General features: G+C 31.7%; 113 protein-coding genes and 3 tRNA genes (2 of these 116 cut by a window edge). 49 read left to right on the top strand and 67 right to left on the bottom strand.

Annotated features, from left to right (window positions below):
• Positions 1-2,645, top strand: partial view of a RecQ family ATP-dependent DNA helicase gene (locus TD29_RS12395; protein ID WP_040281047.1) — the 3' portion only. It extends 2,170 nt beyond the left edge of the window; only the last 2,645 of its 4,815 coding nucleotides appear in the window; its start codon lies off the left edge, out of view; the stop codon is at positions 2,643-2,645.
• Between the two features lie 257 nt (positions 2,646-2,902).
• On the opposite strand, the gene TD29_RS12390 is transcribed toward TD29_RS12395, so the two are convergent.
• Positions 2,903-3,688: a hypothetical protein gene (locus TD29_RS12390; protein ID WP_040281046.1), complete on the bottom strand. Its 786-nt coding sequence runs from the start codon at positions 3,686-3,688 to the stop codon at positions 2,903-2,905.
• Positions 3,689-4,289: 601 nt separating this feature from the next.
• Here TD29_RS12390 and TD29_RS12385 point away from each other — a divergent pair.
• The 9 genes from TD29_RS12385 (at position 4,290) to TD29_RS18825 (ending at position 11,644) form a co-directional block, all read left to right on the top strand.
• Positions 4,290-5,921 carry a tetratricopeptide repeat-containing sensor histidine kinase gene (locus tag TD29_RS12385; RefSeq protein ID WP_040281044.1) on the top strand — a complete coding sequence of 544 codons (1,632 nt, stop codon included), beginning with the start codon at positions 4,290-4,292 and terminating at the stop codon, positions 5,919-5,921.
• 21 nt (positions 5,922-5,942) lie between these two features.
• Positions 5,943-6,590, top strand: a complete 648-nt coding sequence (locus TD29_RS12380; protein WP_316931858.1) for a DNA-binding response regulator — start codon at positions 5,943-5,945, stop codon at positions 6,588-6,590.
• A 142-nt stretch (positions 6,591-6,732) separates the two neighbouring features.
• On the top strand, positions 6,733-7,185 hold the full coding sequence (locus tag TD29_RS12375) for a hypothetical protein (RefSeq protein WP_241485271.1): 453 nt from the start codon (positions 6,733-6,735) through the stop codon (positions 7,183-7,185).
• A gap of 2 nt (positions 7,186-7,187) precedes the next feature.
• Complete coding sequence (locus TD29_RS12370; RefSeq protein ID WP_040281041.1) at positions 7,188-8,456, top strand: hypothetical protein; 1,269 nt, start codon at positions 7,188-7,190, stop codon at positions 8,454-8,456.
• 6 nt (positions 8,457-8,462) lie between these two features.
• Positions 8,463-9,374 carry a hypothetical protein gene (locus TD29_RS12365; protein WP_040281040.1) on the top strand — a complete coding sequence of 304 codons (912 nt, stop codon included), beginning with the start codon at positions 8,463-8,465 and terminating at the stop codon, positions 9,372-9,374.
• 50 nt (positions 9,375-9,424) lie between these two features.
• Positions 9,425-10,267, top strand: a complete 843-nt coding sequence (locus TD29_RS12360) for an endonuclease/exonuclease/phosphatase family protein (RefSeq protein ID WP_040281039.1) — start codon at positions 9,425-9,427, stop codon at positions 10,265-10,267.
• A 13-nt stretch (positions 10,268-10,280) separates the two neighbouring features.
• Positions 10,281-10,985 carry a hypothetical protein gene (locus TD29_RS12355; RefSeq protein WP_040281037.1) on the top strand — a complete coding sequence of 235 codons (705 nt, stop codon included), beginning with the start codon at positions 10,281-10,283 and terminating at the stop codon, positions 10,983-10,985.
• 158 nt (positions 10,986-11,143) lie between these two features.
• A complete protein-coding gene (locus tag TD29_RS12350; RefSeq protein WP_040281036.1) occupies positions 11,144-11,377 on the top strand; it encodes an HTH-like domain-containing protein in 234 nt (77 codons plus the stop codon).
• 117 nt (positions 11,378-11,494) lie between these two features.
• Positions 11,495-11,644: a PH domain-containing protein gene (locus TD29_RS18825; RefSeq protein WP_262501114.1), complete on the top strand. Its 150-nt coding sequence runs from the start codon at positions 11,495-11,497 to the stop codon at positions 11,642-11,644.
• Positions 11,645-11,794: 150 nt separating this feature from the next.
• Here the strand turns inward: TD29_RS18825 and TD29_RS12345 are convergent, their stop codons facing one another.
• Positions 11,795-13,081, bottom strand: a complete 1,287-nt coding sequence (locus TD29_RS12345) for a type II toxin-antitoxin system HipA family toxin (protein WP_052467099.1) — start codon at positions 13,079-13,081, stop codon at positions 11,795-11,797.
• Positions 13,078-13,392: a helix-turn-helix domain-containing protein gene (locus TD29_RS12340; RefSeq protein ID WP_052467098.1), complete on the bottom strand. Its 315-nt coding sequence runs from the start codon at positions 13,390-13,392 to the stop codon at positions 13,078-13,080. The genes TD29_RS12345 and TD29_RS12340 overlap by 4 nt, the downstream gene beginning before the upstream one ends.
• Before the next feature lie 382 nt (positions 13,393-13,774).
• Here TD29_RS12340 and TD29_RS12335 point away from each other — a divergent pair, with 382 nt between their 5' ends.
• The 13 genes from TD29_RS12335 (at position 13,775) to TD29_RS12275 (ending at position 28,533) form a co-directional block, all read left to right on the top strand.
• A complete protein-coding gene (locus TD29_RS12335) occupies positions 13,775-14,494 on the top strand; it encodes a hypothetical protein (protein WP_040281034.1) in 720 nt (239 codons plus the stop codon).
• A gap of 13 nt (positions 14,495-14,507) precedes the next feature.
• Positions 14,508-14,885 carry a PH domain-containing protein gene (locus TD29_RS12330; RefSeq protein ID WP_040281033.1) on the top strand — a complete coding sequence of 126 codons (378 nt, stop codon included), beginning with the start codon at positions 14,508-14,510 and terminating at the stop codon, positions 14,883-14,885.
• Positions 14,886-14,944: 59 nt separating this feature from the next.
• Positions 14,945-16,510, top strand: coding sequence for a type I restriction-modification system subunit M (locus tag TD29_RS12325; protein WP_040281032.1), 1,566 nt, complete (start codon positions 14,945-14,947; stop codon positions 16,508-16,510).
• The gene (locus TD29_RS18240) at positions 16,494-17,663 is read left to right on the top strand and encodes a restriction endonuclease subunit S (protein ID WP_040281031.1); all 1,170 of its coding nucleotides are present in this window, start codon (positions 16,494-16,496) and stop codon (positions 17,661-17,663) included. The genes TD29_RS12325 and TD29_RS18240 overlap by 17 nt, the downstream gene beginning before the upstream one ends.
• A 4-nt stretch (positions 17,664-17,667) precedes the next feature.
• On the top strand, positions 17,668-19,266 hold the full coding sequence (locus tag TD29_RS12315; RefSeq protein WP_052467097.1) for an RNA-directed DNA polymerase: 1,599 nt from the start codon (positions 17,668-17,670) through the stop codon (positions 19,264-19,266).
• A complete protein-coding gene (locus tag TD29_RS12310) occupies positions 19,263-19,946 on the top strand; it encodes a hypothetical protein (RefSeq protein WP_040281030.1) in 684 nt (227 codons plus the stop codon). The genes TD29_RS12315 and TD29_RS12310 overlap by 4 nt, the downstream gene beginning before the upstream one ends.
• Positions 19,936-20,508, top strand: coding sequence for a hypothetical protein (locus tag TD29_RS12305; protein ID WP_040281028.1), 573 nt, complete (start codon positions 19,936-19,938; stop codon positions 20,506-20,508). Before TD29_RS12310 ends, TD29_RS12305 begins: the two co-directional genes overlap by 11 nt.
• Positions 20,509-20,523: 15 nt before the next feature.
• Complete coding sequence (locus tag TD29_RS12300) at positions 20,524-23,022, top strand: DUF4268 domain-containing protein (RefSeq protein WP_040281027.1); 2,499 nt, start codon at positions 20,524-20,526, stop codon at positions 23,020-23,022.
• Between the two features lie 18 nt (positions 23,023-23,040).
• Positions 23,041-24,063, top strand: a complete 1,023-nt coding sequence (locus TD29_RS12295; RefSeq protein WP_040281026.1) for a hypothetical protein — start codon at positions 23,041-23,043, stop codon at positions 24,061-24,063.
• Between the two features lie 16 nt (positions 24,064-24,079).
• Positions 24,080-27,220 (top strand): type I restriction endonuclease subunit R, encoded by a 3,141-nt coding sequence (locus TD29_RS12290; protein ID WP_040281025.1) that lies wholly within the window; start codon positions 24,080-24,082, stop codon positions 27,218-27,220.
• 132 nt (positions 27,221-27,352) lie between these two features.
• Positions 27,353-27,493, top strand: coding sequence for a hypothetical protein (locus TD29_RS18700; RefSeq protein ID WP_162835821.1), 141 nt, complete (start codon positions 27,353-27,355; stop codon positions 27,491-27,493).
• A gap of 4 nt (positions 27,494-27,497) precedes the next feature.
• The gene (locus TD29_RS12280) at positions 27,498-28,139 is read left to right on the top strand and encodes a hypothetical protein (RefSeq protein ID WP_152611509.1); all 642 of its coding nucleotides are present in this window, start codon (positions 27,498-27,500) and stop codon (positions 28,137-28,139) included.
• A gap of 34 nt (positions 28,140-28,173) precedes the next feature.
• Complete coding sequence (locus TD29_RS12275; RefSeq protein WP_040281021.1) at positions 28,174-28,533, top strand: hypothetical protein; 360 nt, start codon at positions 28,174-28,176, stop codon at positions 28,531-28,533.
• Between the two features lie 18 nt (positions 28,534-28,551).
• On the opposite strand, the gene TD29_RS12270 is transcribed toward TD29_RS12275, so the two are convergent.
• The 4 genes from TD29_RS12270 to TD29_RS12255 form a co-directional block, all read right to left on the bottom strand.
• Positions 28,552-28,986 carry a hypothetical protein gene (locus TD29_RS12270; protein ID WP_040281020.1) on the bottom strand — a complete coding sequence of 145 codons (435 nt, stop codon included), beginning with the start codon at positions 28,984-28,986 and terminating at the stop codon, positions 28,552-28,554.
• An 88-nt stretch (positions 28,987-29,074) separates the two neighbouring features.
• Positions 29,075-29,758, bottom strand: coding sequence for a hypothetical protein (locus tag TD29_RS12265; RefSeq protein WP_040281019.1), 684 nt, complete (start codon positions 29,756-29,758; stop codon positions 29,075-29,077).
• Positions 29,751-31,112, bottom strand: a complete 1,362-nt coding sequence (locus tag TD29_RS12260; RefSeq protein WP_040281018.1) for a tyrosine-type recombinase/integrase — start codon at positions 31,110-31,112, stop codon at positions 29,751-29,753. The genes TD29_RS12265 and TD29_RS12260 overlap by 8 nt, the downstream gene beginning before the upstream one ends.
• Before the next feature lie 54 nt (positions 31,113-31,166).
• Positions 31,167-31,240: transfer RNA gene (locus tag TD29_RS12255), tRNA-Met, on the bottom strand.
• A 157-nt stretch (positions 31,241-31,397) separates the two neighbouring features.
• Here TD29_RS12255 and TD29_RS12250 point away from each other — a divergent pair.
• A complete protein-coding gene (locus TD29_RS12250) occupies positions 31,398-31,790 on the top strand; it encodes an START-like domain-containing protein (protein ID WP_040281017.1) in 393 nt (130 codons plus the stop codon).
• Positions 31,791-31,847: 57 nt separating this feature from the next.
• Positions 31,848-32,693, top strand: a complete 846-nt coding sequence (locus tag TD29_RS12245; protein ID WP_040281016.1) for an aminotransferase class IV — start codon at positions 31,848-31,850, stop codon at positions 32,691-32,693.
• 3 nt (positions 32,694-32,696) lie between these two features.
• Here the strand turns inward: TD29_RS12245 and TD29_RS12240 are convergent, their stop codons facing one another.
• The 5 genes from TD29_RS12240 to TD29_RS12220 all read right to left on the bottom strand — a co-directional run bounded on the left by TD29_RS12240 (position 32,697) and on the right by TD29_RS12220 (position 37,251).
• The gene (locus TD29_RS12240; protein WP_040281015.1) at positions 32,697-33,257 is read right to left on the bottom strand and encodes a YqgE/AlgH family protein; all 561 of its coding nucleotides are present in this window, start codon (positions 33,255-33,257) and stop codon (positions 32,697-32,699) included.
• Between the two features lie 132 nt (positions 33,258-33,389).
• Complete coding sequence (locus TD29_RS12235; RefSeq protein WP_040281014.1) at positions 33,390-33,662, bottom strand: HU family DNA-binding protein; 273 nt, start codon at positions 33,660-33,662, stop codon at positions 33,390-33,392.
• A gap of 197 nt (positions 33,663-33,859) precedes the next feature.
• A complete protein-coding gene (gene fmt / locus TD29_RS12230) occupies positions 33,860-34,810 on the bottom strand; it encodes a methionyl-tRNA formyltransferase (RefSeq protein ID WP_174435344.1) in 951 nt (316 codons plus the stop codon).
• Complete coding sequence (locus TD29_RS12225; RefSeq protein WP_040281013.1) at positions 34,807-36,711, bottom strand: RecQ family ATP-dependent DNA helicase; 1,905 nt, start codon at positions 36,709-36,711, stop codon at positions 34,807-34,809. The genes fmt and TD29_RS12225 overlap by 4 nt, the downstream gene beginning before the upstream one ends.
• Positions 36,712-37,251 (bottom strand): AAA family ATPase, encoded by a 540-nt coding sequence (locus TD29_RS12220; RefSeq protein WP_040281012.1) that lies wholly within the window; start codon positions 37,249-37,251, stop codon positions 36,712-36,714.
• A 219-nt stretch (positions 37,252-37,470) separates the two neighbouring features.
• Here TD29_RS12220 and TD29_RS12215 point away from each other — a divergent pair, with 219 nt between their 5' ends.
• The 4 genes from TD29_RS12215 to murA all read left to right on the top strand — a co-directional run bounded on the left by TD29_RS12215 (position 37,471) and on the right by murA (position 42,399).
• The gene (locus TD29_RS12215) at positions 37,471-39,618 is read left to right on the top strand and encodes a S46 family peptidase (RefSeq protein WP_040281010.1); all 2,148 of its coding nucleotides are present in this window, start codon (positions 37,471-37,473) and stop codon (positions 39,616-39,618) included.
• Positions 39,619-39,887: 269 nt separating this feature from the next.
• Positions 39,888-40,181: a YbeD family protein gene (locus tag TD29_RS12210; protein ID WP_040281008.1), complete on the top strand. Its 294-nt coding sequence runs from the start codon at positions 39,888-39,890 to the stop codon at positions 40,179-40,181.
• Positions 40,182-40,428: 247 nt separating this feature from the next.
• Positions 40,429-41,073 (top strand): DUF4290 domain-containing protein, encoded by a 645-nt coding sequence (locus TD29_RS12205; protein WP_040281006.1) that lies wholly within the window; start codon positions 40,429-40,431, stop codon positions 41,071-41,073.
• Positions 41,074-41,082: 9 nt separating this feature from the next.
• Positions 41,083-42,399: a UDP-N-acetylglucosamine 1-carboxyvinyltransferase gene (gene murA, locus TD29_RS12200; protein WP_040281005.1), complete on the top strand. Its 1,317-nt coding sequence runs from the start codon at positions 41,083-41,085 to the stop codon at positions 42,397-42,399.
• A 101-nt stretch (positions 42,400-42,500) separates the two neighbouring features.
• Here the strand turns inward: murA and TD29_RS12195 are convergent, their stop codons facing one another.
• From TD29_RS12195 to TD29_RS12120, 17 genes are all read right to left on the bottom strand, one after another.
• The gene (locus TD29_RS12195) at positions 42,501-43,166 is read right to left on the bottom strand and encodes a hypothetical protein (RefSeq protein ID WP_040281004.1); all 666 of its coding nucleotides are present in this window, start codon (positions 43,164-43,166) and stop codon (positions 42,501-42,503) included.
• Positions 43,167-43,326: 160 nt separating this feature from the next.
• Positions 43,327-44,631 (bottom strand): cryptochrome/photolyase family protein, encoded by a 1,305-nt coding sequence (locus TD29_RS12190; protein ID WP_040281003.1) that lies wholly within the window; start codon positions 44,629-44,631, stop codon positions 43,327-43,329.
• A gap of 15 nt (positions 44,632-44,646) precedes the next feature.
• Complete coding sequence (locus TD29_RS12185; RefSeq protein ID WP_040281001.1) at positions 44,647-45,114, bottom strand: SRPBCC family protein; 468 nt, start codon at positions 45,112-45,114, stop codon at positions 44,647-44,649.
• A 6-nt stretch (positions 45,115-45,120) separates the two neighbouring features.
• Positions 45,121-45,582 (bottom strand): TspO/MBR family protein, encoded by a 462-nt coding sequence (locus TD29_RS12180; RefSeq protein ID WP_040281000.1) that lies wholly within the window; start codon positions 45,580-45,582, stop codon positions 45,121-45,123.
• On the bottom strand, positions 45,582-45,755 hold the full coding sequence (locus TD29_RS18380; protein WP_040280999.1) for a Lacal_2735 family protein: 174 nt from the start codon (positions 45,753-45,755) through the stop codon (positions 45,582-45,584). The genes TD29_RS12180 and TD29_RS18380 overlap by 1 nt, the downstream gene beginning before the upstream one ends.
• A 6-nt stretch (positions 45,756-45,761) precedes the next feature.
• Positions 45,762-46,274 carry a glutathione peroxidase gene (locus TD29_RS12170; protein WP_040280998.1) on the bottom strand — a complete coding sequence of 171 codons (513 nt, stop codon included), beginning with the start codon at positions 46,272-46,274 and terminating at the stop codon, positions 45,762-45,764.
• Between the two features lie 28 nt (positions 46,275-46,302).
• Positions 46,303-46,986, bottom strand: a complete 684-nt coding sequence (locus TD29_RS12165) for an SDR family NAD(P)-dependent oxidoreductase (protein ID WP_040280997.1) — start codon at positions 46,984-46,986, stop codon at positions 46,303-46,305.
• Between the two features lie 86 nt (positions 46,987-47,072).
• Complete coding sequence (locus tag TD29_RS12160; RefSeq protein WP_040280995.1) at positions 47,073-47,297, bottom strand: hypothetical protein; 225 nt, start codon at positions 47,295-47,297, stop codon at positions 47,073-47,075.
• Positions 47,298-47,357: 60 nt separating this feature from the next.
• On the bottom strand, positions 47,358-47,630 hold the full coding sequence (locus tag TD29_RS12155) for a TIGR03643 family protein (RefSeq protein WP_040280994.1): 273 nt from the start codon (positions 47,628-47,630) through the stop codon (positions 47,358-47,360).
• A 3-nt stretch (positions 47,631-47,633) separates the two neighbouring features.
• Complete coding sequence (locus TD29_RS12150) at positions 47,634-48,059, bottom strand: hypothetical protein (protein ID WP_040280993.1); 426 nt, start codon at positions 48,057-48,059, stop codon at positions 47,634-47,636.
• Between the two features lie 192 nt (positions 48,060-48,251).
• Entirely contained in the window at positions 48,252-49,784 is a 1,533-nt protein-coding gene (locus TD29_RS12145) for a cryptochrome/photolyase family protein (protein WP_040280992.1), read from the bottom strand.
• Positions 49,785-51,095 carry a DASH family cryptochrome gene (locus tag TD29_RS12140; RefSeq protein WP_040280991.1) on the bottom strand — a complete coding sequence of 437 codons (1,311 nt, stop codon included), beginning with the start codon at positions 51,093-51,095 and terminating at the stop codon, positions 49,785-49,787.
• Positions 51,071-51,214 carry a DUF2256 domain-containing protein gene (locus TD29_RS18235; RefSeq protein WP_084203471.1) on the bottom strand — a complete coding sequence of 48 codons (144 nt, stop codon included), beginning with the start codon at positions 51,212-51,214 and terminating at the stop codon, positions 51,071-51,073. The genes TD29_RS12140 and TD29_RS18235 overlap by 25 nt, the downstream gene beginning before the upstream one ends.
• Entirely contained in the window at positions 51,207-52,631 is a 1,425-nt protein-coding gene (locus TD29_RS12135; protein ID WP_040280990.1) for an SDR family oxidoreductase, read from the bottom strand. The genes TD29_RS18235 and TD29_RS12135 overlap by 8 nt, the downstream gene beginning before the upstream one ends.
• 8 nt (positions 52,632-52,639) lie before the next feature.
• Entirely contained in the window at positions 52,640-53,254 is a 615-nt protein-coding gene (locus tag TD29_RS12130; RefSeq protein WP_040280989.1) for a flavin reductase family protein, read from the bottom strand.
• Complete coding sequence (locus TD29_RS12125; RefSeq protein ID WP_040280988.1) at positions 53,254-54,564, bottom strand: ABC1 kinase family protein; 1,311 nt, start codon at positions 54,562-54,564, stop codon at positions 53,254-53,256. Before TD29_RS12125 ends, TD29_RS12130 begins: the two co-directional genes overlap by 1 nt.
• An 11-nt stretch (positions 54,565-54,575) precedes the next feature.
• Entirely contained in the window at positions 54,576-55,232 is a 657-nt protein-coding gene (locus TD29_RS12120) for a TetR family transcriptional regulator C-terminal domain-containing protein (RefSeq protein ID WP_040280986.1), read from the bottom strand.
• Positions 55,233-55,526: 294 nt separating this feature from the next.
• On the opposite strand from TD29_RS12120, the gene TD29_RS12115 reads away from it, so the two are divergent.
• Positions 55,527-56,375, top strand: a complete 849-nt coding sequence (locus TD29_RS12115; protein WP_040280984.1) for a DUF2911 domain-containing protein — start codon at positions 55,527-55,529, stop codon at positions 56,373-56,375.
• Positions 56,376-56,510: 135 nt separating this feature from the next.
• Here TD29_RS12115 and TD29_RS12110 read toward each other — a convergent pair whose 3' ends face one another.
• The 12 genes from TD29_RS12110 to TD29_RS12055 form a co-directional block, all read right to left on the bottom strand.
• Positions 56,511-57,491 carry a Gfo/Idh/MocA family protein gene (locus TD29_RS12110; protein ID WP_040280982.1) on the bottom strand — a complete coding sequence of 327 codons (981 nt, stop codon included), beginning with the start codon at positions 57,489-57,491 and terminating at the stop codon, positions 56,511-56,513.
• A complete protein-coding gene (locus TD29_RS12105; RefSeq protein WP_040280981.1) occupies positions 57,478-59,181 on the bottom strand; it encodes a sodium:solute symporter in 1,704 nt (567 codons plus the stop codon). The genes TD29_RS12110 and TD29_RS12105 overlap by 14 nt, the downstream gene beginning before the upstream one ends.
• Before the next feature lie 152 nt (positions 59,182-59,333).
• Positions 59,334-61,856 (bottom strand): PIG-L family deacetylase, encoded by a 2,523-nt coding sequence (locus TD29_RS12100; protein ID WP_040280980.1) that lies wholly within the window; start codon positions 61,854-61,856, stop codon positions 59,334-59,336.
• Between the two features lie 116 nt (positions 61,857-61,972).
• Entirely contained in the window at positions 61,973-62,581 is a 609-nt protein-coding gene (locus tag TD29_RS17980) for a matrixin family metalloprotease (RefSeq protein ID WP_052467096.1), read from the bottom strand.
• Positions 62,582-62,588: 7 nt separating this feature from the next.
• Positions 62,589-62,936 carry a VOC family protein gene (locus TD29_RS12090; protein ID WP_040280979.1) on the bottom strand — a complete coding sequence of 116 codons (348 nt, stop codon included), beginning with the start codon at positions 62,934-62,936 and terminating at the stop codon, positions 62,589-62,591.
• A gap of 4 nt (positions 62,937-62,940) precedes the next feature.
• The gene (locus TD29_RS12085) at positions 62,941-63,147 is read right to left on the bottom strand and encodes a hypothetical protein (RefSeq protein ID WP_040280978.1); all 207 of its coding nucleotides are present in this window, start codon (positions 63,145-63,147) and stop codon (positions 62,941-62,943) included.
• A gap of 3 nt (positions 63,148-63,150) precedes the next feature.
• The gene (locus TD29_RS12080) at positions 63,151-63,693 is read right to left on the bottom strand and encodes a mechanosensitive ion channel domain-containing protein (protein WP_040280976.1); all 543 of its coding nucleotides are present in this window, start codon (positions 63,691-63,693) and stop codon (positions 63,151-63,153) included.
• A gap of 48 nt (positions 63,694-63,741) precedes the next feature.
• Positions 63,742-64,680 carry a hypothetical protein gene (locus TD29_RS12075; protein ID WP_040280975.1) on the bottom strand — a complete coding sequence of 313 codons (939 nt, stop codon included), beginning with the start codon at positions 64,678-64,680 and terminating at the stop codon, positions 63,742-63,744.
• 34 nt (positions 64,681-64,714) lie between these two features.
• Positions 64,715-65,302: a Maf-like protein gene (locus TD29_RS12070; RefSeq protein ID WP_040280973.1), complete on the bottom strand. Its 588-nt coding sequence runs from the start codon at positions 65,300-65,302 to the stop codon at positions 64,715-64,717.
• Position 65,303: 1 nt separating this feature from the next.
• Entirely contained in the window at positions 65,304-66,221 is a 918-nt protein-coding gene (locus tag TD29_RS12065; protein WP_152611508.1) for a geranylgeranylglycerol-phosphate geranylgeranyltransferase, read from the bottom strand.
• Between the two features lie 85 nt (positions 66,222-66,306).
• On the bottom strand, positions 66,307-66,837 hold the full coding sequence (locus TD29_RS12060; RefSeq protein WP_040280972.1) for a KdsC family phosphatase: 531 nt from the start codon (positions 66,835-66,837) through the stop codon (positions 66,307-66,309).
• A 10-nt stretch (positions 66,838-66,847) separates the two neighbouring features.
• A complete protein-coding gene (locus tag TD29_RS12055) occupies positions 66,848-67,645 on the bottom strand; it encodes a Rossmann-like and DUF2520 domain-containing protein (protein WP_040280971.1) in 798 nt (265 codons plus the stop codon).
• Between the two features lie 76 nt (positions 67,646-67,721).
• Here TD29_RS12055 and TD29_RS12050 point away from each other — a divergent pair, with 76 nt between their 5' ends.
• Together TD29_RS12050 and ccsA are read left to right on the top strand one after the other, a co-directional pair.
• Positions 67,722-68,126, top strand: a complete 405-nt coding sequence (locus TD29_RS12050; RefSeq protein ID WP_040280969.1) for a group III truncated hemoglobin — start codon at positions 67,722-67,724, stop codon at positions 68,124-68,126.
• A 179-nt stretch (positions 68,127-68,305) separates the two neighbouring features.
• Entirely contained in the window at positions 68,306-71,647 is a 3,342-nt protein-coding gene (gene ccsA / locus TD29_RS12045) for a cytochrome c biogenesis protein CcsA (RefSeq protein ID WP_040280968.1), read from the top strand.
• An 86-nt stretch (positions 71,648-71,733) separates the two neighbouring features.
• On the opposite strand, the gene TD29_RS12040 is transcribed toward ccsA, so the two are convergent.
• A complete protein-coding gene (locus TD29_RS12040; RefSeq protein WP_040280967.1) occupies positions 71,734-72,450 on the bottom strand; it encodes a DUF3307 domain-containing protein in 717 nt (238 codons plus the stop codon).
• A complete protein-coding gene (locus TD29_RS12035) occupies positions 72,444-73,046 on the bottom strand; it encodes a SatD family protein (protein WP_040280966.1) in 603 nt (200 codons plus the stop codon). The genes TD29_RS12040 and TD29_RS12035 overlap by 7 nt, the downstream gene beginning before the upstream one ends.
• A 238-nt stretch (positions 73,047-73,284) precedes the next feature.
• On the opposite strand from TD29_RS12035, the gene mscL reads away from it, so the two are divergent.
• Complete coding sequence (gene mscL / locus TD29_RS12030; RefSeq protein ID WP_040280965.1) at positions 73,285-73,725, top strand: large conductance mechanosensitive channel protein MscL; 441 nt, start codon at positions 73,285-73,287, stop codon at positions 73,723-73,725.
• A gap of 325 nt (positions 73,726-74,050) precedes the next feature.
• Here mscL and TD29_RS12025 read toward each other — a convergent pair whose 3' ends face one another.
• On the bottom strand, positions 74,051-74,452 hold the full coding sequence (locus tag TD29_RS12025; RefSeq protein ID WP_040280963.1) for a DUF2452 domain-containing protein: 402 nt from the start codon (positions 74,450-74,452) through the stop codon (positions 74,051-74,053).
• 104 nt (positions 74,453-74,556) lie between these two features.
• Here TD29_RS12025 and TD29_RS12020 point away from each other — a divergent pair, with 104 nt between their 5' ends.
• Complete coding sequence (locus TD29_RS12020) at positions 74,557-74,742, top strand: hypothetical protein (RefSeq protein WP_040280962.1); 186 nt, start codon at positions 74,557-74,559, stop codon at positions 74,740-74,742.
• Between the two features lie 159 nt (positions 74,743-74,901).
• Positions 74,902-75,438, top strand: coding sequence for a Pvc16 family protein (locus TD29_RS12015; protein WP_040280960.1), 537 nt, complete (start codon positions 74,902-74,904; stop codon positions 75,436-75,438).
• Between the two features lie 41 nt (positions 75,439-75,479).
• On the opposite strand, the gene TD29_RS18695 is transcribed toward TD29_RS12015, so the two are convergent.
• Together TD29_RS18695 and TD29_RS12010 are read right to left on the bottom strand one after the other, a co-directional pair.
• Positions 75,480-75,626, bottom strand: coding sequence for a hypothetical protein (locus tag TD29_RS18695; RefSeq protein ID WP_162835820.1), 147 nt, complete (start codon positions 75,624-75,626; stop codon positions 75,480-75,482).
• Between the two features lie 12 nt (positions 75,627-75,638).
• Positions 75,639-76,304 (bottom strand): HAD family hydrolase, encoded by a 666-nt coding sequence (locus TD29_RS12010; RefSeq protein ID WP_040280959.1) that lies wholly within the window; start codon positions 76,302-76,304, stop codon positions 75,639-75,641.
• A 263-nt stretch (positions 76,305-76,567) separates the two neighbouring features.
• Here TD29_RS12010 and TD29_RS12005 point away from each other — a divergent pair, with 263 nt between their 5' ends.
• The 5 genes from TD29_RS12005 (at position 76,568) to TD29_RS11985 (ending at position 81,007) form a co-directional block, all read left to right on the top strand.
• The gene (locus TD29_RS12005) at positions 76,568-77,383 is read left to right on the top strand and encodes a T9SS type A sorting domain-containing protein (RefSeq protein WP_084203469.1); all 816 of its coding nucleotides are present in this window, start codon (positions 76,568-76,570) and stop codon (positions 77,381-77,383) included.
• A 69-nt stretch (positions 77,384-77,452) separates the two neighbouring features.
• Entirely contained in the window at positions 77,453-78,619 is a 1,167-nt protein-coding gene (locus TD29_RS12000; protein WP_040280956.1) for a trans-sulfuration enzyme family protein, read from the top strand.
• A complete protein-coding gene (gene rlmF, locus TD29_RS11995; RefSeq protein WP_052467094.1) occupies positions 78,612-79,502 on the top strand; it encodes a 23S rRNA (adenine(1618)-N(6))-methyltransferase RlmF in 891 nt (296 codons plus the stop codon). Before TD29_RS12000 ends, rlmF begins: the two co-directional genes overlap by 8 nt.
• A gap of 42 nt (positions 79,503-79,544) precedes the next feature.
• Positions 79,545-80,261 (top strand): bacillithiol biosynthesis deacetylase BshB1, encoded by a 717-nt coding sequence (gene bshB1, locus TD29_RS11990; RefSeq protein ID WP_040280953.1) that lies wholly within the window; start codon positions 79,545-79,547, stop codon positions 80,259-80,261.
• Between the two features lie 5 nt (positions 80,262-80,266).
• The gene (locus TD29_RS11985) at positions 80,267-81,007 is read left to right on the top strand and encodes a hypothetical protein (RefSeq protein WP_040280952.1); all 741 of its coding nucleotides are present in this window, start codon (positions 80,267-80,269) and stop codon (positions 81,005-81,007) included.
• Between the two features lie 66 nt (positions 81,008-81,073).
• Here the strand turns inward: TD29_RS11985 and TD29_RS11980 are convergent.
• From TD29_RS11980 to TD29_RS11950, 7 genes are all read right to left on the bottom strand, one after another.
• A tRNA-His gene (locus TD29_RS11980) sits at positions 81,074-81,149 on the bottom strand.
• 117 nt (positions 81,150-81,266) lie between these two features.
• Positions 81,267-82,400 (bottom strand): sterol desaturase family protein, encoded by a 1,134-nt coding sequence (locus TD29_RS11975; protein WP_040280951.1) that lies wholly within the window; start codon positions 82,398-82,400, stop codon positions 81,267-81,269.
• A gap of 163 nt (positions 82,401-82,563) precedes the next feature.
• Positions 82,564-84,126, bottom strand: coding sequence for a M28 family peptidase (locus TD29_RS11970; protein WP_040280949.1), 1,563 nt, complete (start codon positions 84,124-84,126; stop codon positions 82,564-82,566).
• 96 nt (positions 84,127-84,222) lie between these two features.
• A complete protein-coding gene (locus TD29_RS11965) occupies positions 84,223-85,257 on the bottom strand; it encodes a M28 family metallopeptidase (protein WP_040280947.1) in 1,035 nt (344 codons plus the stop codon).
• An 80-nt stretch (positions 85,258-85,337) separates the two neighbouring features.
• Positions 85,338-85,694, bottom strand: a complete 357-nt coding sequence (locus tag TD29_RS11960) for a DUF2232 domain-containing protein (RefSeq protein ID WP_040280946.1) — start codon at positions 85,692-85,694, stop codon at positions 85,338-85,340.
• A 4-nt stretch (positions 85,695-85,698) separates the two neighbouring features.
• Positions 85,699-86,478 carry a DUF3108 domain-containing protein gene (locus TD29_RS11955; protein WP_040280945.1) on the bottom strand — a complete coding sequence of 260 codons (780 nt, stop codon included), beginning with the start codon at positions 86,476-86,478 and terminating at the stop codon, positions 85,699-85,701.
• 282 nt (positions 86,479-86,760) lie between these two features.
• Positions 86,761-86,845, bottom strand: a tRNA-Ser gene (locus tag TD29_RS11950).
• Positions 86,846-87,020: 175 nt separating this feature from the next.
• On the opposite strand from TD29_RS11950, the gene TD29_RS11945 reads away from it, so the two are divergent.
• The 7 genes from TD29_RS11945 (at position 87,021) to TD29_RS11915 (ending at position 96,580) form a co-directional block, all read left to right on the top strand.
• The gene (locus TD29_RS11945) at positions 87,021-87,650 is read left to right on the top strand and encodes an NAD(P)H-dependent oxidoreductase (RefSeq protein ID WP_040280944.1); all 630 of its coding nucleotides are present in this window, start codon (positions 87,021-87,023) and stop codon (positions 87,648-87,650) included.
• 85 nt (positions 87,651-87,735) lie between these two features.
• Complete coding sequence (locus tag TD29_RS11940) at positions 87,736-88,152, top strand: thioredoxin family protein (RefSeq protein ID WP_040280942.1); 417 nt, start codon at positions 87,736-87,738, stop codon at positions 88,150-88,152.
• An 8-nt stretch (positions 88,153-88,160) separates the two neighbouring features.
• Entirely contained in the window at positions 88,161-89,357 is a 1,197-nt protein-coding gene (locus tag TD29_RS11935) for a DegT/DnrJ/EryC1/StrS family aminotransferase (protein ID WP_040280941.1), read from the top strand.
• A gap of 91 nt (positions 89,358-89,448) precedes the next feature.
• The gene (locus tag TD29_RS17975; protein WP_052467093.1) at positions 89,449-92,322 is read left to right on the top strand and encodes a response regulator; all 2,874 of its coding nucleotides are present in this window, start codon (positions 89,449-89,451) and stop codon (positions 92,320-92,322) included.
• A gap of 274 nt (positions 92,323-92,596) precedes the next feature.
• Positions 92,597-94,651 (top strand): hypothetical protein, encoded by a 2,055-nt coding sequence (locus TD29_RS11925; protein ID WP_040280940.1) that lies wholly within the window; start codon positions 92,597-92,599, stop codon positions 94,649-94,651.
• 154 nt (positions 94,652-94,805) lie between these two features.
• A complete protein-coding gene (locus tag TD29_RS11920) occupies positions 94,806-95,780 on the top strand; it encodes a hypothetical protein (protein WP_040280939.1) in 975 nt (324 codons plus the stop codon).
• Between the two features lie 5 nt (positions 95,781-95,785).
• Positions 95,786-96,580, top strand: coding sequence for a T9SS type A sorting domain-containing protein (locus TD29_RS11915; RefSeq protein WP_040280937.1), 795 nt, complete (start codon positions 95,786-95,788; stop codon positions 96,578-96,580).
• Between the two features lie 195 nt (positions 96,581-96,775).
• Here the strand turns inward: TD29_RS11915 and ribB are convergent, their stop codons facing one another.
• The 6 genes from ribB to tpx all read right to left on the bottom strand — a co-directional run bounded on the left by ribB (position 96,776) and on the right by tpx (position 104,751).
• Positions 96,776-97,930, bottom strand: a complete 1,155-nt coding sequence (gene ribB / locus TD29_RS11910) for a 3,4-dihydroxy-2-butanone-4-phosphate synthase (RefSeq protein WP_040280935.1) — start codon at positions 97,928-97,930, stop codon at positions 96,776-96,778.
• 31 nt (positions 97,931-97,961) lie between these two features.
• On the bottom strand, positions 97,962-100,334 hold the full coding sequence (locus tag TD29_RS18230; RefSeq protein WP_084203468.1) for an LptF/LptG family permease: 2,373 nt from the start codon (positions 100,332-100,334) through the stop codon (positions 97,962-97,964).
• A 17-nt stretch (positions 100,335-100,351) separates the two neighbouring features.
• On the bottom strand, positions 100,352-100,993 hold the full coding sequence (locus tag TD29_RS11900; RefSeq protein ID WP_040280934.1) for a LolA family protein: 642 nt from the start codon (positions 100,991-100,993) through the stop codon (positions 100,352-100,354).
• Between the two features lie 129 nt (positions 100,994-101,122).
• Entirely contained in the window at positions 101,123-103,549 is a 2,427-nt protein-coding gene (locus TD29_RS11895) for an FtsK/SpoIIIE family DNA translocase (RefSeq protein WP_040280932.1), read from the bottom strand.
• A 165-nt stretch (positions 103,550-103,714) separates the two neighbouring features.
• A complete protein-coding gene (locus TD29_RS11890) occupies positions 103,715-104,083 on the bottom strand; it encodes a diacylglycerol kinase (protein ID WP_040280930.1) in 369 nt (122 codons plus the stop codon).
• Between the two features lie 167 nt (positions 104,084-104,250).
• Positions 104,251-104,751 (bottom strand): thiol peroxidase, encoded by a 501-nt coding sequence (tpx, locus tag TD29_RS11885; protein WP_040280928.1) that lies wholly within the window; start codon positions 104,749-104,751, stop codon positions 104,251-104,253.
• Positions 104,752-105,002: 251 nt separating this feature from the next.
• Between tpx and TD29_RS11880 the strand changes: the two genes are divergently transcribed.
• Positions 105,003-106,727 (top strand): lipocalin-like domain-containing protein, encoded by a 1,725-nt coding sequence (locus tag TD29_RS11880; RefSeq protein WP_040280927.1) that lies wholly within the window; start codon positions 105,003-105,005, stop codon positions 106,725-106,727.
• 54 nt (positions 106,728-106,781) lie between these two features.
• Here the strand turns inward: TD29_RS11880 and TD29_RS11875 are convergent, their stop codons facing one another.
• A complete protein-coding gene (locus tag TD29_RS11875; protein WP_152611507.1) occupies positions 106,782-107,579 on the bottom strand; it encodes a phosphatase PAP2 family protein in 798 nt (265 codons plus the stop codon).
• A 59-nt stretch (positions 107,580-107,638) separates the two neighbouring features.
• Entirely contained in the window at positions 107,639-110,068 is a 2,430-nt protein-coding gene (pheT, locus tag TD29_RS11870) for a phenylalanine--tRNA ligase subunit beta (RefSeq protein WP_040280924.1), read from the bottom strand.
• Positions 110,069-110,269: 201 nt separating this feature from the next.
• Here pheT and TD29_RS11865 point away from each other — a divergent pair, with 201 nt between their 5' ends.
• On the top strand, positions 110,270-111,484 hold the full coding sequence (locus TD29_RS11865) for a TlpA disulfide reductase family protein (protein WP_040281056.1): 1,215 nt from the start codon (positions 110,270-110,272) through the stop codon (positions 111,482-111,484).
• A gap of 7 nt (positions 111,485-111,491) precedes the next feature.
• Here the strand turns inward: TD29_RS11865 and TD29_RS11860 are convergent, their stop codons facing one another.
• From TD29_RS11860 to recG, 6 genes are all read right to left on the bottom strand, one after another.
• Complete coding sequence (locus TD29_RS11860) at positions 111,492-112,100, bottom strand: MarC family protein (protein ID WP_040280922.1); 609 nt, start codon at positions 112,098-112,100, stop codon at positions 111,492-111,494.
• Positions 112,101-112,168: 68 nt separating this feature from the next.
• Positions 112,169-112,645, bottom strand: coding sequence for a hypothetical protein (locus TD29_RS11855; RefSeq protein ID WP_040280920.1), 477 nt, complete (start codon positions 112,643-112,645; stop codon positions 112,169-112,171).
• A gap of 100 nt (positions 112,646-112,745) precedes the next feature.
• Positions 112,746-113,117 carry a hypothetical protein gene (locus tag TD29_RS11850; protein WP_040280919.1) on the bottom strand — a complete coding sequence of 124 codons (372 nt, stop codon included), beginning with the start codon at positions 113,115-113,117 and terminating at the stop codon, positions 112,746-112,748.
• Between the two features lie 83 nt (positions 113,118-113,200).
• Positions 113,201-113,782 (bottom strand): tRNA-(ms[2]io[6]A)-hydroxylase, encoded by a 582-nt coding sequence (gene miaE / locus TD29_RS11845; RefSeq protein WP_040281055.1) that lies wholly within the window; start codon positions 113,780-113,782, stop codon positions 113,201-113,203.
• A gap of 31 nt (positions 113,783-113,813) precedes the next feature.
• On the bottom strand, positions 113,814-114,881 hold the full coding sequence (locus TD29_RS11840; protein WP_040280918.1) for a flavin monoamine oxidase family protein: 1,068 nt from the start codon (positions 114,879-114,881) through the stop codon (positions 113,814-113,816).
• Positions 114,882-114,896: 15 nt separating this feature from the next.
• Positions 114,897-115,343, bottom strand: partial view of an ATP-dependent DNA helicase RecG gene (recG, locus tag TD29_RS11835; protein WP_040280916.1) — the final stretch only. 1,692 nt of this gene lie beyond the right edge of the window; only the last 447 of its 2,139 coding nucleotides appear in the window; the start codon falls outside the window, past its right edge — the gene reads right to left on this strand; it ends in the stop codon at positions 114,897-114,899.

Here is a 115,343-nt window from a genome sequence, read left to right as displayed (position 1 = left end):
TAGTTAAAGATGATGAATGTAGAATTGATTATTTAGCGGACAGAACAGGGTTAAACCTATACGAAATTCGAAATGTCATTGATATCTTACGAGATCTTAAAATATTGGGAGATGCTAAGGATTTAACAGCATTTATAAATCTAACTCAATCTGAAAAAGGTTCGAAAAAAACATTAGAGCGTTTTCGGAAAATTGAAAAGGCAATGCATGAGGTTTTAAAAAATGACATTAAAATTTCTATGCGACAGCTAAATCAAACTATTAATGATTTGGAGGTAAAATCTGAAATACATGAACTTAGGAATATTCTCAACTATTGGGAAATAAGAGGTTTTGTTTCTAAAAAACGTGTGGATAGAGAAAATGACTTATACCAGATTAAAATAAGGGGTTACCAGTCACTAAACGATGATATTAGTTGGAGGCATGATTTAACATTAGATGTTTATGAGTTACTCGAGAAGTTTTATTTAAAGCAAGAAAAAAAACGAATAACTGAAAACAAAAAAGATTTGCCTGTAAGTTTTTCGATGTTAGATCTTAAAAATTCAAATCAATTATTCGGACAAATAAAAGAAGAAGATATTAAGCGATATGAGAAAACTTTATTGTTTTTAAATCAGATAAAATCAATAAAGTTGGAAGGTGGATTTATGGTGTCTTATAACAAGTTAAATATTGAAGAGATTGATAATTCTCTCCCAAGGTTCACGTTAGAGAACTTCGATAAAATGGGGCAACACTATAACCACAAAACGCAACAAATACATATTGTAGGAGAATATGCTAAACGCAGGCTGCAAAATTACGAATCGGCCTTAACCTATGTTAATGATTATTTCAGTCAGCCTTATGAAGAATTTATAGCCAAATATTTTCCTAGACGTAAAATGGAAATAAGCAGACCATTAACACCAGAACGATTTAGAGAAATAGCAGGAGAATTAGATGTTGATCAGCGCAAAATTGTTGATGATAATAAATCTGATAATATTTTAGTTTTAGCAGGACCAGGAAGTGGTAAAACAAAAGTGCTGGTTCATAAAATAGCTAGCTTATTGCTTTTAGAGGATATTAAACCAGAGCAATTTTTAATGCTTACGTTTTCTAAAGCCGCATCATTAGAATTTAGAGCGAGAGCGAGAAAATTAGTGCCAGAATATTCTGGACTTATAAAGATTACCACGTTTCACGGATTCTGCTTTCAGCTATTAGGGCAATTAGGAGATTTAAAAAAATCAGAAAATGTTATTCAAGATTGTATAACAGCTATTCATAATAAAGAGATTGATATTTCGTCTATTATTAACAAAAGTGTATTGCTTCTAGATGAATTTCAAGATGTAAATGATGTAGAGTGGCAACTTGTGCAAACTATAATTAGTAAAGCAAAAAACATTAGAGTGATTGCTGTAGGCGATGACGATCAAAATATTTATGGATTTAGAGGGTCGTCTAATAAAAACATGATGGAGTTTAAAAGGAAGTATAATGCCACACTATACGCTTTAATTAAAAACTACAGAAGTAATTCTCATATTGTGACCTTTAATAATACGTTACTTCAAAAAATACCGAACCGATTAAAAACTCTTGAATTAGAGCCTATTGAAAAAAGTTCAACATCTAATATAAAACTTATTCGGTATCACGCCTCTTATCTCGAAAAATCATTAGCAGAGCATGTTGTTCAAGATAATTATGCAGGAACAAGAGCGATACTCGTTAGAACGAATAAGCAAGCCCTAATGTTAAATACATTTTTAAGAGAACTAGGTCAGAGAACACGACTTATTACTGGATTGGAAGGATTTAGTTTAGATCATCTATATGAGTTAAGAACATTTACAAATAACCTTAAACTTAATATAAATGATGCAGGTTTAATATTTAATAATCAGTGGGAATCAGCCAAAGATCATTTTATAAATGAGCATAATTCAAGTATACATTTTGAAATTTGCTTGAAAATTATTGAAAAATTTGAATTAAATTTTAAAAGTCAAAAACAGATTATAGATTGGTATGAGTACATTCGAGAAATTAGAATGGAAGATGCTATTGATCCAGATTCTAATGCTATCATAATAGCTACCATGCATAAGTCTAAAGGAAAAGAATTTGATCATGTGTATTTGCTATTAGAGGATTATGATTTCAGCAATGCGGAATCAAAGCGAGTAGTATATGTAGGCTGTTCTAGAGCGAAATTTAGTTTACAAATTCATTGTAATTCAAACTTTTTTGATGACTTTAATACTCAAGAACTGAGTATTATTAAATTTGAGGGCACAACTGAACTGCCAAAACATTTCGAATTAATATTAGGACATAAAGACATTTATTTAAAGTCTCAAAAGTATCATAAAACAGTAAATGTAATTAGGACTCTTAAATCTGGCGAGGAACTAATAAAAAACATTGTTCAGTTTGCTGATAACGAGGCTTTAGGATTAGCAAATAATGAGTGTAGAAATGTATTGTTGTTTTCAAAAGCCTTTATGTCAAAAAAGTATGACAATTTCATAAAAGGTGGTTATCAATTATCATGCGGAAATGTGGCTTATTTGGTGTATTGGTATGATAGAGATGAGGATAAAGAATATAAGGTGGTTTTGCCTAAGTTGAGGTTTGAAAGAGGATAATTCTGTTAAACCTCTATTACAATATTTGTGTGCTTCTATAATTATTCTACTTAAAGCTTAGAGTCTTAATTAGTGTTTTCCCTGCTAATTTAACTTGAATATACCATATTTGAATCATTTTATATCAATCATATATTAGAACTACGTCTCAATAAGTATTGAGTTTATTTAAGCCGATTTTTAGTCTCTAACTACCTGAAAAAAGTGTTTTTGTTTTATTATTGATCGTGTTCACTTTTTGTTAGTAATAATATAAATTAATTACAGATATATTTATTAATCATATATTGAGTAATGGGTTTCAGTGTTTTTCCTGTTTCTGGATGTAATCCAAGATCAGTGAAATACTCTAATTCCTTATTTTTGTTTTTCCCATACCAAATATTGACACTACCATCATTATTAAAAAATTTTGTTTCACTACAGTCGGTAGATACTTTTTTAAATAGGTTTATGCGATCTTCTTTATATAGTTTAAGTTGATTGACTTTATATTTTTCTGTATCAAAATCGACTTCGACGTAATGATCTTCTTGCCATACCATCCATCTTGTTTGTTCACCTATGATAATACCTATAGTAAAAATTATGATTACTAATGTAATAGTAGATATGAATAATAGTAAAAATTTATTAAAAGCCGAAGCATTACTAAACCATGCAAATAATCTTTTACTTTTTATTTTAGTAACTGTCGTAGATTCTCCATCTTCATTTATATATGTGATATCATCTTCTTCTTTATGATCATCTTTTTTCTGACTTAAAACATAATCCTCATAATTTATATAGCCCAAATATTTACAAAGACCGTTAAGAACTTTAAGATGGGAAATGTTGATGTCTTCATTAGTATTTTCGAATTCTAGTGCGTCATTATAGTAGTTTTTTAAACTTCTTTCTCCAAAAGAGAATTTCATTTCTTCAGTAATATAAGCTGATAGAACTATAGATAATCGATGATTGGAAGGCGCTCTAATACCTTTTTTTTCTTCGTTTTCTTTAGCTTTTAGAAAAGCCTCAATTACTACTTCTTTATGCATTTTGAGTTGGTTTTTTTGTTTTTCAAGTTAAAGTTTTTTAGTGGAAAATTGATGGAATTATTTTTCCAAATGGTTACCATATACTTACTTATAACTTTCCATTCTTAAAAAATTAATCTTCTTTTATTTGCTTCATAATCAATTATAGTTATGGCTAGCTAACATAACTAAAGTATTAAGTTGATTAATACGGAAAACCGTAAAGTGAGATGTTATGCATTGAAAAATGGGAAGCATTACTTAACAATTACTATACGCTTTCTTACTTCCCAATATCACTGAAATTATAATCTAAAAGCATGGCTTTTAACAAAATTTGAGAACTCTCAAACAGTCATCCTTTTGCAAAATTTTAAATTATGAAAAAATTATTATACATAATAGCATTGTTTTTTATTGGAGTCAATTTTTCATCTTGCACACCAGACGAAATTGTAAATGAACTTGAGCCTCAGGCTTGTTGTGATGAGGGAGAACATATTCCGCCACCACCACCGAATCCTCCAGGACTATAGTAGAAAACTAAAAATAGTTATATTTTTGAGGAATGAAGTCATGTAAATTTTCATTCCTCTTTTTTTATTTTTTCGTGTATGCAATCATGTTGATTTCAACTAATATCGTACATGGTCAAGAGGTAGACAGTTTATCTTATTATAGAACACTGGTCTTTCAACCAGACACTAGTGAAGATCTCACAAATTCGTATGTGTTTTTTAAACAGCGTAACGAAAGAAGTTTAAAGAATAAAGACACGCTAAATGTGATTTATAATTTGAGATATCAAGCAATGATACAGTTTGATTTAGGCTTATTGCATGATAGTGAGTCTACAGCAGCATCTGCTCTAGAATTTAATGACAATTTTAGTATTGAAAACGCTGTTACATTAGAGAATAGGGTAGGTTTAAATAATCATTTAGGTCGTGTTTATAATGAATTAAAAGATTATCCCAGTGCTTTAAAGTATTACAAAGTGGCTCTTCAATTACAGCAAAATCCTAAACATCATAATACTATTCTTAATAACATAGGACTTATTTCTTATGAACAAACAAATTATCAAAAAGCTCTAGAAACCTTTATTCAGGTACACAGAACTAATTTAATTACAAGTGACAAAAAAAAGATAGCTAGATCCTTGAATAATATTGGAATGACTTTATCAAAATTGGATAATTCTTCTGGTTTAGATAGTTTGAAAAAAGCATTATTATTAAGAAGGAAAGTTGGTTATAATAATGGCATATGTGACAGCTATTTAAAAATTAGTGAGTATTATCAAGATAGGGAAGACTATAAAAATGCTAATAACTATGCAGTTAAAGCAAATGAATTGGCAAAATCTATTGGGAATATTCCGTATGAACGTGAATCATTATCATTGTTGATGCAGCTCAATACGAATGTTAATGTTCAACGTTATACTAAGTTGATGGATAGTTTAAATGATGTGAACTTAAATCTTCAAAACAGTTATGCAGCAAAAAAGTATGGATTTGAAAAACAAGAACGGTTAGCAAAAGATAATGAACTGAAGTTAAAAACAATTGAATTGGATAATGAGCAGCAGAAAAGACTAAAATCATCCTATCTTTTTGTTGGAATTCTTATTCTCGTTTCCGCAGTTTTTGTTGTTATTTATATGCGATCAAAGCATAAAAAAGAAAAACTTCAAGAGGTGTATCACACCGAAACTAGAATTTCAAAAAAGGTTCATGACGAAGTAGCCAACGATGTATATCAGGTGATGATTAAAATGCAAGATAATGCAAATAAGAATGAAGACGTTTTAGATGATTTAGAAAGTATTTATACAAAAACGAGAGATATTTCTAAGGAAACAAGTGCTATTTATACGACCCAAGACTTCCAGTCTGTAATAGCAGATTTATTGTTAAGTTATAAAAGTAATACTGTACAAGTTATTACTAAAGATATAGGAACGATTGATTGGGAAGCTCTCTCTGAAATAAAAAAAATAGCAATTTATCGCGTACTACAAGAATTAATGACTAATATGAAAAAGCATAGCCAAGCATCTATTGTGGTTCTGCTTTTTAATAATGTAAATAAGAAAATAAGCATCAATTATAAGGATAATGGAATAGGTAGTGACCTGAAAAAGCATAATGGTTTACAGAATACGGAAAACCGTATAAAATCTATAAATGGAACAATTACTTTTGAAACAAGCAATAATAAAGGTTTTCAAGTAAATATATTAATTTAAGCTATGTTTAATAAAGTTTTAGTGTCCGATGATCTAGGTAGTATTAATCAAGGGGTTTTAACCGTTTTAGAAAGTATGCGTGCTAAAACAGTTCAACAAGTACAGTACTGTGATGATGCCTATTTAAAAATAAAAAAAGGATATTTAGATCAAACACCATATGACTTATTGATAACTGATTTATCATTTGTAAAAGATTATAGAGAACAAAATTTTAGATCTGGAGAAGAGCTTGTTATAGCTTTAAAACAAGAATATCCAGAACTTAAAATAATTATTTACTCGGTAGAAGATCGTTTACAAAAAGTAAGACTTTTAATGAATGATCATAAAGCAAATGCCTATGTATGTAAAGGAAGAAGAGGCTTAATAGAGCTAGGGAAAGCTATAGAGGCAGTGCATAATGAAGATATCTTTGTGTCTCCGCAAGTAGCAGCTGCATTGAGTAAAAAAACTAGTTTAGAAATAGACGATTTTGATATAAATCTCCTCAAACTTCTCTCCAATGGTTTATCTCAAGATGAAATTAGTGTTTCTCTTAAAAATAATAATATATCTCCGAGTAGCTTAAGTTCTATTGAGAAAAAACTAAATAAACTACGTATTCAATTTAAAGCCAATAACGCTATACATCTCGTGGCTATTGTTAAGGATTTAGGGTTGATTTAAAAAAGAAGTATACGAATACGGGAAACAGTAAAATACCTAGTAATTATTTATGTAAAATTGTGTGGTTATTATATTAATCATCAAATTAGGGAGAATTTGAAAAGAGGCAAGCATCACTGTGAGCCTCTTTTTTTTTGTAATTATGGTTTCCCGTAAGGTTATATCTTTTAATGGATTTAAGTTTGAAGTAAATAAAAAAAATATGATTTCAACCGAATTAAAAAGTCATTTTTTAAGACTATATCAAATGGCCTTTTCAGATGATAATTTTGATGTTTTAGAAATGCAAATGTTATACAGATTTGCAGAAGAAAGAGGTGTGACTAAAGATCAATTAGATAATATTCTTCTAAATCCCTCTCATAATACATGTGTCCCAGAGAGCTTAGAAGAAAAAATAGAATATTTATATGATTTAGCCTTGATGATATGGGCAGATAACATTGTTACAGAAGACGAAAGAATAACTTTAAGAAAGTATTGTCTGAAATTTGGTTTTCTAGATGAGAATATTGAAGAGTTATCAAAATTTCTATTGTCTCATGCAAAGGAGCAATTACCTAAGTATAAACTTGTAGAACTTTTAAAAGAATAGCAATGAGTACATTAAAAAAAATTTTCACCCTAAAAAATAAAGAGTTAAAGACAGATAATAAACTAGTTGATAAAGAGAAGGATATTAAGAGTGACAAATTAACCTTTTTTGAGAGTGGGTATGGATCTTCCAAGCAAGCTGAAGGCGATGCTAAAATATTTAAAGCATGTTTGGAAAATGTTTATATGGATTATAAGGGAAAATGTAGAGAGAATGAAAATTTGCAAAAGGAACTGAAAGCACCTTATTTAGATGAAAAAGGTAGAGTAGAGACTGAATTGAAAAAACGAAAAACAGCACTCGGTTTATTAGAGGAGGCTATTGCAGCAGTTGAGCAAAAAATTATTGTACTTAGAAATGATATGGTAGAGGTAAAAAGAGTGCCAGAAAAGTATGGGTTAGAAGTTGATAAGAAACCAAAAGCACAATTTTATCTTGGTTTAGCTGTCCTAATTCCTATTACTTTTTATTTACTGGTATTCTACATATCTGCATCTTTCTCCGCATTTTTTAAAAGTTTTGATACAGATGAATTATCTGCTGCAATATTTGACGGTAACTCACTTTCTAAAGCGATGTTAGACGGTTGGTTAGAGGGTGTGTTTGTAGCTACAATTCCATTTGCATTCATGGGTTTAGGTTATCTGGTTCATATGTTTTTAAAGCATAAAAACTGGCTTTCTTATGTGAAAGTAACTTTGTTATTCGCCGTAACATTTGTTTTTGATGCTATATTGGCTTATCAAATTGAAAAAAAAATATACGAAATTCAAAAAACACCAGACTCTCCAAATTTCGACTTGTCTATAGCATTTTCAACAGTTGAGTTTTGGGGAATTATTTTTGCTGGATTTGTAGTATATATAATTTGGGGATTAGTATTTGATTTTATTATGAAAGAATACGACAATTTTGATAAGATAAAAACTTTTATCATGAGCAAGAGGGAGGATATTAGAAATAGTGAATTAAATATTTCTAAATTAATTCAAAAATTAAATCCAATTAAAGAAGAAATAGTTGGATTAGAAGGAGAGGTAGTTGATTTACAACGTACCATTGATGGATTTGTTTTTTCAAATAAACACTATTTGACTTACCATGCAGAATATGTAAAGGGATGGTTTTTAGCTATCGCAGATAATTTTGATGGCTTAAATAGAAGAGAGCAATTGCTATCTAAATGTCAAGAAGAAGAATTAAGACATTTAAAAGAACATGATATTGATAATGAAGATTACGAAGGAAGATTATATAAAATAACAAACTAACAAGAGATGAAAATTAAAGTTTTAATATTTTTAATTATTGTAACTGTATTATCATGTAAAAAGGATAAAGAAGAGGTTAATATAGATTTACCTCTAGAAATCGATGAACCAACAATTAAACTTTCATCCAATAGACCCAATTTAAATGTAAGTATCCTTTTAGATTTATCTGATAGAATTAATCCAATTAAGTATCCTAACCCTGCGATGGAATATTATGAAAGAGATTTAGGCTATATACACTCTGTAGTGAAAAGTTTTGAGTGGCATTTGAGAAACAAAAAGAGTATTAAAATTAAGGACCATATTCAATTGTTTATAGAGCCCGAACCTGGGGATGGAGAACTAAATAGTAAAATGCAATTATTAAATATGTCGTTTACTAAAGACAATGCAAAGAAAGAATATATTAAGCAGACTTCGAATTTATATGATAGTATTGCTAAGGAGATTTATCATTCAGCAATAAATGATAATAATTATGTTGGTTCAGATGTTTGGGGCTTTTTTAAAAATAAAGTCGAAGATTTTTGTATTGAAGAAGATTATAGAAATATTTTGGTGATTTTAACCGATGGTTATTTATTTCATGAGGATGTAAAAATTAAAGAAAAAAATTTATCTTCTTATTTAACCCCACAAGAAATTCGTAATAATAAGCTTAATAAGTCAAATTGGAAAGAGAGAATGGAAACTGAGAATTTCGGTTTTATAATCAGACAAGATGATTTAAAGGATTTAGAGGTTTTAGTCTTGGGGATAAATCCAAATAAGAAAAATGATTACGAACAAGATGTTATTTTTAAATACTGGAAGGATTGGTTAACACAAATGAACGTCAAACAATTTGAGATTAAATTAGCTAACTTACCTGCTAATATGGATAAAGTAATTCAAGACTATATGTTTCAAGAATAATTTTAATATGTTTTTAAATTTTATATGAATATAATTGTAAATTTTAGTTAATGAGAAAACTACTTTTTTTAGGCTTATTTTTTACGTTTCTTAACTTTTCAAATAACTTAGAATCTCAGAGCGTTGAAAGTATAAAACTAATCACTTGGAACATCCAAGACCTAGGACAATCTAAAGACCACACTGAAATTGCTTTCATCGTAAATGTTCTTAAAAATTATGATATCGTAGCCATTCAAGAAGTTGTAGCCAAAGATCCAGCTGGTGCTCAAAAAGTAGCTCAAATTGCCGATGAGCTAAATAGAAAAGGAGCAAAGTGGGATTACAGAATAAGTGATCCAACAAATAGTCCATCTGCTTATATGAGTGAACGCTATGCTTATTTATGGAAAACGAGTAAAATAGATATGCAAGGACGCGCTTATTTAGATGAGGAGTTAGCTGAAGAAATAGTTAGAGAACCGTATATCGCAGAATTTAAGGAAAAAAGTACAGGTTATAAGTTTCATGTTGTCAATTTTCACTCACGAAAGCACGACGATAATCCTGAATTAGAAATTGTTCATTTTAAAAATTATCAAGAACGATTAAATACAGATAAGCTATTAATCGTAGGAGATTTTAACTTAAATGAAAAACATGAAATTTGGGATGATTTATACCAAAGTGGTTTTAAATCAGCAATTGAAAACTCTAAAACGACACTAAAGCGTAAATGTGCTTTTGGGAAGTATCTTAGTCACAGTATTGATAATATTTATTATTCCAAGGAATTACAATTTAAGACTTCTGGTGTATTAAATTACATAAGGGCTTGCGAAAATTTAAAAGCAGCAAGACTGATTTCTGATCATTTACCTGTTTATTTAGAGTTTACTATTGATTTAAACTAAAATTGGTATTATTATGTACTTAAAAAAAACAATTTTTCAAGTTCTTATTATTTTATTTTGTAATTCAGCATTTACTCAAAACGACAATGATTACTTCGTTAAAAAGGTAGAAAACGGAGTGAAACAAATTCTTGAAATTAATGAGTTTTTAAATGAAAATGAAAGTATTTCATTTCATACATTTGTAGAAATAAATGAAAATAAATATTTGTTTACACAATCTTATTCAGGCGGTGCACATTGTTGCACAATTGTAAGTGCGTATATATATGACCAAACTAATAATTATTTCATTTTTGCAGATTCTTTTTTGCGTGATGGAGATTCAGTGACCATCGAAAATTATCCATTTGAAGTGTTTAGTCGCGTTAATTACTTTTATACATGTTATGCCTGTTTTAAGTTTTTGGATTGTGATGAGTTCTATCAAGATTATTACATAATAGAGAACAATTCCTTTAAATTAATTAGCAGTGGCGCTTTACAAGAAATGATAACATGTTTTAAAAAGCAAATGCCTAATCTAGAAATTCCTAATTTAGATGAAAACGGAATGGATAATGGGGAAAGAAGCCTAGTGCTAAATCAACTCAATAAAATTTTTAAAATTCAACATGATATTAAGGTCATAACAGACTTATATAAAAATTATGTACCTGAATTTGAAAATAAATACAAAATATGGGCTGAAATGATTGAAATCATGATGAAGAATTAATTTCTCTCATATATAATCTCATTATTACGGTTTCCCACAATAAAATATCCCAATATTATTTTAAATTTCCCTCAGGAGGTTAAAATATTTCCGATTGAGCTCTAATCTTTATTCATAATTCAGCTAATTAAACTTTTAAATTTAAATATAAAATTAACATGACGATAAACCAACTAGGAGCAGCATTAAATAAAATGTGCGAAGAAGCACCAAAAGGGCATAAAACAGCAATGATACATGTCTTCGGGATCAAATACGCCCAAGAAATTAAAAAAAGTAAGTTTAATAAGAAAGAAATTGCTAAAGCAGCTAAGATATCAGAAACATATTTTGCCGAAATCAATAAAGGAGTTAAACTAGGAGAATATGTTACAATCAAAAAAGGTATTTAACTAGTTGTAAAAAGAACCTAGCTTAAATAAGAAAAACTGACAATGGGACTACTAAATAAAATACTAGGCAACGCAAGTCAAGCTTCAACATAGAACTCTGTTTAAGTTTTTAGGGATGTGTTTATGTTTACCAGCAAACGCTTAATACTTATAGATGTTCATGGAGTCACTGGCAGTAAAGTAAAATATTCTAAAAAAGAATTGACTTTTGATAAAGCTATAGCATTAGGTTACACTGCTTGTAGCATTTGTGAACATACACGATAAATTACTAAAGCAAATTCTAATGCAGATATCATGTTCGTATATGGTTCAATCGGGCTGGCTAAGACTATGTTAGTAAACAAAAACGAACTAAAGGAAAATTCGTAGGTTTTTCTGAGTACACACAGAACTAGCAATTGATTATACACGTAGTTATTTTACTTTATATGGAATGGTTTTTAATTTACTGGCTATATAATCAGTGGTCTTTTTTGAAATATTTAAATCTTTCGCAATTTTTCTCCAATTGAGAAAACTTTGATTTATTTCATTAATTATTCTTTTTGGATTTTTGATAGAATACTCTTCTGCTACATGAAGAATGTCATTTAAGGTAAAGTCTTTATTTTTACCATTTATCGAGAGAAAATGTGGCGTAATTCTATTAAAGTTTTCGTTATAACTAAATGTTAAATCATATGCTGGAGATAAATTCCATTCTCCATTTTCTTTCATATTAAATCCGAAATTTTTAGTATGGTCATCTACATTTCGACCAATTACATTGAAAACCATTATTTTAAATAATTGTTCTTTTGAAGAATAGTCTAATTTCATTTTATTTAATATGGTAAATATTTGTTCATAAGAATAAGTGTTGGGCAATTTGAAATTCATACCAGCAAATGCGTGTAAAGTCTGAGTATGAAGTTTGCGTCCATCAATGCGATCAAATCTTTTGGTCATAAAGTAATAATCATTTTCAAATTCCTTTAATTCTGAATCCATAATGATAATTTTAGATTCTTTTGCCATGAGGTAATATGCATATTCGATTTTACCTCTTTCTTTATCAGAGTCTAAACCTATATCTCTATTGAATTTTAAAATCCAACTATCTTGATTCTTTGAAGGTAAGTTGTCACCTCTATAAATGTCACCTGTCTTCTTATCAATATTAATTAAAACTTTTGGTTGAGCTCCTCCAGGAGATGTTCCTATATGGAAAAGGTTTGCCATATCATCAATATTAGCAACAGGTTCATTTTTTAGCAGTGATATTGAAAGTTCATTTAGTTTTTTTAAGTTTAATATTTTAGTACGCGTTTGTTTATGTTTAGCAGGTTTAAATTCAAGTGCTCCCATTCCTCTATTTCCTATATAAGCTAATTTTTCTATAGGTGAAAGATCTCTATAGTTCCTACCTTCTTTCTCGAGATATTTTGAGAATAATTCAGTACCAAATTTATCAGGTAATGAATCTGATATAAAGAGAGGAAGCCCTTTATTTGTGTTAAATACTAAACTACCGTCACTAGAATACTCTAGTTTTTGAACAGAAGAGATTATTTTCTTTGATGTAGGGTTTATTATGGGAGACAATTCAATTTCACTTCGAATAAAACTATTTGCGTATTCAAAAGTGCTTGTTTTTTTTGTTTCATTCCAAATAAGTACGCCTACAAGGTTTTTCCAGATAATTACTTCTAATAGATTCATTTTTTATATCCTCCTCTTTTTCTCTTCTTTTTTTCTTTTTCATAAATTTCCATGGGAGTTAATTCATACGCTTCATTTTTTAGAAAGAATTCAAATTCATCCAATAATTCAAGTGATCGAGAAATTGAAATTAGTGAAGCTATCGAGAAATTCCTCCCTTTTTCAATACCTGCTATAGAACTTCTACTCATACCAGTTTTTTGGGCTAATTCAGTTTGAGATAATCCAGCCTTTACACGTAATGAGCTAAGTTTTTCTCCCCATTTTCGTATTAACTCTTTATCGGAATAACCGTAATATTTATCTTCCATACTCAAATGTACTATAAACAGGTCAATAAAGCAAATAAATGCATATAATGTCCTTTTTGTGATACAAATTTAAAAAATAACTTAATATGAGTAGTGAAGAAATAAAAGAGTCAGCTTAAATTACAGCAAACAATGCAATAACACCTAAAACACATAATAAACGCCTTCTTAAAGCTACAGCTACTCAAAGTACAGGTAAGACTCAAGCAGAGAAGCGTTATAAACGTAAGACTAAAAATACTAGTTGCAGATGCAATAACATTAATAATTTATGTACTCTACGGAAATCCGTAATGTATGTATTCAATTTAAAGGTATGTTAGCTGTTTAATTACTTCTTTTAGAAGTAGTTCAAGCCTTATGCATTAATTAAAACTTTACAATGAAAAAACTAGCTTTTTGCCTTTTTACAATTACATTTTTATTTCCAAAACTAAGTGCTTCACAGAATAATGGAGCAGAGGCTGTATTAGGAGGGCTTTTGGCTATAGGAGCAGGAGTGGCAGCTGTAGAGCAAATGAAAGAACAAGCCGAACTCACTGCTACACAATGGGTATTAACTAATAAGCCTGAGCTTTCAAGCTTTTCTTTAAAAACTTTAGATTTTGATGGCAAAAAAGTGAAAGATATGTCTTCAACTTCTGTGATTTCATTCAAAATACAAGCCTTTACGGCAGGAGATAAACCAGAATTAGATGGGAAAAAGCAAGTATTATTTGGTTTTACTAGTCGTGGATGGATTAGTGAATATGGTATTGATTTCGAAAAAGTAAAATGGTATCTCATTGATGATACTGAGTGGATGAACATGATGGTTGCTTATGTGAAAGTAGCATCAAGCGAAAGTAATGAGAGTGATATTATTTCTATTTTAAAAGAAGGTAAAGTAGTTAACAAGGGTGTGAAAGTAAAAAGCAAACTAGTCATTCCTTTCTTTAAATTAGAAGGAGATATGTATGTGGTTACAGATTATTCTTCTGAAATGAAATTATTATATAATGAAAGATCCTTAGGGATTTTCTTAAAAGAAACAAAAGATCTCGTTCAAATAGGACGAGGAGATATTATAAAAATTCATGACTTCTTTTTTGAAGAAGAATAAAATATAATTAGAAATGGGACTACTAAATAAAATATTAGGTAACGCAAGCCAAGCCTCTACCGAACAATTAACTACAAAATATGCACGATTATTAACCGCTAACGAACAAATAGAATTAGGCTTCAAACTTTTTAGAGATGTGTTTATGTTTACCAACAAACGCTTAATATTAATCGATGTGCAAGGAATTACGGGCAGTAAAGTAGAATATAAGTCAATGCCCTATAAAAGTATTTCTCGTTTCTCTTTAGAAACATCAGGTACTTTCGATCTAGATGCCGAATTAAAAATATGGATTTCAAGCGAAGACATCCCATCGGTAAGTAAAAAGTTTAATAAGAGTATTGATGTTTACGAAGTACAGAAATATTTGGCTGAAAAAGTAATGTAGTACATTACTTGAACAACATTATAATTAAACCTATTTTTAAAGTTCAAAAAATACACTTAATGGCCAAAAAAACCACAAAAAAAACAAAATCCATAGAAGAAACCCTATGGGACTCGGCAAATAAACTTCGCGGTACCGTAGAATCCTCAGAATACAAACACGTTGTACTCGGTTTAATATTCCTAAAGTTCGCCAGCGATAAATTCCAAAAGCGTCGTCAAGAATTAATTGATGATGGTAAAGAAAAGTTTATCGACATGGTAGAATTTTACGCTCAAAATAATGTATTCTACTTAACTGAGGAATCCCGTTGGAGCTACATTATTGCCAATGCCAAACAAGACGATATTGCACTAAAAATAGATACCGCTTTATACACCGTAGAAAAAAACAATCCATCGCTTAAAGGTGCCTTACCAGACAATTACTTTTCACGCCTAAATATGGACGTGAGTAAACTAGCTGCTTTACTAGATACCATTAACAATATAGACACGCTAAAAGACCAACAACAAGATATAGTTGGTCGCGTGTACGAGTATTTTTTAAGCAAGTTTGCCATAGCAGAGGGTAAGGGTAAAGGCGAATTCTACACCCCAAAAAGCATCGTTAACCTTATTGCTGAACTTATAGAACCTTACAAAGGTAAAATTTACGATCCAGCCTGTGGTTCTGGTGGTATGTTTGTACAGTCTATGAAATTTATAGACAGCCACAACGGTAACAAAAAAGACGTTTCTATTTATGGGCAAGAATACACAGCTACCACTTACAAGCTTGCAAAAATGAACCTTGCCATTCGTGGTATATCTGCCAATTTAGGCGATGTACCAGCAGACACCTTTGCCAAAGACCAACACCCAGATTTAAAGGCAGATTACATAATGGCAAATCCACCATTTAACCAAAAAGCATGGAGAGCCTCAGATGAGTTATTAGACGATCCACGTTGGCGAGGTTACGAGGTACCACAAACAGGTAACGCCAATTACGGTTGGATATTGAATATGGTCTCTAAACTCTCAGAAAACGGAGTGGCTGGTTTTATATTGGCCAATGGTGCTTTATCTGGTGGCGGAACCGAATACGACATTCGTAAAAAACTGATCGAAAATAAATTGGTGGAAGCTATTTTAATCCTACCACGTAACTTGTTTTATACCACAGATATTTCGGTAACCCTTTGGATTATTAACAACAATAAAAAAGAGCGTCAAGTAAAGCTTAACAATGTTGAAAAAAACTACCGAAACCGAGAAGACGAAATTCTATTTATGGATTTAAGACAGGTTGGTATTCCTTTTGAAAAAAAATACATTCAGTTTTCTCAATATGAAATTAAAAGAGCTAGTGAAACTTATCACGATTGGCAGCAAAATGAAAAAGAATATAAAGATATACCAGAATATTGTTATTCGGCTTCTATTGAAGAAATTCAGAAAAAAGACTATTCTCTTGTGCCAAGTAAATATATTGAGTTTGTAAACCGTGACGAAAACATCAATTTTGAGGAGAAGATGCAAATTTTACAAACGGAATTTGCAGACTTGTTAAAAGAAGAAGCACAATCTAAAACTGAATTACTAAACGTGTTTAAAAATTTAGGTTATGAAATCAAATTATAAATTACTTGGCGATTACATAACTAGAGTTGACATAAGAAACAGGAATCTAGAAACAACTAACCTTAAAGGGTTAAGTATGACCAAAGAATTTAGAGATTCTACTTCTAATATTGTTGGTGTAGATTTATCCAAGTATAAATTGGTGCCTAAAAATCATTTTGCTTGTGATTTTATGTCAGTTATTCGAGTGCACAGATTACCTGTCGTACATCAAAATAGTGATGATTTAATAATTGTATCACCTGCTTACACAGTTTTTAAAGTAATTGATGAAACTATTCTAAATCCAGAATATTTAATGATGTGGTTTAGAAGACCTGAATTTGATAGATATGCAGATTTTAGATGCGATAGTGCAATTAGAGGAGGTTTTAAATGGGACGAATTAGGAGAAGTAGAACTACCAATCCCATCCATAGAAAAACAAAACGAAATAGTAGCAGAATACAACACCATTGTCAACCGTATAAAACTTAACGAAAACCTAAACCAAAAATTAGAAGAGACTGCACAAGCCTTGTACAAACATTGGTTTGTAGATTTTGAGTTTCCTAATGCAGAAGGTAAACCTTATAAATCTTCTGGTGGTGAGATGGTTTATAATGAGGAATTGGATTTGGAGATTCCTTTGGGTTGGGAAATAGGTGTCATAGGTGATATGTTTACTTTTCAAAGAGGTCACGATTTACCATCTCGATTGAGAATTAAAGGGAAATATCCAATTTTTGCATCAACAGGAATTGCAGAATATCATAATAAATTCAAGTTTGATAAGCCAACTATAATCACAGGAAGAAGTGGTTCGTTAGGTGAGCTTTTCTATTACGATAAACCTTGTTGGCCTTTAAATACAAGTCTTTATATTAAAAAATTTAAAAAAGCTACACCTTTTTATTCTTTATATTTTCTAAGAACTATTAATTTAAAAGAACTTGGAGCAGGTTCAGCAGTACCTACTTTAAATCGGAATGATATACACGAAATATCTAAAGAGATTCCAAATGAGGATATACTTGAATTTTTTGAAAATAAAATTGCTTCAATACAATCATTTAAAGTATTAAATTCAAATATTAATTCTAAACTGGAAGTACTTTTGAATCTACTTCTTTCCAAAATGTCAAGACTAGAAACTAAAACAGAAGTAGTTTAAGATTATGAAGTCATACCACGAACATATTACAGATTTTATTGATGCTGAAATTCTTGAAGGTTTACTAGGTTATGGATTGTTTCCTAACAAAATACCACCTTTTTTAACCAGTAAGCCATTTTATGACTATGTTGTAACTAATACACCAGTGTTTAATACCAAAAGGAATTATGATTATGTGAGTTATGAAAATATGAGAAACATTAATGTTCCTCGTTTGTTGGCTATTCCTCATCCTTTTGGTTACGCTCTTTTATGTCAGTTTATTGCTAAAGAATGGAGTAAAACGCAAAATTACTTTAAGGACAAAACAGAAAACCAAACGCATAAAGTAAGTAGAGTTCATTTAAGAAAAATGATAGACAAACATTCATTATTCGAAATGAATTATAAAAATTTTGATGATGATGGTTTTCCAGAAAATGATTTATTAATTAGAAGTAATTTTATTGCAAAAGCAGATATTTCTAATTGTTATCCTAGCATTTATTCACATTCAATTTCTTGGGCTTTAGTTGGCAAAAAAGAAGCAAAATTAAAATCGAAGCCTGCTTTTAAAAATGAATGGTTTAACAAATACGACGAATTAAGCCGTAAAATTAAAAATAATGAAACCAATGGAATTCTAATTGGTCCTCATACTTCAAACTTAATATCAGAAATTGTTCTAGTGGCTATTGATTTAGAAATGGAGAACAAAGGATATCGCTTTACAAGATACATCGATGATTATACGTGTTATGTAGAAACATACAACGATGCAGAACAGTTTTTTATTGATTTGTCAATAGAATTAAAAAAGTTTGAATTATCACTAAATCATAAAAAATCTGAAATATTAACTTTGCCATTTTCATTAGCCGAAACTTGGCTTCGTAAACTTAAAGCTTTTCACTTCCCGGAAATAGTAACCAAAGAAGGTAAGCACGTTTTAAAAATAGCAGAATTGCGTTCGTTTTTAGATTTAACGCTTGATTTAATGAAATCTGAAAAAGAAAATTCAGCAATTTTAAGTTATGCTATTAAAATAATTTCAAGTAAATATTTAGGCGCTCATGCAAGAACATTTTATTTTAAAAGATTACATCATTTAATATTATTATATCCATATTTATTGCCTTATGTTGATGAGTATTTATTGCAACCTTTTAATTATTCAAAAGCGCAAATTAAAGAACTTTTAGATGATATTTTAGATTATAGTTTTCAAAAAAATATTCCAGAAGCAACAAGTTATGTGCTCTTTTTAGCTTTAAAATATGATATTTTATTAGATAAATATTATACTACTGAAATTTTAGATAGAGAAGATTGTATGGCTATGCTTTTATTGTATTTATACACGTTAAAACAAGGAGGTGGAGTAAGAGTATTCAAAACCAAAGCAGAGGATTTAAGTAAAGTTGAATTCGATAAATTCTGGTTATTCATCTATGAAGTTTTACCTAACACTAAATTGAAAGATAATTTTAAACAAATGAAACTAGATAAGTTGTCTTTTATAGATGAAGACTTTAGGAGTAAATTTTTAGTGCCAGTTCGTAGAGGTTGCTTACCAGCAATAATATTACCAACTATTAATAATCTATTTGGTAAAAAATGATATCCTATTTCAAATACGGTAAGGGAAGTTTAACTATCTGCGAAGATAGTTTAACAGCATCTGTGTTTGATTTACTCAAATATTTACCAACAGATTTGTTTTGGCACATTTTAAAACAAGCCTTACACCAAGACCAATTACCATCTTATTGTGGTGAAGTTTTAGAAATGCAGTATTGGGCAAAATGGCAAGCAAAAGGAAAGTATGATGCTAATAATAGTAAATATGTTGAGCCAGATTTGTTTATGCGTTTTAAAGATTTTGATTTAATTATAGAGGCCAAACGTAATGACAGTAATCAACAGTCGGATGGTCAATTAAAAAAAGAAATTAAGGCGTATTTAAATGAGTATGAAGATAAAGAGAATACCGTGTATTTGTTACAGGTTGGTGGATTGATTGATACTTGTGTAAAAGAAGAATTTAATATTGCAGGTATTAAAGTATTACAATCTAAAACAAATTGGACGAGTTTACTAAAAAGTGTAGATGGTATTTATAAAAGTTACTTAGAGCAAAACATACCAAGTCAGAAACCTACTTTGTTTCTATTAGAGGATATAATTAATGCATTTGCCATGCATGGCTTTCATCAAAAACTATGGTTACAAGATTGTGAAATTTATAATATAAATACTAAAGCCATAAATAGTTTTAAAACAAAAAAGTATGGAAGATAATTTAACATTAGAAGTCCGTAAAGCGTACAGATTATTATATGATTACCAAAGACGAATATTAGACTTAATGAAGTTTATTGGTGAAACCTATGATTTCCCCTATAAAAAAGGAAGACCATTATTTAGTTCTAAAGCAGGTACTAGTTTAAATAATTGGGCTTGGGATTGGATATATATGTATTGCTATGATTTTAGATTTGAAGGTAAAGACGATAAAAACCCAATCCAATTTTCGGTAATATTAAAAAACGATTCTGGTTTTTACGAGTCTACAGAGGAGAATAAAATACATGCATTAGAAATTGAACAGTTTAAAGCAGTTGAAGATTCAAAAACAGAATTAATATTGGTTGCAGGAGATTTGAATAAATCTTTTGATACTATGACAGCATCTACAAAAGCAAGCGAAGGTACTTCAGAAGATAATACTTTAGTGTTTAAGAATTATGCTTTAGAAAAATTCTTTACACAAGATGATGCTTTAAAACAATTACAAGATTTTTCAGCGTTTTGTAAAACTTATAATATTGAGTTAAACATTCCAGAAAAGACTATTAAATAAAACACGCTATAACCAATGAAAGCAACCGAAGAACCAATTAATAAGTTTTTACAAGCATCTAATGTACAGTTTGTAATACCAGTATATCAACGTAATTACGACTGGAGTACAAAGGAGTGTAAAGAGTTAATTAACGATATTATTGCTGTAGAATCAGACCAAAGAGGTACACATTTTATTGGTAGTATTGTATTCATTCATGAAGGTGTTTATAGTACAAGTGAAGTAAAAGAATTGGTAATAATAGATGGTCAACAACGTTTAACTACAATTAATATTCTATATGTTGCTTTGTACAGGTTTGCGAAGGAAAATAACCTAAGAGGCGATGCTGAAAGACTTTATAATTGGTATTTAACCAACCAATATGTAGAGCAAGAATCGAGCAAGTTAAAATTAAAACAAACAGACCAAAACTCATTAGCCTTTAAAGCCATAATGAATGCTACAGAAAACGAATTTGGTGGTTATTCTAATGTGATTGAAAATTATAATTTCTTTAGAACCATAATTACAAAAGACACTTTTGAGATTATTAAAAATGGTTTAAAACGCTTAATATTTGTTGAGATTTCTTTAGAAAGAGATAAAGACGATCCACAACGTATTTTTGAGAGTCTTAACTCTACAGGTTTAGAGTTATCACAATCCGATTTAATTAGAAATTTTATTCTAATGGATTTAGAGCCCAAAGACCAAAACCGTGTGTTTGAGCAAATATGGAACCCTATAGAAGAAAATGCCAAAGACTTAGTAAAGCAAAAGTCTATGGTTTCAGATTATATTAGAGATTATTTGACTTTAAAAAACAAAAAGATACCTAACAAAAATAAGGTATATGCAGAGTTTAAAAAGCTTTATCAAAACAAGAAAGATGAAGCCTATCAACAAGAATTAGAAAATATAAAATCATTATCTGCGCATTATAAACGTTTTATAAACCCAAGCCATGTTGCAGATGCTAACCTTAGAAAAGAATTAGAATATATAAGTAGATTAGAAATAAATGTAGCATTTCCGTTTTTGCTTCAAGTGTTTGAAGACAAGGAAAACGGTATTATAGAGAAGCAAGAGCTAATTAAAATACTAAAGCTTATACAAAGCTATACCTGGCGAAGATTTATTGTGGGATTACCTACAAGTGCATTAAACAAAATCTTTATGGCGTTGTATGCAGATGTAGATGTTGAAGATTATTATAACTCTATAGAAATTTCATTAATTAAGAAAAGAGGAAGTTCTAAATTCCCAACAGATGAAGATTTAAGAACCGCTTTAAAGGATAGAGACTTATATAACATTCAAGCAAAGAATAGAAATTACATGTTCGAAATGATTGAGAATTTTAACAATCGCGAATATGTAGATACCTCTAACGAAAACATTACAATAGAACATATTTTTCCAAGAAACCCACATGAAGATTGGAGTGTATCACTCTCACAAGAAGATTACTTTACCTTTAAAGAAAAACGATTAAATACTATTGCCAACTTAACATTGTCTGGCAATAACGGAGCGTTAAGCAATAAAGTCTTTTTAGAGAAAAAAGACATGAATAAGAATGGAGGAGAACAAGGCTACCAATTTAGTAGATTGTGGTTAAACGCTCATTTGAAAACACTAGACAACTGGAATATTGCAGAATATAAAGTGCGTTTTGAAATTATCTATAATAGGTTTTTAAAGATTTGGGAATATCCAAAAGCGGAAATACCAGATATCAACACTACAGTAGAGCAAAATATTTTTGTAGCTGAGAGTCCAACAAATAAAAACTTAGACTATTTTATTTTTGAAGACAATAAGATTGAAGAAAATGTTATTGCTAACATGTATTATTATGTTATAAAAAGTTTGTACAAAAAAAATACGCAGCTTCTTCTTAATAACCAAGATGTATTAAAAATAACTAGAAACCCAGATGATTTTAGAGCATCAGGCGAAATACTAAATGGTTATTATGTGGAGTATAATATTGATAGCAGAACAAAATTTAATATCTTAAAACGATTATTGACTTTGTTTGAACTTGAAGATGAGCTAATCGTAAGATATAAAAGTGAAGATACAGAACCAAGTCGTTTTTCTATTAGAAAAAAGTATTGGCAACAAGTGTTACCGCTTATAAAAGACACCACGCTTTTTGAGAATATTAGCCCATCAAAAGATAATTGGATAGGCGCAGGTGCGGGAATTAGTGGTTTATCCTATTTGTTAGCCGTCACAGGTACGTATGTAAGAGTCGAATTAAATATATCTTCATCTAACAAAGAAAGAAATAAGAACTATTTTAATCAGTTACTAAAAGATAAAGAGTTAATTGAGAATACTTTTGGTAAACCATTAGTTTGGCAAGAATTTTTAGAACATAAAATGAGCCGTATTAAATTTGAACTGCAAGATGTTAATTTATTTGAACCTAATGATTGGGGGAAAATGAATGAGTTTATCATTAATAATTTACCCAAATTTGAAAACGCAATAAAGGATTCTATTTCTAAATTAAATTAAGGCTTTAAAATATAAAAGATGAAACAAATTTACCTACTATTATTACTTACATTTTCAATCCAATTAAAAGCAGAAACAAATCCCATAAATGTGGTGGATTTAAATTTTAGAATGACAGCCATGTCAACATATCAAATGATGTATGGTTTTGCAGAAGGAGATAAAATAATTATTAGTTATTCCGAAGAAAGAGGGAAAAAGTTAAAAAACTTTGAAGTTTTAGAGTATCGTGCCTCTAAAGTTTACTCAGAGTTTAATATCATTAAAATAGAAGAAAAAGAGATAACCATAAAGCAAACAGGGATCTATATTTTTAATTTTGAAAACTCGTCATTAGCAAGACGTATTTGTAAATTTAAAATAGATAGAATTCCTGCAACGGAAGGTTTAATTTCATTTAATACAACAGTTAAAGAACGTACATTAACAGATACGACTTATACAACAAGACAAGAACGCTTTGTTAAAAGCGAAGCTTACAAGGTGAAAGATATTCATACAAACCAACATTTCTATGTGAATAGTGGTTCTAATGCCATGTTTAAAGGCGGAAAATCTAGAGTAGTTTTACCTTTTAATTTACCTATTAATACTTTAAAATGGTATTATACAGTATCTTCTTTTAGAGATAATACAAAAGTAGAAAGTACATCGAGTCAAATTAATTTAGTTGCAGATTTAAGTAAATTAATTGATGAAACTGGAACTTTAGGATTTGCAATTGAACAATTGGGTAATCCTCCAGGAGCAAATTATTGTGATGTGTATTTATTAGATCATACTAATAATAGTATTTTTTTAAATAAAGGAGCTTTTAGGCATTTTCCTATTGGTACAAGAGAAAATATTATAGCAGCAAATGTTGAGGTTGGAAGTTCTTGGTCTGAGCAGATGTATTTAGGAATTAAAAACCCAGATAGCACACATGGAATAAATGTCTTAATAAGCATAGCAGCAATTGTGTTAGAACAAGAAATAGATTTTAGAGAAATTAAAGAGCCTCATATAACTTCTACAAAAGAGTTATATTTAGAGAACTAAGTTAGTTATAGTTAAAATGAGCAAATTCACAGAAGCACAATTAGAAAACGTTTTTATAGAGTTATTAGGTAACGAAAGGATTCCTCATGTGTTAGGAAATACCATTGTTCGTGGTGATAGTGAAGTACTTATAAAAGCCGATATAAAGAACTATTTACAAAGCCAATATGAAAGCGATAACCTAACCGATAATGAGATACAAAGTATCATTAGAAAGTTAGAAGTTTTTAGTGCTTCTGATCTATATGAATCTAACAAACAAATCATGAAATTGGTATGTAATGGCTTTCAGTTAGAGCGAGAAGACCGTTCTAAAAAAGACTTATATATTCATCTTGTAGATTATTCCAAGTTAGATAACAACACTTACAAAATAGTAAACCAATTAGAAATTTATGGGTACGAAAAGCGTATTCCAGATGGTATTTTGTACATAAATGGTTTACCTTTAGTAGTCTTTGAGTTTAAAACAGCAATACGTGAAAATACAACCATACATGATGCCTATGTGCAATTAACCACACGGTACAGACGCGATATTCCAGAGCTTTTTAAATACAATGCATTTTGCGTGATTAGTGATGGTGTTAACAGTAAAATGGGCTCGTTTTTTTCTAACTACGAGTTTTATTATGCATGGCGTAAAGTATTGGGTGTAGACAAGGAAGTAGATGGTATAAATAGTATGTACACCATGATACAAGGTTTGTTTAATAAAAACAGACTTCGTGAGGTAATACATAACTTTATATACTTTCCAGATTCTAACAAACACGAGTTAAAAATTGTTTGTCGTTATCCGCAATACTATGCAGCAACAAAGTTGTTAGAAAATATAAAGCAACACCAAAAACCAAAAGGAGATGGTAAAGGAGGTACTTACTTTGGTGCTACAGGTTGTGGTAAAAGTTACACCATGTTGTTTTTGTCAAGACTTTTAATGAGAAGTCCACATTTTAAAAGCCCAACACTTATAATTATTACAGACCGTACAGATTTAGACGACCAGTTATCAGGGCAATTTACGAATGCTAAAGAATATGTTGGCGATAATAATATTATTAGAGTACAAAGCAGAAGCGAATTAAAAGAATTGCTTCAAAACCGTAAAAGTGGTGGCGTATTTTTAACTACCATACACAAATTTACAGAAGACTTAGATGTACTAACCGATAGAACAAATGTTATTTGTATTTCAGACGAAGCACACCGTAGCCAAATAAACCTAGACCAAAAAGTTACAGTAACCGAAGATGGTGTAAAAAAGACCTACGGTTTTGCAAAATATTTGCACGATTCCTTACCAAATGCAACTTATGTTGGTTTTACAGGTACACCAATTGATGCTACATTAAATGTGTTTGGAGATATCATCGATTCTTACACCATGACAGAATCTGAAAAAGATGAAATTACGGTTCGTATTGTGTATGAAGGTAGAGCTGCTAAAGTGTTATTAGAGAATAAGAAATTATACGAAATAGAAGAGTATTATAGATTGTGCGCAGAGGAAGGTGCTAATGATTATCAAATAGAAGAAAGTAAAAAAGCGTCTGCTAACATGAACGCTATTATTGGCGATCCAGATCGTTTAAAAGCAGTTGCAGAAGATTTTGTAAAACATTATGAAACCAGAATAACAGAAGGCGCAACCCTAAAAGGGAAATCCTTGTTTGTGTGTAGCTCTAGACCCATAGCATTTCATTTATATAAAGAAATTATTGCTTTACGTCCAGAATGGGCAGAAGTAAAAGCGTTTGAAGAGGGCTCCACACTTACCGAAAAAGAGAAAAAGGAGATAAAACCTATGGAGCGCATTAAAATGATAATGACGCGTGGTAAAGACGACCCAAAAGAAATGTACGATTTACTGGGTACAAAAGACGATAGAAAAGAATTAGATAGACAATTTAAAAGCGAAAAGTCTAATTTTAAAATTGCTATTGTGGTAGATATGTGGTTAACTGGTTTTGATGTGCCATTTTTAGATACCATGTATATTGACAAACCCATACAACAACATAATTTAATACAAACCATTTCTAGAGTCAACAGAAAGTATAAGTCTAAATCTAAAGGTTTGGTAGTAGATTATATTGGCTTTAAAAAACAAATGAATCTAGCCTTAAAGCAGTATTCTGCTGTAGATGGCCAGAATTTTGAAGACATTCAAACTTCCATTGTAGTGGTTAAAGACCAATTAGATTTGCTGGCTAGATTGTTTCATAAATTTGATGCTACCAATTATTTTTCAGGAGAAGGCAGTAAACAATTAGAGTGCTTAAATAAAGGAGCAGAGTTTGTACAGCGTACAAAAAATATAGAAACACGTTTTATGAATATTGTAAAACGCTTAAAAGCAGCTTATGATATTTGTTGTGGTGCCAATGCATTTACAGAGCTTCAAAAAGACCATATTCACTTTTATTTAGCCATTCGTTCTATCGTTTTTAAACTTACAAAAGGTAATGCGCCAGATACAGCACAAATGAACGCAAGAGTGCGTGAAATGATTAAAGAAGCCTTGTTAAGCGATGGTGTAGAAGAGATTTTTAAATTGGGCGATGACCAACAAACAGAAATAGATATTTTTGATGAAGCCTATTTGGCAAAAATTGAAAAAATTAAACTGCCAAACACCAAAATTAAATTACTACAACAGTTATTATTAAAAGCTATTGATGCGCTAAAGAAAACCAATAAAATGCAAGGGGTTGACTTCTCTAAAAAGTTTAAAAGTATAGTCGATAAATATAATGAGCGCAGTGAGCAGGATATATTGCAAAGTAACGTGCTTGAAGATTTTACAGACGAGATTATAGACTTGTATCATGAAATGAGAAAAGAAAAAGAATCATTTCAAGATATGGGTATTAACTTTGAAGAAAAAGCATTCTATGATATACTAAAAGCCATTGCGCATAAATATGATTTTGATTATCCAGAAGAAAAATTAATTCACTTGGCTAAAGAAGTGAAAAAAGTAGTAGATGATAAAACAAAATACACAGACTGGAACCAACGGGATGATATCAAGGCAGAACTAAAAGTAGACTTAATAATTCTGCTAGCAGAAAATGGGTATCCTCCAATTACAAAAGATGAGGTTTTTAAAGAAATTTTTGAACAGGCAGAGAATTTTAAGAAGTATAAATAAGTCAAGAATAAAGGATAGTTTTCATACAAATTACATTGTAAAAGTTCTAAATATCTTACAAAACGTCAATATCTAGAAATGTATAATTTAACTAATATAAATTTGCCTTATAAACTTTTAAATTATAATAAAATGAGTAAATCAAAAATGACAACAAGCGCTGCCTCAAGAATTACAAGTGCAACGGCAAAATCAGGGAACGGATCAGTTTCTAAGGGTTCATTTGCAGCCAGAGCAACAAGTGCTGCGGCAAGAAATTCTAAAACTAAATAAAGTAGTGCCAAAAAGGAATCAACTTACAATAGTAGAATTTGAGCAGGTTTTAATGCAGCCTGGACATCGTTGGAAAAACCGAGGGCAAATGCTTTCGGTTTTCATTTGTGGAGGTGTATTTGGAGATAAGTTTAATTCTACACGAAACGCATTAATCTATGCAATGTATAAGTCCAATTGGTTAGATATTTCTCCTGACAGACCTCATAAAACAATTACTATTGAAGAGATTTCAAATAAATTGGATGAGTATATTCCAGATATAATTGATAATGAATTAGTCTATAAATTTTTTGGTACCAGTAGAAATACATTTAAAAATAAATATCAAAAGTTTCTAAACTTACCTAAATACCCAACAATGGGAGATGTGATAATAGCTATGGATAAATGGACAGATAAGAAATGGCAAATATTACATCCAATAAAACAAAAGCATATTGCAATGTTGCCAGGAATGCACCATAAGAAATTAAGTTATCAGATAAAGCATATTCCTCAGCTTCAAGAGTTTTTAAAAATATCAAATTTGACGTATTCCGAAATTAGAGGATTTCCACCATATTTAGTAGAAAATTATTTCGAAGAAATTGGTATGCCTGAAAAATATGTTGAATTAGTTGAGATAATAGAAATAATACATTAAATGACTTATTGAGGATATAAAAGCGACAGAACAAATGCAAATAACCCAACTCCCAGGAACCTACAACATCAAAGGAATTAACCAAAACGAAGAATCATCTACCTACAAAGGAACACTAACCTTGAGCCTAGACGAAAACCTTCGTGTCAATGCAGAATGGCTCATTAACAACAGTCAAATACAATTTGGAAACGGTTTTTTCAAAAACAATATATTAGTCATTAATTTTAATTATGTAGGAGATAACGATGCCGTTTTCAAAGGTGTTGTTGTTTATAAATGTATATCTCAAGATATCTTAGAAGGCTTTTGGTCAGAGAAGCATGGTAATCCGCAATATCTAGGTGAAGAGACCTGTTTTAGAATCGGGACGCAGAATGAAGTGATTAATTAAAAGTATTGATGTTTTTATTCAAGAATTAACTCTCAAATAAACCAAAACACCATCCACCAAATCATAATACGGATATTCACCTCTAAAATTAGGTTGCATATTAGTTACCAAATGATACCTGTTATTCAGTTTTTCTAATAGTTGAGTTAAATCACCCTTTGTTGCAGGTTTATTAGACTCTTTAGTCAAGAGTGATTTTATGGCGTTTGCAGCCAAAGTTCCGGCAGCAGCATTTCCAACACCAGCCATAGACATGTTTTCTCTTTTCGGAGTAGGGATATCATTTGGAACAGTGAGTTCTGCCGATTTAGAATCTGGAGATTGCACTTTTGTTTTACGAGAATGATAGGCTTTAGATCTACAAGTATCGCTACAATATTTCTGTACACGACGTCGTTTTGGCTCAAATTCCTTATAACAATACGCACAAGTGTAAAATTTTGTGTCTTCCATTTTTGCGTAAAATAAACGTTTGTTTTATGCTAAATTAATCATTTTACTTCAAATTACAACAATTAGCAACACTATTATGCTATATAATTTACAATTTGACACTAAAAACTGATTCCAACAAAAACGCATCTATTTCTTCATCAGTAATCACTCTTTTTTTCTTCGGAATTGAAATAGGAGTTGAAGTTGAAATTGAAGTTGAAGTTGGGTTCTGTGGTTTTTGAAATTGTAATTGATCTAGTTTTACCGACTTAACTTCCGAACTAAATGATGTAGACTTTAAATGTTTTAAAACTTTATCTTCCTGTTTGATAAAGCGAAAATGTTCATGTATTTGAGAGCAATGGACATTAAAATGATTGGCTTGAATTTTAAATGCGCTAATAAATACATCCTCAATATTTGGAAAAACAACCTTGATATTCTCATACATCCAAGAGGTCGCATTTTTATGCAATTCTATTTGATTTTGATAGTCTTCTAAAATGATATTAAAAGCAGCCTTACTAATCGAAGATTGTGCTTCTAATAATGTGACTAAATTCATTTTCAAAATACGCTCTTTACCTAAAATATTGATTAAGATGATGTCTTCAATACCAGAGGTCATTGATTTTCCTTGGTTATCATAAAATAGAATTGAATCGTAACCCTCATCAGGTATAATATTTTTTAAATAAGAACCTTCAACCGTAGGCTGTATAGTCCTAGGCAAATAAAATATATAGCATTTTGTTAGATTCTTAACAATAATTTGAGAGATATTAGTCATGATTCAAATGTTTAGAATAATCCTTAGGTAAAACAGCGTCAATATCTCTTAAATACTTTTCTAATGCAGTCATTGTAGAATGTCCAGTAATTCCCATCAATTCACTTTTCGCAGCATGAGGTGTTGAGTTTTTTACAAGAGATTGGTATAAGATTGTAATGAAAGTATGTCTAAAACTATATAAGGTTTGATCTTTATCTAATTTAAAGTGATCCTTCACAACAGTTTTAAAACGTTTAGAGAAATAATTACTTTTATTAATATCTGTAGTGTCCCATTCTCCACCAATTTTTATTGGAGTAAATAAAAATGCATCTGGTTTTAATTTCGATAAATCTGGCAACTCATCTAATATGATTTTAGGAATGAGTTTTATCTTCAACGGACTATTCTTTGCTTTAAACTGTAATGTTTTGTCCTTAATATTAACATCTTTAACTCTCAACCTACATACTTCTACAGGTCGTAATAAATTATAGCTTATAAATTTTATGTAGAGTAGTAGGATAGGATCTTCACTTTTTAAGTAATTAAATATTTTGATATGCTCTTCACTAGTGTATGATTTATTTCTCTTCGGAATACTACGTAACGCAGGAATCTTTTTAACAGGATTAGAATTAATGACTTCATTATCTTCTAAGGTTTGAAAAAGGCTACTCAGGTTGAGTCGGTAATTATTTCGATTTCTAGCACTCGATCTTATTAAAACAGCATTTAAATAATCTAACATAGCTTTTTTATCAACCTGTTGTATCGTTTTAATTTTTGGTCTATGGTCTGCTAACCACTTTACTAAACTATTTGTTGAGTACTCATAATCTTTCAATGATCTACTACTTATCTGTTTTTCTTTAATTTTTAAACTATAATCAAGAGCTTCTCTCGTTGGCATGCCTACTTCTTCAACACTAGTAACGGTTGTCTCTGGTTGCTCTTCTAGTCGCTTTTCTAGTTGTTTTTCTGGCTTTTTTGGAGCTGTGTTCACTTTCGTGTTCAAAGTATCAGCTTTTTTCTTTTCATTTAACTGAAAATGATAATATTCAGTATTATCAATAGTTGGATTAAAACCTTGCTGAAGTAATTTTAATAATCGTCTCCTATAACGAGAGAGCAAAGCAAGTCGATCTTCCTTTGTTTTAAAGGAATTAGCCGTTCCATAAATATTTTTTTGACGAACAAGTTTGCCGCTTTTAGGATCGCGATAAGAAAAATAAACATACCAACGCTTAGTTAAATCGCCATTCGCGTTGTAAATTTTAGGAGGTGAAAAATCTTTTTTGTGTGCCAAATCGTGTTCCGAATCGTGTTCTAAATCGTGTTCATTAGTAATAAAGTCGTTAAATGTAATCATAAAAAAACGGTTTAGAGTGAACTAAACCGTTTGATTGTAACTAATTAAGAGTTGTAGCGAGAACGAGATTTGAACTCGTGACCTCTGGGTTATGAATCCAACGCTCTAACCAACTGAGCTACCTCGCCATAATCATAACATAAGTAGCAAAGGCTACCTTTATGAGGGTGCAAATATAAAAACAATATTAATGTGAGCAAACATAAAATGATCAAATTATTTTTTTTCGTATTTAGTATAAAACTCAACTTTAATTGTATATATTGACAACATAATATTATACCTATGGAAGACAAAGTTAAAATTGAGATGGAGTTCGTAATTCATGCATCGCCTCAACTTTTATATCAATATATATCAACACCTTCAGGTTTATCTGAATGGTTTGCTGATAATGTTAATTCTCGTGGAGAATTATTTAAGTTTATGTGGGATGGAAGTGAAGAAACAGCCAAACTATTAAGTAAAAAAAGTGGTGAACGTATTAAGTTTAGATGGCTAGAAGATGATGAAGATGGCTCATCTAACTATTTTGAAATTAAAATACAGGTTGATGAAATCACGAAAGATGTATCTATCATGGTAACAGATTTTGCTGAAGATGATGAAATAGAAGAAGTAAAAATGCTTTGGACGAATCAAATTTCAAGTTTGAAGCAAGTTTTAGGTTCTGCCTAGACGTCATATCTTTTATTAATTTTATATTTGTCTCGACTAAAAATCGAGACTTTTTTTATGATAAATTTTAACGGTGAACTTGTTGAAAATACACCTTTTGTTTCTTCGGAAAATAGAGGTTATAAATATGGTGATGCTTTATTTGAAACCCTCAAAGTAGTACATGGCAAAATTTTATTTTGGGAAGATCATTACTTTAGATTAATGGCTTCTATGCGTATTATGCGCATGGATATACCAATGAACTTTACAATGGAATTTCTTGAGCAAGAAATTTTAAAAACAATTAACGTTAATGGTTTAGCAAAATCTACAGCAAGAGTTAGGCTTAATGTTGATAGAGGAGATTTAGGTAAATATCTTCCAATACACAAAACGATTAACTACGCCATTGTTGTAGAAAAAGCAGCACTTGATTTTTATACCATTCCTAAAGATGAACATTATTTGGTAGACTTGTACAAAGATTATTTTGTGGCTCCTGGCTTATTATCAACTTTAAAAACGAACAATAAGGCTATTAATGTACTTGGTAGTATTTATGCTCAAGAGAATTTACTTGATAATTGTTTGTTGCTAAATACTAATAAAAGTGTGGTTGAGGCTTTAAATGGTAATTTATTTCTTGTATCTGGAGAGCATATAAAAACGCCTCCTATTGAAGATGGTTGCTTAAATGGAATCATGAGAAAACAAATTATTGAAGTCATTGTTAATTCTGGTGATTATACAATTGAAGAAACTTCAATTTCTCCTTTTGAACTTCAAAAAGCTGATGAGTTATTTATCACTAATGTTATCGTTGGAATTCAACCTATTTTAAAATATCGCAAAAAGGGATTCGATACTAAAATTTCCGAAGATATTTTGAAACGTCTAAATACGAAGTTGAGGTTGTCTTAGTGGTTAGTTATAACTAGGGTTTTCTGGTGCATTAGACCATAGAGAATAATCGCCTCCTAGTTCTAACATTTTTTCTTTCCAAAAGGTACCACAGCATTTGTCTATGAGTTGGTTTTTATAAATGTTCTCAGAGACAATCCAAGCGTTAGATGCTAATTCATGATCAAGTTGGTCGGGTTCCCATCCAGAATACCCAAGAAAAAACCGAATATCTGAGTCTTTTAAACTATTGGTTTTTAGTAATTCTAATACGATTTCAAAATTGCCTCCCCAAAATACACCATTAGAGATTTCTATACTGTCAGGTATGAGCTCTGGTACTTGATGTATAAAGTATAAATTGTCTTGTTCTACAGGACCTCCATTGTGAACTTTGAAATTAGCTTTGGTTTCTGGGATAAGATCATGAAGTGTATAGTCTAAAGGTTTATTTAAAATAAAACCAATAGAGCCTTCTTTATTATTATCTGCTAATAATATAACAGACCTATTAAAGGATATGTCTCCTATAATGGAAGGTTCGGCAATTAAAAGATGTCCTTTTTTGGGCTTTGAAGTAATCATCATATTGTGATATCTAAACTAAAACTATGACATATTTTGTTAAAAACCTACAAAAAGTGTTATTATGTAATATAATATCATCAAAAAAGCCCACTTTTAAAGTGAGCTTTTCGTAATCTATTTTAAGAAATACTAGTTTACAGCACCACTTAAATCAGAACCAGCTTTAAACTTTACTACGTTTTTCGCTTTAATCTGAATCGTTTTTCCTGTTTGAGGGTTTCTTCCTTCTCTTGCAGATCTTCTAGAAACTGACCAAGAACCGAATCCTACTAAAGATACTCTGTTACCTTTTTGTAAAGAACCTTCGATATCAACTAATAATGAATCTAATGCTTTCTTAGCTGCTGCTTTGGTAATTCCAGCATTTTCAGCCATTCCGTTGATTAAATCTGTTTTGTTCATAAAATTATATTTTAAATTGTTAAAAAAATAGTTGGGTTAACCTTTTTTGTTAAATCCATACACAAAATTATACGTATAATCCATCTACGCAAGTAATAGCAAGGGAAATACGGATATTTGTTAATAACTTAGACTATTTGTTAATAAAGGAATGTATTTCATCGGGTTTTTCCATTATATCAATGTATATAAGGGTTTTAGAGCATTTTTGCCGTCTTGTTAAATTCATATCCATTGCGTAAAGATTTTACATCCATTTTTCGCTTTCCTGGAAGTTGAATTTCATTTATGATAATAAAACCTCCTTTAACAGCAACTTTTAATGCTTGTTTTGATATGTCTAGGGTTCCAGGTTCTAAATTATGAGAATATGCCTCTTTTTCTATTCCAAAAATTTTAATACTTAGTTGTTCATTATTGTTTTCTAAATAACACCAAGCAGCAGGAAACGGATTTAAACCGCGTATTTTATTATAAATGGTGTCTAAATCTAATGTCCAATCAATTTTACAATTATCCTTATTAAGTTTATAAGCTGTTTTTAAATCGTCTATTTTTGGCTGTATAGTCGTTTTAACTTCACCTTCTTGAATTAAGTCTACCGTTTTAATAACTAAATGACTTCCTAATTCCATTAATTTATCATGTAATGTGCCAACAGTTTCATTATCTAGCACAGCAATAGCTTCTTGTAATATAATAGCTCCTGTATCAATTTTTTCGTCAATAAAAAATGTAGTAACACCTGTTACCTTTTCTCCGTTTACAATAGCCCAATGTATTGGAGCTGCACCTCTATAATTTGGTAGAAGAGAAGCGTGTAAATTAAACGTCCCATATTTTGGCATATCCCAAACCACCTTTGGTAACATTCTAAAGGCTACAATAATTTGAAGATTTGCATTTAAAGTATCAAGCGCTTTTAAAAAATCTGGATGTTTGAGGTTTGTGGGTTGCAAAACGGTTAAATTTTGCGCTACAGCATATTTCTTTACAGCAGATTCGTTTAGTTTTCTTCCGCGACCTGCAGGTTTATCAGGAGCTGTGATTACTCCAACCACATCATAGTTATTGTCTACTAATGTTTTTAAGGTAGCAACCGCAAAATCTGGCGTACCCATAAATACTATTTTTAATGGATCTCTCATGTTTGTTTTATTTTATAGCTGTTCCCAACTGTTAATTCTATAATCTCACGCTCTAAAAGTAGCTGTAATGTTTCTAAAACAGTCTCTTTGGTAAGCGCCAATTGTAGTGCTAATTGTCTAGAACTCATTGGCTGGTGCTCTAAGGCTAAAATAATTTGTGTAATTATAGTTTTTATGTCTTTGTTCTCTTCGGAAATATTATTTTTCATGCACACTGAGCAACTACCGCAATTGGTCTTAGTGGTTTCACCAAAGTAGTGTAGAAGCTGTTTATTTTTACAAACATCATTATTAGCTATGTATTGTAAAACAGCATCTATTTGTGTGCGTTTTAATTGTTGTTGATGTTCTACTACGTTTGCAATTCTATTAATTGTTTTATCGTCTTCTCTGGGTTGCAAAAACAAGACCTCAGAGTCTGTATTAGAATATAAAAAATCTACAATACCATCTTTATGTAATTGATGTAAAATGGCAATGATTTGTTTTTCAGAAACCGAAGATTTATTTGCTATTAATGTTAAATTTATAGCTAATTGATGTTCAAAAATGCCACCATAAGTTCTCAAAATAGTTTTGATGACAATATTGTATGGCGAGTGCGTCTCTATATATGAAAACAGGCTCGCATTACTAACAATAAACTGAAGTTTGGTTTTATAATTAAATTGTTGAGATAATTTAATAATACTATTTCTATCTAATAACTGAAGTGCATTAAATGCTTTAGAGCTTTTAAATTGATAAGTTGTACAAAAATTACTAAAGCTAAAGTGATGTGTGGTTTGCTCACCTTCTCCATAAGAGATTTGAAAATAGTTACAGAGCTTTCTATACATCAATTTAAGTTCTTCTAGAGTAGGCAAACTTTTTAGAAACTGATTCTTTAAAGCCTGTTCATCAGATTTGTTAGTTAGTAAAATAGCAAAAGCATCTTCATTATTTCGTCCAACACGACCTGCTTCTTGGTAATAACTTTCTAGACTTTCGGGTAAATTAATATGTATAACGGTTTTAACATCGGGTTTGTCAATTCCCATACCAAAAGCCGTTGTGGCAACCATAATTTCTTTTTGGTTATGCATCCATTGGTTAAGTCGGTCAGTTTTATCTTTAGTTGGAATTCCACCATGAAAAAATGTTGAGCTAAAGCCTTTTTTCTCTAAAATATTATGGATTTGGATACTCATTTTCCTACTTCTCACATAAATTATAGAGGAGCCTTGGTGTGTTTTTAACTGTTGCTCTAAATCATAGATTTTATCTTCACTATGTAAAACTTGATATGAGATATTAGGTCTAGTAAAAGAGGCTTTAAAAACCTTAGGTGCAATAAAGTCTAATGCTTTAATCGTTTCTTCAATAACCTCTGGTTTTGCTGTTGCAGTTAAAGCAATGACATTTACATGCGGTTGAAGCTGTCTTAAAATGGTTATGTTTTTATAAGCTGGTCTAAAATCATTTCCCCATTGACTAATACAATGCGCTTCATCAACAGCAATGAGATTGACGTTCATTTGCTCTATACGTTGCTTAACGATGTCTTGTTGTAATCGTTCGGGCGAGAGGTATAAAAATTTATAATTTCCGTAGATACAATTATCAAGAAGTGTATCCAACTCACTATATTTTATACCACTGGTAATTGCCATGGCTTTAATCCCTTTTTCTTTGAGACTATTCACTTGATCTTTCATCAAGGCCACCAAAGGTGAAATCACAATACAAATACCGTCTTGTATAAGCGCAGGAATTTGGAAGCATATAGATTTTCCTCCACCTGTTGGTAACAACGCAAAGGTGTCATTATGTTCTAAAACCGAATTAATAATCTCTTCTTGGTATGGTCTAAATGACGTGTGATTCCAGTATTGTTCTAATATGTTTATGGGATGCGCCATCTAGAGTTTTAAATGGTCTAAAATAAAAGTAGCTCTATTGGCAATGCTATCAAAAGGAACATCAATTAATTCATAACCAAAACGTTGGTATGTGTCTAATAGAGAGTGGTGAATCTCTACAGCTTGATCAAAATTTTCATAGCGTTCACTATCACTTACAAAAATCTCTTGCCATGGCGCCAATACAAATACCTTATCATAACTATGTGTATTGCAAACATCTGTAAAATGTTGCGGATAATCACTTTTGGCATAATCCATATAGGCTAAAACATCTGGTAAACCTCTGTCTAAAAATACTATCTCTTTCTTTGTGGTTGTAGTATCAATATACTGTTGCGTTCTCGCTTTTAAAAGTAGCTCACTAAATAACAGTGGTTCTGTTAAAAAAAGTTGTTCAACACCGTTTTGTCTAGCTTCTAAAGTGACTTGTCTCGAAACTTCTTCAAAACATGTATAGTCTCTAGAGATTAATTCATTTATAATTGATGATTTTCCTGTTCCTGGTCCACCAGTAATAACAATTTTTTTTGTGTTCAATTTGGCAATGTTTAGGCTGTAAATTTAACGAATACCATTGTAAGTGGGAAATATTAAGGTTTCTAGTTTAAAATTAGGGGAATTTTGTTAAACTGTTGCATCTCAATGATTACTTTTAATCGTCTCCATAACTCCTGAATTAAGGTTTTTTTAACATTTCCGAAGTCATAAAAAGTACTTTAAGTCGTAATTTTATGCCTATAAAAAAAACAATAAAATATGAAGAAATTAGTCCTTACAATTTTTGCTTTTATTTTCGCATTGTCGTCGGCAATGGCAGATGAAGGTATGTGGTTTTTAATGCATATAGAGCGTTTAAATCAACGTGATATGCAAGCCATGGGTTTACAATTAACTCCCGAAGAAATTTACAGTATAAATAATCAAAGTTTAAAAGATGCTATTGTGCAATTTAATGGTGGTTGTACTGCGAGTATTGTGTCAGATAGCGGACTGGTACTTACAAACCATCACTGTGGTTATAGTGCCATTGCAGAATTATCTACAGCAGAACAAAATCACTTGAAAAACGGATTTTGGGCAGGTTCAATGAAAGAAGAAATGAAGCCTGAAAGCCTATACGTTCGCTTTTTTGTGAGAATGGATGATGTTTCTAAACGTATTTTATCGCTTGTAAATGATAACATGAGCGAAAAAGAACGTCAAGCAACAATTAACAAAGAGATTGCTAAAATTGAACAAGAAAATAACGAAGGTGGAAAGTATACCGTTTCTGTACGTTCTTTCTATCAAGGTAATGAGTTTTACTACTTTGTTTATGAAGATTATAATGATGTTCGTTTAGTAGGTACACCTCCAGAAAACGTAGGTAAATACGGTGGAGATACAGATAACTGGGAATGGCCAAGACATACTGGTGATTTTTCTTTATTTAGAGTTTATGCCGATGAAAATGGTCAGCCAGCAGAATATTCTACAGCTAACGTACCATTAAAAGCAAAATACCATTTACCAGTAAATATTAATGGTGTTAAAGAAAACGATTTTGCTATGATTTTAGGATATCCAGGACGTACCAACCGTTGGATGCCAGCTCAAGGTGTTGAGCAAAATGTAAAATATGCATATCCTGCTTGGGTTGAAGGCTCTAAATTAAGTATGGATGTGATGAAAAAATACATGGATCAAAGTGATGAAGTACGATTAATGTATGCTTCTGCTTATGCTGGTATTGCAAACTATTGGAAAAATAGAGGTGGTATGATTACAGCTTTAACTGAGCATGAAACGGTTGAGAAAAAGACAAAAACCGAAAATAAATTTCAAAAGTGGGCAAAGAAAAAAGCAAATAGAGATACCTACGGAAATGTGATTGAAAACATTAATAGCTATTATGCATTAACTAATGATCAAGTACAACAAAGAAACTACTTATTAGGCATATTACGCTCTAGTAAATTTGCTATTTTACCTTACCGTTTAGGTGCTGCTTTAAAACAATATACAGGAGCTAACGAAGCAGAACGTAAAAATATGTTGCCAAGATTACAAGCTGTAATTGCAGATTCTTACAAAGATTACTACATGCCTTTAGAAGAAGAAGTATTTGCTAAGCAATTAGGCTTATTAGCTTCAAAATCTAACTATCCATTACCAGAGATGGTAGCAGAAATTGGTAAAGCTAATAATAACGACTTTACAGCATTTACAAAAGCAGCATTTGAGTTAAGTATATTTACGTCTCAAGAAGGTGTTGAGGCATATTTACAATATCCAGATCAAGCTATTTTAGATAGTGATCCTTTATTAAAATTATCAACTCAATTATTAGATAAATATAGAGAAAGTCCTGAAAGTTTAGTACAACCAGAAAATGATTTTGAAAAGTCATATAGACTCTTAGTTCAAGGTTTACGTGAGTCTGGTTTAAGCGCTATTCAATATCCAGATGCAAACTCTACATTGCGTTTATCTTACGGTAAAGTAAGAGCTTTACCAGCAGATAAAAGAAACGATGCTAATGAGAATAACTATACTACCTTTCAAGGGATGATTAAAAAGTATAAGCCAAACGATAGTGAGTTTGATTTAGACCAAAGTATGTTAGATATCTATGAGAAAAAAGATTATGGTCGTTATGCTAACGAACGTGGCCAATTACCTGTAAATTTCTTAACAGATAACGATATCACAGGAGGAAATTCTGGTTCACCAGTAATTAACGGAAAAGGAGAATTAATAGGTTTAGCTTTTGATGGTAACATTGAAGCTATGGCTGGAGACGTTATCTTTGATAAAGATTTACAACGTACCATTAACGTAGACATTAGATATGTACTTTGGTTAATTGATAAATACTCAAACGCTAAGCATATTGTTGACGAACTAACGATAGTAGAAAACTAATCTAGTATTAAGTTCTTCGGAAATTTTAATATTTACAAAAAGCGACCTGAAATTCAGGTCGCTTTTTTTATACCTAATACTTCCGTTGCGAATCTTTAAAGCTTGAAGATGCTTTGTAACTCATTTTATTTTAAAATCACAACGTGTGACGCGATCATATTTCCGAAGTAAAAACTGTTAAAAAGCTGTGAAAAATAGAATGTAAACTACAAAGGAAACCGTATCTTTGTTTTAGAACACACTAGAAGATACACAGGGAAATTAGAATTATGAGTACATCTAAAAAAACAGAAGAATTTTATAAAAAATTAAAAGAACAACTCACTGAAACAGCGACTTGGCCATCAGAATACCTCTATAAATTTATTGTGCCATCAGAAGCTTCAAAAATTAAGACGATAGAAGATTTATTTGATAATTTAGGGGCTGTGATTTCTACTAAAGAATCGGGTAAAGGTACTTACACAAGCATATCTATCAATTTACAAATGAAAGATCCAGATGCAGTTATAACGAAGTATAAAGAAGTGGCAGATCAAGTAGAAGGAGTTATTTCGCTATAAAAACGTCTCTCATAATTTCTATTCACTAAAAATTAGTTGTTGTCGTTCTTCCTTTTTTTGCTTTTCTCGTAACAGCATTTAGCTTAAAGTCATCCTTAAATGATTAAAACATCATTAATTTTACTTTAAATGTTAAAAAAATTAGTCACTTTTATAAAAAAGAACCTGAGATAAGTATTTTTTTGTATTTTGCACATATGCAGAAGTACTTCATGCATGACACACAAATACTACACAAACTTATATTTTGATAGACGACATAGAATACAACACAGAGCGTGAACATTTGATTATTCCGGAGTATGGAAGACATTTGCAAAAAATGGTTAATTACGCCAAAGCATTACCAACAAAAGAAGAACGTAATAAAGTTGCAAAATCCATTATAAATGTAATGGGAAACATGCAACCGCATTTGCGTGATGTTCCAGATTTTCAACATAAATTGTGGGATCAATTATTTATTATTTCAGATTTTGAATTAGATGCAGACTCACCTTATCCTACAACAACAAAAGAAGAGTTAAATGAAAGGCCAGAGCCTTTAAAGTATCCTCAAAACTTTCCTAAATATCGTTTCTACGGAAACAATATAAAAACCATGATTGATGTGGCCAATACTTGGGAAGATGGCGAATTAAAAGAAGCTTTAACATATACGATTGCTAATCACATGAAAAAGTGTTTCCTTAACTGGAATAAAGATACTGTTGAAGATGCCGTGATTTTTAATCATCTATATGAGTTATCTGGAGGAAAAATCAACTTAAAAGGAAGTGAAGAAGATCTTACAGATGCTACCATTTTAATGCGAAACAAAAAGAAATACTCCAATAATAAAAAATCGCATCACAAAAAAAATAACTCTAACCGAAACAGAAAACGCTATTAATTACTCTTCATGGCAACATTTAAAATTGAAGGAGGTCACCAACTCAAAGGAAAAATCCAGCCTCAAGGCGCAAAAAACGAAGCTTTACAAATATTATGTGCAGTATTACTAACTGCCGAAGACATAAGGATAGATAACATCCCAGATATTATTGACGTCAATAAATTAATAGCCTTACTCAAAAAGTTAGGCGTTAAAATTGAAAAGGTTGGTAAAGGCTCTTATACATTTAAAGCAGACGATATTAATTTAAAATATTTAGAATCTGCCGAGTTTAAGGAAGACGGAAAAGGATTAAGAGGATCTATCATGATAGTTGGTCCTTTGTTGGCTCGTTTTGGTAAAGGATACATACCAAAACCTGGAGGCGATAAAATTGGTCGTCGTCGTTTAGACACACACTTTGAAGGGTTTATTAATTTAGGAGCCAAATTTAGATACAATAAAGAAGATTTATTCTACGGTGTTGAAGCCAATAAGTTAAAAGGAACCTACATGCTTCTCGATGAGGCCTCTGTTACAGGTACAGCAAATATTGTGATGGCTGCCGTTTTAGCAGAAGGAACAACCACCATTTATAACGCAGCTTGCGAACCTTATTTGCAACAATTGTGTAAAATGCTTAACCGCATGGGAGCAAAAATAAGTGGAGTAGGATCTAATATGCTAATCATAGAAGGTGTAGACTCTCTAGGAGGAACAGAGCATAGAATGCTTCCAGATATGATTGAAATTGGAAGCTGGATAGGGCTTGCTGCTATGACAAAAAGTGAATTAACCATTACAAATGTAAGCTGGGACGATTTAGGTCAAATTCCAAACGTATTTAGAAAAATAGGAATTACAGTTGAAAAACGAGGAGATGATATTCATATTCCTGCACATGTTAACGGTTATGAAGTGTCAAATTACATTGATGGCTCAATACTTACAGTAAGTGATGCACCATGGCCAGGATTTACGCCAGATTTAATTAGTATTATTCTTACTGTTTTAACACAAGCAAGAGGAAGTGCTGTAGTGCATCAAAAAATGTTTGAGAGTCGTTTGTTCTTCGTAGATAAGTTAATTGATATGGGAGCAAAAATCATACTTTGTGATCCACATAGAGCAACTGTTATTGGTCACGATTTTAAATCGACGCTTAAAGGTACAACCATGACTTCACCAGATATTAGAGCAGGTGTTTCCTTATTAATTGCGGCATTATCAGCAAAAGGGACGTCTACAATTCATAATATTGAGCAAATAGATAGAGGTTATGAAAATATAGACGAGCGTTTACGTGCTATTGGTGCGAAAATTACGCGTGTAGATGGGAATTAAAAGTCTCACTTCGGAAATGTAACATACTTAAAAACCTCGCTTTTGCGAGGTTTTTTTATGCAATCTTAATAAGTAGTATTGCGGTTCTATTATTTATTTATTTATTTATTGTGATGATTTATGGTGTTGGTTAATATCTGTTTAATTAATTCATTAGTAATATCTTCAGTATTTAGTTTAATGTATTTAAACCATGTGACTTTAGAATTTTGTAGTTCGATTATTAAAGCTTTATTTCCCATAGTATACACCATCTTGTTATCTGAAAGTTGGTAATCTGAACCAAATTGTAATTCCAATTCTGTTGTCGTTAATCCCACAAGGTTTGCCGACTTTAAATCATCGTCTTTTCCAGAAACTGTAAATTCAATAAGTAGTTCGGTGGTATCATTCCAATTATGTTTGTTTATACCGTGTTTAAAAACAATGATATCTATAGGAGCAATTTTATCCTTTGAATTTTGAAAAGGAAAAGCTCCATAACGATAAAATAAAGCGTCTTTTATATCAGGTTGAAAATGATAATCAAGTCCGTTGGTAACACTACTCAAGGACTGTCCTTTTTTTAATTTAAATTCCTGTAAGTCAATTGGGTTTTCAAGAAATTTTGTTAATCTAAGATGCTTGTAAAACGTTTCTTTTTCAGCGTTGTCAGGTTCGGGAAGTAATTCAAACCTATCAGATTTTAAATCATCTAATGTATTTTCAGTAGCATCTTTACAACTTACACAAACTAGAACTAATAAGAATAATACTTTAAATTTCATTTTGCAGTGATATGTTATACGATGAGCATCAATATTTGCGCGAATAAGAACGTAATTTAGTAAACTAAAATGAACTAGATATAATTTTGTTAGGAATCTTCAATGTTATGACTAGATTTTATAATAACTCTTACAATTTCAATTATAAAACTTATATTTTTTAGCTAACTGCTTCTTTGTAAATCTTTAAACAGCGCTCGCGAGCTTCTTTATGGTCTACCATAGGTTTTGCATAGGTGAGTTCTTGAAACTCTGGCACCCATTTTTGGATGTACTTTAAGTCTTTGTCAAACTTCTGTATTTGTGTAGTAGGATTAAAAATTCTAAAATATGGTGACGCATCAACTCCAGAACCAGCAACCCATTGCCAGTTTCCTACATTACTTGCCATGTCATAATCATGAAGTTTCTCGGCAAAATAGGCTTCTCCCCAACGCCAATCTATAAGTAAATGCTTACAGAGAAAGCTACCAACGAGCATACGCACTCTATTATGCATAAACCCGGTTTTATTTAATTGTCTCATGCCAGCATCAACAAGCGGATAGCCAGTTTGACCATCACACCATAATTTAAATTCGTCTTCGTTATTTCGCCATTCTATACGGTCGTATTTGGGTTTAAATGCGTCTTTTGCCGTATGTGGAAAATGCCATAAGATTTGCATAAAAAACTCTCTCCAAATTAATTCTTGCCAAAAAATTTCATTGTCTTCGGAAATGGCTTTTTTTACCATTTTACGGATACTTACAGTGCCAAAACGTAAATGTGGTCCTAGTTTTGATGTAGCATCTTTGGCAGGAAAATTACGAGTATTTTCATACTCTTGAATAAGGGTAGGCGTTACTGTATAATTTACAATCTCTTGATTAGAGGTTTTAAATCCAATATCAGTTAAACTCAAATTAGGTAAACGCGAGTGTTTTACTAAATTTTCAAGGTAGTCGTTGGTGTAATAGATTTTTAAGTCTACATCCTTAAACGTAGATTTCCATAATTTCATATATGGTGTGTACACTTTGTAGGGATCACCATCACTTTTAACAATCTCATTTTTTTCAAAAATCACCTGATCTTTAAAACTGTGAAATTTTATATTATGCTCTTTTAAAAAGTTGTCAATTTCTTTGTCACGCTCCATTGCATAGGGCTCATAGTCGTGATTAGTATACACATGGCTAATAGTATACTCGTTTACCAATTGTTTATAAATTTCTAATGGTTTACCATGAAACATGGCGATACTACTGTCATACTGGTCCTGAAGTGTAGAACGCATGTGTTGAAGTGTGTTATAGATAAATGTAACTCGTGCATCATCTTTTGGTAAATCATCTAAAATTTCAGAATCAAAAATAAAAATAGGTAACACTGGATGTTCACCTTTTAATGCTTCATAAAATCCAACATTGTCGTCTAATCGTAAATCGCGTCTAAACCAAAATATACTTAGAGGTTGCTTCATGGGTTTTGTTAAATTTTAGTTGTCGTAAGTTCCAAATAGTTCTTCTAGTTTTTTCGTGCGATAGTTAAAAATTTCTTCAAGCTTTGGTTTCACAAGTATAGGGTGAACCAGTTGACCTAAGATTCCGAAGGGAACTTTATAGTCAATAATATCTTCCATTTCAACACCGCCATCAATCGCTTTAATAAAATGTTTGTGATGCCATAATGCGTATGGTCCAAATCGTTGTTCGTCTACAAAATAGTGTTGGTCTACACTATGAGTGATTTCTGTAACCCATTTAGTTTTTATACCCAATACAGGTGTTACAATATATTGAATTATTTGACCAGCAAACATAGGACGATCTGCTCCAGATAAAATATGAAAACCCATATAATCTGGCGTAATAGTTTTTAAATTATTTGGGTCTGATAGAAAATCCCATGCAGTGTTCATCGAAATAGGTAAATTTTGCTTTTTATGTAATCGGTAAATTTTCATATGCTTTTAATTATGTAAGGAAATGTAAAGGTTTAAGGATGTGGCTATAAACAGCCATAAAACATAGGGAACAATAAGTAAAGATTTCCATTTTAAATCTTTAGCATAAGTGGCTAAAAATGCGCATATTATAATCGTTAACAATGTGATATTTACTAGTGCGACATGAATTAGTTTTTGATTAAAAAATAAGAGGTTCCAGCTTACATTTAAAATGAATTGAATAGTAAACATCACGGCTACTTTTTTGGTTTTTCTCCTCGTATAGAGAAAAGTCATATATACCGAAAATAAAATCATAATTATGCTCCAAGCGGCTCCAAAAACCCAACCGTCTGGTGTCCAAGGCGCTTTGTTAAGCTGAATATACCATAAACTTTTAGGGCCATTAGCCATCAGTAAACTTCCAAGACCTAAGGCTCCAAAGTTGATGATTAAAAATACAATAAATGGCTTAAAGAATTTCATCAAGATTTATTTTGAAGTTTCAAAATTTGATCTTGAATTTGTTGTGCTTCGGCATATTTTTTATCGCTTTCACCTCTATTGGTTGTAGATAGTGCATGCCACTCTTTCATGAGTTTTTCGTAAGTTTTTTGAAGTTTATCTACCTCAGTTGTTTTTTTAAATAAACCGAACATATCTTTTTATTTTAAGTGTTTTGTGATTTTTGAACTTGTAGGTGATGTTATAGAATAGTAGTAATCAATAAAACGTCCATCAGGATCTAAAAGGTACTTTTGAAAATTCCATTTTACTTTAGAATTTTTCACACCATTCTTAGATTTTTGCGTTAACCATTCGTATAATGAGTGTTGATTAGAGCCTTTGACCTCTATTTTTTCAGTAATAGGAAATGTGACACCATAATTAATTTGGCAAAAAGATTCAATAGCTTTAGAATCTCCAGGCTCTTGGGAACCAAATTGATTACAAGGCACTCCAATAATTACAAGATTATCGGTATATGTTTGATATAGGGTTTGCAATTTGCTGTATTGTGAGGTGAAACCACATTTGGAAGCTACATTAACAAAAAGGATGTGTTTTCCTTTGTAATCTGAAATTGATAAGGGTTTACCAGCTAAGCTATTTATTTTTATATCGTAAATGGAAGGGTAGTTGGATGTTTCCGAAGCATAAGTTTTTGAAGATAACATGGTGATAACTATTTTGGATGGATTTATTTTATAATTTAAAACTTACGATACCACAATCCATTTCAAATACTTGCCCAGACATTGTGTTTGATTTTTCAGATAATAAAAATGCAGCCATATTTGCAACATCTTTAGGTTGTAAGAATTTCTTCATTGGGTGACGTTCAGTAATGTTTTCAATCATCTTATCATTGCGTAACAATTTCGAAGCGAGCTCTGTATTAGTAACGGTAGGCGCAATAGCATTAATCCTAATGGAAGTCGCAAATTCTGCCCCTAAGGATTTAACGAGACCTTCAACTCCTGATTTTGCGGCTGCTATACTGGCATGAAACGGCATTCCTAATTTTGCAGCAACTGTGCTAAATAATACAATTGAAGGATTACTACTGTTTTTAATAATTCCTAAATAGTGTTGTATTGCTTTAACTGCACCAATCACATTAATTTCATAATCGTTTCTAAAATCGTCTAAAGTTAAGCGTTTTATAGGTTTTAGATTGATGCTTCCTGGGCAATATACCAAACCATCTGCCGTGTCAATTTCTGGTAAGTCATCATTTAAAATATCACAGTTGTAATGTGTGAGATTTGGATGTTCCTGCTCTGGTGCTGTACGGCTAATATTAATAATTTTGTTTTGCTCAACAAGGGTTTCTATAATGGCTTTGCCTATACCTTTACTACCACCTATAACGATATATGTGTTCATTTTAAAGATGTTTGCTTACAAAAAAAGCGTAATAGTATAGCTAATTTAGCTTGCTATTACGCTCTAATATTTATAAAATTTTAATGTTATGCTGTTAAGGGCGCACCTTTGAGGCGCTTTTCTACTTTGCGTTTAATTGCAGTGATACGTTTCATTGTATCCATGATTTTTTCATCTTTCTTTTCCTTATATATCTTATTTAATTCTAATATTAAGGATTTTGCTTCACGTGAAATTTTTACACGATCACTAGTTGAAAGCGATTTCATTTTTCGCTGCTCAAATTCTGAGGCTTTTTTTATTAGGTCCATATTTTTATTATTAATAGGGTTATGTAATGTCTAAATTTTGAATTTGTTAATCAACAAGAATCATCGTTTAGAAATAGAGTTTTGTGTTATTTGTTTTTGTCTAGTACATTTAAAGCGTCCCTCTTGAAAAACTCTTAATTTTTCGTGCTTAGTTTTTCTTCCTTGAACACGTTTACGCCACATTTTGAAACTTTTAGGTTTCATTTCTCTGCGCATTAATTCAATAACTTGTTGTTCTTTTAAACCAAATTGAAACTTAATTGCTTCAAATGTGGTTCGATCTTCCCAAGCCATTTCTATAATTCTATCTGTCGTAATACTATCTAATTTCATACATTAAAATTGAAAACTGTAACGTTCATCAAATTTTACTTTAGCATCCATGAGCTTAGACATAAATACTTTATTGTCCTTAAACATATTATTATTTTTAAAATTAATATATTTTCCTTGAGCATGAATACTAAGTCCATTGGTTTTATAAATAACTAAATGGTAAAAAGGAATAATCCAAGTGAAACTATTAAGTCCTTTATTGATATAAATTAATATTCCATTAGGTCTCATCTCTATATTTGCATAGTTTATATCTGATACCTTATTAATATATTGCTGTAAATTAGGACTCACTTTATCAATGATCATGCGCTTAGATCCAATGCCACCCATTTGTATTGATTTAATAAATGAGAACGAACTTCCTACCAATTTTGATATGGTAATTTTATGGGCTTTATTTAAATGTGTGGTGTTTAAAATCACAGCTACTTTTTTCTTATAATCAAAGTTACAAAATGTTTAACATTAAAAACATATGCTTAAACAAAACATTAACATAGTTATAAGAGTTTTCTGTATTTAAAAGTGTTTTCTAGGTGTTGATACTGTGTTAAATTACCAGTTTTTAAGATAAATATAATATGATGTACCTGCTGTCCTTTCTGTAAGCACTATTTAGTATTTATCTTGATGTTCTATAATATGTTGTGCTTTCTTTTTAATATTTTGAAGATCGTTAGCATTCATTTTGTCTAGTAAACTATACATCATTCTCATTCTATAATTTTTACTAAGTTGCTCACGTTTATCATCTAAAAAATTCCAATATAAACTATTAAAAGGGCATGCGTCATCTTCAATTTTTTTGTCTTTATTATAATGACAATCCTTGCAGTAATTACTCATTTTGTTAATATAAGATCCAGACGAAACATAGGGTTTTGTTGCAATCTTTCCGCCATCTGCAAATTGACTCATGCCTCTTGTATTTGTAAGTTGAACCCACTCAATGGCATCAACATAAATCCCTAAATACCAATGATCAACTTCGTCTGGGTGTGTTTGCGTTAATAATGCATAATTACCAGTTATCATAAGGCGTTGGATGTGATGTGCATAACCATTATCTAAAGAATTATTTATGGCATGACTTAAACAATTCATTTTGGTAGCTCCCGTCCAAAAAAAGTTGGCGAGTTTATTATGATTGTTCAACTCGTTTTTAGATTTGTACTCTGGCATAAAAGCCCAATACATACCTCTCATATATTCTCGCCAACCTATAACTTGCCTTACAAAACCTTCAACTTGTGATATATCAATATTTTCGCCATATTTTCTATAATAATTCATCACTGTGTTTACGATATCTCTAGGGGAAATAAGCTTTAAATTCATAGCAAACGATAATCTCGAATGAAATAAAAATACTTCATCTGTATGCATGGCATCTTGATAATCTCCAAAGTGAATAAGTAATTCTTCACAAAAGTATTTAAGCTGCTCAATTGCTTGTATTCGAGAAATAGGGTAGGAGAATGTTTTGGTATCAAATCGTCCTATGGTCTCGACCTTTGCTGTATCTATATCTTTTTTTACTTCGGAAATATCAGTTCTAAACCCTTTGTATTTCGGTATGGAAATATCGCCTTTCCATTTATTTCGATTGCTTTTATCATAATTCCATTTACCACCTTCAGGTTGGCCAGCAATCATTAAAATATCATGCTTTTTACGCATTTCTCTGTAGAAAGTTTCCATGAGGTATTGTTTTTTACCATCAAAAAAGAGTGCCAAGTCGTTGCGATTGGTATAAAAGTGTTCTGCAGAAAAAACCTCGCATTCTAGTGTACTCGTTTTACAAAAATTTATCAATTGATGATCTAGTCTGTATTCATCTGGAAACATATATTCAAACCGTTTTATATCATGTTCCTTAATTAGATTGTTGAGATTGTCTGTTAAGAGTTGTGTATTCTCTTTGTCATTTAATTTATAATAAACTACATGATGACCGTTTAAATTTAGATCTGTAGCAAATTGTCGCATCGCAGCAAAAAAACCTATCACTTTTTGAATATGATGTTTTACATAGTCTGTTTCTTGGCGCATTTCAAAAAGACAATAGACCACATCGTCGTTAGTATCTTTGAACCATGAATGTTTTAAATTGAGTTGGTCTCCTAATATAAGTCTAAGTGTTTTCATTTAAAATAATGTTTCTTGTAGCCACATTTGTTGAAATTGTCCCTGACTATCATAACGCTCAGCTTGTAAACGCACATTAAATTTACGATCTCTAGGATCATTACCAACGCCTGCCACGTACATCCAATTTCCGTAGTTAGAATGTACATCGTAATCAATTAGCATAGATTCAAAATAGGCTGCTCCAATGCGCCAATCTTGCAATAACTCTTTAGCAAAAAATGAGGCTACATTTTGACGACCACGATTGCTCATCCATCCGGTTTTTTTTATTTCTCTCATATTAGCATTTACAAAAGAAGATTCTGTTTCTCCATTAATCCATTTTTGAATGTTATGCGCATTGGAGTTCCAATCATAATCTTTACGTAAAATCCCACCGATTTTAAAAATGTCATTTTGATATTTTAATGACACATATTTAAAATAATCTCTCCAAATTAATTCAAAAATGAGCCAGTAAGTCGATTCGTTTTTTATGTGATTTTCCTCAAATTTTTTGATATTCCAATAAATTGTCCTCGCCGAAATACTACCATTTGCTAACCAAGGCGAAAATTTTGAACTATAATCTATTCCAATTAAGCCATTTCTAGTCTTTTTGTAGAATTCGATATTTTTAGTTGCAAAGAGGTAATTATTTAATCTATGTAATGCACTTTTTTCACCACCTTTAAATGGAAATGCAGAGTTTGGGTCAACTTCAAATGATGTTAAACCTAAATCTTTAAGAGTTGGGATTTGAGTGTCATTATTAAAATGTTTTATTTTTTCTAAAGTTTGTAGGTCTTCGGAAACTCTAACATTACCATATTTTTCAACTTTTTTTCTAAATACAGTAAATACATTAGAAATCTCATCAAACCTCAAGTCTATGTCATTTGGATGATATAAAAATTGATCATAGCGTTCATGAAATTGTAAAAACTTAGGAAGAGTAAATTTTACATTTTTTAAAACTTGAGTTTCTTCACTCGTCCATTCTTTTTGCAGGTAAATGGATTTGATGTGATGTTGTTTAACTAAAGCAGGAAGAATCTGTTCAGGTACCTCGTGATAAACTAATAGCTCAACATGTATTGCGTTAAGGTTTATCTTTAAATCTTCAATTGTTTCAATCAAAAATTGAGCTCTGTATTTTTCAGTTTTTTTAAACCCGTATGTTGTGATTTCATAATGACGAGGATCAAAGCAATAACATGCAATAACAGATTTATGGTTTTTAATAGCCTCTGATAAAACAGAATTATCATTAACTCTTAAATCATTTCTAAACCATACTAAGCCTATATCATTTTGTTTCGCCTGCATCTCTCACTGCAATATTTTACATTCTCCCAATTTTTTTTCCATTTTTTTCTCCATGTGAATGGTAACTCACAAACAGTACAAGTTTTGATAGGTAGCTGTTGTTTTTTATGTTTAGACATCAACAAGCTTATTTATCATACCTTTAAAAATAAACCCATGAAATGGTAAAACACTATACCAATAAAGCCGTCCCCAAAGTCCGCGAGGTCTAAACGTAGCTGTTTGTTTAAGCAAGTTGTCTTCTATCTTAAATTCTAACCAAGCTTCTCCAGGAAGGCGCATTTCGGCATATAATAAAAGTTTTTGTTGTGTTTTATCTGCAAATATCACTCTCCAAAAATCAAGTGCGTCACCAACATCTAAATGGGTTGGACTTGTTCTACCTCGTCGTAATCCTATACCACCAAACAATTTGTCTATATAACCTCTAATTTTCCAAAGCACTGTGCCATAATACCAACCATTTTTTCCGCCAATACGCCAAATTTTATCCATAGTTTTTTCGGCATTTATAATAGGACGCTCTTTATAGTCTTTAAAACATCCATATTTTGGAACGTTAATGTATTTATGTAGTTGATTTTTTAATCGTCCGCTACTTACCATGGAGTCTTTCCAGCTAGACACGATACTATTTTGCTCAATTTTTTCAAATGCTAGAGAGACTGCCTCTTTGTAAGATAAGGGTGTCACATTTAGCAGTTCGTTAATATTACTAGGCTTCCCAATAATTTGTATACCCATGCTGTCAACCAATGATGTTGCCAATTTATATGATGTTGACGTTACAAAATATAACCAATATGACGACAGTTTAGGCGTCATTATTGGGACAGTAAGAATGTAACGCTTAAGTTCTCTTACCTCTGCAAACTGCAACAGCATTTGCTTATAGGTTAAAATTTCTGGTCCAAAAACATCAAATGATTTATTATAGAGTTCTTCTCTACCAACACTTCTATGTAAAAAAGCGAGTACATCTCTTACAGCGAGCGGTTGCGTTTTTGTATTTAACCACTTTGGAGCAATCATAAACGGTAATTTCTCAACTAAATCTCTAATGATTTCAAATGACGAGCTTCCTGATCCTACAATAATACCTGCTTTAAAAATAGTTAAAGCATAATGGTTTGATTGCAATCTATCTTCTACATTTTTACGCGATTGTAAATGCTTTGAAAGGTTGTCTTCATTTGTAATTCCGCTGAGGTAAATAACTTGTTTAACGTTAGTATTTTCAAGTTGTTCTTTAAAATTGACTGCACAACGCTCTTCTAAAGATTCAAAATCTTTTGAAGAGTTAGACATGGAGTGAATTAAATAAAAGGCAACATCAATATCCTTAGGAATCTCATGAAGTGTTTCTGGTTTTAAAAAATCGGCTTCAACTACATCAATGGCATCGTCTAAATCATAACTTTTATCAGCTCGCAATTTATCTCTCACTGTACACACAACCTGATGATCACTATTAGCCAATAACGGTATTAACCGTTTGCCAATATATCCTGTTGCACCTGTGACGAGAATTTTCATTTTTTAAATTATTTTGGACGTTGATACTCTAGTCTAGTAGTTGATTTTGGTACAGCATAACCATCTAAACCATTAATTGCTGCAATATTGGCTTTAGCAAGATCTATAAATCCATCGTCTTTAAGTAGTTCATTATCGACGTGTATTCCTACAATTTTTCCAATAACTAATATGGTGTCATTGGCTTTAATGTGATATTCTTCAACAAATTTCATTGCTAATTGAAGTGGAGCATTTTTTACAAAAGGCGCTTTAAATTCTTTTTTATATTCTGAAATGAGCCTGGTTTTATCAAATTCTGAAATATGAGAATCATATTTGGCTGATGTGTGATGTGCATCTTCTAAAATGGACTCATGTATATGATTAATTGTATATAAACCAGTAGTTTTAATGTTGTTGTATGTATTTCTAGTTACTGTTGTTGGCCTACAAAAAAAACCGAGCATTGCAGGATTTGACCCAATATGAGTAACAGAACTGAAAACAGCCACATTTTCAATACCATTACTACATTTGGTGCCTATTAAATTAGCAGACTTGTAACCTGAACAACTATTAATCAAGTTAATTCGGTATAAATGATCAAATGTATCAAACGCATTACTATCAATATAAGTCATTATAAAGTTTTGAAATTATTGATTTTAATTGTGTTTGCTTTTAAATCAAACATTAAATTATACAGTCCGAAAAATGTTCGATTGATATAAATAAAGTGTTTTGATCCTCGATTTGCATTCATTTTACGCAATTCAGTGTTTTTTGAATAACGTTCGCCGAGTTCGGCTATTTTTCCGAAGAACTCTCCATTAGAAAAGTCAAAGGTTTCTGCATGTAAAGGTTGTGTAAAAAGACTTAGCATTTCATGAAACATCTCAGTAAAAAATGCAACTTCATTAGCATTGTCATCGGCTCTTAATATTTCTAGTTGGTACAATTTTTCTACAAACTTCTCACGATTGTCGATATTTTCTTTTTCGGCTAATTCAAAATAAGGCACATAAAATTCATTAGGTATGGTTTTCATGCAACCAAAATCTAGTGCAATAAGTTGAGCATCGTTGGAGACTAAAAAATTTCCAGGATGAGGATCTGCATGCACTTTTCTCAAATTATGGATTTGAAACATATAGAAATCCCAAAGCGCCTGACCTATTGTATTAGAAAATTCTTGATTTGTATTGTGAGAGGTAAATTCTGAAAGGTGCTGACCTTCCATATAGTCCATTGTGATGATACGTTCTGAAGATAATTCTTCATAGTATTCTGGAATTAGCAAATTAGGAATGTGAGCACATTTTTGAGCAATTTCTTTGCTTTGCTCAACCTCTAAAATGTAATTCGTTTCTTCAATCAATTTGCCTTCTACTTCTTTGAAATACTTGTCAGAATCTTTACCTTTTATATTAAACATACTCATTGCAATAGGTTTAACCATGGCAAGATCTGATGAAATACTCTCTGCAACTCCTGGATATTGGATTTTCACAGCAAGTTTCTTCCCGTTTTTTTCTGCAATATGGACTTGTCCTATACTTGCAGCATTTACAGAAGTTGCATTGAAAGTATCAAAAATGTCGTTTGGCGATTTTCCGAAGTACTTTTTAAATGTCTTTAAAACTAAAGGAGGAGAAAGTGGTGGCACAGAGAATTGCGCCAATGAAAATTTCTCTACATAAGCTTGTGGTAAGATGCTCTTTTCCATACTTAACATTTGTGCAACTTTGAGCGCACTTCCTTTAAGTTGTTTTAGACCATCATAAATGTCTTCTGCATTATTTTGGTTTAAGCGTTGTTTAGCCTCAATGTCATTTTTTGTAAGCTTATCGCCATAATATTTTAAATAATTTACACCAACTTTGGCACCTGTAGACACTAATTTAGTAGCACGTTGAATTTTAGATGTGGGTATTTTGTCAATAGTTTTCATAAGTCGTTGAATTAATTCATTTGTACTTTTTCTTTGAAAATGAATTTTCCAAAGTCAATTAAACTTCTAATTGGAGCAACATCTAAAACGTCAAAACTTGTATTGACAGATTTTTCAATAAAAATATCTGTTTTTTCAAATCTTGCAGACGTATCATCCAACCAAAATTTTAATGTTAACAGTAATTGTACCCATGCAGCTTCTTTAAGTCCTCTTTGTTGAATTTTATCAATTTGTTCTTGTTTGGTTTCTATAAGATCAATTTCTAAATGTTCAATATAAGTTGTAAATTCATGCTTTAAATCTTTAAGCAGCCTCAAACTTTTTAAGTTGGTCTTGTGTTGCTCTAGCGCAAATTTTACATAACTACGATTAGCCGTTAAATTTTCAAAAAATGTAAAGTAGAAACTCAATAACTTGTTGCGTGCATCAAACGAAAGATAGTCGTCACTTTGTTCTAAAACAGACATCGTATTGGAGAAAAATGCCGTAAATATTTGATTTTCTAAAATCTTAAATGAGCTAAAATGATCATAAAATTTTTGTTCCTCAAAGTTATTTGCTTTTGTAAAAGCATACACAGTTTTTGGTTGCTCATTATGTTCTAAAACATAATCCATATAAAACCCAATGATATCGTTTTCTGAAATGTTTTTCTTTTTTGCCATGACTTCTAATTTGTAGTACAAAAATACAAAATGTTTATCTTTTTTTTTAAATTGTTAAACAAAATTAACAAGACATTATATTTAGGTTGGTAATTATATAGAAATTAGCAGGCTACCTCATTTAAATGTTGGAGTATCGATGGTTAAATTAATTTATAGTCCTACTTAAAAATAAGAGTATTTTTTAAGTATTTATATGCGTTGTGTTGCTTTATTTAAGGTTTCCTTAACAAACTAAAGAAGCGCTTGTTTGTAAATTTGGCTAACATAAATTAAACTATTAAAAAAATAACTATGAAAAAAGTATTACTAGTATTTACAGTATTTGCAATGACTTTTGCTACTTACGCGCAAATTGAAACGCCTGCTCCAAGTCCGTTGGCAAAATTTGAACAAAAAGTTGGACTAACAGATATTACCATTGAATATTCTAGACCAAGCGTTAAAGGAAGAACCATTTTTGGAGATTTAGAACCATTTGGTGGCATGTGGAGAACAGGAGCAAATAAAAACACAATTATCACGTTTAGTGATGACGTAAAGATAGCAGGTCAGGATGTAAAAGCCGGATCATATGCTTTATTTACAAAGTTAAACTCTGCGACACAATGGGATGTAATGTTCTACGCAGATACTGAAAATTGGGGATTACCATCAAAATGGGATGATAGTAAGGTTGTAGCAACAGCTAAAGTTGATGTGATTCAAATACCAATGAATATTGAAACAATGACTATAGATATTAATAATATCACTACATCTGGTGGAACTATTGATATTATTTGGGAAAAGTCATATGTAGGAATTCCTTTTACAGTACCTACAGATAAGATGGTTACCACTACAATTGACAAAATTATGGCTGGACCAAGTGCTAATGATTATTATGCAGCTGCAGAATACTACTTAACTTCTGGTAAAGACGCTAATAAAGCAAAAGAGTGGATGGATAAAGCAATGTCAATGATTGATGATCCTAAATTTTGGCAGTTGAGAAAACAATCTTTAATCTATGCAGCAGTAGGAGACAAAAAAGGAGCTATTGAGTTAGCTAAAAAATCTATGGCTAAGGCTAAAGAAGCTGGAAACCAAAACTATGTGAAGCAAAATATGACATCTCTAAAAGAATGGGGAGCACTATAATTTTGCCTTATCTGCAGTTTGGTAGATTTTGAACAATTTAAACTTAATAATTAGACCTTTTGAATTTTCAAAAGGTCTTTTTTTTGATTAGACAGACTTAATTATTAGAAACACAAAAGACGTACTATTGTTTAATTAATTGTAATTTAAACCAATTTGTGCTCTCACAGTATCGAGTAATTTAATTAGATTTCTACTAAAATCAAACGTCATGACATCACTTTCGGTTTTATGATGCCTAAGGAGTTGATTAAAATGAAGTATCTCGTAATAATACCCTTTAGTAGTGTAATTAAAGTCTACATTGTTTTCTTTTTCTTCGGAAATGAGCGTTACAGAAGAAGGTCCATGAAAACGTGAGTTAATTTTAATCGTACCACGTTCACAATAAAAAATTGCTTCGGTAGGTGTTTTTTCTAGAAACGTACTTTTTAAATGCGCTTCAACATCATTATCATAACTAAAAAGCATTAAACAAGATGAATCGACATTATTATCAAAAAATGTAGCTTTAGATTCAATATGTATGGGTTCACCTAAAGTAGACAAGGCAGCAAAAATAGGGTAGATACCAATATCTAATAAACTGCCTCCTCCAAGTGATTTTTTAAACACACGAGATGTGAGATCTAGTTCTGGTTTAAAACCAAAATCGGCTTTAAGCTTTACAATTTTCCCAAAGGTTTCATTTTTGATGTGTTGTAATGCAAATTGATAATGTGGTAAAAAATACGTCCACATCGCTTCCATTAATAATGTTTTATTGGCTTTTGCTGTTGCAATCATTTCATCAACTTCACTTAAATTCATTGCAAAAGGTTTCTCACATAACACTGCTTTTTTGTGATTTAAGCACATGATAACATGTTCATTATGAAATGAATGAGGTGTAGCGATGTAAATGGCATCAATATTTGAGTCTTCAACTAATGCTTCATAAGTGCCATAGGCATGATTAACATCATATGTTTTTGCGAACTTAGAGGCTTTGCTTAGGTTTCTAGACGCCACCGCATATAATGTAGCATGTTCAACCTTAAGTAAATCGTGCGCAAATTTATTGGCTATATTGCCAAGACCAATAATTCCCCATTTTATAATTTTAGGTTGTTGCATAATTAGCTTTAGACATCATCGATTGTATTAAGCACGCAATGGCAATTACAATTGCACAGCCTACAAAATTCAACCATAAAAATGGTAAGTTGATGTAGTCATATTCATTTAGTAAAAATAAGGCAATTACTACTATTTGGGTAATAAGAGCTGCCACGAAAACGGCATTCCCTTTAACGAATTTAAAGAAGAAGCCCAACAGGAAAATCCCTAGCACATTTCCGTAGAAAATAGAACCAATAATATTAACTAATTGGATAAGGTTTTCGGCAAGATTAGCAACACAAGCAACTCCAATAGCGATAATTCCCCAAGCTAAAGTAAAAAAACGAGAGGCTTTTACCATTTGATTGTCAGACTTTTCACTCGTGTTTCGTTTGTATAAATCCATGGTAGTTGTACTCGCTAAGGCATTTAATTCACTAGCAGTACTAGACATGGCTGCACTTAAAATTACAGCGAGTAATAAGCCAATTAAACCACGAGGTAGGTTGTTTAAAATGAAATTTAAAAAGACATAATCTTTATCATTACTTTCTACTTTTACATTTTGAGCGTCTCCAGCTTTTTCAATTAAGGTTCGGGCTTCTGCTCTTAAAACATCGCTTTGTGCATTGTATTTTGCAATGACTTCAGGATTTACTTTTCCGTTGGTATTTGAGAATTCTGTAATTGCAGCTTTTTTCATTTCAAAAATGTCATGCTGTTTTTCTTGAATGGCTTTATACTCTTGAGCAAATTCAGAATTTAAAACAATATCAGTTGCTGTGGGATTGAAATTTACAGGCGCTTCATTAAATTGATAAAAAACAAACACCATGACACCAACTAACAAGATGAAAAACTGCATTGGTACTTTTAAAAGTCCGTTGAACATCATCCCAATTTGCATTTCCTTTAAAGATTTCCCAGATAAGTAACGTTGCACTTGGCTTTGATCGGTTCCAAAATAGGAAAGCATTAAAAATGTACCACCAATGAGGCCACTCCAAACCGTGTAGCGATTATCCAGACTAAAAGAAAAGTCAAGAACTTCCATTTTTCCACTTGCTCCAGCGATATCTAGTGCTTTTGAGAATGTAATGCCTTCAGGAAGTTTATCAATGATTAAGCAAAATGCGATAATCATACCGGTAAAAATCACAATCATTTGATGCTTTTGGGTGACATTCACTGCTTTTGTTCCTCCAGAAACCGTATAGATAATTACCAAAACTCCAATGATGATATTAAGTAATAAAAGATTCCATCCTAAAACAGCAGATAAAATAATTGCAGGTGCAAAAATGGTAATTCCTGCAGCTAGACCACGTTGTATTAAAAACAAAATGGCTGTAAGTGTACGTGTTTTTAAATCAAATCTATTTTCTAAAAACTCATAGGCAGTATATACTTTAAGACGATGATATAATGGAATAAAAACCAAACAAATAATCACCATAGCAATGGGTAAACCTATATAGAATTGCACAAATCCCATACCATCATTAAAAGCTTGTCCTGGTGTTGATAAAAAAGTAATAGCACTCGCTTGAGTTGCCATGACAGATAACCCAATGGTATACCATTTTGATGTGTTACCACCTTTTAAAAAATCTTGAACGTTTTTGCTGCCTCGTGATTGATAGGTGCCGTAAATAACAATGAGTAATAACGTACTAATAAGTACAATCCAGTCTAATGTTTGCATCTTAAAAGGCTTTTGTGATGAAGTAAAATGCAATGATGTACACAACGTTTGCTGCAAGCACTAAGGTGTACATTTTGTTCCATTTGTATTTTTCCATGGTTTGTAGTTTTTTGGGTATAGCTTTTCAACCTCTTTCTAAGTGAAAGGTGGTTTTAGTTTTTAATTTGTTCTGGTTGCTTTAAGTCATTTTTTCCCAGAGAGAGTATATTTGCAAATAAGCGATAAGCTCCAGGAACTCCAGCAGGAAACTCTCTAAAAAAGCTCAAACCTGTGTAGACGTAATAGCCTTTACCGTGTTTGGCAACTAATAAACTTCCTGTTTTTGCTGTTTCGCCTTTGTCACTCATAGATAGAATAGGAGTGAACTCACTAGACCATTGGTTTGGAAAATACAAACCACGTTCTTGTGTCCAACCTTCAAAATCTTTTGATGTAATTGTATTTGGAAAGTTTAACACTTCATGATCTTTAGCTAATAGTGTTACTTCTGCAAATTCGTCAGTTACACGATCTCTTGATAACTGCAAATCAAAAGGTGCAATTTGATCTACTTTAATGCGATGGTTAGTGTTGTATTGTACAATCATATTTCCGCCTTGAGCGACATAATCAAACAGTGTTTGTTGTTTAAATTTGAGAGCTTCAACCGTATTGTAGGCTCTTATGCCTACTACAACAGCATCAAAACGTTTAAGGTTTTCTGCGGAAATATCCTCGGGTTTTAATATTGCAACGTTGTATCCAATTTGTTTTAAACTTTCAGGGACAACATCACCAGCACCTTCTATGTAAGCAATATTTTGACCACATTTTTTAATGTCTAGACGAACAATTTTACTCTCGCTTGGCAATAAAACAGTTTGAAACGGAATGTGATCATAGTCAATCTCAATTAATTCTCTAGTGTAGACATGATCTCCAATATGAACCATTGGTGTGAGTAGACCTTCACTTTGCTCTTTTGGAGGTACAACGGTAAAAATTAAACGTTCTTCTTGACCTTTACTAGCCATGTTTATTTTTTGTTTTTCAGGATACACGTTCCAGTTATTAGGATGTGCAATTTGAACATAACCTTCAATATTATCTCGACCTGCTTTTACAATAACTTCTATGTCATGTTGTTTATCTGAGTCTAGTATTATCACTTTTTCAGAAATTTTAGCTGAGGCTTCTGGGATGATTTCAAATGGCTTATATAGTTCTCCTTTATCTGGCTCAGCATAACGATACACTACCGGTTTTGTAAAAGTTATTGGTGTTTTATTAATAAGCAGATTAAAATCTACTTTGAAAACACGAGGTGTTTCTGGTTTTCCAATAAATTCGGGATCTGCGTTGTACATGCCTAAAGTTCCTTTTTCGGCTAACCAATAAGGTGTTGTTGGTTTTTGATCGTTAGGAATTGTAATTACTTCTTTAAAGTTGAACTTTGTGTTTTTGACAAGGTTCATTTTTTTTGAGATGTCTAGATCGTTTGAGGTCGTGATGCTTACTAATGAAATACCTTCTTGGCTACGGTTTATGGCTTCAATATTAAGGTTTATAGTTTCATTTTGTGTTGCCCAGTTGGTTTCTGCAGAAACCTCAAGATATAATCCAGCACAAGCCTCAATAATAGATTTTAATTCTTTTGTTTTTATAGTTCTCCAATGCTCGTCTTCAATTTTTGAAAGTAATTGATAGGCTTCTAGTAATTTTGGAAGATGCTCTGATGGGTTTCTAAAATTAAAATTGGTTTCAACGTCTTTCAAAAGGTTTCCTATTGCTTGTCCGCCTTTTATACGACTCCAAGTGGTATCAATACCGTCAAATACATTAGAATTGTTCTCAATAGGGTCGCCTTTTAAAAATTCTATATATTCTTCTTGGCTACCACGCTGAGTTAATCGTCCAAACCCTTGACATAAATGCTGGCTGCTTGCAATTGAGGCTAGTTCGTTGTTTGATAATCCTTTTAAGGGATAATACACACCAACATCTAACATAATCATATTGCTTTTGTCTACTTTATTAAAGGCTTCTTGGCTACCGTATCTCCACCAAGATGTGTTGTAAAATAAACGTTTAGGTTGCCAAATTTTGGTGTTTGATAATTGATTAGGAAATGCATTAGGATTATTAACTAGGTCAAAAGCTTCCATGCTTAGAAGAGCAGAAGTCGTATGGTGACCATGGGTTTTTCCTGCGCGTCTGTGATCAAATCTATTAATTATGACGTCTGGTTTAAATTGTCTAATAGCTAAAACCACATCACTTAGTACTTTATCCTTATCCCAAATATCTAAGGTCTCATCTGGATGTTTTGAATACCCAAAATCATTGGCTCGCGTAAATAGTTGTTCACCACCATCAACGCGTCTTGCGGCTAATAGTTCTTGAGTACGCATTACACCTAAAAGCTCTCGTATTTCGGTGCCTATTAAGTTTTGTCCGCCATCACCACGAGTTAATGATAAATAAGCCGTTCTAGCTTTAACTTCGTTAGACATATAAGCGATGAGTCTAGTGTTTTCATCGTCTGGATGCGCAGCAACATATAAAACCGAACCTAAAAAGTTTAATTTTTTTACTGATTCAAAAATTTCTGCAGATGTTTGTTTTTTTGGCTGTTGAGCGGTAATTATGGTGGTTGAAAAAAGAAATAACAGGAGTAGGTGTAATCGTGTTTTCATTTTATGATAGTTAGTTAAAACCAAATATAATGAAGTATGATAGGGAAGCCGTTATTTTTAAAGTTTCTTTAACGTTAGGGAAAAAATGACAATTTTTAATACATGTATTTGTTGTTTTAAATTTTATCCAGGCAACGATTGCATAGTTTAAAATTAGCAAGATCGACTGTGTTTATACTTTCTACAGCATCTTGCATTACGCATTTTTTGGTGTCACAGTGATCTAATCCTAAATTGTGACCAATTTCATGAACAGCAATTTTTTGTAACCGACTTTTAAAAAGAGATGTTTTAACATGTTTTATTCTGAAAGTGGATACCACACAACTTTGACCTGGTTTGTAGCCCAAACCGAAAATTCCCCAATCTTGGTACTTAGATTCTGGTTTTTTAATACTGCCATCAGTAATTCTTTTTGTAGTTGAAATATCTTTAGATGTAATCCCTAAAATATAATCTATGGAATCTGGTATGTGGGATTTTAAATCAATGAGTAAAGAATCGGCTCTGTATCTTGGACTTTTAATGTTTGTAAATGCCGTTTTTGGGAGTTCTGTTTTATCTAAAATATATACATCGGCTTGGTAACTGGTTTTTAAAATTTCAGAAATAGAACTCAAAATTGTAGTATCAATATCTCCATAAGGCTGAATACCAATTTTAATTGTTCTCTTTGAACACGAGAAAACAATTGAAAGTAATAGTAAGGCAACAAATTTTTTCATGAGATGCTTAAGCTTCTGTCCAAACAGCAAGTTCATTGCCAGAAGGATGTATAAATTGAAATCGTTTACCACCAGGAAATGAAAAAATATCGACAGAAATAGTACAGCCGTGCGCACTAATTTTTTGCTTTATTTCTTCTAGGTTATGATGGTGAATAACGATTAACGCACCATTTACAATGGGTTTGTTGGTTTTTTCAAATCCGCCAGCTAATCCGCTATTTGAGAATGATGTGTAATTTGGACCATAATCTGTAAACGTCCAATCAAATATGTTCGTATAAAATGATTTTATGCTATCGAGATCATTTGCGTATAATTCTACGTAGTTGATGTTGTTGTTTGGCTGAGACATGATATTAATATTTTTTAGTTCCTTTTCTCCAAAAATAAATAGTGACACTCAAAAAGGCACCAGTTATTATAAGAGCCATAATCGTTAGGTAAGTTCGCTGTGGTGCAATATCTAGAGCATTAGAAGTCATTATTCTATACGTTTCATTAGCTCCTCCAAAAGAGAAAATTCCGAAGAAAAAAGAAAGCGATTTATAAAACGTTTTATTCATATGTTAAACAGAATCACTGCCGTCATCATGAAATCCATCAATGGCATCTTTTTCTATAAGTGTAACTCCTTTTTGAAGTATTAAATTATTAGGGTAGGTTACTAAATCACCATTATCTTGCCTTAAATGTAATTGAAAAGCTCTAATGTCTTCAATGATGGCTTCAATTGGAAAATCTTTATCGTGTATTTTAACTTTATCACCAACTTTATATGGAAATGAAAAAAACATAATAATACCAGAAGTGACATTGCTTAAAATAGACCAAATTGCAAAAAGAGCAATGCCTATCACGGCAAAAACTGAAGAGAATACAACAGCCATGTCTTTAAATTCTGCACCAAATACAAATGCTTCTATAATTAAAGCTACAATAAAAAAGGTGACAGATACATATCTGTTAATTAGTTTTATACGTGCTTCATTGATGTCGCTTTTACGGCCAATTTTTCTAATAATAGTATGGCTAAATAAACGCACAAAGAAGAGTACTAGAAGTACTAATCCTGTAATAAGAAGTTCGGTTTTGTAAGTTTCAAAAAACATGAAAACGTGTTTAGTTATAATCAAAGATACATTACAAATTTGTAATCGTTACTGATTTAATTGTAGTGTTTCTCGTAACTTTTCATCGGCAATAGCTTTTTTATTCCAATAGGCAGATGTTATAGTTTCGAGCTTTGTTGCTGTTGTGGTTAATGCTTTTGAGTTGTCACCATAACCATCATTAAATGTTTCTTCCCAACTTAGAATTTCATATGGAAATTGCGCATTAAAATTAAGTACAAGCGTTCTCTCTAAATCTGGATAATTAAGCGTGTAAGAATTTTTTGTTAAGACAGCTTGAGCTTTGTAAGCTTTAAGTTTAACATGTTTTAGCCTTATAAATTCCATCGACGGTATTACTTCAAAATCACCAATAGGTAAACTTTTGGGATCTAATCGTAATTGCGTCCATAATTCATTTTCTAATATGGTTTTATTTAATATGAAGTTTTCATCGGCATCACTTTCAAAATAACTATGAGAAGCAATATTAAATTGGTCTCGATTATTAAGTTGCGTGTACACATGGCCACACCATTCTTGTACAGAACAACTTACTTTAAGCGCATGCTTATTGTTGCTCACAGGATAAAACGTAGATTGCATTATAGAGTACGGATAGATACCAGTAACAAAATTTTTAGTAGCATTTAATTTTAAAACAGGTGTATTTGCTTTATCATAACGATCGGCTTTTACTTGTTGTTTTGGTAGGAAATCTTCAGTTACAAAGACCAAAACAGCACTGCCTTCTCTTATTTCGCCATATCGTGCTTGTTCTAATTTGTAGGAAGTTATTTCAGCTTTTCCTGCATACCAATAATCTTTAAATTCTTGAGATTGCTCGAATGATGGTTTCTTCGGAAGTGTTTTTGATGCTTCGGAAATGGGATCGGGTTGTAAAGCTTGGTCTTTTTGCGACGAATTATCGTTACATGAGGCTAATATTCCGAAGAAAAAAAGCAACACAATATGTAGTTTATTCATGAGATTAGTTTTTGGTAAAATTACAAACCAAACCCTATAAAGCCATGCTGTTTAACGTTTTGTATAGGAGGTGAGTTGGTAGCCCTACAACATTAGTGTAGGAGCCTTCAATTTTTGAAATTCCAATTTGACCAATCCATTCTTGAATGCCATATGAGCCAGCTTTATCAAAAGGTTTAAAATTATGTATATAATAATTAATTTCTTCTTTGGTAAGCGTTTTAAAAGTTACTTGTGTTACTGAATTAACTGTTTTTTGCACTGTTTTAGTTGTAAAACAAATAGATGTTATAACCTCATGAGTTGTATTGCTCATTGCAGATAACATATTAAAAGCATCGTCATGATTTACAGGCTTGCCTAAAGCTTTTTTATTGTGCCACACAATCGTGTCACTGGTGACCAGTATGTCATTGGGTTTTAATTCATCTTTAAAAGCTAATGATTTTAACTGCGCTAAATAATCGGTAATTTCAAAATGAACGAGTCTATCAGGATAAATTTCATCAACAGGTTTTAGACGAATTTCAAACTCTAAGCCTAGATCTTTAAAAAATTGCTGACGACGTGGTGAGCCAGATGCTAGTATAAGATTGTGATTTTTAAGTTTATTTTGAATCATCTTAAGCTGTTTTAATTATAAATGGATACAGTAGTAATGATAAGATACCAAAAAACATTATCAATTTATAAACTAGACTTATATGCTTGTAATGAAAATTATTACTAGCTGCAAAAATTTTTATAGTCGCATAAATTAAAGGTGCAATTACAAACAATAAAAAATAACCAATGGCAACAGGATGTTTATACCAATAAGTCACTATAAAGTAAGTCACAGCTCCAATAGGTATCATGCTAATTACAAACGCTATTTTATTAGCACGTTCTCTGCCTATAACAATTGGTAGTGTGCTCATGCCAGCTTTGTAATCGCCATCAACATCTTGTATATCTTTAATTAATTCTCTTACCAAATTGATCATAAAAGCAAAAATGGCGTAATCAAAAATAAGATCTAAAAATGTGAGTTGTGCTTCTTTGTTCTGCGGAATCATTGCAGGTAATAAATCAAAAACACCAACGATTATGATACTCATTGCAACTAAAAAGGAGATGAGAATATTGCCAAATAAAACGGTACCTTTTAGATATGAAGCATAGACATAAAGAGCAACAGAAATGATTACAAAAATAGAAAAAAATGAACTTTTATCTACGGTATGCGATAAGTAGAGTCCTAAAATAACACCTATTATATTTAAGGCAAAAAACAGATTATACGCAGTGTTCTCTGAAACATGTTTGCCAATTATAACTTTGCTAGGCTTATTAATGTTATCTGTGTCTATATCATAAATATCATTAATGATGTTGCCAGCTGCAGCAATGCACAACGTTATAAATACCAAAAGAGCAAATCCATAAATGTTTAAAGTTGTTAAAACATCAAATGGTTCTAACAACGCATATTTAATAAGAACTTGAGCGATAATAATTAACGCTAAATTTTTCCAACGAATAAGGTTTAGAATATGCAATTTGATAAAGATTAGTTAGTTGTGTATTGTTAAATAAGATGATGTGATTTTAAGTGTTTGGTCTTGTTGTCACTATCCTTCTGTTTTAATCATATTTAGCATCAAAATTTCCATCCCATTTACCTTGTACTTTCATGATTTGCTCAATAATGTCTCTAGCTGCACCTTGTCCGCCACCTTTATGAGAAATGTAATGACTTACTGCTTTAACTTCAATTGCAGCATCTTGCGGACAAACAGCCAAGCCAACTAATTTCATAACAGGAATATCTGGTATATCGTCACCCATATACAACACATGTTTTGGATCAATATTGTTATGAGTTACATATTCGTTGTATTGATTTACTTTTTGGTGTGCACCCAAATAAATATCTGTGATACCTAAGCCTTCTAGACGTTTTTGAACACCAAGATTGCTTCCGCCAGAAATAATACAAATATTAAATCCTGCGTCTTTAGCTGTTTTAAGGGCATAACCATCTTTAATATTCATACGACGCAGCATATCTCCATTGGTCATTATTGTAACGGTTCCGTCGGTAAGTACACCATCAACATCAAAAATGAGAGTTGTAATGTGCTCTAAGTATTCTTTGTAGCTTTTATCGTCCATTGGTTAAATTTTAATTTTGAGATTTTGGTTTTTGATTATTAGTCAAATTCAAATGAGCATGTGTTTTTTTGATAGAAGCCGTCATCAATTTATAAATGTCTTTATGATGATCGTTGTCTAACAGTTTTAAATGCCTTTTTATAGTTTTTTTGTCATTGCGTTTTGCAGGTCCTGTTTGAGCTTTAAAAGGAGATAGGTCTTGAACTTTTAAGGCTGTTTCTGAAATTAGTGGTTTGAGTAAATCAAATTCTGCACCTTGAGACTCTGTAATTTCATGAGCTACTCTATACAATTGATTTGTAAAATTATTTACAAACACAGCGGCTAAGTGCAATGCAGCACGTTGATCACTATTAATACGTTTGGTGTTATTGGATATGGATTGCGCTAATTCTTTTAAAATAGGATAATCTTTTTTCATTAATGCTTCGTAACAAATGGGTACGGTTGAAAAATCAATTTCGGCACCTTGGGAAAATGTTTGTAACGGATAGAATATACCGCGTCTATTTTTTTGATCAATATCATAACCACTAGCACTACCCGAAGTGTGAACAACCAAACGGTCTTCAAAAGGCAATTGTGCTGATATATCAGCAATAACATCATCACTTACAGCAATAATATAGATATCTGCTTCAATGAGCTGTGATATGTCATCAGTTAATTGTACCTCACTATTAAAAGGACGTATGTTTGATATGTTGCGGTTATACCATTGAGTTACCGTTACGTTTTCCGAAGAAAAAAAAGCTTTATATAAATGGTGAGCAACATTACCTGCTCCTAAAATTACTACTGAAATCATATCACAAAAGTACAATAGAAATAAGAAATGATAATTATCAGACTTTAATTTAAATTGACTAATTACATTTGTGACTATGAACCAAGATATTAGTAATAGAGAAGATGTATTTAAATTGGTAGATACGTTTTATAAAAAAGTGAGAAAAGATACTACTTTAGGTCCTTTTTTTAATGACACGATTAAAGATTGGGATGCACATCTCGAACACTTGACAACCTTTTGGGAAACGAGTTTGTTTATGACTAGAAAGTTAGAGAAAAAGTACCATGGCAATCCCTTAGAAGCGCACGTTAAAGTAGATAGAACCACAAATAATAACATTACAGAAATGCATTTTGGTATTTGGCTTAACCTATGGTTTGAAACTTTAGACGACCTTTTTGAAGGTGACATTACCGAAAATGCAAAACGACGCGCTCGTAAAATGGGAACCTTTTTGTATTTGAAAATTTTTGAAGCAAGAACAAATCATAATTAAAAATGTCATTTTAAAATAGGCTTACTGTCAACTTACGAGTAGGCTACACATGTTATTAAATCAATCTCTCAAAACATTCACATTTTTTAACATTATAATGAGATAAAACGAAACAATTACAAACAACTAAACAAACAAAAATACTTACCTTTGCACAACAAAATTTAAGCCTTCTTGCTATGCAAAAGAAACTTGCTAATATTCTCTTTTCTACACGTCTTACTGGTATATTATTTATCGTCTTTTTTGTATCTATGATTATAGGTACGTTTATGGACGCTGGCCAAGAGACTTCTCCAACGCCTTATTCTAGACATTATATATACAATGCTTGGTGGTTTGAAGCGATTCAAATTATTTTTGTAATTAATTTCATCGGAAATATCTATAGATATAGATTGTTAAGAAAAGAAAAATGGGCTACCTTAATTCTTCACCTGTCATTTATTTTTATTCTCATAGGTGCAGGAATAACTAGATATATAGGTTTTGAAGGTTGGATGCCAATACGAGAAGGTGAAACAGAAAACACATATCTTACTAGAGATGTGTTTTTAACTACATTCATTGATGGTGATTTAATTGTTAATGGACAGCAACAACGTAAAGTAATACAAGAGCGTGTTGATTTTTCTGATCGTTTAGACAACGATCTTACATTAAACTCTGAATATGACGGTACACCTGTAACCGTAAAAGTCAAAAAATTTGTTAAAGATGCAGAGTTAGATATTATACCAGGAGATGTTGGAGATTCGTATCTAAAATTAGTTGAAGCAGGTGACGAAGGATCTCACAGTCACTACATAAAAGAAGGTGATGAAGATGGAGAGCTAATTCACAATGTGGTTTTTACATTAAATAATCCAAAACCTGGAGCGATTAATATTACGTCTAAAGGCAATAAAATGTTTATAGAATCGCCTTTTGAAGGTGACTATATGGTAATGGCAACTCAAGAAACTGGAGCTTTAGTAAAAGATTCTATCCAACCTTTTAAATTAAGGGCGCGTTACCAAATGGCAAATATGACAGTTGTATTTCCAAAGCCTATTACTCAGGGACAATTTGGTGTTGTTAAAAAATCTCAAATGTTACAAAGTAGAGAAGATGGAGTTGTAGTTGATGTGACTGCTAATGGAGAAACTAAAACAGTTAATTTATTAGGAGGACAATACATAAATGGTCGCTTTGAGCAAGTTAATGTAGGTGGTTTAGATATTGCAGTAAAGTATGGTTCATTAGTTAAAGAATTACCATTTAGCATAAAACTGAATGATTTTGTTGCACAACGTTATCCAGGAACCGAAAATAATTTTTCAGCATTCTCTAGTGATGTCACTGTAATTAAGCCAAATCAAACACCTTATGATTATAAAATATTTATGAATAATGTATTAGATGAAGAAGGATTCCGTTTTTTTCAATCTAGTTATTATCCAGATGAAAAGGGAACTAAGCTCTCAGTTAACCATGATCGTTGGGGAACTTGGGTGACTTATTTTGGTTATATGCTATTGTATTTTGGTTTAATGGCGATACTTTTTGCTAAAGGATCACGCTTTGGAGATCTTAAGCGAATGCTTAAAAAAGTAAAAGCTAAAAAAGCAAAGTCACTTACTGTATTTATATTTTTCTTCGGAATGTTTGGCTTCTCACAAGAGCATAGCGCAGATGATGGTCATAATCATCAAGCAGATACAACGCAAACAGCGCAGCAACACTTTGAAGGTGATGGTCATAACCATAGTACGCAAGCACAACCAGCAGTTAAAATTGAGCGACCAACAAAAGCAGAGATAGATTCTGTAATTCGTGCTAATATCACACCAAAAGAACATGCCAATAAGTTTGGTGAATTAGTGATACAAGATTATAGCGGACGCATGATGCCAATGAATACGTTTGCATCTGAAGTGCTTAGAAAATTAAGCGAACGTGATCATTACGAAGAGTTTGATGCCAATCAAGTATTATTGTCAATGCAAGAAAGTCCGTTGTTTTGGTACAACGTTCCAATTATTTATCTAGCAAAACGAAAAGGGGATTCTCTACGTAAAATTATTGGTGTTGATGAAAGTGTAAAATATGTATCAATTACAGATTTCTTAACCGATGATGGTCGTAATAAAATAGGACCTTATCTAAAAGATGCCTATGCTGCCGAAACTCCTAATGCGTATCAAAATCAACTCAAAAAGGCTTACGACCGTATGAGTTTATTGTTTAATACACTCGATGGTCGTTCTTTAAAGATTTTTCCTGTACCTAATGACGAAGGTAACACATGGATTTCATCAATTGAATATAAAGAAGATTACCGTGATAAAATTAGTGATACACTCTACGGAAAGTTTATAGAAAACAGTTTTTCGTTCTATTTAGGAGAGCTTTATAAGGCGAAAAAATCAGGAGATTATGCGCTTTCAGATAGGTTGTTAGCTGGATTTAAAAACAGTCAAGCCGAGGTTGGTAGTGACGTTATGCTTTCCGAAGAAAAAATTAAAGCAGAAATCCTTTACAATGAATATGATATATTTAAGACGCTCTATTTATATTATATGTTTATTGGTTTGCTACTCTTTATTTTGTTGATTGTACAAATATTTAAGTCAAAAAGTAAAGGTTTAAATCTAACCATAAAAGGTCTTGCGATTACTATTTCGATACTATTTTTAGTACATACTGCTGGTTTGATAGTGCGTTGGTATATTTCGGGTCATGCACCTTGGAGTAATGGTTATGAGTCTATGATTTATATTGCTTGGGCAACCATGCTATTTGGATTATTATTGTCTAAAGAGTCTAGTGCTGATACAGGTAAAACATCTTTTATATATAATCTTTTTGGAGGTAAAAACAAGTCGTATTTAACAATTGCAGCAGGTTCTTTTGTAACTGCGATGCTTTTAATAGTAGCTCACATGAACTGGGCAGATCCAGCTATTGGTAATTTACAACCCGTTTTAGATAGTTATTGGCTTATGATTCATGTAGCAGTTATTGTGGCTAGTTATGGACCGTTTGCTCTAGGGATGATTTTAGGTTTTACCGTGTTAATTTTAATGATTTTTACTACGGAAAAGAACAAATCTAAAATGTTACTTAATATTAATGAACTAACCATAATTAACGAGATGGCACTTACGGTTGGATTAGTGATGTTAACCATAGGAAACTTTCTTGGAGGTATGTGGGCAAACGAAAGTTGGGGACGATATTGGGGTTGGGATCCAAAAGAAACTTGGGCATTAATTAGTATTATAGTGTACGCATTTGTGATACATATGCGTTTGATACCTGGTCTTCGTGGTCGTTATGGTTTTAATTTAGCATCAGTTGTAGCCTTTTCGAGTATCCTATTTACTTATTTTGGTGTTAATTTCTATTTGGCAGGTTTACACTCTTACCAATCTGGGCAACAAATTTTAAGTTACCAATATATTGCATTAACGGTTGTTATTTTGGCTATTATTGGAGCTTTGGCTTATAGAAAGTATGCTAAGTATTACAGAAAGTAAAAAATAGCTAGTTATCGTTGCTTTTATATTGTTAAGGGTTTTGTGAGAAAAGAGATATATTATTCTTACAAAATGAGTGTGACTATTTAAATAAAACTTATTACATAGTTATATAGTATGCCTATGGTCATTGCAATTCCAAAACTAAGTAATGTACCAATTAGTACGTATTCTGTTAGTTTTCGGTCTTTAGCTCTAGATAGATCTCCAAACCTAAAAATTGATTTTGCTGCAAGTAAAAAACCAACACCTTCCCAAAACCCGAAGATAATAAATAGAAATACAAATAAGCGTTCTAGTATACCAATATAAGCTCCAGCATCCTCAAGTGAATCTTCTTTATCTTCTTTATCTTCAATTTTCCATTTTGAAATTATAGTTTTCATGATTATAGAAGCCATTGTGGTTATACCAATTATACAAGCTAAGAATAATAGAATGTTGTTGAAATTATAATCATAAAGCTTTGAAAAATAGGGTTCGTAAATATTAACTACAATAGCAATAGCAATGAGGTGTGCTAATTGGTCTATAGCAAATAGCCATCTGTTATTTTTTTTGTTTCTAAAATGTAATTTTAAAAGATCAATAATATAATGACTTATGATAATAATTATGAAGCCTAACCAGTAACTTGTGTCAAGTAATACAACCATTAGAGCTACCATATGCACAGCAATATGTAAATACAAGTATTTAGATGTATGCTTATGTTTGTTTTTGTGTTTGACCCATTTGTTTGGCTGACATAAGAAATCTCCTATGAGATGTGCTAATATGAGTTTAATAAATAGAACTAGCATATGGTTTTGATTTGAGATTCGTAATAGGAGAGTAGTTTCGATATTTCATCATAACCTCCACGTTTAAGACCTTCACTAATGTTACTTTGAGATTTTTGGAGGTGTTTTGCGATAACTTCTTGATTTTGATTTGGGTGTACTAATGTGTGTTTTAAAATTTTTGAAGTTGTAGGTTTCCAATAATCCATAACTAATAATGCTAATTCTAACATTAGGTTTATTTGAGTATTAAAATCTTCTTTAGGAGTTTTTATAGCTAAAGTCTTTTTCTTTAGCTGTTCAAAGCATTCTCCTGAATTTATAAAAGCGCTACCGTTTGATTCTGTTATTTTATTTGAAACATAACTTTTATCACCAATACCTATGGCAAGTCTTACATCTATATGTTTAAATTGTTTAAGAGACGTTTTTATTACAATCGCTGCTTTTAAAGCTAAATTTGGTTCGACTTCTAATTGGAAGCTATCGCCTCTATATATTTCCCAATATTTTGGAGCTTCACCATATTGATTGAGAACTTTTTTTAATGCGTTTAACCACACGTTTGGTGTGGTTTTGGTTGAATTTATAATATCACCAGTAATTACTGCTACCATATTAATGAGTTATAAGCTTAATCAAATATATCACTTTTTTAGCAGATATTGTGTATTATCTGCTTTTTTACAGATAATTATAAATATCTGCTTTTTTACAGATAATTTTTAACCATGTATAAAGGTTATTTGAGAATAATTTTCAATAATCTATTAAATATACAATGTGCTTAAATAATTGTAAGTTTTAAGCGATTGAAATATATTTGGCACATTTCAGAATAAAAAAATATACAATATGAAGTTTTTAAAAGAGTTCAAAGAATTTGCAGTTAAAGGAAACATGATGGATATGGCAATAGGTATCATCATAGGAGCTGCTTTTAATAAAGTGATTGATGTGATGGTTAAAAAGGTTTTTATGCCGCCTTTATCATTAATGACCGATGGTTTAGAATTTCAGGATAAAAAGTATATACTAAGAGAGGCTGTTTTAAACATAGAAGGAGAGATAGTAACCAATGAAGTAGCCATTGAATATGGAATGTTGTTTGAAACCTTTTTAGATTTCTTAATTGTAGGCATGACGGTGTTTATAGTGGTAAAAGCTATGAATAGGTTAAAAGATAAAGCTCAAGACCCTAAAAACGAAATCGTAAAAACACCTAAAGATATAGAGTTATTGTCTCAACTTACCGAGTTAATGGAGGAACAAAATGCTTTGTTGAAAGATAAATAAATAGAATTTACATGATGCAATAATTTTATAACGTAGTTCGTATAATACTACTGTCTATCGACCTCTTATGGTAAATTATAATGTGATTTCAACATACTTCTATAAAGCTTTGCATAGCGATAACTTTACATAGATATAACACATATTTTACTCATATAGACTAATGAAATTAAACTTTTATATAGAATTTTGTAATTCATAAAGCTATAAATTCAATAATTTAAATATGGAACAATCAACGATAACTTTTATTTTAACCTGTGTAGGAATAATAATAACTATTGCATGGGGAATCAAAATTGTAAGTTCTAAACGTTAGTACGTTTTATACTTTTTTCCATACAAACTCACTATTGAGTTCAAAACTACCTATAAAGTTAAAATTACAATCATTTGGTGCGATTATAGATAAAAAAGGTTGATCCTTTTTATCACGATAGAGATGATACGTTTCTCCAACTGTAGGTTCAAAATTGTAGCGTGAATTATATACAAGGTTGTTGTATTGTAATTCTTCCATCATTAAATCGTAAGCAGCTTTTAATTCTAAATATTTTGCTTGGATTTGCTTATTAGCTTTTAAAATATTCCTATTCTTCCAAGTAGAATTGTCTGAAACTTTAATAGCAGGTGCGCCTATATTGGTAGAATAGGGTTTTAACGAAGCATCATAACGTTGCGTATCTTCATTAAATACAACTTGATCTGGTTTTTTGTCTTTAGACATAAAAGTGCTTTTGTTTTACAAAGATAAAGCGCATTTATACCTCTATAAAGTTAATATGTCGTTAAAATTTTTACTAATTTAGGGGACTAACCAATAAGTGTTACATGAATTTTATTAAAAAAATAGGTTTAGCTAATTTCCTTCTGTTGCTGCTTTGTGCCATTATTATTGGTGTTGCAGAATATTTGTTTTTAAGAGGCGATCATTTGCATGCTATATTTATTGGACTTTGGGCACCAACATTGCTACTTGTAGTTATTTTTATAAAACAAATCAAAAATGAACGCTAACGATATAATTATTTATTTCTCGGTTTTTGTGTCTTTATGCGTTATTGTATGGGCTATTTGGGTGATTCGCCTATATGACAAGGCTGATAAAGGTAAATAATTAAAAACTATTTACACGTTTAAATTTGTTTATGACTCTCATTTTCAGTAATTTAGCGTATGGTCGATAAAGCACTAGATTTTATTTCTAAAGCACTTGATACGAGATTGAAAAATACATTTCATAGTGATGAGCAGCACATTGCTATAGGTCATGTAGGCAGCAACCGTAACGAAACACCACTAATACTATCCTTGCTCTCAATAGAGGAAGAAAATGTAACGCATAATGTCACTTTTAAAAGAGATAGTTATAATACAAGACCAACAACGCTAGACGACCATGTTAATTTGTATGTTGTTTTAGTAGTTAATAAAACCTTAGATTATAATTCTGGATTGAGCTTATTATCATCTGCCAGAAGCTGTGTTATTAATCGTCCAATTTACAATCACCAAACAAACAGTAATTTTCCCGAAAATCTATCGCGCTTAACATTAGAAGTTTATAATTTGTCATTGGATACTCAAAGTAGGGTATGGCAAAGTTTAGGCGTATCTTATTTACCAAGTATTGTTATTAAAATACGTGTGATATCAAATACTGAACCTTTAATTACTAACCCTAAATCTGATACAACTCAGTCTAAAGAATAAACTTTATTTATAACTAACCAAACAGCGAGATACAAATTAAATCAAGATTCTTTTGTTTTATTAACAATAGCTCTCAAGCGTTCTTTTCGTAAATCGGCTTCTTTTTTAAGCTTATTCTTTTTTTGCGCTATGAGCTTAGAATGCTTGGCTTTATTGTTTTGGTTTTTTTGTCCTCTAGGCTTAGGCATGTCTAAATGTAATTAAACTGTAGCAAATTGCTTGCTAAGAGTTTGATAAGCTATGTTCTCAAAACTAGAAATCACCATGTCTGCTTTACTATAATCTTGATCTTTACTATGTAAACTATTGTAGCCTACGCAAAATATATTAGCAGCTTTTGCAGCAGTTATTCCGTTAGTAGAATCTTCAATAACAAAGCAATCTTTTGGTGAATGACCAGATAATTCTGCAGCTTTAATAAAAATCTCAGGATGAGGCTTAGAGGCTTCTAAATCTGCACCACTAATTTTAGCAGTGAAATATTGATCCAAATCAAAACGCTTAAAAATGCGATTGATATTTTTCATAGAGGCAGAAGATGCAAGCACCAAGGTCATACCATTAGAGTGATAGTCCTTAATAAGATTTAAAACACCATCTATTAATTGAAGAGAGGTGTCATTTTTAAAAAGGGTTTTGAAGTGCTCACGTTTGATATCGATTAAAGTTTGAGCACCTAAGGGTAATTTGAAATGAGAAATAAGTTGGTTAGAGATATCTATTGTTGATTGGCCAGTAAAAGAGGCGTAAAGTTCCTCTGGTACATCAATGTTAATATCATTGAACATTTGGTAATAGGCCTTATGATGAAGAGGCTCGGTGTCCACAACTACACCGTCCATATCAAATAATACAGCTTTAAACATTTATTAGGGTGAATTAATTAGCGGTACGAATATATATAAATACGTGTTGATTTTCAATAGGTTCAATAGAGAAATGTCGCTTTTAAGAGTTCAATGGTAGATATATTCGATAAAGTGTCATATTTTATTTTTAAAATCAAAAAAAAATCTAAAAATTAAAATCAGTATGTATTTCATCGAATATTTATGCGTTTTGTGGAATATTGTGCTTTTTAATATTACATTAGCACCAACCAAATAATCGTTCATTAAACCCAAATCTAATGAAACACTTTTACTACCTATGCTTCGCTATGTTTTTTTTAATGCCAACAAAAGGCATTTGCTTCTCCTTAAATGATAACTCTACAACCAGTAATCAAGTGCAACGGGTTCGCATAGATGTTACGACATCTACCGGTTTTCAACGTCATTTATTATTAGCTTTTACATCTAACAATGCAGCTTCAGATGGTTACGATTACGGTTATGATGCAGTAAATAGTGATAATTATGCAAATGATAGTAGCTGGATGGTTGGAGAGCAACGTTGCGTTATACAAGGCGTTGGTGAGTTTCATAGTTCTAAGGCATATCCTTTAGGTTTATTTTTAACTAATGCTGGCAACGTTAAGTTTGAACTCACAGGATTAGAACATTTTGATGAAGCCATAGAGGTTTATATTTATGATTCTCAAAATGGAGTAACAACATCAATTACAAATAGTAACCTTATTAAAGCAATGCCAGAAGGAGATAGTACAAATAGATTCTATATCACCTTTACTAATAATATAAATGCCATGGTTTTTTCTGATAATACATTGTCTACTCAAGGCACAAATGAATTATCCACACCTCAAATTAGATATATTAGTTCAACAAAAGATTTAAAGATTAATGTTGCTCAAGGCTTGAGTGTTCAAGAAATTTATCTTTACAATATTCTAGGTCAAAAAGTAAAACAATGGTCAAATTTAACAACTAGTTCTGCTAATAATTACAGTGTTTCATTAGCTAATATTTCTAAAGGTACATATTTAGTGAGTCTCAAAACCAAAACAGGTAAATTTAATAAGCGCTTGATTATTTCTAAATAATAAAGGCAACAGTCTATACAATTTGATGCCAATCTTTTTTGTAATTTTAGGGTTACAAATTTAGAATACATGTCAAAGAAAAAATTAGGCTTAAATACCATTTGTACACATATAGGAGAAATCAAAGATAAGCAGTTTAAAGGTGCAGTTTCACCTATATACTTATCAACTTCTTATGAGTTTGAGGATGTTGATATTAAGCGTTATCCACGATACTTTAATACACCAAATCAAGAATTTTTAGCAAAAAAAATAGCAGCACTTGAGCATACTGAAATGGCTCTAATCTTTGGAAGCGGTATGGCAGCAATTAGCCATATGTTTCTAGCCTTTTTACAAAAAGGTGATCATTTGGTGGTTCAAAATACATTATATGGTGGCACGAGTAATTTTATTCGTGAAGAATTTCATAAGTATGGTATTGAATATACATTCACAAATGGTTATGCTGTTGCAGATTTTGAAGCAGCCATTCAACCCAATACTAAGCTAATCCATATTGAAACACCATCTAATCCTTTATTAACCATAACAGACATACAAGGTGTTGCTAATTTGGCAAAATCAAATGGTATTGTAACTTCAATTGATAACACGTTTGCAAGTCCTGTAAATCAAAACCCAATAGATTTTGGAATTGATATAGTCATGCACTCAGCAACAAAATATTTGGGAGGTCATAGCGATATTTTGGCTGGAGCTGTAGCAAGTTCTAAAGAGCATATTGATCGTATTTGGAATGTCTCCAAAAATTTAGGAGGAAGCTTAAGTGATATGACCGTTTGGATGTTAGAACGTAGTATGAAAACATTAGCACTTCGCGTTAAGGCACAAAATAAAAATGCACGAAAATTAGCTAAGTTTTTAGAGCAACATAAAGAGGTTTCTAAAGTTAATTATCCAGGTTTAAAAAGTCATCCACAACACCAATTAGCCAAACAACAAATGCATGATTTTGGCGCAATGTTATCGTTTGAATTGGTTGGTGATATTGATGCCATGGCTTTTATGAAACAACTTCAATTAATTAAACCATCCATGAGTTTGGCAGGTGTAGAAAGCACCATGTTACTACCTTCTCAAACATCTCACTCACTCTTAACTCAACAAGAACGTGATGCTGTTGGTATAAGTAATCAGTTAATTCGATTCTCTGTGGGAATAGAAACATTTAAAGATTTAAAAACCGATATTAATCAAGCAATAACTAATACTAAATCCGCAACTTTTGCATAAAAACAACAAACATTCTAAAGGTTACGATTTTGAGCTTTTAGTAAAGAGTTTTCCTAAACTAGAGCAATATATATTTACTAATTCCTACGGAAATGTAACCATTGACTTCGCTAAGCCTGAAGCAGTAAAATCGTTAAATACAGCCTTACTAAAACAACATTATGGTATTGATTATTGGGAATTTCCCGATGCCAATTTATGTCCACCAATTCCTGGTCGTGTTGAGTACATCCATGTGTTGCATAATTTGCTTAAGAAATCTGGTGTGAAGAAACACATTACGGTTTTAGATATTGGAACAGGAGCAACCTGTATTTACCCACTTTTAGGACAAGCTGAATATGGATGGCATTTTATCGCTTCGGAAATTGATACACAAGCCCTTCAATCTGCTAAAACGATAATCGCTAAAAATAAGCTTCAAAAAACCATAGAAATACGTCACCAAGATAACGAACAAAATATTCTCACCGGAATTTTAGATCCTAATGAGAAGGTGAGTGCTGTGATGTGTAATCCGCCATTTTATAAAGATGAACAACACGCTAATGAAAGCACGTTGCTCAAACAAAAAGGTTTAGGGAAACAAACCCATAAAGTCGTTCGTAATTTTAGCGGTACAGCGAAAGAATTGTGGTATCCAGGAGGAGAAAAAGCATTTGTACATAATTATTTATATCAAAGTTCATTGCAAAAAACAAACTGTTTTTGGTATACCTGCCTGGTATCTAGAACACAGCACGTGTTAAGTATGGAAACTTCTTTGAAAAAACTAGGAGCCACCAATTTTAAAATTCTTCAAATTGCATTAGGGAACAAGATTAGTAGAGTAGTGGCTTGGACGTTTCTAACAGATGAAGAACAAAAACAATGGAAATCTTAGGCAAAACCCAAGAGTTCATCGTTGAATAAAAATAAAAAGTAAATGAAATTAGATATACTCGCATTTGGAGCACATCCAGATGATATAGAATTAGGATGTGGTGGTACACTAGCAAAAGAAATCGCTAACGGAAAAAAAGTAGGTATTGTAGATTTAACACGTGGCGAACTCGGTACTCGTGGTACAGCGCTAACCAGAGATCAAGAAGCCAATGATGCTTCAAAAATTCTAGGAGCTTTAGTGAGAGAGAATTTAGGATTTGCAGATGGTTTTTTTATCAATGATAAAACACACCAATTGGAAATAATTAAAATGATACGTAAATATCAGCCAGAAATTGTGTTGTGTAATGCTATTGATGATAGGCATATAGATCATGGTAAAGGAAGTAAATTAGTGAGTGATGCTTGTTTTTTAAGCGGACTTTTAAAAATTGAAACTACTATAGATGGTAAATCTCAAGAAAAATGGCGTCCTAAACAAGTTTACCATTATATCCAATGGAAACATATAGAACCAGATTTCGTCGTAGATATTTCAGAATTTATAGACACAAAAATGGCATCAGTGCTTGCCTATAAAACACAGTTTTATGATCCAAATAATACAGAACCTGAAACACCAATTACTAGTAAAAATTTTACAGATAGCGTCGTTTATAGAGCTAGAGATTTAGGACGTTTAATAGGGTCAGATTATGCCGAAGGATTTACCGTAGAACGTTACGTGGCTGTAGACAGCCTATTCGATTTAAAATAATTTAAATGGGTTGGAAATGTTCACTTATTATTATTGAAAATAAAGATCATTTCAACGATGATATTGCTATTTTAAATACAATTGGTAAAGGTGATTATACATACAGTTCTAGCTGTACTTTAGATGAGTGTATCTATCCTAGAGATGAATCTATAAATATTGGTTATTTCAACGGAAATATTATAATTTGTGATGATTATCAACTTACAACCACTTCATTAGAGCGTGCTAGAAACTTAGAATTAACACCTACTGAAAAAGGTTTAATATCACTTTTTCCAGCGTCTGAAATTATTACTGTTGCTTGCCATAGTGCCATAAATTATCATGGCTATTCTTTAATAGAGCATGGTATAAAAACACGGTTAAAAAGCATGTCATCAAATGAAGATAAATTAGAGTTTGGACCTCGATTAGTAGAAGAAAACAAACTCTATAAGAGCTCAAAACTTAAAGATGGTGTTCATTTTTGGACCTATGACAATGATCCTGAGGTATATGCCGAAGACCAACTTATGGAAGAATTTACATTTAAAATTGCTGCTAGACGACTAGGAGTAGCCTTAAATTATGCAGATGGCGAAGCATTAATGGAGCAGGTGATTTTTAAAAAGTATCGCAAAATTAAACCAGAAGTTTCTCAAGAAGAAAAACCTAATAATCAAAAAATTAAATGGGTTAAATATGCTATTATCATTGGTATAATATTGATTTGGCAATTGTTAAAACGTACTGTTTTTTCATAACTATTTAAAAACCAGTAAATTTAGACACAAAAAAAGCTCCTCATTTCTGAGAAGCTTTGTTATTTTGGGTGGAAGACCGGGTTCGAACCGGCGACTTTCGGTACCACAAACCGACGCTCTAACCAGCTGAGCTACAACCACCATTTGTGCACATTTTTTAATGCGTGTGCAAATGTAAATCTTTTCAGTTTTACTACAAAGGTTTTTTTTAATATTATTTACATAAAATTAATGCCTTTGTACTATTGATACTTTTAGACTATCGCTCACTCGCATTCTCTAAATCCTCTTGAGGATTCTTAACAAACGGATATACAAACTGTTTGCCATAACCTTTAGGGTAATGTACATCACCTAAACCAGTACTTTTTGGCCATTCTTTTCCTTCGTCATAATAGGTGCCAAAAATCATATCTATAAATGGAAAATGAATAGCGAAGTTTTTATCATAGGCTTTTGGGTCATCACTATGATGCCAATGATGAAATTGTGGTGTCACAAATACATATTTTAAGAATCCAAAATTTATTCTTGTATTAGCATGAGCTAACACGGCTTGAAAGGAAACAATTACGATATAAGTAAAAAATACCGAACTGCTAAAGCCACACACGTAAATGGGTATAAACGACATGGCGCGAACAACAACCAAATCAAAAAAATGGGTGCGAGAACCTGCTAACCAATCTAGGTTTTTTGTAGAATGATGTACAGCATGAAAACGCCATAAATACGGGGTTTTATGAAAGAAGTAATGTGCGGTATACTGAAATAAATCTGAAACTAATAATGCAATAAACAATTGAGGCAAAAATGGTATAGATTGAATTGTGCTTTGAAAACCGTCTAATCCTATGTTAGCAAATAGTGTAGTTGCAGGATATTGTACAATAACTCCTATAATTTGAATAAATAAATGACTTATAATAAAATAGACTAAATCTGTTCGCCATTCGTCATGAAACTTTGTTTGGTTTAAGCGTTTTGGTAAAAATAACTCGATGGGAATAAATACGATGGCAGAGACTAATACATCTATTAATAGCCAATCTAAACCAATGGTAAACGATTTATCTTGTATTCCTGTGCCTTCTGGTAATGCAGTGCCAATTAAAATAGTTGTAGCTATAATTATGGTAGAGGTAAAGCCGTAGCGCTTTTTCTTGCTGAGAATAAAACTTGTGAAAGCAAATACAAAGGATAGTATTAAAACACCAAGAATTGACCATTTTACAATTTGCGGATTGTAGATGTCTCTAAAATCTTTAGTAGTAAACGTATCTGGAAAGTAAGCACAAATTACGAAGCCTAAGGATACGATGGCTAAAAATATTGATAAGTAACCACTAATTTTGCCTTCGCCTATTTTGAGTCTTGAAGATTGGGTTGTCATTTGTTAGTCTTTTGAGGTTTAAAAAAAATAAAGGTCCAAGATATTAAAAAATAATCTTGAACCTTTACTATTTATTTTGCGTTAGCGATAGCAGCGACATCCTTTTTGCTTTTCGCAAAAAGATACAGCGTATAGCGCGACCCTTTTGGGTAACGCCCAAATACTACTTGTTTTCGGCTTTATCTACAATAAGTCTCGCATCACGATTGGCAACTTCCCAAGCGGTGTAAAATACCAAACGTGTTCTGTTTTCTAGCAAATCATATTGAATTTTATCTGGTGTGTCACCTGGTTGATGATAATCGTCATGCGTGCCATTGAAATAGAAAATCACAGGAATGTTATTTTTAGCAAAGTTGTAATGATCACTTCTGTAATAAAATCGATTTGGGTCATTATCATCATTAAATTTATAATCTAAGGTGATATTGGTATATTTTGTATTCATGGCTTCGGAAATGTCGTGTAACTCAGTACTCAACTTATCACTACCAATGAGATAGAGGTAATTTCTGTCGCCTTCTCGTTTTGGATCTGTACGGCCAATCATATCAATATTTAAATCGGCTACCGTATTTTCTAAAGGAAAAATGGGATCATTATCTGTATAATGTCTAGACCCTAAAAGTCCTTTTTCTTCACCTGTAACATGCAAGAAAAGGATGGAACGTTTTGGGCCATCACCTTTATCTGCTGCAGTTTTGAATGCTTGAGCAATTTCTAAAATTGCGACAGTTCCTGATCCGTCATCATCTGCACCATTATAGACTTGGCCATCTTTAATCCCTTCATGATCTAGATGCGCAGAGATTACGACAATCTCATCGGGTTTTTCGGTTCCTTTTAAAAACGCGACTACGTTTTCTGAATTTACAGCTTCAGATTGACTTTTAATCGTACCTGTAATTTTTGTTGCGATTGTTTTTTTTGTGTCAGATTCCATGATAGCAGGATGGATTGCTAATGCTGTTTTGTTATTAGCCATCATAAATACCATTGGAGGCGTGTTGCTTTTTAATGAGATTCTACCAGCAGTTCCAGAGGCAGCAATACGTTGGTAATATGGACCATATTGTGTAATCATTTCATCATTTAAAAAGATGGCAGCTTTGGCACCATTATCTTGTGCTGCATTTCTTTTTGAAGAGAGTGATGCTCTACCAGAACTCCATTTTGTTTCTTCAGGAGTGCCTGAGGTGATGTAGTTTCCTTGAGCATCTTTTGGTTCACCAGCTTTAAAGATAACTGTTTTACCATAGACATCTTGATCTCTATAATCTGAATAATTTTCAGTATCAATACCGTAACCTACATAAACGATTTCATTAATCTCTATGTGTTGAGAATCTGCACTTCCTAAAACTAGAAAATCGGTGTAGTTTTCTAATTTAGTTCCATTAACAGCGAGTTCTACATTTGGAGCTTTTTGTTTTTCTAAAGGTACATCTTGAAAATAATTATCGCCAGATAATGGAGATGGAATACCCATTTTTATATATTGATCTTTTAAATAATTGACAGCTTTTTTTTGTCCAGGTTCACCAGTCTCGCGACCTTCAAATTCATCTGAAGCATAGATATAAAGCATGTCTTTTAATTCGGCAGATGTAATAGTGTTGCCGTAAATTGTTGGGTCAGCTGGAGTTTTGTTAACTGTTTTTTGATTTGAGCTTCCACAACTTACTAAAAGTAGAGCAGCAGCGAATAGATGTATTCCTGTTTTCATTATTAATGGGTTACAATAGTTAGTGATACGATATTACAAAAATCTACTCCTATTACGTTTAATATAGTTGGGCTTTAAGCAAATTTTAACAACTTGTTAATAGTCTTGATCAACCACAATTCGTTTTTCAGAATTTGCCAAATACCAAGCGGTTGCAAAAATAAGTTTTGTACGTTTTTCTAGTAATTCGTAGTTAATTTTTTCTGGTGTGTCTGTAGGTTCGTGGTAATCTTCATGTTCGCCATTAAAATAGAAAATTACTGGTACACCTTTTTGAGCAAAGTTATAATGGTCTGACCTGTAGTAATAACGGTTAGGATCATTATCACTATTAAATTTATAATCTAATTCTAGGTTTGTAAACTCTGTGTTAGCGGCTTCAGATATATAGTGTAATTCGGTGCTTAATCGATTAGCTCCAATCACATAAATATAATTTTGGTTATCTATATGTGCATCATCAACACGACCAATCATATCAATATTGAGATTTGCAACCGTATTTTTCATTGAGAATACAGGGTATTGTGTATAGTATCTAGATCCATGAAGTCCAACCTCTTCGGCGGTTACATGTAAAAATACAACGCTTCGTTTTGGTCGGTGACCTTCTAAAGCTGCTATTTTAAAGGCTTGAGCCATTTCAAAAACAGCCGCAGTTCCTGAGCCATTATCATCTGCACCATTGTAAATTTCGGTATCTGTATATCCTTCGTGATCTGAATGAGCAGAAATGATGATAACTTCCTCTGGAAATTCGCTACCTTTAATATATGCGATTACATTTTGAGATTTTTTTATGCCATCAGAAAAATAAGATTCAGGTATATGTTGATAATATTTACTGCCAAGAGGAGAAGGAATGGCTTCACTGATATAGTAGTCTTTAATAAATTTTGACGCTTTGTGATGTCCAGGTTCTCCTGTCATTCGTCCTTGAAATTCATCGGAAGAAAAAGCATATACATGTTGTTTTAACTCAGCTTTAGTTATTGTATTGAGGTAGCTGTTTATGGTTTGAGTGTTTTCAAATTCGATATTGTCTTTAAGGAGTTCTATTTTTTTTGAATGTCTCAATGTTGCACACGAACCAACTAGAGTGAGGGATAAAGCAATGAGGTATAATTTCATTATGATAAGGGAATGATGGACTGATTATATTTCAAATAAAACGAAAAAATAAATAATACCGAAACGTTACCTTGAAATATTTAATGGGTGTCAATGTCATCCATTTCAATGTCATCCATTTCTATACCTTCAAGTTCTTCAATAGATTCTTCTTCTAGCTGCTCTTCTTTTTGTTCCATTTGCTCGGTATTACCAACTTCAGAAGTCGTGTAAATCGTTTTATACGTTGTAAGTACTAATGCGATGATTGTCATTAAAAGTACCAACTGTATAGGTTTTTTATGTTGCTTTTTGTCTTTTGATAAAATTAAGGTCAGTACTCCAAATACTAATGCTATAATTGCAGGAATAAATGCAATTTTAAATAATGGAGTAACAGCTAGAATTAAAGCTAAAATTGAAGCTGTAAATCCTAAAATTAAAAATAACTTTTTCATAATATTAGTATTTTAAACCTGTTGCAGATTTGATTTTTAATTCTCCACTACCAACCGCAATTTTAAATTTTGCGAAAACAGGTATTTTATTATCATCTGCCGTAATCCAAATGACGTTGTCGTTATTTCCCTTTAGTATAGAACTATTATTTAACGATATTGCGAGTTTATAGCATTCTTTACTACCAAGTGCAGTATTTAATGTTTCTTTACTTAGAAGCTTTATTCTTACAATAGTTTCTTTATTGTCAAAGAGAACTGTGAAATTTTGACTGTCACCAATATTGGCTTTATGTATATCTAAATTTCTTAAGTGATATAATGTAGTGACTAAATCGCGTGTTGAAGCTCCTATTTTGACTTCTTTTTTAACTTCCCATGTTGTGCCATCTGCTCTTTTTTTACGCATGACACTTGAGACTGTTTTTGTTCTATGACTAAAGGTGTACTTCATGAACTTTTCATAACCACCTTCGTTTATGTCTCTATTGTATAAATAAGGCGTTAATGTTTTTGGACTTACATAGCTTTCATATAAATCTCTTATTTTAAAAAAATTATCCCATTTACTATAGGTTGTTGCTGTACATTTTAATTTTAATAATGTAGATTTTGATGTGTTTACCTCACTAGTTTCCATAGTGACTTGAGCAAGTTCATTAAGTAAACCAGACATATTATAAGATGCCGAATAGGTTAGCTTTTCTCCAGCAACGATGGTTTTATTTTGTGCTAAAGATATATATGAACTCAAAATGATAAATAATGATAGAATAAATTTCATTTAGATAGGTTTAAAGTTATAACGGTTATATCACCATTTATTATGCCAAATGTAGTACGATTAATTGAAATGAGAAAACAGAAAAATATGGAAATGATTTATGAGGAAAGCCAATAAGCCTAAAGCCAAACTTTTTAGCTTATTTGATTACATTTTTTTAATTATGGTGTGTGATTAAAGAAGTAATTGCTGCCAGTTTTCTTTTTAAAACAATATATAGAAGTAAATTGTTTAATATATAAAACAAAAAAACTCATAACTGTCGTTATGAGTTTTTTATTGCGGAGAGTAAGGGATTCGAACCCCTGGAGGTGTGACCCTCAACAGTTTTCAAGACTGCCGCATTCGACCACTCTGCCAACTCTCCAAAGTGTCTCATTGAATTTCTCCAATTGCGAGTGCAAATATAGAACCCTTTTTTAATTCTTTCAAATAAAAATCGATTTTTTTAAAGTATTTAATATTACTATAGAATTATTTTATAGTTCAGGACTTGATTTTGAAGCATCAAAGCGTATTTTTGCAGAAATATAGAAATGTATATGAATACTATAAATCAATTGAAATGGCGTTATGCAACTAAGAAATTTGATGCTTCAAAAGTGCTTTCCGAAGAAAAATTAAATATTTTAAAGCAAGCGTTTAATCTTACAGCAACTTCTTTTGGGTTACAAACTATTAGCCTTTTAATTATAAAAGATAGAATACTTAGACAAGATTTGGTACCACATTCTTATAATCAAAGGCAAGTTGTTGATGCTTCACACTTGCTTGTAATTTGTATTGAAGATAATATTACAGATACAAACATTGATATACATTTTAATAATGTTAAACAAATTAGAGAAACACCAGAGGCAATTTTAAAACCTTTTAGAGACGATTTAAAACAAATGATGCAAGGTAAAACGGTTAAGGAGCGTCAAGAATGGTCTTTAAAACAAGCTTATATTGCTCTAGGAAACCTTATGACGGTTTGTGCTGTAGAGTCTATTGACTCCTGCCCAATGGAAGGCTTTAATCCTGCGGCTTTTGATGAAGTTTTAAATCTAAAAGAGAAAAACCTTAAATCTGTGCTATTATTACCTGTTGGTTTTAGAGCTAACGACGATATGTTTTCTGGTTTTAAGAAAGTAAGAAAACAACTTAATGATGCCGTTATAGAAATGTAAGTAAAACCTTTTAATCTGCTATTGATTTAATTATATTTGTTTCAAACATATAGTCGATATTATTCGCAAAATAAAACAAATTATAATGAAAAAAATAGTATTCATTCTAGCATTAGCTTTTTCTTTACAAATATCTGCTCAAGACAAAGTAAATTGGATTACAGATTATAAAGCTGCTTTACAACAATCTAAAAATCAAAATAAACCAATTTTGGCCTTCGTAACCAATACTCAAAAAACGGAAGCAACACAGCTTTTAAAAACAGAATTTTTTGCTTCTGAAGCTTTTAAAACTATGTCACAAAAAGTGATACTTTTAAAGTTAGATATTTCAGATAAACAATCATATAACGTACGATTAGGTATACATTACCTTAATAAGCAAGCGCCTCTTGGCTTAGCATTGGTAAATAAATATAGTGATAAAATAGGTGATCCTTTAACCGAAATTTCAACAGATAACATTACGAATTTTATCTCATTTGTAAACTCGAAAATCTAAAATAACATATGCCTGGATTTGAATTATTTGGCGATCTAGAACGAAAAGAAGTTAATGATGTTCTAGATAATGGCGTTTTAATGCGCTATGGTTTTGATGGGATGCGAAATGGCCATTGGAAAGCAAAAGAATTAGAAGGAGAATTATCTAAAACCTTTAATACTAATCATGTTCAATTAGTATCTAGTGGTACAGCAGCTGTGTCTGTGGCTTTAGCATCGGCAGGAGTGGGAGCAGGAGATGAAGTTATTATGCCTACATTTACATTTGTTGCTAGTTTTGAAGCGATTATGATGTTAGGTGCTATTCCGGTTTTGGTTGATATTGATGACACCTTAACTCTAAACCCTAAAGCTGTTGAAGCTGCCATAACACCAAAAACAAAAGCAGTTATGGTCGTTCAAATGTGTGGTAGTATGGGAGATTTAGATGCGCTTCAAACCATTTGCAACTCAAATAATCTCTTATTGGTGGAAGATGCTTGCCAAGCAATTGGAGGTACATATAATGGTAAACCTTTAGGTAGCATTGGTGATTTGGGTTGTTTTTCATTTGATTTTGTAAAGACCATTACTTGTGGAGAAGGAGGAGCGGTTATTACAAACAATAACGACTATTATGTAAATGCAGATCATTATAGCGACCATGGTCATGACCACATAGGAAATGATAGAGGTGCAGAAACACATCCTTTTTTAGGCTATAATTTTAGAATTTCAGAATTACATGCAGCTGTTGGTTTGGCTCAAGTTAAACGATTGCCAGAGTTTATTGCCATTCAGAAAAAACATTATTTAATACTTCGAGAAGCTCTTGAAGTCATTCCAGAAGTCACTTTTAGACGAGTTCCAAAAGGTGGAGAAGAAAGTTATGCCTTTTTAAATTTTTTCTTACCAAATATTGAGATTGCTAGAAAAGTGATTGAAGCTTTTAAGGCAAATGGTGTTGATGTATGTTGGAATTATTTTGATAATAATTGGCATTATGTTAGAAAATGGAATCACCTTAAAGATAAAAAATCACTATTTCCTTTATCTGCGGAAATTGAACAAGGTTTAGAAAATATCAAAAACACAACATATGATCAGTCTGATCATTTTATAGGTCGAAACATTTCGTGCCTGATAAAAATGTCATGGACAGAAGACGAGGTTAAAACTAGAGCTTCTAAAATGGTGAGTAGTATAAATTCTGCCTTATTATAATATTTGTAACAAAACGTGTTACAATTGTGATAAACTTAAGTGATTCAATTTCATATTATCGCATATCTTTAAGTGTGAAATTTCATATACTATGAGCTATAGATTTGTAACTCTTTTTTTATTTATATCGTTTGTTTTTTATGGACAAAATCAAAACGAATTAGATTCTGTAAAATCACTTATAAAAACGTCTAGAACCTTTTATAATAAAGGAGAGTTAGATAGTTCTTTTAAGTACGCAAAGATGAGTTATGATTTATCAAAAGCGCTTAAGGTTGATTCTTTACAATTAGAAATAGTAGGCATTTTAAGTAGTTTAGAGCCAGATTTAGAAAAAGCTTTGACCTATTTATCAGAGGCAGAAACCATCGCTATTAAAAACAAGAATTGGAAGCGTTTAGAGAGTATATATCATACTAGAGGAGCAATTTATTATAACAGAACAAATGATGGTAGTGCACTTGTTCATTTTCTAAAATTAGATTCTCTTCTAGAGCTTAGGAATGATAATATTTTCATGGCTGCAATGGCGAAGGAAAGTATTGTAAAAATCTTATATGAAACACGTGGTGTAAACGATACCAGTTTTTTCCCGCAGATGAATAAACATATTGATGATGGGCTTAAACTTGTCAATAAAGGCTTAAAAATTAGCGAAGACAGTCTTAAGATTTATAATGCCTATTATCTTAATGTTCCAGCAGCCATCCTCTACGAAAAGAAAGCTTATGTATATGTTCAAAGAAATAAACCTAGAAAAGCAATTCAGAATTATAAAAAAGCACTTTTAAATACAAGATTTGTCGATACTAATTTTACAGATAACCAACTTAGAAAGTCTTCCATTTATAATGGATTAGGGAATTTATATATTAAAGAAAACCAAGAAGATTCTGCCTTATATTATTACAAAAAGGAGTTAATTGCCATCAATAAAACGACAGATACTTTAAAGCAAGCAGTTGCCAATTATAAAATTGCAGAATTCTATAATCATAACAATGACCCAATAACGGCTTTAAATCACCTTAACATATCTAAGCGTTTAATGAAGAGTGCTTATTTTGTTCGTGAAGAGAACAGATATGACATTCAAGATATTTTTGCCAGCGTTTATTTTAATCTAGGTGATTTTGAAAAAGCATTTAAAGCTTCAGAAAAGGCTAGACATCATCTTTTAGAAATTCAAACAGCATTTAATAAAGAAAACGTATCAGAACTTGAAACAAAATATCAAACAGCCAAAAAAGAACAAGAAATAGCCTTATTAAAATCACAAAATGTAATTATAGAACAACAAAAAAGAAACCAACGAAATTTGCTTTTAGGTGGTATAAGTATTGTTTCTATTGTTGGATTATTTCTGTTTTTTCTATATCGTAACCATCAAAAAACAAATATTAAATTAAAAGAATTAGATCTACTAAAGACAAGTTTCTTTGCTAATATTTCTCATGAATTTCGTACGCCTTTAACTTTAATATCCAGTCCTATTGATGATGTCTTGGCAGACGATACCATTTCAGGAGATAAGCGTCAAAAATTTACTATTGCTAAGCAAAATTCTAATCGACTGTTAGAATTGGTCAATCAATTATTAGATCTATCAAAAATTGATGAAGGTCAATTGAAATTACAGCTTCAGAAAGGAAATGTAATTCAGCACATTTCAGCATTAAGCGAATCGTTCGCATATTGTGCAAAGCAAAAAAATATTACTTATACTATTGATATATCACAAAGCAATGAAACCGTGTGGTTTGATAAAGATGCTATCGAAAAAATTACCGTTAATTTATTATCAAACGCTATAAAATATACTCCAGAAAACGGTTTAGTGACCTGTGTTGTATATTTAGAAAAGAACAAATTATTTCTGAAAATAAAAAATTCTGGAAAAGGGTTAACTGCATTTGAATTAAAACATATTTTTGAGCGCTTTTATCAAACAAATGAGCGAAATCAGGGTTCTGGTATTGGTTTGGCTTTAGTAAAAGAATTAGTTGAATTACATAAAGGAGAGATTAAAGTTTCAAGTATACCTAATAAGGAAACATCATTTAATGTTAGTCTTACTGTTGATAAAAGTAAATTTAAAAATGATGCTATTTATGTGAATTCAATTGATGAGATTCAATTAAAAACACCATCATTTACTGATATTTCAATAACTCATGAGGATGAGGATATCTCTAAAGAAGGAGAATTGCCAATTGTGTTAATTATTGAAGACAATAATGATTTAAGACAGTTACTAAAGCAAATTTTTGAAGACGATTATAATGTCATGTCTGCACCTAATGGAATTATTGGTGTTCAATTAGCTTTAGAACATATACCAGATCTTATTATCTCTGACATAATGATGCCAGAAAAGGATGGGATTACATTAACAAAAGATTTGAAAAATGATGAGCGTACTGCTCACATTCCAATCATATTACTCACTGCTAAAGCAGCAATAGAAAGTCAATTTGAGGGTGTTAATATTGGAGCTGATGATTATATAACGAAACCATTTAATAAGAAATTATTAGTACTAAAAGTTGAAAAACTAATTGAAATAAGACGCAAATTACAATTGCGTTATAGTCAAGAATTGATATTACTGCCAAAAGATATTGCTGTAACTAATTTAGACGAAAAATTTCTTGAAAAAGCACAAATTATATTAGACAAAAACTTAATTGAGCCCAATTTTAATGCCACTAAATTTTCCGAAGAAATTGGTATGAGTCGTATGCAATTGCATAGAAAATTAAAAGCATTAACCGGACTTACAACGTCAGAGTTTATTAGGTCTCAACGTCTTAAATTAGCGGCTCAATTATTAAAAACATCAGATATAAGTATGTCACAGGTTTGTTATTCTGTTGGTTTTAATGACCATTCATATTTTACCAAATGCTTTAAAGATGTTTATAATTGCACACCAACTGAGTATGCCAATCGTATAAACACTTAAATAGCTTCTCCATAATATCACTTCCATTCTCCCTTATCACTGGGATGTTACAATATTTATAGGTCTTGTTACATTCTTCATAGCCTTCTATTGGTCTTCCAATTAGATTTGTAGTGTATGAAAAAAAAACATACTACATATCAAGGCAATATTGACATAATTTCTAGAAGAGTAATCCACCTTAATGTTAATCATTTAGAGCCAGGGAAGTATGTTTTAAATATCATACACAAAAATAAAATTGTTAAGAAAACCACTTTTAATAAATAGTATTATGAAAGCAACAATTACATTATTAGCTATTTTTTTAATATCAATCTCAAGTTTTGCCCAACAAGCTATTAATTATAAAGCTCTTATTAAAGATGACCTCGGAAATGTTATAACTAATGATCTCGTTCAGATTCAGTTTAATATTTTAAAAGGAACAGGACAAGTCAATGTTTATTCTGAAACGCATACACCAACTACAGATGAAAATGGACTTATTATTGTTAATTTAGGTAAAGGAGCATTGGTGTCTGGGAGCGCAAACTTTGATACCATTGAGTGGGATACAGATAATCACTTTTTAGAAGTCTTAATTAATATTGGTAACGGCTTTACTAATATGGGAATTACAGAATTTATGACAGTTCCTTATGCTTTGAGTGCTGCTAATGTTAGTGGTCTCGAAAAAATAACTGAAAACGCAAATACAGGCTGGAGATTTAAAGGTGAAGATCCTAGTTATCATGGCGATATAGGAAATCAGGCTGTTGATTTAAGTACTTCACAAAATGAATCTGAATTATATGGTGCCTCTGGTTCTGGAGCTTTTGCAAGTGGATATCAAACGCAAGCCTCTGGTAGTTACTCCGTAGCAATGGGACGTAATACTGTAGCATCAAGAGCAAACTCAGCAGTGTTTGGAGCATATAATGTAGAAAATTCAAGTTCAATTTTTGCCGTTGGAAACGGGTATCTTGGATTTGACAATCCAAATAGAAAAAATGCGTTAACCTTAAATGTAGGTGCTGGAAATGCCTTAGATTTTATAATAGGGAATCATGAAATAGACGACGATCCAACATCACAAAACGACGATATTAAATTCTTTTTTAGTGGACAGTATGGTGCTTTTAGAGCAGGTAAAGTCTCAAATGAATCAGGTGACGAATGGAATTTAGACAATATTGGATTTTATTCTACAGCCTTTGGTTCGGGAACAATAGCCTCTGGCGGACAATCCTTTGCGGCAGGTAACAGTACAAATGCATCTGCTTATACGTCAACAGCCTTGGGCTTAGGTACAATTGCTTCTTCAACTTCATCTATGGCAATTGGTGCTTACAATATTGATGACAATGAAGCTCAATTTATGGTAGGTATTGGATCTAACAATACAGCTAGAAATTCTGCATTTGTTGTTAAAAAAAATGGAGCTGTCTTAGCTCCAAGTTTTGAGCTATCAGAAATTATAGATGATAACGCGTTAATTACAAAAGAGTATTATGATTTAAATACTATAATTGGCATCAATGATTTAACAGATGGTAAATCTGATGCTGATGGTTCTTCATTATTTTTAGGTATAAACGCTGGTGCTATTGATGATGGCTCAGGTAATAAAAATGTTGGAATAGGCTTTAATGTGTTGTCTTCAAATACTACAGGTTCCAGAAATACAGCCACAGGTAATGGAGCATTAATTGATAACATAGATGGGATATTAAATACAGCTATTGGTAGCAATGCATTACTTGTTAATACTAGCGGTAACAGAAACACTGCTATAGGTACATCAGCTGGATTTAATAATATTTCAGGAGACAATAATGTGTTTATAGGTTTTGCAGCTGGTAGTGTTAATACTAGTGCTGAAAGCAATAGATTGTATATTAATAATTCACAATCTAGTTTTCCTCTCATTTATGGTGAGTTTGATACAGATTTGATACGTATTCATGGCACATTGGAGGTTACGCAAGACGTAAATTTAAGTGGTGATTTAGATGTTGAAGATAAGATAAATACAAACGAAATTAATTCTGTTGCAACAGGTACTTCTAATTTAATACCAATTGCCTATGGAACTGTAGAATCTAATGCTAATGTGCTTAGCGGTACAGGTAATTTTACCGCTAGCATTTCTTCAGATGTCATAACTATTAGTGTGAATGATGTCGCATTGAGTCATTATAATACCTCGTGTTTAATTACGCCTTATTCAACTTCATTTAGAACCTCTTCTATCATAATTAGTGGAGGTAATTTGCAGGTGCGTTCTTTTAATAGTTCTGGGAGTTTAGTGCCTGTAACCTTCCAATTTGTGATTTATAAAAAATAATAATAGTGAAATCTCTTAAAAGGCAATTAAAACAAGAAATAACTAAAAAAACTCAAAATGTAACATATGTCATACCATATGTTACATAATTAAAACTCTAATGCGTCATTACACACGAAATTTGTAATTCAACTTTAAAATATATCATAGTATTATGAAAACAATAACAACCCTTTTATTTCTGTCTCTCGTTATGTTCTTCGGAAATGCGCAAACCATAGAAAAATTTAGCATTGATTCTGGTGGTGCATCCGTTTCTACAGGAGGTATTCAAATCTTGTATACCATTGGTGAAGTTAATGTACAGGAGCTAAGTACGTCTAGTATGTCAATTTCCGAAGGATTTATAAACGCAGACTTTAGAGTTAGCATTGAACCCATTGTATTTTTACAAGGTGCTATGTTAAATCCAACTACAACTGGATTAATGAATGACACGCTTAGAGAAAGTGCGCTACTGCCAACTTCAAGCCCTTATGAGGATAATGCTACTTGCAATGCTTCTGTTTTTAATACAACAGGAAATAATGCTATTGTAGATTGGATTTGGTTAGAGCTAAGAGCCGAAAATGATAATCAAGAGCTCATCAATGCTCGTTCTGCTTTAGTACAACGCGATGGTGATGTGGTTGATGTCGATGGTATAACACCTGTGATGATGCAAGCGGCTCCAACAAATTATTTTGTGGTTGTAAAACATAGAAATCATTTAGGAGCCATGAGTGCTGCCACGATTAATTTAAGCGATAATGCGTCTACAACAGTAGATTTTACAAGTCCTAGTTTTTCAACTTTTGGTAGTCACGCACTAGTTATTTTGAACGCTGGTGCTACAGCACTTTGGGCTGGAGATGCTAATACAGATGATAGTATTACGTTTTCGGGTAGCAATAATGATGTTAATGCTATTAAAGATTACATCTTGGCAGACCCTAATAATATCTTAACCTTTATTACATATGTATCTTCAGGATACCTCAATTTTGATGTTGATTTAAATAGTGCAGCTCGATTTTCTGGCTCGCCTAACGATAGTAATATTATAAAGGATAATATCCTTAATCATCCTGGTAATTTATTAAATCTACCAACTTTTACAATAAGCACAACTGTTCCACTAAAAAATTAAAAACCATGAAACATTTTTACACTTTTATTTTTACGATTTTATTTTCAATTACTGGCTTTTCTCAAGGCTATCAATTTGGTATTGTTCATAATGCAGATTATAATTTTTCTATTGTTGCTGTGCCAGATTTTGATGCTACTAATACTGATATTTCAGATATAGGATTTGCACTAATGATGCCTGCAGGTGATGCAGATATTATTAATATTTCAGAATTCAACGGCAGGCTTTGGACACCAAACCAAGTCACTGCAGCTCAACTATCCAGCTTTAATTTAGGGGATGGTACGCGAGATGCTTTTGTTATGAATATGCCTCCAGGACAAACAATTTTATCGCATACGGCCAACACACCATTTATATTGATGACGTTTGATGTGACTAATATGCCAACAACTGGTGTAATGGAAATATTAACTAATACAGATCCTATAGCTATGGGACTTGCTGGAGCCGTTGATAGTTTTTACAACTCAAATATTGACCAAACAACAACGCAGGATTATTTTAACGGATTGGTATCTGGTCAAGAAGATTTTATGTTTTCAACCTTAAGTTTAGAAAATATAGAACTCGACAATTATAGCTTGTCTGTATACCCTAATCCTTCTATTGAAATGCTCAATGTTTCAACAAATTTAAACGTCATTAAAATGGAACTTTATGATATACTAGGTAAGCAAGTGCTTACTGTAAACGATACAAAAACTATGACGGTAAATCACATAAATGCTGGTAATTATATTCTTAAAATAGAAACCAATAAAGGGTTTATGACTAAAAAAGTGATTGTTGAATAATGCTTTGATATAAAACACTACGAGACTACATGCTAAAAAGTACTCTGAATATTCATCAGTTAAAAATGAATGAGTTAGAGTGCTTTTTTTATTTGATTTTAGAAGTTTACTATTTTATATCAAAAGATTCAAATTGTGATAAAATAGGTATTAATAGTCTAATAAAGTTAAGTGAAAACTTATGCATGTGTTAATTTAATAATTAACGTACTCAACAATTTCCAATCCATAACCAATCATTCCAACACGTTTAGATTGCTGTGTATTTGTAATGAGTTTCAATTTGTGAATATTCAAATCATGAAGAATTTGAGCGCCAATACCAAAATCTTTAGAGTCCATTTCTATACTTGGAGCTTTTACAATCTTACCATCAACTTGGTTGTCTTTTAAAATATTAAGACGATTTAGTAAATTCATTGACTGCGCTTGCTGATTGATAAAAACAATCGCACCTTTTTCTTCGTTATTGATGACCTTAAACATGTCATCAAGTTTTTCGTCAGCATTATTAGTAAGTGTCCCTAAAATATCGTTGTTCACTAGTGTTGCATTAATACGCGTTAAAACATGCTCATCTTTAGACCAAGTTCCTTTTGTTAATGCAATATGAATTTGATTGTTTGTAGTTTGTTGATAGGCACGCAATCTAAATTTGCCAAAACGAGTTTCTATATCAAAGTCTTCTTTCTTTTCAATTAAAGAATCGTGCTCCATACGGTAAGCAACTAAATCTTCAATAGACACAATTTTTAGATCAAATTTTTTCGCAACATCCATGAGTTGAGGTAATCTAGCCATTGAGCCATCCTCATTCATTATTTCTACTATAACTCCTGCAGGTTCTAAGCCAGCAAGTCTAGCAAAATCTATAGCAGCTTCGGTATGTCCAGTTCGTCGCAATACACCTCCATCTTTAGCAACTAACGGAAAAATATGTCCAGGTCGTGCTAATTCAAAAGGCTTAATAGTTGGGTTAATAAGCGCCTGTACAGTTTTAGATCTATCTCCAGCCGAAATTCCTGTTGTAACACCATTGCCTTTTAAATCTACCGAAACTGTAAAAGCTGTTTCCATAGGATCTGTGTTATTACTTACCATCATGTGCAAATCGAGTTCTTTACATCTGCTTTCTGTTAAAGGAGCGCATATTAAACCTCTTCCATGAGTTGCCATGAAATTGATGGTTTCTGGAGTAATTTTACTTGAAGCAGCTAAAAAGTCACCTTCATTCTCTCTATTCTCATCATCTACAACAATAATCACTTTACCCTGTTTTATATCTAGAATTGCTTCTTCAATAGTATTTAATCGAGTTTTTGATGTATGTTGTGCAGTATTGGTAGTCATTAGTGTTTGTTTAGAAATGCAAAGATATGGCTTATTTTTTCTCTGCTGAAAAGTCTTCAGTTATTTTCTGCTGTCTAAATTTAGATATTAGAGGATAGGCTACAAAACTTAGTAAAGTCCAAAGTAAATGTTTAGTGTTTTTAGCATGGTCCAAATAGCTAAATAATTTTTTAAAAAGTACACTAGAGGTAATGGCATAAATAATAAATATAAATCCTGAAATAGCCGCCAATTGTATAGTTGCAGAAGTCACAGCTGTAAGTGTACTATTTTTAAATGCAAAATGTAATATTAAAAACACTACAGTGAAATAGAAAAATATCAAAGCATATTTAGTATAGATACTATAATCAAGCTGTGAAGAATTGAACCCTTCTTTGTCTACGATGTTAGAAGGAGATTCTTCACGCGTATCTGTTTTTTTTAGTGTGCTAATTTTTAAATCTTCGTTAATTTTTTTCTTCTGTAAAAAGTAGAAAACAAAGTATAGTGGTAAACCTAAAAGCACAAAAAGGAGTGCGTTAGAAATATTATTTTTACCTAAATGTTTGTTTAAATTAGAATGGTCAAAAAAGGACTTTATTAAAGCAAATAAATAAAAGACACCTATAACTAAGCCTATAATATATAAAACATTGCCAAAAACAGGGAACCCATTGTTTCTTAAAATGGCGCCAGGTAAAGCAAATACAACAGCAATTATATAAAGAATGAGTGCAAGTTTTGAGTTTTCCTCATATAAGTACTTTAATCTTAAAGATTCTTCATAAGTATGATCGGTTAAATTACCTCCAAATTTTAATTCTTGTTTAGAAATACCTCTAGATTCTAAAATAGCTACAGATGAGTTTTTATAACTAATATCATAATCATACTGCCTATAATGCTTAACAATATCAATCAATTTATTGTTATCATAGGTGGTGAGTAATTTATAGTCTTCAGTGTTGCTGTCAAGACTATGGGTATCAAAAACCAATGTTTTACTCTTAATACCAAATATCTTTTTTATCGGATTTAATAGTCCGTCAGACTCAAACAGAGGTCTATCCTTAGTTGCTCTTCTAGTAAGATAAATACTCAAGGGTAACATTATTGCAGTAGATAGCCAAGTTGCTAAAATAGGATTTAAAGAGTCATCCATTGAGCTGTTTTTTGCAAAAATTCCGATAAAGTGATACGTTAAAAATAGGAGTATGGCTATCACTAAAGGTAAACCAATACCTCCTTTTCTAATAAGCGCACCTAAAGGAGCACCAACAAAAAAGAGGATTATACAAGCTAAGCCTAATACATATTTTTCGTGTAACGACACCACATGTTTGTTTCTCCATTTTGTTTGTGCTGCAAAATTACTTTTATTAGAGTTGATAATATCTTTTGTGCTTTTAATAGTGATTTTAGATAAATTAAGTATTTGTACTTTAGTTCTGTCATTATACAAGCTTAAAATATCACCTTCATAAATAGAATCTTTATTAGGAGAGATGTTTTTATTTAATGTTGAAATGGTTGTTCTATTATATAGGGTTTTAGTGAAATTCTTTAAATTGGTATCCCTTTTATCATAAAGACTATCAATTTTCACTCTTAGATCGCTAGCATTAAGCATGTTGTATCTGTTGTCGTAACTTTGATCATCCATATCAACATTATTAATGCCTTCTAAATCAACATTAATAATATATTCTTCAAAGTAACTTTTAGCATACGGTTTCTTTTTGTGTTGCTTTGGGTCTCTATTTTCTATTTCTTCGTAATAATTCCCCTTATACAATATTAACTGTACTAAATTTGAATTAACGTTACCTTCTAGTAATCCACTTTCAGCAATTATAACCGTTTTGTTTTTCGCATTTGTTGCAGCTTTTTTATGAATTACGACGTTGGTAAGAAATTCGCCATTTTCACCACTTTTATCTTCAACCTTGATATTATAATTACCAATATCATTAAATTGTCCTTTGGTAATTGCCATAGCAGGTTTTACTTGAGCAATATTTTTACGAAGATTGTAAACATTATGATTAGCCCAAGGAATAACGGTGTTTGAAAATATAAATGTTACAATACCAAGTAAAACAATAAATACACTAAGGCTTTTCATAGCGCGCTGCAATGAAATACCAGTTGATTTCATAGCAGCAAATTCATAGTTCTCGGCAAACTGACCAAAAACCATAATAGAGACTAATAAAATTGTTAATGGTAGTATTAAAGGAATTAAAGTTGGAGTAACATACAAGAGTAATTTTACAATTATAAATGTATCTAAATCTTTACCTGCTAAATCTCCAATATATAACCAAATAGCCTGTAAAACAAAAATGAACATGAGTATAATAAACACGGTCAAAAATGTTTTTAGGTAGGTCGTAAGAATATACCTATCTAGTATCTTCATGCAAAGGGTGGCTTAGACTAATCTAATTTATTGATGTAATAATCTTTGTACTTATTTTTGTCAAAAGTAAATAAGGTTTTTGAAATGGGCTCATTTGTTTTAAAAGAATTAACAGTAAGTGTCGTTTTTGTTCCGTTTTTGCCTACTTCAATTAATCTGTAAATATTTTTAGTTTTGGCATCAATACCAAGATAAACTTCTTTTATTTCAGAGTTTGTATCTATTGGATTTAATTTAACAAACTGAATTTTTCTACCCTTAACATCCTGAATAATATCCATGTCATATGTATAACCATCTTTATAAAACGACATCATTTTACTTGGTGTAATACTGTTTTCATCATCTGAGTTATCTGACGAAATAGTAACCTCTTCATCTTCTGGGCTTATCGTGTATAATTTTTTACCATCATAAAGTCTAGTAACACCTAGAATATTGAGTAAATAATTATCACCTTTCATGACCACATCACCACGTGTTTCTTGCTTAATATCTTCGCTTACATTTTCTAAAACGTATTTAAATTTAACCGAAATGTTGTCATAAGCCTGTGCTTTATTATAAACTTCGTTAAGTAAAGCTTCAGCTTTTTTAGATTCTTGAGAAAATCCTATGCTACTAATTAAAAATGCTAATACTACAATTATTTGTTTCATGTGTTTTTATTTAATATGTCTTTATGTGCACATGTTCTTCACTATTAATCATTCATTTTGAAGATAAAGTTTTGAGCATGCTTATTTCATTATTTTAAATATTTTCTCTTCGGAAATGTATCGTTTTAATTAAGTTTCGTTCGCCAATAAAGCATCAAGAGCCACAAAATCAGGAACTAAAACTTGTCTAGCTTTACTACCTTCAAAGCCACCAACAATTCCTGCCGCCTCCAATTGATCAATTAAACGACCAGCTCTATTGTATCCTAACTTTAACTTTCGTTGTAATAAAGAAGCAGATCCTTGTTGTGCTGTCACAATAATTTCGGCAGCTTCTCTAAATAACTTATCTCTATCTGCAATGTTATTATCAATACTTGTGCCACTTTCTTCACCAACATATTCTGGGAGTAAATGAGCGTCTGGATATGCCTTTTGCGCACCAATAAATTCAGTTATTCTTTCTACTTCTGGTGTATCTACAAAAGCACATTGTATACGAGTAATCTCATTTCCGGAGGTATATAACATATCACCTCGACCAATTAGTTGATCTGCGCCTCCACCATCTAGTATAGTACGAGAATCAATTTTTGAGGTCACTCTAAATGCAATACGCGCTGGGAAATTGGCTTTAATAATACCAGTAATAACATTTACAGATGGTCTTTGAGTGGCAATTATTAAATGTATTCCAATGGCACGAGCTAATTGCGCTAAACGAGCAATTGGTGTTTCTACCTCTTTACCAGCAGTCATTATTAAATCGGCAAATTCATCTACAACTAAAACAATGTACGGTAAAAATTGATGACCATCATTAGGGTTTAATTTTCGTGCTTTAAATTTGGTATTGTATTCTTTAATATTACGACATAATGCATTTTTGAGCATTTCGTAACGGTTATCCATCTCAATACATAAAGAGTTTAATGTATTGATAACCTTTGTGTTGTCTGTTATGATGGCATCTTCACTATCAGGAAGTTTTGCTAAATAATGACGCTCAATTTTATTAAATAATGTTAATTCTACTTTTTTAGGATCTACAAGAACAAACTTTACTTCTGCAGGATGTTTTTTATAAAGTAGCGACGTTAATACTGCATTTAGTCCAACCGATTTACCTTGTCCTGTTGCACCTGCCATTAACATGTGAGGCATTTTTGCTAAATCAACAACAAATGTTTCGTTGCTAATTGTTTTTCCAAATGCGATTGGGAGCTCCATTTCAGACTTTTGAAATTTTTGTGAAGCAATCACAGATCGCATAGAAACAATTGTAGAATTTTTATTTGGGACTTCTATTCCAATAGTTCCTTTTCCTGGTATAGGAGCAATAATTCGAATTCCTAATGCAGATAATGATAACGCAATATCATCTTCAAGGTTTTTAATTTTTGAAATACGCACACCAGCTTCTGGAACAATTTCATAAAGTGTAACTGTAGGACCAATGGTTGCTTTTATACTAGAGATACCAATTTTATAATTGTTTAAAGTCTCAACAATTCTATTTTTATTTTCTTCTAGTTCTTCTTGGTTTATGGTAATGCCTTCGGTATCGTATTTTTTTAATAAATCTAAAGGAGGGAATTTAAACTTGCTTAGATCTAATGTAGGGTCAAATTGTCCATAATCTTCAACCAATTTATTAGATAAATTATCGGTTTCAGAAATCTCTTCTTCTACAGTTTCAATTTCGATACTTAGCTCAGCCTCTTTATTAGGATCTTCTTTTTTAATCTCTGTTTTTAATTCTGGTTCTAAAGTTTGCGTTATAACAGGTTCAGTTTTTTTAACAGGCTCTTTAGGTTTTGAAGGTTCTTCAACTTTGAGGTCTAAAGCAGCTTTAATGGCATCGGCTTCGGCAGATAAATCATTATCAACTGTAAATGTCGAGTCTTCATTAGCTGTGTTCATTTCACTTTGAAGATCACTCTTGGCACGTTTAAATAAGTTTACAAATGTCTCTCCATTAACACCAAATCTAATGGCTAAATAGGTTATTAATACAAACAAAAGTAGGAGCGTAGTGCCTAGTTTGCCTATATAATCTTGTATAAAGGAATTGATTTCAAAGCCAATAGTACCGCCAAGGGTATCATATTTATGGGAGAAGAAGCCAAAAAATACAGATAGCCATATAATAATTAGCGTTCCCCAAATCCAATGGCGACGTAATCTTGCTTTATTGATGTCTAGCGTGATATAGATTCCTGATAAAAACAATAAACCAGAAAAGATAAACGAAGAGATACCAAACCCTTTATTAATAAAAAAGTCACTAGTCCAGGCACCTAATTTGTTAAGCCAATTTTGTGTTTTTATATCTCGAGAAGTCATTTCAGAAAGTGTACTTTGATCTGCCTGACCTGTGAAGAAAAAAGATAGAAAAGCAACAAACATTAAAATACCAAGTATAATTAATAAGCTACCAAAAATCAGTTTTTGCTGACTCGATAGTTTTAAACTCGGCTTTTTAAATGACGGAGTTTTTTTAACTTTTGCAGTGGTTTTAGCTTTGCTTTTTGTCTTGGTTTTTTTCTTTGCCATGTTCACTTTCCGTACCAACGGAAGCCTTAATTAGTTCAATATTTAAGATGCTGAATCTAGTTCAGTAAGACGTCGTATGTACAACGTAACAAAAATACAAATAACTAACGTTTATCCTAACTTAAAAGTATTTAAACCATTTATGTAATTGATAATTTAGAATGCTTAAAAGATCTTTGGAATATAAATTACCAAAGCAGCAATAGCAGCACTAATGGCAGCAATGAAAACCGCTCCAGCAGATATATCTTTTATCTTACCTATTGCATAATGTCTATCAGGATGTACAAAATCTGCAATGTTTTCTATGGCAGTGTTTATCCCTTCTAAGCTCATTACTAAACCAATAAAACCAATTTGAAAGAGCCATTCTATTTGAGAAATATCAAAGTAAAATCCTGCAATTGAAATAGCTATTGCACATCCTAATTGTACTTTAATACTCGCCTCAGTTCTAATTAAATACACGGCGCCTTTAAACGCATATCCTACGCTTTTAAGTCTGTTAATAAGAAACGATTCTTTTTTTTGCATGAATTAGGAATGTGCTGCGGAAATTCTAATAACTTTAAAACAATTTATCTTCATTTAATATCGTAAATTACTTATTTAATTATCTCAAAGCTTAAAATATAGCTTTATACATAAGAATATAATTTATTTCAAAGCTTCTAAGGCTGCTTTGTAATTAATGATATGATTTATTTCAAAGCTTCTAAGGCTGCTTTGTAATTTGGCTCATCTGCAATTTCTTGAACTTGTTCTGTATAGATAACTTTTCCTTCCGTATCTACAACGATAACGCATCTAGATAGCAATGATTCAAATCCTCCGTCGATAAAATCCAGTCCATAAGCTTTTCCGAAGTTACCATCTCTAAAATCTGATAAACTCTCTACATTATCTAGACCTTCTGCGCCACAAAAACGCGCCATAGCAAATGGTAAATCTTTAGAGATGCATAATACTTTAGTGTTCTCTAAGGTGCTAGCTGCTTTATTAAATTCTCTTATAGAAGTTGCGCAAGTTCCTGTGTCTACACTAGGAAAAACGTTTAATACCAAATTATGTCCAGTATAATCACTTAATGATTTTGTACCTAAATCTGTTGTTGTTAATTTAAAATCTGGAGTTTTTGTCCCTTTTGAAGGTAATGTTCCTGATGTGTTTACTGGATGTCCGCCTAATGTAACTTTTGCCATGATTTATTGTTTTTATGAATGTTAAAATTAAGGAATATTTGAATCTTTAAAGCAAGGTCTGTACGATATTTTACATTAGTTTAACAGATATGCAGTTTTCATATAAAAAGATTTACTAAACTTTTATTTACTTGAAGTACGCTATTGATTGTGCTAATCTGTTTTAAATAATTTACCTAATACTAGGTATACTTTAGTAAAGTAAAGTTGTCGTTTTTTGTAAAAGCTATTAATTTAAATGTGAACCTATTATGAAAAAAAATATTCGATTTTATGTGTTATTTAGTTTAATTACTGTTTTATTTTCTTGTTCTAATGATAATGATACTCAAGATGTCAATGAAGACAATGGATTAACTATTATACGACATGTTGAACCTGTTAGTCCCAATACAATTGCTCCTAAATCTACTTATGTTGATAATACGACAAACAATCAATTAACAAGTTATTTTAAGCATGATAGTGCTGGGAATATAGAACGGCTAACTCATATTGTTAGCGATGATGGCTCTGGTATATCTACAATTATGGTATTTAATGGAGTAGGTGAGATACAATCTCTGTATCAGCAAAATGGGTTGACAGGAGATATTTTTAATGAGGTTTTTATAGGGTTTGAAGATGGTGTTACCTTGTATGGTGGAGAAGATGGAGTTAATCAATTAACAGCGTCTATTCAAATGAATACTGTTGGCAACTTTTTAAATAGTCAAGATGATGTGTTGTTTTCTCAAGCTATAAATCAAAATTTAGGAACTTTTGAGCATTTTGCCTACGTTTCTAGTAGTAACGGGAATAATAGGGCAAGCCTAAATACTTTAGTTTTTGTAGCTGTAATGGCTGGTATTGCTGTGCTCTATAGTTCTGCAACTATTGAGCAAGGGATAGAAATCATACCCAAAAGCACAGCTGGTATGGTACAGTGTGATATGTTTGGAGATTGCTCTAATAATAGATCATCATCTAATAATGGAGACGATTCTTGCTCAATTCCTTACACAGATTTTGTGTGTTCTGAAGTTGTTGATCTCGATGAGAACTCATGTGAGAATTCTACATTAGAAGTTATAGTTGGTGTTGATCCTGATAATCTTTTGGTAGCAATTGTTAATGGAGATTCTGCCAATTATGATTTTTATTGGTCTACTGGTGATATGAGCACAGAGTTAATAGGTCATTCAATAACTGCTCCAGGAGATGGTAATTACTATGTTATGGTAATTGATGACTATGGATGCGTTGCATTTGGCTCGGCTACTGTAGGTTCAGAATATGAACATCTTATTATTGGTACTTGGCGAGCAAATTCTGTTCTTTTCAATGGAGGAGAAATTTTTAATCCGGATTGTGTTGAAAAAGTAGTTTTTACATCTACTAATTTTTCATCTCAAGATTTAGGTAATTGCGATGAACCTGAGTCAACAGGAGGTAATTATAATATTACTGGAAATACTATAGATTTAAACTTTACAGAAGGTGATTTTAGTGGTAATGTTTCTCAACAAATTATAGAGCTTACAGAAACAAGTATGGTTGTTGCTGAGGGAAATAATTATGTTTATTCATATGAGAGAATGTCTATTGACGTTTTTGGCCCTTGGAACTTACAAGAGATGTCTAATTGTGTAAGTACTGGAGATGGCGGATCTTCTTCAGATAATTACACTGGGACTATAACATTAAATGAAGACTATACAGTAACTGCCGAAGATGATTCTGGTGGAAACTATGTGACAAACAATTTTACTTTTGAAAACAATATTTTAATTATTAATACGGTGTACCATGATTATTTTACACCATCATGCGGAGGAGTGGACTTTAAAGTTGCAAATTATACAGCTCAATATACTTATGACCCATTAACAGATTCGTTTGATGGCTCTTTTGCAAGCAGTCAAGAAGAGGTTACAGGTGATGATTGCGTTGAAAACGGAAATAACTGTTCGGGAACTGGAAATTTAACACGCTAAATAAAGTGAAGTATAAAAAAAGCCTTTTCAATTGGAAAGGGCTTTTTCATTTTATTAAAATGTACCTACAATACCTATTTGATTACTGCTAAATCTAAAATTCCATGAAATAAGTTTTTTCTTTTTAGGATAATCATAAGCGTCTTCTTTAAATAGGTAATTGTCAATGCAATCAACCACAATAATACTAAGTGCAGTGCTAAATGCAATATCTGTAATCCAATGTGCGTCATCAATAACTCTAGAAATAGGAGGTATGGCTCCAATACTATAAATACCAACTTTTACCCAAGTATTATCAAACTGCTTTGCTATTGAGTGCGCCATTGTCATAGATAATATCGTGTGTCCAGAAGGAAATGACCTATACGTCGCCTCACCAGAAAATGGATTAAATGTATAATTGTTAAATCCAGAACCAGGGCGTGCTCTACCAACCGTTGTTTTAGTAAGTGTTTGAATTAAGCCTGTAGTAAATGATGACGAAATGATAAGAACACTTGTTTTACGTACTTTCTCATTTTTTGTTAGTAACCCAAATGTATATAAACCCGTATTTACAGCAAAATAGTTTTGCGGACTTCCAAAATACCAACCAAAATCTCTTAATATTTTTGGAAAATGGGTTCTGTTTTCTTGTGACCAATCTCGTAAAGGTTGGTCGGCAAGACTCAACGTTGCAGTACCAGCTACAAGAATACCGAGTTTTTTATAATCCTTTCCTTTCCATTGTGCAGGACGAGATAAAGAATGTGCAACACTTTTAACAGTGAATTTAGCATCATGCTTCATTAAATCCCAAATAGACGATGAGTCTTTTAGTTTAGTATTTACTATAGTTTGTGAAACCATAGCTGTTGTAAAACTAAAAAAGCAAGTAATAAAAAAAAGAACCTTTATTTTTAACAAATCTACCTTAATTCAGCGCCAAGCTGCTTTTCAAAATTAGCTTGTAGTTTATTCATTATTTTATCTATCTGTTTGTCTGTAAGAGTTTTGTTTTCGTCTTGTATCATAAAGCTAACAGCATAACTTTTCTTTCCCTTCGGAAGATTTTTACCTTGATACACATCAAATAAATCTACATCTTTAAGAAGTTGTTTTTCTGTTTGCATCGCAATCTTGTCAATAGCTTCAAAAGTAACATCTTCATTTAATAGTAATGCAAAATCTCGACGTACTAAAGGGTATTTTGGTAGCTCTTTGTATGAAATAGAGTTATGCTTTGCCATATCTATAACATTATCCCAATTAAAATCGGCATAAAGAACTTCTTGTGATATCCCAAAATGCTTCAAAACAGTTCTGTTTACGATACCAAAATCTACTAATTTCTTTTTTCCTATCGATAAGCTAATGCCTTCGCTAAACACATCGCTTTTAGTAGGTGAAACCTTATGTCTAGATAAGCCTAAACGTTCTAACGTACTATTTACAATACCTTTTAAATAAAAGAAATCACTTTTTTGTACAGGTGCATTCCATCTTAAATTAGATTTATTTCCCGTTAAAAATAGAGAGAGGTGTTTGTATTCTTCACGACCTTCATTATAACTATGATACGTTTTTCCATATTCGTATAGTTTTAAATTTTCACGTTTTCTATTGATATTATAACTCACGGCTTCTAATCCAGAAAACAATAAGCTCTGGCGCATTACGCTCAAATCATTACTCAAAGGATTAAGCATTTCAACATTGTGTTCTTCCTTTAATTGCTCACTTAAAGCAATATATTTAGGAGACGTAAGCGAGTTAGATAATATTTCATAAAAACCTTGTGAAGCTAATTGATTTCCAATAACATTTTGAAGCTTATAATCTTCAAATTTAGACGTATTTGAAATAGAAGCATTTAACTTTTCGGTGGTTGCAATATTGTTATAACCATAAACACGTAAAATTTCTTCAATAACATCTGCCTCGCGTTGTACATCATTACGATAAGCAGGAACGGTAAGTCCTAAGCCGGTTTCTGTAACATTATTGACTTTAATGTCTAAAGACGATAAAATTCGTTTTATAGTTTCTTTAGGGATTTCTTCTCCAATTAATTTAGCAGCATTATCAAAACTAAGGCGTACTTGAAAATCTTCTATTTTTTTAGGATATGAATCCATCAAATCGCTAGAAATTTCACCACCAGCTATTTCAGTAATTAATAAAGCGGCACGTTTTAAAGCATAATCTGTAATATTTGGGTCAATACCTCTTTCAAATCTAAACGATGCATCAGTATTTAAGCCGTGACGTTTAGCTGTTTTTCTAACACTCACAGGGTTAAAATATGCACTTTCTAAGAAAATACTAGTAGTCGTTTCGGTAACACCAGAATACGCACCTCCAAAAACACCAGCAATGCACATTGGTTTTTCGTCATCGCAAATCATTAGATCATCAGCACTTAGTTTGCGCTCTACATCATCTAGAGTCGTAAATAATGTGCCTTCAGGTAAGGTTTTTACAACCACTTTACTTCCCGAAATTTTAGCAGCATCAAAGGCATGCAATGGTTGCCCTAATTCATGTAACACGTAGTTGGTAATGTCAACAATATTGTTTTTTGGTGTTAAACCAATAGCTTTTAATCTGTGTTGTATCCAGGCAGGTGAATCTTCAACTTTAATACCTGTAATAGTTATACCACAGTAGCGAGGAGCCAAATTGTAATCTTCAACCTCGACACTTACTTTTAGTGATCTACGGTCTACGTGAAACGAGCTAACCGATGGTGTTATTAATTCAGTATTAATATCATCAGTTTGTAATAAACCCGCTTTTAAATCACGAGCAACACCATAATGACTCATGGCATCTGCTCTGTTTGGAGTTAAGCCTATTTCAAAAACCTCATCATTTTCGATATCAAATATATCTGAAGCTAGTGCTCCAACTTCAATGTCGGCATCAAGAACCATAATCCCATCATGAGATTTTCCAAGACCTAATTCGTCTTCAGCGCAAATCATACCGTGACTTTGCTCACCTCTAATTTTTCCTTTCTTGATTTTCCAGGCTTCACCAGTTTCAGTATATAAAGTGGTTCCAATAGTAGCAACAGGCACTTTTTGACCAGCAGCAACATTAGGAGCTCCACAAACAATTTGTAATGGTTCGTTAGCACCAATATTTACAGTAGTTACTTTTAATCTATCTGCATTTGGATGTTGTACGCAAGTTAAAACCTCACCTACAACAATACCCTCTAATCCTCCTTTTACAGATTGGTAACTGTCTATACCTTCAATTTCTAGACCTAAATCGGTTAATAAATCTCCAGTTTTCTCAGCAGGCCAATCGGTTTTTAAAAATTGTTTTAGCCAGTTGTATGATATTTTCATCGTCTTATTTTGTCAATTGGCAAAGATAATAATACTAATAGTTTAGCGATAGTTTTTTGTTAAAAAATAGCCCTAATCTTAATATTTTCTTCGGAAATTTTAAAAACCCAAAAAAAGATTGATATTAAACACTTTGCTAGACAATAGTTGTAAGAAGTTTATATTTGTGGAGACGAAATGTTTTTAAAAATAAAGCTCATGATGCGAAAACTAATTCTTTTACCAATATTAATACTTGTTTTTGGTTGTAATCTCAATCGTTCAGATGCATTGCCAGAAGGAGTTTGGAGAGCAGAATTGCAATTAACTGATACCGAAGTGTTACCATTTAATTTTGAAGTAACATCTCGAGATGCCCTAAAAATTTCTAATGCTGATGAAGTGATTCTAGTTACAGATATAACGTATTCTCACGATACAATTGTCATAAAAACTCCAGTTTTTGAAGGCTATATTAAAGCAGTTTTAAAAGATGGGCATCTCAAAGGAAGTTTTGTAAAAGAAAGTTTAGATCGCGTGGTGTCTTTCTCGGCAGAATTATCAAATAAGGATCGTTTCAGCATTAAAAATGAAACACCTAGTCAAAATGTGACAGGTAATTGGGAGACTGTGTTTAGTCCAAATTCCGAAGAAGATAAATATATAGCAAAAGGTGTTTTTGAACAAAATGGAACTGAGGTTACAGGGACTTTTAGAACAACAACAGGAGATTATCGTTATTTAGAAGGCGTTATGGATGGTGATATTATGAAGCTATCAACCTTTGATGGTGCACATGCATTTTTATTTACGGCTACAGTAAAAGACAGTACCATGAACGGAAAATTCTACTCAGGAAATCATTGGGAAGAACCTTTTATTGCTAAGCGTAATGAGACTTATGAATTGCCAAGCGCTAATGATCTTACATTTCTAAAAAAAGGCTATGACGCCTTAGAGTTTACCTTTCCTGATACTGATAGTACTCAGGTGTCGTTATCTGATAAGCGTTTTAGGGATAAGGTTGTTATCGTGCAAATTATGGGATCATGGTGTCCTAACTGTTTGGATGAGAGTAAATACTATTCAGAGTATTATAGTAATAATGCCAAAAAGGATATAGAATTTGTTGCATTGGCTTTTGAGTATGCTAAGTCTAAAGATAAAGCATTTAAGAGTATAAAACGTTTAAAGGATGACGTGGGAATTCAATATCCAATCTTGTTGGCTCAGTATGGGTCTTCAGATAAGGCTCAAGCTCAAGAAAAATTACCAATGTTAAATCATGTATTGTCGTATCCAACCTCAATCTATATAGATAAAAAAGGTAAGGTGAGAAAGATTCATACCGGATTTAATGGGCCAGCAACAGGTGAAAAATATATAGAATTTAAAGCAGAATTTGAGAGCTTTGTTGATGAGTTGTTAGCAGAGTAGTGAGTGTTTATACAAAGAAAAAATCCTTGACACCACTCAATATGCTTTGTATCGCGTAAGACGCTAAAATTAATCCCATAATTTTGCTAATTACAGTAATCCCATAGTCTCCAATTCTCTTTTGTACAAGGTTTGCAGCCAGTAATAATAAGCAGGTTAAAATAATGACAAGTAAAACTAAAGCTGTGGTCATTATTTGTTGTTGTATTGTGTAGTGGTGATTATCGGTCATGAGCACCACAGCCATAATCGCTCCAGGTGAAGCGATAGATGGGATTGCTACAGGAAATATAGTTACATGTTTGTAGTCTTTAATAGAATGTTTTTCTGTTTCGGGTTTACCATCTCCAAAAATCATAGTTAATGCAAATAGAAAAAGAATAACACCTCCCGAAATTTGAAACGCATCTAGGGAGACTTCCATGCCTTCTAAAATCAATTGACCGATAACAATAAAAAATAATAAAATAAAAAAGGCAATTATTGACGCGCGTACCGCTATTTTTATTTTATGTTTTTTGTCAAATTGTTTTGTCGCTTCTAGGTATACAGGTACTGATCCTAATGGGTCTATAACGGCAATTAAAAAAAATATTGAGGTTACTATTTCTATCATAAATCACAAAAAGTTAAGCCTTAATATAGTATATCAAGGCTTAAAAGTGGAATTTTAAGTTAAAAATCTTAATTTAAATTATTTTGAATAATATGTTCCCATTTTTGTATCACTTCTAATTCACCATTTAGTTGAAAATCATCTATTTGATTAAATATTTCAATGTTTTGTTCGTGTTTAGAACTGCTTTTAGGGTTTAAAACTAATTGTAATCTCACAATGGTGTCGTGCTTATCTGTATGATTCGCTTTTTTAGAATTTAAAATTCCGCAGCTTTTAATATTGTTAAGGTCGATACGTTGAGAGATTTCTTTTTTAGAATTCTGTTTATAAAAAAATAAATTATGATTGTTTGCGTCTAATCCAATAGCAAAATTTTTAAACACTTCAAACTCTGCTAATTTACTTTTATGTTGATTGGCTAAGGCTTTCAAGGCGTTTAACAGCTTACGTTCTTTTTTCTTTTGTTGTTGTTGTATAAGTACAACAGGTGTAGTCACCAACAGTACTAAAACTGCTGATGTAATAGTTATTCCTAAACTCATTTTAAAAATTTTTAAGTTAATGTATTATGATATTAGCATTGTGTAGATACATTGCTAAAAAAGTGTTGTCATTAAATGACAGCTTAAAAATGAAAATGAATTACCAAAAGTTGTGAAAAGGGAAAATAATATCGGTTGTTAAAAAACTCAGTATGAGGTGCGTCTCGTATTGATGAGATTTATTGAGTTCAACTACCGTTTGGTGTTTGTTTATGTTTGCTTTTGTGTTAGCATCAGTAAGTTTTTTTAGAACTACTGGAGTGTATGTGTTTTGGTTGTTAGTAAAGATTCTGTCTAGAGAATCATTGGTATGAAGATAGCTAACTGGTTTTAAAGATGAGTCGTTTACATCATCATGTGAAACTTCAAAATGAGTTTTAGGAATTAAATTTACATCGTTAGCGCTTGGGTAAGCTGCAAAAAAGCAGAATCCTAAGAGTAATGTAAGAAATGATGTAAGTTTAATTTTCATGCTACAAAATTAAAGCTTTTTTTGAACTGTGAGACTTTCCGAAGAAAAACCAAGCATAAAATTTTCTTAAAAAAGGGATTTACTTAACCATGAATAGATTCAGACTTTCCGTAGCTTTTAATAACTTCTGCTTCAAACTCAACAAGTTCTTTCCAGCGTTTGTCAACATCAATGTCTTTACCGTATTTTCGAGCAAATGTTATAAATGTGGTGTAATGTCCAGCTTCACTAACCATTAAGTCATAATAAAATTTAGATAATTCTTCGTCTTTAATACGTTGTGATAAGAGTTTAAAACGTTCGCAACTACGTGCTTCTATCATAGCCGAAAATAATAAACGATCAACCATACTTTGTAGTCTGCTTCCGCCTTTATTCATAAACTTGTACAGTTCATTAACGTAGCTGTCTTTTCGTTCTCTGCCTAAGGTGTAGCCTCGTTTTTTTATGATATCATGTACCATTTGAAAATGTTCTAATTCTTCCTTAGCGAGTTCTAATAATTCTGTAACCAGATCTGGATACTCAGAGTTATGTGTAATAATAGTAATCGCATTTGTACATGCTTTTTGTTCACACCAAGCATGATCTGTTAAGATTTCTTCAATATTGTCTTCTGCGAGTTTTGCCCAACGTGGATCGGTTGCTAATTTAAGGTGAAGCATGCTCATGGTTCTAATTTTTTGATAAAGATACTTATAAAAGTGATTTAATTTGATTGAAAACCCGTTGTGCACTTCTAATTGCGCCTTCCATCTTGCCAGGAGCAAACTCACTTGTCTCTGTTCCAGCAATAAACAAGGTGTTATTTAAATAAGCCTCTTGAAAAACAGGGTGGCCATTGTTACGTTGTGGCATAATATAGCTATTGTTAACCGCTGTTGTAAACGTTTCGTTTTTCCAAGCTAATTCTTCATACGATAAGTAATCATGGATATGACTACCGTAATAACGTTCTAATTGCTTTAGTGCAAGATCTTTTCTTTGTGCTTTTGTGTAGTGGTTTAGTTCTTTATTCATAAAACCTACCAAAGCATGTTTGGTATTATCTGCGCTGGAGTGATCATAAAATTCTTGTAAAACACTTACATTACTATAAATTGTACCACTTGTACTGATGTTTTTCCAAAAAGGATTCGCAAATGTAAATCCAACCTTGATGGAATCGTGCATCCAAGTATGCGTGTTTTTCATAATTTCTTTGACACTAGGTGGTAGTTCAGGTTTAACGTTTATCGTATTTTCAAAAAGTTGAGGAGGTAGGGTTGAGACTATGTGCTTACAAGTGAATTCAAAACTTTTGGAAGTTGCTGTAATGTTACCAGTATGCTCTGCAATCTCAGAAATCTCACAATTAGTTATAATTTGATTTGAGTCTAACGTTTCAGAAAGTGCTTTAATCATACTTTGCGTTCCGTTTTTTATACGATAACTACTATGGTTGTTTTGTGGGAGTTTTACTAATTGAGCTGGGTTTTCTGTATTAGGTTCATAAATAGCGGTTGTTCCGTAGAATTGCTCAAAAACCTCAAGATCCAATGTTTTTATTAGATTTAGGAGTTCTCTATGCTCGTTAACTAACCATGTTGCTCCAAGTTCTAAAGGAGCCTGGTTTGCATTTTGTTTTGTGTAGATTCGTCCTCCAATTCGATCCCTCGCTTCAATGATTAATAAAGAAACATCTAATTGTTTTAAATAATAAGCAAGTGTTAGGCCAGTTAAACCTGCTCCAATAATTACGACATCTGCTGTTTTGTTTTGCATTTAAAATATAGTTGTTTAAGAAATATAATTCCAAATGTTTTTGTATTTGCTAATTTCACGATAGGCATCTAATATCACTTTATGTTCAGGTTGTACTAGTGATGGATCGTTTGATAGTAAGCGTTTTGCATAAAAACGTGCGTTTTGTAAAATATCTTTGTCTAACAAAATATTGGCTATTTTTAAATTTAAAACTCCACTTTGTTGCGTTCCCATAATATCTCCTGGTCCTCTAAGTTGTAAATCTACTTCGGCAATTTCAAAGCCATCACTGGTTTTTGTCATGGTTTCTATACGTGTTTTGCTGTCTTGACTCATTTTATGGCTCGTCATTAAAATGCAATAACTTTGTTCTGCACCACGACCAACACGACCTCTTAACTGATGTAGTTGAGATAAACCAAAACGCTCTGCACTTTCAATAATCATCACCGAGGCGTTAGGTACATTAACGCCAACTTC

Source organism: Psychroserpens damuponensis (assembly GCF_000826655.1).
Lineage (GTDB): Bacteria > Bacteroidota > Bacteroidia > Flavobacteriales > Flavobacteriaceae > Psychroserpens > Psychroserpens damuponensis.
The sequence above is the reverse complement of the archived record's forward strand: the minus strand, read 5'-3'. Positions and strand labels throughout refer to the sequence as shown.

Coding starts and splice junctions, on each gene's coding strand:
- TD29_RS12325 (WP_040281032.1), top strand. CDS start 14,945: ATGGCCAAAAAAACCACAAAAAAAACAAAATCCATAGAAGAAACCCTA.
- TD29_RS12135 (WP_040280990.1), bottom strand. CDS start 52,631: ATGAAAATTCTCGTCACAGGTGCAACAGGATATATTGGCAAACGGTTA.
- TD29_RS11840 (WP_040280918.1), bottom strand. CDS start 114,881: ATGCAAAACAAAACAGCAGATGTCGTAATTATTGGAGCAGGTTTAACT.
- TD29_RS11945 (WP_040280944.1), top strand. CDS start 87,021: ATGAATACTATAAATCAATTGAAATGGCGTTATGCAACTAAGAAATTT.
- TD29_RS12080 (WP_040280976.1), bottom strand. CDS start 63,693: ATGTTTTTTGAAACTTACAAAACCGAACTTCTTATTACAGGATTAGTA.
- TD29_RS11860 (WP_040280922.1), bottom strand. CDS start 112,100: ATGATAGAAATAGTAACCTCAATATTTTTTTTAATTGCCGTTATAGAC.
- TD29_RS12240 (WP_040281015.1), bottom strand. CDS start 33,257: ATGATTACTTCAAAGCCCAAAAAAGGACATCTTTTAATTGCCGAACCT.
- TD29_RS12085 (WP_040280978.1), bottom strand. CDS start 63,147: ATGAATAAAACGTTTTATAAATCGCTTTCTTTTTTCTTCGGAATTTTC.
- TD29_RS12210 (WP_040281008.1), top strand. CDS start 39,888: ATGAGTACATCTAAAAAAACAGAAGAATTTTATAAAAAATTAAAAGAA.
- TD29_RS12275 (WP_040281021.1), top strand. CDS start 28,174: ATGCAAATAACCCAACTCCCAGGAACCTACAACATCAAAGGAATTAAC.
- TD29_RS12160 (WP_040280995.1), bottom strand. CDS start 47,297: ATGGACCTAATAAAAAAAGCCTCAGAATTTGAGCAGCGAAAAATGAAA.
- TD29_RS18695 (WP_162835820.1), bottom strand. CDS start 75,626: ATGCCTAAGCCTAGAGGACAAAAAAACCAAAACAATAAAGCCAAGCAT.
- TD29_RS12020 (WP_040280962.1), top strand. CDS start 74,557: ATGAATTTTATTAAAAAAATAGGTTTAGCTAATTTCCTTCTGTTGCTG.
- TD29_RS18380 (WP_040280999.1), bottom strand. CDS start 45,755: ATGTTCGGTTTATTTAAAAAAACAACTGAGGTAGATAAACTTCAAAAA.
- TD29_RS12365 (WP_040281040.1), top strand. CDS start 8,463: ATGAAAATTAAAGTTTTAATATTTTTAATTATTGTAACTGTATTATCA.
- TD29_RS12215 (WP_040281010.1), top strand. CDS start 37,471: ATGAAGAAATTAGTCCTTACAATTTTTGCTTTTATTTTCGCATTGTCG.
- TD29_RS12350 (WP_040281036.1), top strand. CDS start 11,144: ATGACGATAAACCAACTAGGAGCAGCATTAAATAAAATGTGCGAAGAA.
- TD29_RS12190 (WP_040281003.1), bottom strand. CDS start 44,631: ATGAAGCAACCTCTAAGTATATTTTGGTTTAGACGCGATTTACGATTA.
- TD29_RS11960 (WP_040280946.1), bottom strand. CDS start 85,694: ATGAAAAAGTTATTTTTAATTTTAGGATTTACAGCTTCAATTTTAGCT.
- TD29_RS12040 (WP_040280967.1), bottom strand. CDS start 72,450: ATGCTAGTTCTATTTATTAAACTCATATTAGCACATCTCATAGGAGAT.
- TD29_RS18700 (WP_162835821.1), top strand. CDS start 27,353: ATGAGTAAATCAAAAATGACAACAAGCGCTGCCTCAAGAATTACAAGT.
- TD29_RS11850 (WP_040280919.1), bottom strand. CDS start 113,117: ATGAAAATTAAACTTACATCATTTCTTACATTACTCTTAGGATTCTGC.
- TD29_RS12270 (WP_040281020.1), bottom strand. CDS start 28,986: ATGGAAGACACAAAATTTTACACTTGTGCGTATTGTTATAAGGAATTT.
- TD29_RS12195 (WP_040281004.1), bottom strand. CDS start 43,166: ATGAAATTTAAAGTATTATTCTTATTAGTTCTAGTTTGTGTAAGTTGT.
- TD29_RS12145 (WP_040280992.1), bottom strand. CDS start 49,784: ATGAAAACACTTAGACTTATATTAGGAGACCAACTCAATTTAAAACAT.
- TD29_RS12000 (WP_040280956.1), top strand. CDS start 77,453: ATGTCAAAGAAAAAATTAGGCTTAAATACCATTTGTACACATATAGGA.
- TD29_RS12055 (WP_040280971.1), bottom strand. CDS start 67,645: ATGATTTCAGTAGTAATTTTAGGAGCAGGTAATGTTGCTCACCATTTA.
- TD29_RS17975 (WP_052467093.1), top strand. CDS start 89,449: ATGAGCTATAGATTTGTAACTCTTTTTTTATTTATATCGTTTGTTTTT.
- TD29_RS12125 (WP_040280988.1), bottom strand. CDS start 54,564: ATGAAAACTATTGACAAAATACCCACATCTAAAATTCAACGTGCTACT.
- TD29_RS12170 (WP_040280998.1), bottom strand. CDS start 46,274: ATGTTATCTTCAAAAACTTATGCTTCGGAAACATCCAACTACCCTTCC.
- TD29_RS12265 (WP_040281019.1), bottom strand. CDS start 29,758: ATGACTAATATCTCTCAAATTATTGTTAAGAATCTAACAAAATGCTAT.
- TD29_RS11890 (WP_040280930.1), bottom strand. CDS start 104,083: ATGCAAAAAAAAGAATCGTTTCTTATTAACAGACTTAAAAGCGTAGGA.
- TD29_RS11875 (WP_152611507.1), bottom strand. CDS start 107,579: ATGGTTTCACAAACTATAGTAAATACTAAACTAAAAGACTCATCGTCT.
- TD29_RS11880 (WP_040280927.1), top strand. CDS start 105,003: ATGAAAAAAAATATTCGATTTTATGTGTTATTTAGTTTAATTACTGTT.
- TD29_RS12330 (WP_040281033.1), top strand. CDS start 14,508: ATGGGACTACTAAATAAAATATTAGGTAACGCAAGCCAAGCCTCTACC.
- TD29_RS11900 (WP_040280934.1), bottom strand. CDS start 100,993: ATGAAACAAATAATTGTAGTATTAGCATTTTTAATTAGTAGCATAGGA.
- ribB (WP_040280935.1), bottom strand. CDS start 97,930: ATGACTACCAATACTGCACAACATACATCAAAAACTCGATTAAATACT.
- TD29_RS12340 (WP_052467098.1), bottom strand. CDS start 13,392: ATGGAAGATAAATATTACGGTTATTCCGATAAAGAGTTAATACGAAAA.
- TD29_RS12025 (WP_040280963.1), bottom strand. CDS start 74,452: ATGTCTAAAGACAAAAAACCAGATCAAGTTGTATTTAATGAAGATACG.
- TD29_RS12075 (WP_040280975.1), bottom strand. CDS start 64,680: ATGAATAAACTACATATTGTGTTGCTTTTTTTCTTCGGAATATTAGCC.
- TD29_RS12360 (WP_040281039.1), top strand. CDS start 9,425: ATGAGAAAACTACTTTTTTTAGGCTTATTTTTTACGTTTCTTAACTTT.
- TD29_RS12305 (WP_040281028.1), top strand. CDS start 19,936: ATGGAAGATAATTTAACATTAGAAGTCCGTAAAGCGTACAGATTATTA.
- TD29_RS12345 (WP_052467099.1), bottom strand. CDS start 13,081: ATGAATCTATTAGAAGTAATTATCTGGAAAAACCTTGTAGGCGTACTT.
- miaE (WP_040281055.1), bottom strand. CDS start 113,782: ATGCTTCACCTTAAATTAGCAACCGATCCACGTTGGGCAAAACTCGCA.
- TD29_RS12295 (WP_040281026.1), top strand. CDS start 23,041: ATGAAACAAATTTACCTACTATTATTACTTACATTTTCAATCCAATTA.
- TD29_RS12310 (WP_040281030.1), top strand. CDS start 19,263: ATGATATCCTATTTCAAATACGGTAAGGGAAGTTTAACTATCTGCGAA.
- TD29_RS12245 (WP_040281016.1), top strand. CDS start 31,848: ATGATAAATTTTAACGGTGAACTTGTTGAAAATACACCTTTTGTTTCT.
- pheT (WP_040280924.1), bottom strand. CDS start 110,068: ATGAAAATATCATACAACTGGCTAAAACAATTTTTAAAAACCGATTGG.
- TD29_RS17980 (WP_052467096.1), bottom strand. CDS start 62,581: ATGAAAAAATTTGTTGCCTTACTATTACTTTCAATTGTTTTCTCGTGT.
- TD29_RS11915 (WP_040280937.1), top strand. CDS start 95,786: ATGAAACATTTTTACACTTTTATTTTTACGATTTTATTTTCAATTACT.
- TD29_RS12120 (WP_040280986.1), bottom strand. CDS start 55,232: ATGGCAAAAAAGAAAAACATTTCAGAAAACGATATCATTGGGTTTTAT.
- TD29_RS12155 (WP_040280994.1), bottom strand. CDS start 47,630: ATGAAATTAGATAGTATTACGACAGATAGAATTATAGAAATGGCTTGG.
- TD29_RS11975 (WP_040280951.1), bottom strand. CDS start 82,400: ATGACAACCCAATCTTCAAGACTCAAAATAGGCGAAGGCAAAATTAGT.
- TD29_RS11965 (WP_040280947.1), bottom strand. CDS start 85,257: ATGAAATTATACCTCATTGCTTTATCCCTCACTCTAGTTGGTTCGTGT.
- TD29_RS18240 (WP_040281031.1), top strand. CDS start 16,494: ATGAAATCAAATTATAAATTACTTGGCGATTACATAACTAGAGTTGAC.
- tpx (WP_040280928.1), bottom strand. CDS start 104,751: ATGGCAAAAGTTACATTAGGCGGACATCCAGTAAACACATCAGGAACA.
- TD29_RS12300 (WP_040281027.1), top strand. CDS start 20,524: ATGAAAGCAACCGAAGAACCAATTAATAAGTTTTTACAAGCATCTAAT.
- TD29_RS11925 (WP_040280940.1), top strand. CDS start 92,597: ATGAAAGCAACAATTACATTATTAGCTATTTTTTTAATATCAATCTCA.
- TD29_RS12060 (WP_040280972.1), bottom strand. CDS start 66,837: ATGGACGATAAAAGCTACAAAGAATACTTAGAGCACATTACAACTCTC.
- TD29_RS12355 (WP_040281037.1), top strand. CDS start 10,281: ATGTACTTAAAAAAAACAATTTTTCAAGTTCTTATTATTTTATTTTGT.
- TD29_RS12235 (WP_040281014.1), bottom strand. CDS start 33,662: ATGAACAAAACAGATTTAATCAACGGAATGGCTGAAAATGCTGGAATT.
- TD29_RS11940 (WP_040280942.1), top strand. CDS start 87,736: ATGAAAAAAATAGTATTCATTCTAGCATTAGCTTTTTCTTTACAAATA.
- TD29_RS12225 (WP_040281013.1), bottom strand. CDS start 36,711: ATGGCGCATCCCATAAACATATTAGAACAATACTGGAATCACACGTCA.
- TD29_RS18235 (WP_084203471.1), bottom strand. CDS start 51,214: ATGTCTAAACATAAAAAACAACAGCTACCTATCAAAACTTGTACTGTT.
- TD29_RS11920 (WP_040280939.1), top strand. CDS start 94,806: ATGAAAACAATAACAACCCTTTTATTTCTGTCTCTCGTTATGTTCTTC.
- TD29_RS11955 (WP_040280945.1), bottom strand. CDS start 86,478: ATGAAATTTATTCTATCATTATTTATCATTTTGAGTTCATATATATCT.
- TD29_RS11855 (WP_040280920.1), bottom strand. CDS start 112,645: ATGAGTTTAGGAATAACTATTACATCAGCAGTTTTAGTACTGTTGGTG.
- TD29_RS12335 (WP_040281034.1), top strand. CDS start 13,775: ATGAAAAAACTAGCTTTTTGCCTTTTTACAATTACATTTTTATTTCCA.
- TD29_RS12035 (WP_040280966.1), bottom strand. CDS start 73,046: ATGGTAGCAGTAATTACTGGTGATATTATAAATTCAACCAAAACCACA.
- TD29_RS12260 (WP_040281018.1), bottom strand. CDS start 31,112: ATGATTACATTTAACGACTTTATTACTAATGAACACGATTTAGAACAC.
- TD29_RS12115 (WP_040280984.1), top strand. CDS start 55,527: ATGAAAAAAGTATTACTAGTATTTACAGTATTTGCAATGACTTTTGCT.
- TD29_RS12250 (WP_040281017.1), top strand. CDS start 31,398: ATGGAAGACAAAGTTAAAATTGAGATGGAGTTCGTAATTCATGCATCG.
- ccsA (WP_040280968.1), top strand. CDS start 68,306: ATGCAAAAGAAACTTGCTAATATTCTCTTTTCTACACGTCTTACTGGT.
- mscL (WP_040280965.1), top strand. CDS start 73,285: ATGAAGTTTTTAAAAGAGTTCAAAGAATTTGCAGTTAAAGGAAACATG.
- TD29_RS18230 (WP_084203468.1), bottom strand. CDS start 100,334: ATGAAGATACTAGATAGGTATATTCTTACGACCTACCTAAAAACATTT.
- murA (WP_040281005.1), top strand. CDS start 41,083: ATGGCAACATTTAAAATTGAAGGAGGTCACCAACTCAAAGGAAAAATC.
- TD29_RS12290 (WP_040281025.1), top strand. CDS start 24,080: ATGAGCAAATTCACAGAAGCACAATTAGAAAACGTTTTTATAGAGTTA.
- TD29_RS12375 (WP_241485271.1), top strand. CDS start 6,733: ATGGTTTCCCGTAAGGTTATATCTTTTAATGGATTTAAGTTTGAAGTA.
- TD29_RS12385 (WP_040281044.1), top strand. CDS start 4,290: ATGTTGATTTCAACTAATATCGTACATGGTCAAGAGGTAGACAGTTTA.
- TD29_RS12105 (WP_040280981.1), bottom strand. CDS start 59,181: ATGCAAACATTAGACTGGATTGTACTTATTAGTACGTTATTACTCATT.
- TD29_RS12070 (WP_040280973.1), bottom strand. CDS start 65,302: ATGATTCAAAATAAACTTAAAAATCACAATCTTATACTAGCATCTGGC.
- TD29_RS11895 (WP_040280932.1), bottom strand. CDS start 103,549: ATGGCAAAGAAAAAAACCAAGACAAAAAGCAAAGCTAAAACCACTGCA.
- TD29_RS12185 (WP_040281001.1), bottom strand. CDS start 45,114: ATGAAAATTTACCGATTACATAAAAAGCAAAATTTACCTATTTCGATG.
- TD29_RS12370 (WP_040281041.1), top strand. CDS start 7,188: ATGAGTACATTAAAAAAAATTTTCACCCTAAAAAATAAAGAGTTAAAG.
- TD29_RS12010 (WP_040280959.1), bottom strand. CDS start 76,304: ATGTTTAAAGCTGTATTATTTGATATGGACGGTGTAGTTGTGGACACC.
- TD29_RS12015 (WP_040280960.1), top strand. CDS start 74,902: ATGGTCGATAAAGCACTAGATTTTATTTCTAAAGCACTTGATACGAGA.
- TD29_RS12390 (WP_040281046.1), bottom strand. CDS start 3,688: ATGCATAAAGAAGTAGTAATTGAGGCTTTTCTAAAAGCTAAAGAAAAC.
- TD29_RS12180 (WP_040281000.1), bottom strand. CDS start 45,582: ATGAAATTCTTTAAGCCATTTATTGTATTTTTAATCATCAACTTTGGA.
- TD29_RS11865 (WP_040281056.1), top strand. CDS start 110,270: ATGCGAAAACTAATTCTTTTACCAATATTAATACTTGTTTTTGGTTGT.
- TD29_RS12315 (WP_052467097.1), top strand. CDS start 17,668: ATGAAGTCATACCACGAACATATTACAGATTTTATTGATGCTGAAATT.
- TD29_RS12090 (WP_040280979.1), bottom strand. CDS start 62,936: ATGTCTCAGCCAAACAACAACATCAACTACGTAGAATTATACGCAAAT.
- TD29_RS12110 (WP_040280982.1), bottom strand. CDS start 57,491: ATGCAACAACCTAAAATTATAAAATGGGGAATTATTGGTCTTGGCAAT.
- TD29_RS11935 (WP_040280941.1), top strand. CDS start 88,161: ATGCCTGGATTTGAATTATTTGGCGATCTAGAACGAAAAGAAGTTAAT.
- TD29_RS12130 (WP_040280989.1), bottom strand. CDS start 53,254: ATGACTTATATTGATAGTAATGCGTTTGATACATTTGATCATTTATAC.
- TD29_RS12100 (WP_040280980.1), bottom strand. CDS start 61,856: ATGAAAACACGATTACACCTACTCCTGTTATTTCTTTTTTCAACCACC.
- TD29_RS12140 (WP_040280991.1), bottom strand. CDS start 51,095: ATGCAGGCGAAACAAAATGATATAGGCTTAGTATGGTTTAGAAATGAT.
- TD29_RS11970 (WP_040280949.1), bottom strand. CDS start 84,126: ATGAAAACAGGAATACATCTATTCGCTGCTGCTCTACTTTTAGTAAGT.
- fmt (WP_174435344.1), bottom strand. CDS start 34,810: ATGAGAGATCCATTAAAAATAGTATTTATGGGTACGCCAGATTTTGCG.
- TD29_RS12165 (WP_040280997.1), bottom strand. CDS start 46,986: ATGAACACATATATCGTTATAGGTGGTAGTAAAGGTATAGGCAAAGCC.
- TD29_RS12050 (WP_040280969.1), top strand. CDS start 67,722: ATGAACCAAGATATTAGTAATAGAGAAGATGTATTTAAATTGGTAGAT.
- TD29_RS12005 (WP_084203469.1), top strand. CDS start 76,568: ATGAAACACTTTTACTACCTATGCTTCGCTATGTTTTTTTTAATGCCA.
- bshB1 (WP_040280953.1), top strand. CDS start 79,545: ATGAAATTAGATATACTCGCATTTGGAGCACATCCAGATGATATAGAA.
- TD29_RS11985 (WP_040280952.1), top strand. CDS start 80,267: ATGGGTTGGAAATGTTCACTTATTATTATTGAAAATAAAGATCATTTC.